Annotated in this window: 98 protein-coding genes and 4 tRNA genes (1 of these 102 only partly in view); 44 read left to right on the forward strand and 58 right to left on the reverse strand. The window is 56.8% G+C overall.

Annotated features, from left to right (window positions below; translation table 11 throughout):
- Positions 1–144 precede the first annotated feature (144 nt).
- Entirely contained in the window at positions 145–1,341 is a 1,197-nt protein-coding gene (locus tag I6L44_RS14095) for an NnrS family protein (RefSeq protein ID WP_216952152.1), read from the forward strand.
- Positions 1,342–1,357: 16 nt separating this feature from the next.
- Here I6L44_RS14095 and I6L44_RS14100 read toward each other — a convergent pair whose 3' ends face one another.
- A complete protein-coding gene (locus I6L44_RS14100) occupies positions 1,358–1,927 on the reverse strand; it encodes a helix-turn-helix domain-containing protein (RefSeq protein WP_216952153.1) in 570 nt (189 codons plus the stop codon).
- 119 nt (positions 1,928–2,046) lie between these two features.
- Here I6L44_RS14100 and I6L44_RS14105 point away from each other — a divergent pair, with 119 nt between their 5' ends.
- Both I6L44_RS14105 and I6L44_RS14110 read left to right on the forward strand, forming a co-directional pair.
- Entirely contained in the window at positions 2,047–3,222 is a 1,176-nt protein-coding gene (locus I6L44_RS14105; RefSeq protein WP_216952154.1) for a benzoate/H(+) symporter BenE family transporter, read from the forward strand.
- Between the two features lie 122 nt (positions 3,223–3,344).
- The gene (locus I6L44_RS14110; protein WP_201952759.1) at positions 3,345–4,409 is read left to right on the forward strand and encodes a DUF3103 family protein; all 1,065 of its coding nucleotides are present in this window, start codon (positions 3,345–3,347) and stop codon (positions 4,407–4,409) included.
- Between the two features lie 68 nt (positions 4,410–4,477).
- On the opposite strand, the gene metF is transcribed toward I6L44_RS14110, so the two are convergent.
- A complete protein-coding gene (gene metF, locus I6L44_RS14115; protein WP_005340191.1) occupies positions 4,478–5,368 on the reverse strand; it encodes a methylenetetrahydrofolate reductase in 891 nt (296 codons plus the stop codon).
- 329 nt (positions 5,369–5,697) lie between these two features.
- On the opposite strand from metF, the gene I6L44_RS14120 reads away from it, so the two are divergent.
- On the forward strand, positions 5,698–6,498 hold the full coding sequence (locus tag I6L44_RS14120) for a GNAT family N-acetyltransferase (protein ID WP_216952155.1): 801 nt from the start codon (positions 5,698–5,700) through the stop codon (positions 6,496–6,498).
- 73 nt (positions 6,499–6,571) lie between these two features.
- Here the strand turns inward: I6L44_RS14120 and I6L44_RS14125 are convergent, their stop codons facing one another.
- The 12 genes from I6L44_RS14125 to I6L44_RS14180 all read right to left on the reverse strand — a co-directional run bounded on the left by I6L44_RS14125 (position 6,572) and on the right by I6L44_RS14180 (position 21,001).
- A complete protein-coding gene (locus I6L44_RS14125; RefSeq protein WP_216952156.1) occupies positions 6,572–8,050 on the reverse strand; it encodes an ABC transporter substrate-binding protein in 1,479 nt (492 codons plus the stop codon).
- A gap of 8 nt (positions 8,051–8,058) precedes the next feature.
- Entirely contained in the window at positions 8,059–10,038 is a 1,980-nt protein-coding gene (locus I6L44_RS14130; protein WP_164535993.1) for a methyl-accepting chemotaxis protein, read from the reverse strand.
- 222 nt (positions 10,039–10,260) lie between these two features.
- Positions 10,261–10,857 (reverse strand): OmpW family outer membrane protein, encoded by a 597-nt coding sequence (locus I6L44_RS14135; RefSeq protein ID WP_216954454.1) that lies wholly within the window; start codon positions 10,855–10,857, stop codon positions 10,261–10,263.
- Between the two features lie 458 nt (positions 10,858–11,315).
- The gene (locus I6L44_RS14140) at positions 11,316–12,992 is read right to left on the reverse strand and encodes a diguanylate cyclase (RefSeq protein ID WP_216952157.1); all 1,677 of its coding nucleotides are present in this window, start codon (positions 12,990–12,992) and stop codon (positions 11,316–11,318) included.
- 121 nt (positions 12,993–13,113) lie between these two features.
- Complete coding sequence (uvrA, locus tag I6L44_RS14145; protein WP_216952158.1) at positions 13,114–15,942, reverse strand: excinuclease ABC subunit UvrA; 2,829 nt, start codon at positions 15,940–15,942, stop codon at positions 13,114–13,116.
- An 89-nt stretch (positions 15,943–16,031) separates the two neighbouring features.
- Positions 16,032–16,346, reverse strand: coding sequence for a curli-like amyloid fiber formation chaperone CsgH (gene csgH / locus I6L44_RS14150; RefSeq protein WP_254204223.1), 315 nt, complete (start codon positions 16,344–16,346; stop codon positions 16,032–16,034).
- Between the two features lie 110 nt (positions 16,347–16,456).
- Positions 16,457–17,908 carry a curlin gene (locus I6L44_RS14155; protein WP_216952160.1) on the reverse strand — a complete coding sequence of 484 codons (1,452 nt, stop codon included), beginning with the start codon at positions 17,906–17,908 and terminating at the stop codon, positions 16,457–16,459.
- Between the two features lie 34 nt (positions 17,909–17,942).
- Positions 17,943–18,464, reverse strand: a complete 522-nt coding sequence (locus tag I6L44_RS14160) for a curlin (protein WP_201952781.1) — start codon at positions 18,462–18,464, stop codon at positions 17,943–17,945.
- Positions 18,465–18,650: 186 nt separating this feature from the next.
- Positions 18,651–19,490, reverse strand: coding sequence for a CsgG/HfaB family protein (locus I6L44_RS14165; RefSeq protein ID WP_005355003.1), 840 nt, complete (start codon positions 19,488–19,490; stop codon positions 18,651–18,653).
- Positions 19,491–19,497: 7 nt separating this feature from the next.
- Positions 19,498–19,899 (reverse strand): curli assembly protein CsgF, encoded by a 402-nt coding sequence (locus I6L44_RS14170; RefSeq protein WP_042063493.1) that lies wholly within the window; start codon positions 19,897–19,899, stop codon positions 19,498–19,500.
- 11 nt (positions 19,900–19,910) lie between these two features.
- The gene (locus I6L44_RS14175) at positions 19,911–20,354 is read right to left on the reverse strand and encodes a curli production assembly/transport protein CsgE (protein WP_201952785.1); all 444 of its coding nucleotides are present in this window, start codon (positions 20,352–20,354) and stop codon (positions 19,911–19,913) included.
- A complete protein-coding gene (locus I6L44_RS14180; RefSeq protein ID WP_158113813.1) occupies positions 20,354–21,001 on the reverse strand; it encodes a LuxR C-terminal-related transcriptional regulator in 648 nt (215 codons plus the stop codon). Before I6L44_RS14180 ends, I6L44_RS14175 begins: the two co-directional genes overlap by 1 nt.
- 426 nt (positions 21,002–21,427) lie before the next feature.
- Here I6L44_RS14180 and I6L44_RS14185 point away from each other — a divergent pair, with 426 nt between their 5' ends.
- From I6L44_RS14185 to I6L44_RS14215, 7 genes are all read left to right on the forward strand, one after another.
- Positions 21,428–22,015 (forward strand): single-stranded DNA-binding protein, encoded by a 588-nt coding sequence (locus tag I6L44_RS14185; protein WP_005340181.1) that lies wholly within the window; start codon positions 21,428–21,430, stop codon positions 22,013–22,015.
- Positions 22,016–22,181: 166 nt separating this feature from the next.
- On the forward strand, positions 22,182–23,423 hold the full coding sequence (locus I6L44_RS14190; protein WP_216952161.1) for a site-specific integrase: 1,242 nt from the start codon (positions 22,182–22,184) through the stop codon (positions 23,421–23,423).
- Positions 23,424–23,461: 38 nt separating this feature from the next.
- Positions 23,462–25,057, forward strand: a complete 1,596-nt coding sequence (locus I6L44_RS14195; RefSeq protein ID WP_216952162.1) for a tyrosine-type recombinase/integrase — start codon at positions 23,462–23,464, stop codon at positions 25,055–25,057.
- Positions 25,057–27,255, forward strand: coding sequence for a hypothetical protein (locus I6L44_RS14200; RefSeq protein ID WP_216952163.1), 2,199 nt, complete (start codon positions 25,057–25,059; stop codon positions 27,253–27,255). Before I6L44_RS14195 ends, I6L44_RS14200 begins: the two co-directional genes overlap by 1 nt.
- Positions 27,245–27,667, forward strand: coding sequence for a hypothetical protein (locus I6L44_RS14205; protein WP_216952164.1), 423 nt, complete (start codon positions 27,245–27,247; stop codon positions 27,665–27,667). The genes I6L44_RS14200 and I6L44_RS14205 overlap by 11 nt, the downstream gene beginning before the upstream one ends.
- 142 nt (positions 27,668–27,809) lie before the next feature.
- Positions 27,810–28,805 (forward strand): DNA-processing protein DprA, encoded by a 996-nt coding sequence (locus I6L44_RS14210; protein ID WP_216952165.1) that lies wholly within the window; start codon positions 27,810–27,812, stop codon positions 28,803–28,805.
- Positions 28,806–28,813: 8 nt separating this feature from the next.
- A complete protein-coding gene (locus I6L44_RS14215; RefSeq protein ID WP_216952166.1) occupies positions 28,814–30,070 on the forward strand; it encodes a phosphoribosyltransferase family protein in 1,257 nt (418 codons plus the stop codon).
- 106 nt (positions 30,071–30,176) lie between these two features.
- Here the strand turns inward: I6L44_RS14215 and I6L44_RS14220 are convergent, their stop codons facing one another.
- The 7 genes from I6L44_RS14220 to I6L44_RS14250 form a co-directional block, all read right to left on the reverse strand.
- Positions 30,177–32,111, reverse strand: a complete 1,935-nt coding sequence (locus I6L44_RS14220) for a DUF3732 domain-containing protein (protein WP_216952167.1) — start codon at positions 32,109–32,111, stop codon at positions 30,177–30,179.
- On the reverse strand, positions 32,108–32,593 hold the full coding sequence (locus I6L44_RS14225; RefSeq protein WP_216952168.1) for a three component ABC system middle component: 486 nt from the start codon (positions 32,591–32,593) through the stop codon (positions 32,108–32,110). Before I6L44_RS14225 ends, I6L44_RS14220 begins: the two co-directional genes overlap by 4 nt.
- Before the next feature lie 7 nt (positions 32,594–32,600).
- The gene (locus I6L44_RS14230; protein WP_216952169.1) at positions 32,601–33,815 is read right to left on the reverse strand and encodes an ABC-three component system protein; all 1,215 of its coding nucleotides are present in this window, start codon (positions 33,813–33,815) and stop codon (positions 32,601–32,603) included.
- Between the two features lie 511 nt (positions 33,816–34,326).
- Entirely contained in the window at positions 34,327–34,785 is a 459-nt protein-coding gene (locus I6L44_RS14235; protein ID WP_216952170.1) for an antitoxin Xre/MbcA/ParS toxin-binding domain-containing protein, read from the reverse strand.
- Positions 34,786–34,830: 45 nt separating this feature from the next.
- Positions 34,831–35,082 carry a type II toxin-antitoxin system Phd/YefM family antitoxin gene (locus I6L44_RS14240; RefSeq protein ID WP_216952171.1) on the reverse strand — a complete coding sequence of 84 codons (252 nt, stop codon included), beginning with the start codon at positions 35,080–35,082 and terminating at the stop codon, positions 34,831–34,833.
- Positions 35,083–35,243: 161 nt separating this feature from the next.
- A complete protein-coding gene (locus I6L44_RS14245; RefSeq protein ID WP_216952172.1) occupies positions 35,244–35,615 on the reverse strand; it encodes a hypothetical protein in 372 nt (123 codons plus the stop codon).
- Positions 35,616–35,903: 288 nt separating this feature from the next.
- Positions 35,904–36,320 carry a type II toxin-antitoxin system HigA family antitoxin gene (locus I6L44_RS14250; RefSeq protein WP_216952173.1) on the reverse strand — a complete coding sequence of 139 codons (417 nt, stop codon included), beginning with the start codon at positions 36,318–36,320 and terminating at the stop codon, positions 35,904–35,906.
- A 621-nt stretch (positions 36,321–36,941) separates the two neighbouring features.
- On the opposite strand from I6L44_RS14250, the gene I6L44_RS14255 reads away from it, so the two are divergent.
- Entirely contained in the window at positions 36,942–37,658 is a 717-nt protein-coding gene (locus tag I6L44_RS14255) for an ABC transporter substrate-binding protein (RefSeq protein WP_227342971.1), read from the forward strand.
- Between the two features lie 72 nt (positions 37,659–37,730).
- Here the strand turns inward: I6L44_RS14255 and I6L44_RS20585 are convergent, their stop codons facing one another.
- The gene (locus I6L44_RS20585; RefSeq protein ID WP_019445191.1) at positions 37,731–37,856 is read right to left on the reverse strand and encodes a hypothetical protein; all 126 of its coding nucleotides are present in this window, start codon (positions 37,854–37,856) and stop codon (positions 37,731–37,733) included.
- A gap of 461 nt (positions 37,857–38,317) precedes the next feature.
- Between I6L44_RS20585 and I6L44_RS14260 the strand changes: the two genes are divergently transcribed.
- The 8 genes from I6L44_RS14260 to I6L44_RS14295 all read left to right on the forward strand — a co-directional run bounded on the left by I6L44_RS14260 (position 38,318) and on the right by I6L44_RS14295 (position 46,003).
- Positions 38,318–39,220, forward strand: a complete 903-nt coding sequence (locus I6L44_RS14260; protein ID WP_216952175.1) for a cation diffusion facilitator family transporter — start codon at positions 38,318–38,320, stop codon at positions 39,218–39,220.
- A gap of 146 nt (positions 39,221–39,366) precedes the next feature.
- Entirely contained in the window at positions 39,367–39,651 is a 285-nt protein-coding gene (yjbD, locus tag I6L44_RS14265) for a DUF3811 domain-containing protein (RefSeq protein WP_005340165.1), read from the forward strand.
- A gap of 596 nt (positions 39,652–40,247) precedes the next feature.
- On the forward strand, positions 40,248–40,460 hold the full coding sequence (cspA, locus tag I6L44_RS14270) for an RNA chaperone/antiterminator CspA (protein ID WP_005316548.1): 213 nt from the start codon (positions 40,248–40,250) through the stop codon (positions 40,458–40,460).
- Positions 40,461–40,764: 304 nt separating this feature from the next.
- The gene (locus I6L44_RS14275) at positions 40,765–42,123 is read left to right on the forward strand and encodes an NCS2 family permease (RefSeq protein ID WP_005356503.1); all 1,359 of its coding nucleotides are present in this window, start codon (positions 40,765–40,767) and stop codon (positions 42,121–42,123) included.
- A 238-nt stretch (positions 42,124–42,361) separates the two neighbouring features.
- Entirely contained in the window at positions 42,362–43,432 is a 1,071-nt protein-coding gene (gene dhaK / locus I6L44_RS14280; protein WP_064341830.1) for a dihydroxyacetone kinase subunit DhaK, read from the forward strand.
- Positions 43,433–43,441: 9 nt separating this feature from the next.
- Positions 43,442–44,071 carry a dihydroxyacetone kinase subunit DhaL gene (gene dhaL, locus I6L44_RS14285; protein ID WP_021231630.1) on the forward strand — a complete coding sequence of 210 codons (630 nt, stop codon included), beginning with the start codon at positions 43,442–43,444 and terminating at the stop codon, positions 44,069–44,071.
- Position 44,072: 1 nt separating this feature from the next.
- On the forward strand, positions 44,073–44,789 hold the full coding sequence (dhaM, locus tag I6L44_RS14290) for a dihydroxyacetone kinase phosphoryl donor subunit DhaM (RefSeq protein ID WP_216952176.1): 717 nt from the start codon (positions 44,073–44,075) through the stop codon (positions 44,787–44,789).
- Positions 44,790–44,920: 131 nt separating this feature from the next.
- A complete protein-coding gene (locus I6L44_RS14295; RefSeq protein WP_216952177.1) occupies positions 44,921–46,003 on the forward strand; it encodes a glycerol dehydrogenase in 1,083 nt (360 codons plus the stop codon).
- An 89-nt stretch (positions 46,004–46,092) separates the two neighbouring features.
- Here the strand turns inward: I6L44_RS14295 and dhaR are convergent, their stop codons facing one another.
- The 5 genes from dhaR to I6L44_RS14320 all read right to left on the reverse strand — a co-directional run bounded on the left by dhaR (position 46,093) and on the right by I6L44_RS14320 (position 51,300).
- Positions 46,093–47,994: a dihydroxyacetone kinase operon transcriptional regulator DhaR gene (gene dhaR, locus I6L44_RS14300; protein WP_216952178.1), complete on the reverse strand. Its 1,902-nt coding sequence runs from the start codon at positions 47,992–47,994 to the stop codon at positions 46,093–46,095.
- A gap of 110 nt (positions 47,995–48,104) precedes the next feature.
- Positions 48,105–48,965 (reverse strand): patatin family protein, encoded by an 861-nt coding sequence (locus I6L44_RS14305; protein ID WP_216952179.1) that lies wholly within the window; start codon positions 48,963–48,965, stop codon positions 48,105–48,107.
- A 277-nt stretch (positions 48,966–49,242) separates the two neighbouring features.
- Positions 49,243–50,142: a hypothetical protein gene (locus I6L44_RS14310; protein ID WP_216952180.1), complete on the reverse strand. Its 900-nt coding sequence runs from the start codon at positions 50,140–50,142 to the stop codon at positions 49,243–49,245.
- Between the two features lie 74 nt (positions 50,143–50,216).
- Positions 50,217–50,906 carry an LrgB family protein gene (locus tag I6L44_RS14315; protein ID WP_042081343.1) on the reverse strand — a complete coding sequence of 230 codons (690 nt, stop codon included), beginning with the start codon at positions 50,904–50,906 and terminating at the stop codon, positions 50,217–50,219.
- Positions 50,899–51,300, reverse strand: a complete 402-nt coding sequence (locus tag I6L44_RS14320) for a CidA/LrgA family protein (RefSeq protein ID WP_088868378.1) — start codon at positions 51,298–51,300, stop codon at positions 50,899–50,901. The genes I6L44_RS14315 and I6L44_RS14320 overlap by 8 nt, the downstream gene beginning before the upstream one ends.
- Positions 51,301–51,434: 134 nt before the next feature.
- Here I6L44_RS14320 and I6L44_RS14325 point away from each other — a divergent pair, with 134 nt between their 5' ends.
- Entirely contained in the window at positions 51,435–52,319 is an 885-nt protein-coding gene (locus tag I6L44_RS14325) for a LysR family transcriptional regulator (protein ID WP_216952181.1), read from the forward strand.
- Here I6L44_RS14325 and I6L44_RS14330 read toward each other — a convergent pair.
- The 6 genes from I6L44_RS14330 to argE form a co-directional block, all read right to left on the reverse strand.
- Entirely contained in the window at positions 52,313–53,197 is an 885-nt protein-coding gene (locus I6L44_RS14330) for a transporter substrate-binding domain-containing protein (RefSeq protein WP_216952182.1), read from the reverse strand. The genes I6L44_RS14325 and I6L44_RS14330 overlap by 7 nt on opposite strands.
- 111 nt (positions 53,198–53,308) lie before the next feature.
- The gene (locus I6L44_RS14335) at positions 53,309–54,100 is read right to left on the reverse strand and encodes an ABC transporter substrate-binding protein (RefSeq protein WP_216952183.1); all 792 of its coding nucleotides are present in this window, start codon (positions 54,098–54,100) and stop codon (positions 53,309–53,311) included.
- A 67-nt stretch (positions 54,101–54,167) separates the two neighbouring features.
- Positions 54,168–55,061 (reverse strand): hypothetical protein, encoded by an 894-nt coding sequence (locus I6L44_RS14340; RefSeq protein ID WP_216952184.1) that lies wholly within the window; start codon positions 55,059–55,061, stop codon positions 54,168–54,170.
- Positions 55,062–55,197: 136 nt separating this feature from the next.
- Positions 55,198–55,662, reverse strand: a complete 465-nt coding sequence (gene ybaK / locus I6L44_RS14345) for a Cys-tRNA(Pro) deacylase (RefSeq protein WP_005336092.1) — start codon at positions 55,660–55,662, stop codon at positions 55,198–55,200.
- Positions 55,663–56,013: 351 nt separating this feature from the next.
- Complete coding sequence (gene ppc / locus I6L44_RS14350) at positions 56,014–58,647, reverse strand: phosphoenolpyruvate carboxylase (RefSeq protein WP_216952185.1); 2,634 nt, start codon at positions 58,645–58,647, stop codon at positions 56,014–56,016.
- A 231-nt stretch (positions 58,648–58,878) separates the two neighbouring features.
- Positions 58,879–60,024, reverse strand: a complete 1,146-nt coding sequence (gene argE / locus I6L44_RS14355) for an acetylornithine deacetylase (RefSeq protein ID WP_101530028.1) — start codon at positions 60,022–60,024, stop codon at positions 58,879–58,881.
- A gap of 271 nt (positions 60,025–60,295) precedes the next feature.
- Here argE and argC point away from each other — a divergent pair, with 271 nt between their 5' ends.
- The 5 genes from argC (at position 60,296) to argH (ending at position 66,255) form a co-directional block, all read left to right on the forward strand.
- Positions 60,296–61,303: an N-acetyl-gamma-glutamyl-phosphate reductase gene (gene argC / locus I6L44_RS14360; RefSeq protein WP_110304444.1), complete on the forward strand. Its 1,008-nt coding sequence runs from the start codon at positions 60,296–60,298 to the stop codon at positions 61,301–61,303.
- 130 nt (positions 61,304–61,433) lie between these two features.
- On the forward strand, positions 61,434–62,213 hold the full coding sequence (argB, locus tag I6L44_RS14365) for an acetylglutamate kinase (RefSeq protein ID WP_040099221.1): 780 nt from the start codon (positions 61,434–61,436) through the stop codon (positions 62,211–62,213).
- Between the two features lie 25 nt (positions 62,214–62,238).
- Entirely contained in the window at positions 62,239–63,150 is a 912-nt protein-coding gene (locus I6L44_RS14370) for an ornithine carbamoyltransferase (RefSeq protein ID WP_104016515.1), read from the forward strand.
- Positions 63,151–63,218: 68 nt separating this feature from the next.
- Positions 63,219–64,454 carry an argininosuccinate synthase gene (locus tag I6L44_RS14375; RefSeq protein WP_033115910.1) on the forward strand — a complete coding sequence of 412 codons (1,236 nt, stop codon included), beginning with the start codon at positions 63,219–63,221 and terminating at the stop codon, positions 64,452–64,454.
- Positions 64,455–64,869: 415 nt separating this feature from the next.
- Positions 64,870–66,255, forward strand: coding sequence for an argininosuccinate lyase (gene argH, locus I6L44_RS14380; RefSeq protein WP_216952186.1), 1,386 nt, complete (start codon positions 64,870–64,872; stop codon positions 66,253–66,255).
- Between the two features lie 435 nt (positions 66,256–66,690).
- Here the strand turns inward: argH and I6L44_RS14385 are convergent, their stop codons facing one another.
- Both I6L44_RS14385 and I6L44_RS14390 read right to left on the reverse strand, forming a co-directional pair.
- On the reverse strand, positions 66,691–67,146 hold the full coding sequence (locus tag I6L44_RS14385) for a hypothetical protein (protein ID WP_216952187.1): 456 nt from the start codon (positions 67,144–67,146) through the stop codon (positions 66,691–66,693).
- A 157-nt stretch (positions 67,147–67,303) separates the two neighbouring features.
- Positions 67,304–67,909: a ClbS/DfsB family four-helix bundle protein gene (locus tag I6L44_RS14390; RefSeq protein WP_302055871.1), complete on the reverse strand. Its 606-nt coding sequence runs from the start codon at positions 67,907–67,909 to the stop codon at positions 67,304–67,306.
- Between the two features lie 132 nt (positions 67,910–68,041).
- On the opposite strand from I6L44_RS14390, the gene I6L44_RS14395 reads away from it, so the two are divergent.
- Positions 68,042–68,371 carry a hypothetical protein gene (locus tag I6L44_RS14395; RefSeq protein ID WP_216952188.1) on the forward strand — a complete coding sequence of 110 codons (330 nt, stop codon included), beginning with the start codon at positions 68,042–68,044 and terminating at the stop codon, positions 68,369–68,371.
- A 79-nt stretch (positions 68,372–68,450) separates the two neighbouring features.
- Here I6L44_RS14395 and I6L44_RS14400 read toward each other — a convergent pair whose 3' ends face one another.
- The 6 genes from I6L44_RS14400 to plsY form a co-directional block, all read right to left on the reverse strand.
- Complete coding sequence (locus I6L44_RS14400) at positions 68,451–69,623, reverse strand: nucleoside recognition domain-containing protein (protein ID WP_005355060.1); 1,173 nt, start codon at positions 69,621–69,623, stop codon at positions 68,451–68,453.
- Positions 69,624–69,728: 105 nt separating this feature from the next.
- A tRNA-Asn gene (locus tag I6L44_RS14405) sits at positions 69,729–69,804 on the reverse strand.
- 8 nt (positions 69,805–69,812) lie between these two features.
- Positions 69,813–69,888, reverse strand: a tRNA-Phe gene (locus I6L44_RS14410).
- 3 nt (positions 69,889–69,891) lie between these two features.
- Positions 69,892–69,967: transfer RNA gene (locus tag I6L44_RS14415), tRNA-Thr, on the reverse strand.
- Positions 69,968–70,019: 52 nt separating this feature from the next.
- Positions 70,020–70,095: transfer RNA gene (locus tag I6L44_RS14420), tRNA-Phe, on the reverse strand.
- A gap of 47 nt (positions 70,096–70,142) precedes the next feature.
- Positions 70,143–70,805, reverse strand: a complete 663-nt coding sequence (plsY, locus tag I6L44_RS14425; protein ID WP_201947226.1) for a glycerol-3-phosphate 1-O-acyltransferase PlsY — start codon at positions 70,803–70,805, stop codon at positions 70,143–70,145.
- A gap of 157 nt (positions 70,806–70,962) precedes the next feature.
- Here plsY and folB point away from each other — a divergent pair, with 157 nt between their 5' ends.
- The 3 genes from folB to I6L44_RS14440 all read left to right on the forward strand — a co-directional run bounded on the left by folB (position 70,963) and on the right by I6L44_RS14440 (position 72,458).
- Positions 70,963–71,334 carry a dihydroneopterin aldolase gene (gene folB / locus I6L44_RS14430; protein WP_005355064.1) on the forward strand — a complete coding sequence of 124 codons (372 nt, stop codon included), beginning with the start codon at positions 70,963–70,965 and terminating at the stop codon, positions 71,332–71,334.
- A complete protein-coding gene (gene folK / locus I6L44_RS14435; protein WP_201947224.1) occupies positions 71,334–71,843 on the forward strand; it encodes a 2-amino-4-hydroxy-6-hydroxymethyldihydropteridine diphosphokinase in 510 nt (169 codons plus the stop codon). Before folB ends, folK begins: the two co-directional genes overlap by 1 nt.
- A 126-nt stretch (positions 71,844–71,969) precedes the next feature.
- Positions 71,970–72,458 carry a YbaK/EbsC family protein gene (locus I6L44_RS14440; RefSeq protein ID WP_005336108.1) on the forward strand — a complete coding sequence of 163 codons (489 nt, stop codon included), beginning with the start codon at positions 71,970–71,972 and terminating at the stop codon, positions 72,456–72,458.
- On the opposite strand, the gene mdtD is transcribed toward I6L44_RS14440, so the two are convergent.
- On the reverse strand, positions 72,430–73,845 hold the full coding sequence (gene mdtD / locus I6L44_RS14445) for a multidrug transporter subunit MdtD (protein ID WP_088868340.1): 1,416 nt from the start codon (positions 73,843–73,845) through the stop codon (positions 72,430–72,432). The two genes, I6L44_RS14440 and mdtD, sit on opposite strands and share 29 nt — an antisense overlap.
- 11 nt (positions 73,846–73,856) lie before the next feature.
- Positions 73,857–74,465, reverse strand: coding sequence for a TetR/AcrR family transcriptional regulator (locus I6L44_RS14450; protein WP_216952189.1), 609 nt, complete (start codon positions 74,463–74,465; stop codon positions 73,857–73,859).
- A 90-nt stretch (positions 74,466–74,555) separates the two neighbouring features.
- Here I6L44_RS14450 and I6L44_RS14455 point away from each other — a divergent pair, with 90 nt between their 5' ends.
- Positions 74,556–75,656: an efflux RND transporter periplasmic adaptor subunit gene (locus I6L44_RS14455; RefSeq protein WP_216952190.1), complete on the forward strand. Its 1,101-nt coding sequence runs from the start codon at positions 74,556–74,558 to the stop codon at positions 75,654–75,656.
- Positions 75,653–78,760, forward strand: a complete 3,108-nt coding sequence (locus I6L44_RS14460) for an efflux RND transporter permease subunit (protein ID WP_216952191.1) — start codon at positions 75,653–75,655, stop codon at positions 78,758–78,760. Before I6L44_RS14455 ends, I6L44_RS14460 begins: the two co-directional genes overlap by 4 nt.
- Here I6L44_RS14460 and I6L44_RS14465 read toward each other — a convergent pair.
- From I6L44_RS14465 to I6L44_RS14475, 3 genes are all read right to left on the reverse strand, one after another.
- On the reverse strand, positions 78,745–79,872 hold the full coding sequence (locus I6L44_RS14465) for a GTP-binding protein (protein WP_216952192.1): 1,128 nt from the start codon (positions 79,870–79,872) through the stop codon (positions 78,745–78,747). The genes I6L44_RS14460 and I6L44_RS14465 overlap by 16 nt on opposite strands.
- Positions 79,873–79,943: 71 nt before the next feature.
- A complete protein-coding gene (locus I6L44_RS14470; RefSeq protein ID WP_216952193.1) occupies positions 79,944–81,338 on the reverse strand; it encodes a D-arabinono-1,4-lactone oxidase in 1,395 nt (464 codons plus the stop codon).
- 162 nt (positions 81,339–81,500) lie between these two features.
- Positions 81,501–83,087, reverse strand: coding sequence for an EAL domain-containing protein (locus I6L44_RS14475; protein WP_088868335.1), 1,587 nt, complete (start codon positions 83,085–83,087; stop codon positions 81,501–81,503).
- A gap of 559 nt (positions 83,088–83,646) precedes the next feature.
- Between I6L44_RS14475 and I6L44_RS14480 the strand changes: the two genes are divergently transcribed.
- The gene (locus I6L44_RS14480) at positions 83,647–86,082 is read left to right on the forward strand and encodes a GH92 family glycosyl hydrolase (RefSeq protein ID WP_254204224.1); all 2,436 of its coding nucleotides are present in this window, start codon (positions 83,647–83,649) and stop codon (positions 86,080–86,082) included.
- Positions 86,083–86,189: 107 nt separating this feature from the next.
- Here the strand turns inward: I6L44_RS14480 and acnB are convergent, their stop codons facing one another.
- Entirely contained in the window at positions 86,190–88,787 is a 2,598-nt protein-coding gene (gene acnB, locus I6L44_RS14485; RefSeq protein WP_005355080.1) for a bifunctional aconitate hydratase 2/2-methylisocitrate dehydratase, read from the reverse strand.
- Between the two features lie 229 nt (positions 88,788–89,016).
- Complete coding sequence (locus I6L44_RS14490) at positions 89,017–91,272, reverse strand: patatin-like phospholipase family protein (protein WP_216954458.1); 2,256 nt, start codon at positions 91,270–91,272, stop codon at positions 89,017–89,019.
- 234 nt (positions 91,273–91,506) lie between these two features.
- Between I6L44_RS14490 and I6L44_RS14495 the strand changes: the two genes are divergently transcribed.
- Together I6L44_RS14495 and I6L44_RS14500 are read left to right on the forward strand one after the other, a co-directional pair.
- A complete protein-coding gene (locus tag I6L44_RS14495) occupies positions 91,507–93,417 on the forward strand; it encodes a methyl-accepting chemotaxis protein (RefSeq protein WP_216952194.1) in 1,911 nt (636 codons plus the stop codon).
- Positions 93,418–93,560: 143 nt separating this feature from the next.
- A complete protein-coding gene (locus tag I6L44_RS14500) occupies positions 93,561–93,743 on the forward strand; it encodes a hypothetical protein (RefSeq protein WP_216952195.1) in 183 nt (60 codons plus the stop codon).
- A 68-nt stretch (positions 93,744–93,811) separates the two neighbouring features.
- Here the strand turns inward: I6L44_RS14500 and lpdA are convergent, their stop codons facing one another.
- From lpdA to ampD, 5 genes are all read right to left on the reverse strand, one after another.
- A complete protein-coding gene (gene lpdA, locus I6L44_RS14505; RefSeq protein WP_005341659.1) occupies positions 93,812–95,239 on the reverse strand; it encodes a dihydrolipoyl dehydrogenase in 1,428 nt (475 codons plus the stop codon).
- A gap of 148 nt (positions 95,240–95,387) precedes the next feature.
- Complete coding sequence (gene aceF, locus I6L44_RS14510; RefSeq protein WP_216952196.1) at positions 95,388–97,277, reverse strand: pyruvate dehydrogenase complex dihydrolipoyllysine-residue acetyltransferase; 1,890 nt, start codon at positions 97,275–97,277, stop codon at positions 95,388–95,390.
- 119 nt (positions 97,278–97,396) lie between these two features.
- Entirely contained in the window at positions 97,397–100,057 is a 2,661-nt protein-coding gene (gene aceE / locus I6L44_RS14515; RefSeq protein WP_005355086.1) for a pyruvate dehydrogenase (acetyl-transferring), homodimeric type, read from the reverse strand.
- A 79-nt stretch (positions 100,058–100,136) separates the two neighbouring features.
- Positions 100,137–100,901, reverse strand: coding sequence for a pyruvate dehydrogenase complex transcriptional repressor PdhR (gene pdhR / locus I6L44_RS14520; protein WP_005336127.1), 765 nt, complete (start codon positions 100,899–100,901; stop codon positions 100,137–100,139).
- 278 nt (positions 100,902–101,179) lie between these two features.
- A complete protein-coding gene (gene ampD / locus I6L44_RS14525) occupies positions 101,180–101,755 on the reverse strand; it encodes a 1,6-anhydro-N-acetylmuramyl-L-alanine amidase AmpD (RefSeq protein ID WP_216952197.1) in 576 nt (191 codons plus the stop codon).
- A gap of 130 nt (positions 101,756–101,885) precedes the next feature.
- Between ampD and I6L44_RS14530 the strand changes: the two genes are divergently transcribed.
- The 9 genes from I6L44_RS14530 (at position 101,886) to yacG (ending at position 109,611) form a co-directional block, all read left to right on the forward strand.
- The gene (locus I6L44_RS14530) at positions 101,886–102,356 is read left to right on the forward strand and encodes a TIGR02281 family clan AA aspartic protease (RefSeq protein ID WP_040068932.1); all 471 of its coding nucleotides are present in this window, start codon (positions 101,886–101,888) and stop codon (positions 102,354–102,356) included.
- Positions 102,357–102,359: 3 nt separating this feature from the next.
- On the forward strand, positions 102,360–103,223 hold the full coding sequence (gene nadC, locus I6L44_RS14535) for a carboxylating nicotinate-nucleotide diphosphorylase (protein WP_216952198.1): 864 nt from the start codon (positions 102,360–102,362) through the stop codon (positions 103,221–103,223).
- A gap of 325 nt (positions 103,224–103,548) precedes the next feature.
- Complete coding sequence (gene tapA, locus I6L44_RS14540; protein ID WP_216954460.1) at positions 103,549–104,001, forward strand: type IVa pilus major pilin TapA; 453 nt, start codon at positions 103,549–103,551, stop codon at positions 103,999–104,001.
- A gap of 6 nt (positions 104,002–104,007) precedes the next feature.
- A complete protein-coding gene (gene tapB / locus I6L44_RS14545; protein WP_216952199.1) occupies positions 104,008–105,714 on the forward strand; it encodes a PilB family type IVa pilus assembly ATPase TapB in 1,707 nt (568 codons plus the stop codon).
- A gap of 129 nt (positions 105,715–105,843) precedes the next feature.
- The gene (locus I6L44_RS14550) at positions 105,844–107,085 is read left to right on the forward strand and encodes a type II secretion system F family protein (protein WP_216952200.1); all 1,242 of its coding nucleotides are present in this window, start codon (positions 105,844–105,846) and stop codon (positions 107,083–107,085) included.
- Between the two features lie 60 nt (positions 107,086–107,145).
- Complete coding sequence (locus I6L44_RS14555) at positions 107,146–108,018, forward strand: A24 family peptidase (RefSeq protein ID WP_216952201.1); 873 nt, start codon at positions 107,146–107,148, stop codon at positions 108,016–108,018.
- Positions 108,019–108,032: 14 nt separating this feature from the next.
- Positions 108,033–108,647 (forward strand): dephospho-CoA kinase, encoded by a 615-nt coding sequence (gene coaE / locus I6L44_RS14560; protein ID WP_216952202.1) that lies wholly within the window; start codon positions 108,033–108,035, stop codon positions 108,645–108,647.
- 37 nt (positions 108,648–108,684) lie between these two features.
- Positions 108,685–109,407 (forward strand): cell division protein ZapD, encoded by a 723-nt coding sequence (zapD, locus tag I6L44_RS14565; protein ID WP_216952203.1) that lies wholly within the window; start codon positions 108,685–108,687, stop codon positions 109,405–109,407.
- 9 nt (positions 109,408–109,416) lie between these two features.
- Positions 109,417–109,611 carry a DNA gyrase inhibitor YacG gene (gene yacG / locus I6L44_RS14570; protein ID WP_216952204.1) on the forward strand — a complete coding sequence of 65 codons (195 nt, stop codon included), beginning with the start codon at positions 109,417–109,419 and terminating at the stop codon, positions 109,609–109,611.
- Positions 109,612–109,686: 75 nt separating this feature from the next.
- Here yacG and mutT read toward each other — a convergent pair whose 3' ends face one another.
- The 5 genes from mutT to ftsZ form a co-directional block, all read right to left on the reverse strand.
- Entirely contained in the window at positions 109,687–110,091 is a 405-nt protein-coding gene (gene mutT / locus I6L44_RS14575; RefSeq protein WP_216952205.1) for an 8-oxo-dGTP diphosphatase MutT, read from the reverse strand.
- 185 nt (positions 110,092–110,276) lie between these two features.
- Complete coding sequence (gene secA, locus I6L44_RS14580; protein ID WP_204482309.1) at positions 110,277–112,997, reverse strand: preprotein translocase subunit SecA; 2,721 nt, start codon at positions 112,995–112,997, stop codon at positions 110,277–110,279.
- 58 nt (positions 112,998–113,055) lie between these two features.
- Positions 113,056–113,961, reverse strand: a complete 906-nt coding sequence (locus I6L44_RS14585; protein WP_139474343.1) for a M23 family metallopeptidase — start codon at positions 113,959–113,961, stop codon at positions 113,056–113,058.
- A 140-nt stretch (positions 113,962–114,101) separates the two neighbouring features.
- On the reverse strand, positions 114,102–115,025 hold the full coding sequence (gene lpxC / locus I6L44_RS14590; protein ID WP_005336146.1) for a UDP-3-O-acyl-N-acetylglucosamine deacetylase: 924 nt from the start codon (positions 115,023–115,025) through the stop codon (positions 114,102–114,104).
- Positions 115,026–115,124: 99 nt separating this feature from the next.
- Positions 115,125–115,343 carry the 3' portion of a cell division protein FtsZ gene (gene ftsZ, locus I6L44_RS14595; RefSeq protein ID WP_005336147.1) on the reverse strand. It continues 933 nt past the right edge of the window, so only the last 219 of its 1,152 coding nucleotides appear in the window; its start codon lies off the right edge, out of view; its stop codon occupies positions 115,125–115,127.

Below are 115,343 nucleotides of genomic sequence, written 5' to 3' on the forward strand. Positions count from 1 at the left end.
AAAAAGTTCGTTCGCTCAGATATCAAGCAACCACCTCTTTTTTTGCTCGAAATGGCATCAATTCTGACTATTGCCGGATTTAAATTGAACATTTGAAAAGCTAATTTATAATTGCCATCTCAAATGTTTAATTGGAATGCCCTCATGCATCAAATTCTCGATAGCCATAAGGAAGAGCAAATCGTCCCGCTGTTCCGCTTGGGGTTCCGACCCTTCTTCTTGTTCGGGGCTCTGTTTGCGGCCGTCGCCATGTTGCTCTGGCTGGGGCAGCTCAACGGTTGGCTTACCTTGCCCGGGATTGCCAACCCGACCTGGTGGCATGGTCATGAGATGCTGTTTGGTTTCGGGGCTGCCATCGTCGCGGGTTTTCTGCTCACCGCGGTGCAGAACTGGACGGCCCATCCCGGTGTTCGGAGCTGGCCATTGGTAATGGTGGTGGGGTTGTGGATGTTGCCAAGGACCTTGTTACCCTGGCTGGGTGAAGAGAATACGCTTCTGATGTTGGCAGACCTGCTCTGGTTGCCGCTTTGCGCCTGGTTCCTTGCCAAGCCGATCTTGATAACCCGGCAATGGCGCAACCTGTTCTTCGTGCCCCTGTTGCTGATACTGACCCTGCTCAATGGTGCCAGCTGGTTATGGCATAAAGAGTGGACCACCGTTGAGCATCTGCTGATCACGACTGTGCTGTTGTTTACCACCCTGATCGCCGTGATGGGTGGAAGGGTGATTCCGTTCTTCACAGCCCGAGCAACCGGTCAGGAGAAAGTTGCACCTCTGCTCTGGCTGGAGCGGGCGGCGCTCACGACACAGTGGCTTATCTTGCTCTGCTGGTTGCTGCTCCCCACCCAATGGGTCACCAGCATATATATAGTGCCTCTCTATATAGTGGCGGCGAGTTTGCATCTGTGGCGGCAACTACGTTGGCATCTGCCATCGACCCTTGCGCATCCCCTGCTGTGGTCACTCCATCTCGCCTATCTGTTTATCCCTCTTGGCCTGTTCGCCCTTGCGGCACATAGCGCGGATCTGCCCATCACGTTGTCAATGGCCAGCCACCTGCTCAGCGCAGGCTGCATGGGGACCATGATCCTGGGCATGATTGCGCGAGTATCCCTCGGCCATAGCGGTCGGGCCTTGCAGGTAGGACGCAGGATCACTGGCGCATTCACCCTGGTTATCGCTGCCGCTACAATGCGGGTGACGATTCCGCTGTTCTGGCCTGCTTATACCCTGCATGGCTGGAACCTCAGCGCGCTTGCCTGGATCGCTGCCTATGGTCTGTTTGTCTGGGTCTATACCCCGATACTGATCCGCCCCAGAGCAGATGGTCGACCGGGTTGATGACTGCGGAACATGTTCAGGGTGTTGCCACCGGATAGTGGATGAGGTTGTGGAAAATCGCCGGGGCTATGCCCAGATTGCGATAACCGTGGGGACGGTCGGCAGCAAAACGCACCGCCTCCCCTTGCACCAGTGAGCACCACTCCCCTGCCACCAGCACCTCCATCATGCCGCTGATGACGATGACATGCTCGGTCACTCCCGGCTCATGGGGCTCGGACTCACGCTGGTAACCCGGCAACAGGGTCAGCTCAAGCAACTCGAAACCAAACCGGTTTTCATAAGGGAAGAGCGGTGCCACTTGCATGCCCTCTCCCGCAGGCTGCTGGCGAATAGTATCGGCGGTGCGATAGAGCACCTCTTCCTGCGTGGCGGGTGTGGGCTCGATGAAACTGGAAAATGAGACTCGAAAACCGGTGGCTATCTTCCATAGCGTCGCCACCGTCGGGCTGGACTCTCCCCGCTCAATCTGCCCCAGCATCGCCTTGCTGACACCCGTTTCGCGCGCGGCGGCATCCAGGCTCCAGCCACGCTCGCTGCGCAGCCCCTTCAGTCGAGCAGCCAGATGCTGACTCATCTCTTGCATAACTGCCTCTTTATTACTCTTGCACGATGCGCCTTGTACGCTATAGCGCACAGCGATATAGTCAAAGCTGTATTGTACGTAATAACGCACAGCGCGTCACAACGCCAAGAGGAAGAGTCATGCCCTTCGCCATCCCCCATCTGGTCGCAGGATTTATCGCCGTGATGGTCGGCTACACCAGCTCCGTCATCCTGATCATCCAGGCCGCCACAGCGGCGGGTGCTGATACTGCCCAAGTTGCCTCCTGGCTCTGGACGCTGGGGATCGGCATGGGGGTGAGCTGCATCGGCCTCTCTCTCTATTACCGCATACCCATACTAACCGCCTGGTCCACCCCGGGCGCGGCACTGCTGATCACCACGCTGGGCAACTTCACTCTGGCGGAAGCGATCGGCGCCTTTGTGATCTCGTCCCTGCTGATCACTCTGTGTGGCATCAGCGGCTGGTTCGACCGTTTGATGAAACATATCCCGGCTCCACTGGCCGCCGCCATGCTCGCTGGTGTGCTGCTCAGATTCGGATTGGATCTGTTCAAGGTCGCCCCGCAAGATCCCTTGCTGCTTGGCCCCCTGCTGCTGGCCTTCCTGCTGGGTCGTCATTTCTGGCCCCGCTATACCATGGTGCTGGTACTGGGAGTGGGGATGCTGATCTGCAGCGTGCGGGGGGATTTGCAAATGGGCACCCTTCACTGGCAACTCGCCAGCCCGGTCTGGACATGGCCAGCCTTCTCCCTTGATGCCCTGTTTGGTATCGCGCTGCCGCTGTTCATTGTCACCATGACATCGCAAAACATGCCGGGAATTGCCATCTTGCGGGCCCACGGCTATCAGCCTTCCACCTCCTCGCTGATCAGCTGGACCGGCCTGACTGGCCTGCTGCTCGCCCCTTTTGGCGGCTATGCCTTCAATCTGGCCGCCATCACTGCCGCCATCTGCATGGGCAAAGAGGTCGACCCGGATACCAAGCGCCGCTGGCCTGCTGCGGTTTGGGCGGGTTGCTTTTATCTTGTGACCGGCTGCTTCGGTGCAACCGTCGCGACCCTGTTTAGCGCCTTTCCGGCAGCCCTTGTCACCTGCATCGCCGGATTGGCACTGCTAGGTACCATCGGCAGCAGCCTGCACTCGGCCTTGCAACAGGATGAAGCGCGAGAAGCTGCGCTGCTCACCTTTATCATTACCGCGTCCGGGATCAGCATGCTCGGCATCGCGGCAGCCTGCTGGGGTCTGCTGATTGGTCTGGCTATCTATCAGTTCCAATTATATCGACAAAGGAATCAATTGAACCTCAAACCGTGAACCTCTGCACACTATCCAGATAAAATGATTCACAAGTGAAACTAATTTCCTTCTAGTGGCGTCAGGGCACCAATCTTCCCGGACATGGTGCCCTGTCAGGTTCCATGCAACGGAGTATAAAAATGAAAAATCAGGCTGTCTTGTTACTACTGGCCATACTGGGTGCTACGAGCGTCCAGGCTGCCGATACGGATCGAGAGCTGGCTCGCCAGCTCGCACTTCAGCAGAAAAACCTGCTGCCCCTGCTGAGCAATCAGCAATACCAGAGCCCGCTTCCCAACCTGCTGCAGAAGGCCAGCCCACGGCTTAAACGGCAGGCGACCGATGCCAACCAGGCGGCCATCAGCCGGCAAGGACTGGATGGCGAGGTCAAGCAACTGATGCAGTTGCGGCTGGCCAACACCGATCAGGCCGCAGCACTGCAACAGGGCGTCGAACCGCTAGTCGCCTATGTTCCGAGCGGAGATGAGAAGAGCTGGAGCGCCATTGAAGCGTTCGACAGCGCTGGCAATCCCGTCTATCTGGATGTGGACAAGGCACCGGCCCTGCCGGTTCTGGTAGTCGAAGCCGATCCCGTCAAAGCCAAAAACGCAGGCTTGAAGGTAATGCGCAAGGCGCTGGCCGATGCTGATCTGCAAAGCGCTCCGCGAGTGGCGGCCAGCACGGCGCCACTCAAGACCAGTATCCTGAAAAAGATCAGACTGAAGGATGATCAGGAGCCCTGGCTGCTCGGCGCAGCCGAAGTGTATGCAGTGGTCGCAGGGGTTAATCCCAGCCGGGATGAACCAGTGGTCGATATTGTCGACATGCCCTACCTCGACTATGACAACACAGACTACACCCCCAACCAGATCCTGGTTTACTGGGATCGCTATCGCTGGGGTGCCGTCGATGTGGTGATGATGGAGCAGGATGACAACGTCAACTACAAGGAGCTGAGCGCCCTGCTGATTGAAGCTCTCAAACTCGGCTTTACTGCGGGTGGCGTGCCGGAAGCCCTGCCCTTCCTCGATCTCGGCGGTCGCATCGTCAAGGCACTGCCCGACTCCTGGATGACCAATAACGACGACTATCTGGATACCTTCTACACACTGGAGCAGGATCAGGTCTATCGCCAGTATCCGGGGGCTGCCGGTAATGCGGTTATCGATCTTGAGCCAAAAGAGATCGCCCCGACCAGACCTTGATAATCGGCATAACGAAAAAGCCAATGAGCAACTCATTGGCTTTTTGCTTTTATCGCGGTGACTACCGGTCAACCCTTGGGACGAACCCCCAGAGTATGGCAGATGGCATAAGTCAGCTCGGAGCGGTTCAGGGTATAGAAGTGGAAATCCTTCACCCCTTCCTGACTCAGCACGCGCACCTGATCGATGGCGATGCTCGCCCCCACCAGATTGCGGGTCATCTGATCGTTATCCAGCCCCTCGAAACGCTGATGCATCCAGCGCGGGATCTTCACGTTGGTAAAACCGGCAAACTTGGCCAGGGTCTGATAGTTGGAGACCGGCAGGATCCCCGGCACGATTTCGGCATCGATACCGATGGCAGCGCAGCGATCCCGAAATCGCAGATAGGTCTCCACATCGAAGAAGAACTGGGTGATGGCGCGGTTGGCACCGGCATCAATCTTGCGCTTGAGGTTGAGCAGGTCGGATTGCGCACTCTTGGCCTCCGGGTGCCCTTCCGGATAGGCAGCAACCGAGATATCGAAGTCCGCCTCTGACTTGAGCAGGGCAACCAGGTCGGTGGCATACATATCCGGCTTCTCCAACCCCTGCGGCAAGTCACCGCGCAGAGCCACGATATGACGAATACCGCTGTTCCAGTAGTCGCGGGCGATGGTGCGCAGCTCGTCGCGACTGGCATCGATACAGGTCAGGTGCGGCGCCGCAATCAGGCCTGTCCGTTCCTTGATGTCCTTTATCACCTTGTGGGTGCGATCACGGGTGCCAGAGTTGGCGCCATAGGTGACGGAGACGAACTTGGGTTCCAGCACTTTCAGCCGTTCGATGGACTGCCAGAGGGTATTCTCCATCCCTTCACTGTTGGGCGGAAAAAACTCGAAACTGACCGATATATCGCCATTCAAATCTGCCAAGCTCTGGTTGAGCGCCTCAACCTGACGTGCACTGTGAAATCCCATCTGCTCTTCTCCCTGTCCTGCAATCCATCTGCCTACGTCAAAACGGATGTTTGGACGTCTAAACGTCTTTATATTTATGAGCAAAACGACACAAAGTCAACAGGGATTTACCTCACATCCGATCTGACGAACTTCATATTTACAAAATTAACGGTACGTAACCGAAAAGTGCCCATCCCAAAATCGCCCCAGTCGAGTTATGATGGGGGTAGATCGTCCTGGACGTTCTGAATCTGCGTGTGATTGTTTGGCCGGAGGTTTCTCCGGCCCCTTTTCATCTATTTCCCACTCCTGCCGATAACAGAATGAGTCTTTGCAGGAGCACCATCATGGATACCCACCCCGGCTTTGCCACCGACTTGCTGTTCGATCGCTATCAGGGCGAGGTTGTTCAGCACGATCAGTTCTGGGCGGTTCGCACGCCGGATGCTCCCGATTACTACTTCGGCAACTACCTGCTACTCCCCAACCCACCCAGCGACCGTGACAAAGGCTGGCTGGAAGCCACATTTGATCAGCTGATCGGCCAGGATCCTCGAGTGCGCCACCGCACCTTCCAATGGCCACTGGCGGCCGGACAAAACAGCCGGATCGCCGGTTTTGTCGCAACCGGATACCAATATATGGAGTGCGTGGTGCTGGCGCTGGATGAGCAGAGCTGCCCACCCCCTCACAGCGACATGAACAAGGTTGAGGCACGCACCTTCACCACTACTGATTGGCCTGAGTGGCTCGACTTCGAACTCAATGAACGAGATGAGGGGCACTCGGAACAGAGCTATCTCCCCTATCTGCGATCCCGTCAGGCGCTCTATCAGGCCATGATTGCCGATGGTCTCGGGGACTGGTGGGGGATCTGGCAAGAGGGGAAACTGGTCGCCAGCTGTGGCCTCTTCTTCTGCGGCACACTTGGGCGCTTCCAGTTGGTACGTACGCACCATGCGTGGCGCAACCAGGGGTTATGCCGCCAGCTGCTGAGTCAAGTGGCTCGCGCAGGATTGTCCCGCGCCAAACAGCTGATCATAGTGGCTGACGAGCATTACCATGCCCATCGCATTTACCGCTCTCTGGGGTTTGCCCCGGTTGCCCGCATCGGCAGCCTCTGCCGCTGGCCCCACGAAGCACAATAAAGCGATACATGCTGGCCGCGAGCCATAAAAAAACGGGAGGCTGATGCCTCCCGTTTTTATTGATGCAGATGACCTATTGCTGTGGCTGCTGTGGCTGCTGTGGCGCCTCCAGCTCGTTGGAGAGCGCCTGCTCCACCTCATCCGACGGCGCCGGTAATGGGGCAGCGGCCGCTGATGCGGGTTCTGCGGGAGTCACAGCTGGTGCCACCACGGCCGGTGTTTCACTGGTCGCGGGGGCTGCTGACACCTCAGCTGTCGGTGTTGAAACCGAGGCAGGGGCAACCGCATCACACTGACAATCCGCGCTCTTGGCCTTATTGCCCTGATGAGGGGCATACCACCCCTTCAAACCACTTTCCAGTCGATCCGCGGCAGCTTTGGGCTCCATCTTGCCAAGCAGCACAGCCTGACTCACCTCTGCCAGTTCATCCCCCAACTTGGGCGTACCACGGGAGAGGATCTGGGTCGCCACCCGAATGGTGGAGTCACACTGATCGCGCCACTCCATCATCTCTTTGGCCGCCGGATTGGTGACATCGAAGAAGTGGTTGGAGAGGGAGAAGAATCCCGGCAGCGAGTTGGTATAGAGCTCGGCAAATTGCGGCGTCGTCAGCCACTGCAGGAAGGCCATTGCCCCCTCTTTGTTCTTGCTGGCCGGGTTCATCCCCATACCGATATCGGTGTGGTCGGTAAAGAAACAGCCATCACCCTGTTTGGCCACCGGCGGACGCATGACGCCAAAATCGACCTTGCCGGTGAAGGGGGCAATCTCCCAGGAGCCCGCCACGTAGAAGCCGGCCTTGCCCGAGGTGAACAGCTCGTTACTGGTCGCATAATCGCGGCTCTCGCCACCTTCACCGAGGTAGGAGCGCCAGCGCGCCAGCTCATCGAACACCTTCACATATTGCGGGTTGTCCAACCGCTCCTGCCCGCCGATCAGTGCCAGACGGCCGTCCTCTCCCTTCCAGTAGTTGGGACCAATGTTCTGGAACCCCAGCTCGGAGGCAACCCAACTCTCGGAACCGCTCATGGCCAGCGGCACATAGCGACCGTCGGCCTTGATCTTGTCCAGCACGGCAAAGAACTGATCGCGGGTTTGCGGCAAGGTGAGCCCCAACTCACTGAAGATCTTCTTGTTATAGAAGAAGCCATGAATCACCGAGGCCATGGGTACGCAGAAGGTCTGGGCACCGGAGTCAGTCTGCCAGGGTGACTGGGCAAAACTCGGGAAGTTCTCCATCCCTGCCATTTCGGTCAGCTCGGCCAGATGGCCCGCCTTGAACAGGGCGAGCGAGTCATCAAACGGACGACAGGTAATGAGATCCCCCGCCTTACCGCCTTTCAGGCTCTCCCACAGGGTGGGCATGTAGTTGACGTTCTGCACCGGATGAAAACTCACCTTGATGCCGGGATGCGCCGCTTCAAACGCCGGGATAATCTTCTGCTCCCACAACGCCTTGTCATCGGTTCGCCAGCTTTCAATCACCAGCTCGCTGGCCATCAGCTGGCCACACAACAGGAGACTCAGGGCTCCAATCCACTTTTTAGACATAAGCCCTCCTAGACCTTGAAATGTGCGATCAATTGCTGCTGTTTGGCGACCAGGTCGGCCAGCACTTCGCTGCTACTGGCGGATTCGCGCGCCTCGCGCTCAGTCTCGTATGCCACATCGGCAATACCGGCGATATGACGAGCGACCCCCTGACTGACGGAGATCTGCTCCTGAGCGGCATGGGCCACCTGATCCGCCATCGACTTGATGGCCCCCATCCGATCGGCAATGGATTGCAGCGCCACATCCATCTCGCGAGTCTGCTCGACACAGCTCTGGGTCTGCTCCTGGCTACGCCCCATCACTTCAACCACATGCTTGCTGGAGCTCTGCAGGTTCTCAATCATCCCCTGGATCTCTTCGGTCGAGGTCTGGGTGCGATTGGCCAGCGCCCGTACCTCATCGGCCACCACCGCAAAACCGCGACCGGCATCGCCAGCACGAGCCGCTTCGATGGCAGCGTTCAACGCCAGCAGGTTGGTCTGCTCGGCAATGCTGCGGATCACATCGAGAATGCTGCCGATGTTGTTGCTGAATTCCCCAAGTTTGTAGGTGATCCCGACCGCCTCTTCCATGGCGCCAGCCAGCTGCTCGGTGATCCGGCGAGTGGTGGCCACTTTCTGGCGACCATTACGCGCCTCTTCATCGGCCAGATCCACTTCCCGCTTGGTGCCATCGGTAGAGCGGGCCACCTCGGTGGCGCTCACTTCCAGCTCGGTAATGGCGGCGGCCACCTGATCGGTCTGGCTCTTCTGCTCTTGTACCCGGGACATGGCCCGTTCGCTGATCTCGGCGGCCCGGCTCGCCTCATCCACCAGATGGCGGGAGCCCGCATTGATTTGAGAGAGTAGTTCACCGGTCTTGCCCGCCAGCGTATCGATAGAGCGGGAAAGGCTGCCAAATTCACAACTGCTGCGGTAGTTGATGCGGCGGGTCATGTCACCGGCCGCCATGTAATCGAGCTCCTTGTTGATCATCTGCAACGGGCGCTGAATGCTGCGCGCAGTGGTATAGCCGATCACCAGCGCCGCAGCGGCCGACATCGCGGCAACCACCAGGATCCAGAAGCTGGCACTGCTGACCGCCGCATCGGCGTTGATCCGGCTGTCGCTGGCGATGGCACCGGCGGACTTGCCCATCTCATCGAGCAAATTGAGGCTGTTGACCAGACTGGCATCCAGCTGCTGATTTTGCGTGGCCAGCGACAGCGCCAGTTGCTGAGCCTGACGCATGGTTGCCAGCAAGCCCTGAGCGCCGAGCGCCAACTCCTGCATCCGATCCAGATTGGAGACAAAGCGCGCTTTCACATCATCGGGCACCACTACCCGCTCCAACCGCTTGCGGGCCATCTCGATATCCTTGCTGAGTACCTTTTCCAGCTCATTTAGGTCGGTTTTGGCATCGGCACGGCGGATATTCTTCAGATCGCGGGCGATACCCGAGGTAATAAGCTCCGCCTTGTTGCGCATGGAGCGCTTGCTGGCGGTCTGTTGCAGCAGCAGATCCGCCGCCCACTGGTAGGTATCCTCAAGGCGGATAAATTCCATCTCCAGCTTGTGGCGCTGATCCAGCGCACTGACCCACTGCCGATGCTGGGCCAACACCTGATCCGCCAAGCCATAAAATTGGGTGGTAGCACTCTCAACCTGCTGGAAGCGGACACGAGCATCCGCTACGTCGGTAAATTTACCCATCTCCTGACTCAGCTGGGCGAAGCGGTTCTGCTGCTCCTTGAACTGATTGGCCAGCTGCGGCAACTGGGCGGCATCTTCACTGGTGCGGTAGACCAGCACCCAGCGGTTACTATCCTGCAGTGCCCCCTTTAGACCTGCGACAGCCACTACCAGCGGGGTTGCCCGGTCAGATACGGCAGAGAGGCCGTCATTTATACCCTTGATTTTAAAGGTACTGATCACACCAAGCAGGATCAGCAACAGCAGCATCAACACGAATCCGGCGATGATCCGCTGCACAATAGATAAGCCCATGGAGACATCCTCACTCATTGGGGGAAGGTAAAGTGAACATAGTCACTATCGGCAAGGGTGGCGAATAACTGAAATAAAGCGACAGGGATTTAATTGATTTGTATCGGGTTGGATCACAGTCCAGACAAAATCAGCAATACGAAAAAAGCCCGGCAAAAGCCGGGCTGAAAGAGACGTACTTTGCTATCTTCCGCGATCCGTTCAGAACCGCAGTCAGAATCATTAGAAGCGGTAGCCAACACCCACCATAAAGGCCATCGGGTCGACCTTGGTATTAATGGTGCCAATCGCAGTATGCACATCGGTATCGATATCCATGATCCAGGCTGAACCGTTGACAAACCAGCGGTCAGTGATCGCCATATCGATACCAACTTGTCCGGCAACCCCCCAGGAGTCATCGACTTTGACATCGGTTCCTGACAGTGCACCACGACCCTCTTCATTAAAGAAGGTGGTGTAGTTCACGCCAATACCGACATACGGGCGAACCTTGCTTTGAGCATCGCCAAAATAGTACTGACCCATCAGAGTCGGCGGCAGATGCTTGATCTTGGCAACTTCAGCGCCACCCAGTTTGACTGAATGAGAGAAGGGGGTTGCAGCCAGCAATTCGATACCCCAGTTATCAGTAATCATGTAAGAGAGAGTCAATCCCAATTGCATGTTGTCATTAATTTCCAGCTCTACAGGCGTGCTGCTTTCCTGCGGCGATACAAATGCCAAACCACCACGAACCAGAATGTCGCCAGCCTGATGGGCCATGGCGAAAGGAGAGGCCACTGCAGCGGCAATCATCAGAGGAAGTAATTTTTTCATCACGTAATCCCTTTTTTTGTTTTCATTTGATGCTGTAAGCCCGCTGACTATATGCCCTTGTAAATGCAAAGTTATTGACTTGAAGCAAAGGTTGCACGGAAATAAATCGATTGGTGTGACATCTTTGCGCGCCATCCCAATCTCCTTGAGTCCCCAGACAACAAGCCGGAATACCTGTTTCGACAGGTTGTAACTAACCCCATTCAGCGCCAAAACAAGCAAGCAAACCACACCTTATCGCTCGGCAGAGTGGCTATTAATTGTTGTTAATATGGGCAAACCAGCGTATTTTTTGCGCCATGCAAGTTACTGGGAAGTAATGGTTTATTTATGAAAAATGAGTCGAAATGGCAAAAGGTGGGGGCCTTTCTCGCGGCCGTTTGGGGGATCGGATCCTTTCTCTTTATCCTGCTCGGTTTTATTGTCGCCCTAGCCTATCTGGTATTGGTCCGGCAGGGCTAATCCGGGCTGACAGTATGTTGCAACGCAAGACTATTCCCTTCGACAAGTTGCTCCGGGGTCTGTTCCATCACCTCCCGAACAGACAGAGTGCCCGAATAGCCACAGCATCGATTACGGCCCCTCAGTTTTGCCTGATAGAGCGCTAGGTCGGCCAGCTTGAAACTGTGGCTCCAGAAGGTATCGGGGCACGCCGGATGCAGAGGATACCGACAATATCCCGATGAAACCGTTAACCATAGCGGCCTCTCCTCCGAACCGAAACGGTGCTGAACAACACGAAGCCTCAGATAATCGGCACGCTGTACCAACTCTTGCTCATTATCCACCTGCAACAGGAGTAAAAACTCCTCCCCTCCCAACCGGATAACGGGCTCGGCGTCACTCACCACCAGCTTGTGCAGCAGTTCTGCCAGCTGCTGCAACACCAGATCACCCATATCATGACCAAATCGGTCGTTGATCCGTTTGAAATGATCGAGATCGAGCAGCAACAGCTGACAAGGGCGGGCCCAATTGTCTTGCAACCAGCTATCCAGATAGCGACGATTGAAACAACGGGTCAAGGGGTCGGTGAATGCCGCCATCTCCATCTGGCTGGATTTTTCCAACAAATCATCGTGTTGCTGACTGACCTTGCTGGCCATCTCCTTGAACTTGCCGCTCAAGGTCGCCATCTCGGCGCTGCTGTCGATATAGGGGATCAAGGTGGCATCTGGCCGATCGCCAAAGCGTTGCAGCGCCGACACCAGCTGCTGCAACGGGGTAAGCACAATGCTGTTGAGCCGGTACATGGCGATCATGACGCAGATAAAACTGATAAAAAGCATACCAATAAAGGTCCAGAGCGCCCCCTCCATGACGCCACTCAAGATCTTTCTCTCCTCCTCAATCACCAGAGTCAGCACCGGCTGGTTATCGCTGTTGAGCAGTCGCACCTCTCCCCTAAGCCGGGTGAGCCCAAGGTCGATCAGGCGATACGTTATTTGCGGTTTCAGTTTTTTGAAGGTAGCGGTGACATCCAGATTGGCGTGGGAGATCGCCAGAGGCAGCGCGGTACGCTCCGATACCTGCTCGAGATAGGCCTTGTCGAGCCAACGTACAACCAGCAAGAAACCGTTGAACGGTGCCGACTCGTCACTGTTTCTGATCGGCTGCCACGAGTACATCAGCGGCCCCCACTGGGAAGCACGGATCCCGTGCAGATTGATGCCCCCTTGCGCCACCGAGCGTTCTCTCAACTGCTTTTTCAGCTCATCAAGGAAGTAGGGAAACTGGTCCGGATTGATCCCCGGCGCATCGGGTAGCAGGGTGCGCGTCCAGATTTCGTAGCCGGTGAGATCCATGAAGCTCATCAGGTTGAGACTAAAATCCCGCATCGGCATATCACTGAACAGGTTGGATTCGATGTACGCCCTGCTTTTGTTGTCCATAAAACGGTGACTGTCATCCCAGATGCCCCAATCCCGACTGAATGCATCCAGAGCGGCCACATCCGCCTGCACCGCCTTGGTCACGCGCAGCAGATGCTCCTTCATTCGCTGCTCTTCAATCCGGCTGGCAGCCGGGATTTGGGCCCACGCCAGCAGGACCAGCAATAGCAGGATCGCCCCCAGCCAGATGGGGAACATGGAGTAAGCCAACTGATGATCAATCGTGCGCGGAGCCTGAGCCATAACCCGATATATCCATTACCATGATGCTGAGATGCCAAGCCTGCCCACACTTGACGAGCTTCCCCCTATGCTCCCGATTTTTATAAAAAAAAGGGGCCAAAGGCCCCTCGATTATAACGGCTTATCGCGCCAAAAGTGGCCTCAAAAAACGAGCTGTATGAGACTCTTTATTGGTGCAAATCTCTTCCGGCGTCCCCGTCACCAGAATGCGGCCACCACCGGCGCCCCCCTCCGGACCCAGATCGACGATCCAGTCGGCAGTTTTGATGACATCCAGATTGTGCTCGATGATGACGATGGTGTTGCCACGATCCCGCAGCTGGTGCAGCACCTTGAGCAGTTGCTGGATGTCGTGGAAGTGCAGGCCGGTGGTCGGCTCGTCCAGAATATAGAGGGTCTGACCGGTATCCCGCTTGGAGAGCTCGCGCGCCAGCTTGACCCGCTGTGCCTCACCGCCAGACAAGGTTGTGGCCGACTGGCCGAGGCGGATATAGGAGAGGCCCACGTCCATCAGGGTCTGCAGCTTGCGCGCCACTGCCGGTACCGGATCGAAGAACTCGCGGGCATCTTCCACCGTCATCTCGAGGATTTCGTGGATGTTCTTGCCCTTGTACTTCACCTCCAGCGTCTCGCGGTTGTAGCGCTTGCCCTTGCAGACGTCGCACGGTACGTAGACGTCCGGCAGGAAGTGCATCTCCACCTTGATGACTCCATCCCCTTGGCACGCCTCGCAGCGGCCCCCTTTCACGTTGAAGGAGAAGCGGCCCGGCTGGTAGCCTCGGGAACGCGCCTCCTGAGTGCCGGAGAGCAGCTCGCGGATCGGGGTAAACAGGCCGGTGTAGGTGGCCGGGTTGGAGCGTGGGGTACGACCGATGGGGCTCTGGTCGATATCCACCACCTTGTCCAGATGCTCCAGCCCCTCGACACTGCGATAGGGTGCCGGGGTGGATTCGGTGGCCTTGTTCAACTCGCGGTGAGCAATGCGGAACAGGGTATCGTTAATCAGGGTCGACTTGCCGGAGCCGGAGACGCCGGTGACGCAGGTCATCACTCCGATCGGCAGATCCAGGTTGACGTTGCGCAGGTTGTTGCCGCTCGCCCCCTTGAGCTTCAACCACTTGCCGGTGAGCGGCGTGCGCTCGGCAGGAATGGCGATCTGCTTGCGACCGGAGAGGTAGTCACCGGTGAGTGACTCGGGATTGGCAATGATCTCCTCCGGCGTACCCTGCGCGACGATGGCCCCGCCGTGTACCCCGGCTCCCGGGCCGATGTCGAGCACATGGTCCGCAAGGCGGATAGCGTCCTCGTCGTGCTCCACCACGATCACCGTGTTGCCGAGATCACGCAGATGAGTGAGTGTCTTGAGCAGACGCTCGTTGTCGCGCTGATGCAAACCGATGGACGGCTCGTCCAGCACATACATGACACCTACCAGACCGGCACCGATCTGGCTGGCCAGTCGAATGCGCTGCGCTTCGCCGCCCGAGAGGGTCTCTGCGCTGCGCGACAGGCTCAGGTAGTTGAGACCGACGTTCACCAGGAAGCCGAGCCGCTCGACGATCTCTTTCAATATCTTCTCGGCAATCTGGGCACGCTGGCCGGTGAGGTTCAGCCCCTCGAAGAAGGCCAGTGCATCGCCGATGGACTGCTCGGCAATGGCCGGCAGGTTGCGGTTGTCGACGAAGACGTGGCGCGCCTCCTCCCGCAGCCGGCTGCCACCGCAGCTTGAGCAAGACTTGTTGGCGATGTATTTGGAGAGCTCTTCACGCACCGAATTGGACTCGGTTTCCCGGTAGCGCCGCTCCATGTTGTGCAGGATCCCCTCGAACGGGTGCTTGCGCACTACCACGTCGCCGCGATCGTTCATGTAACGGAACTCGATCTCGGTGCGACCGGAACCGCGCAGGATCACATCCTGGGTCTTCAGTGGCAGATCCTCCCACGGCGTCTCCAGATCGAACTTGTAGTGCTCGGAGAGGGATTTGAGCATCTGGAAGTAATAGAAGCTACGTTTGTCCCAGCCGCGAATCGCGCCGTTGGCCAGACTGATGGCCGGATCGCCGATCACCTTGGCCGGATCGAAATATTGCTGCACCCCGAGGCCGTCACAAGTCGGGCAAGCACCTGCAGGGTTGTTGAAGGAGAAGATGCGCGGCTCCAGCTCCGACATGGAGTAGCCGCACTCCGGGCAGGCGAAGTTGGCGGAGAAGGTCATGGGATCGACCCCCTCCTCGCCATCCATCGGCACCACCAGCACAATGCCACCGGAGAGTGTCAGCGCCGTCTCGAACGACTCGGCCAGACGCAGGGCAAGGTCATCGCGCACCTTGAAGCGGTCCACCACCACCTCGATGGTGTGCTTCTTGTGCAGCTCCAGCGCGGGAGGGTCGGATAGATCGCACACCTCGCCGTCGATACGGGCACGGATATAACCCTGCGCCGCCAGATTCTCCAGCAGCTTGGTGTGTTCCCCCTTGCGGTCACGCACCACCGGGGCCAGCAGCATCAGCTTGCTCCCCTCCGGCTGGGCCAGCACCTGATCCACCATCTGGCTGATGGTCTGGGCGGCAAGCGGAATGGCATGGGTCGGGCAGCGCGGCTCACCGACCCGGGCGAACAGCAGACGCAGGTAGTCGTAGATTTCGGTGATGGTGCCGACGGTCGAGCGCGGGTTATGGGAAGTGGACTTCTGCTCGATGGAAATGGCGGGCGAAAGCCCCTCGATATGGTCGACGTCCGGCTTCTCCATCAGGGAGAGGAACTGGCGAGCATAGGCGGAGAGGGACTCCACATAGCGGCGCTGCCCCTCGGCATAGAGGGTATCGAACGCCAGAGAGGATTTGCCCGAGCCGGAGAGGCCGGTGACCACGATCAGCTTGTCGCGGGGCAGGGTCAGATTGATGTTCTTGAGGTTGTGGGTGCGAGCACCCCGGACCACGATCTTTTCCATCTTGTTGCACGCTCGATACAGAAACCTGAGCGAGTCAGTATGGCATAGAGACTACTGGATGAATAGACAGTCATGAGATGAAATGCGCATCATCCGGCGCACGCCATCTGCTCTTTTTTCTCCACCAGCAGCCGCTCGTTTTGCCATATCAGAGCGGTGACCTCGACCCGATAGGGACAACGCAAACCCAGCCCTATTTTGCCAACCGCCATGACCACTCCAGCCTGCAGCGACAGATTACGGCTCTGGCGCTGAGTCGTGCTCCCGGCCGCCCCTTCGCCATGCACCAGCAAGCTGACACTCACCGTCAAGTCGCGCTTGCTGAGCAGCGTTGGCGCAAGTGACAGCCCCTGCTCGTTCTGCGCAATATTGAGGGACAAGCGGATCGACGGATCGGGCTCCATCTCGTTTCCCCTGGCGCTTGCTGGGGAAGCGACGCGATGAACCAGCATCAACCCACAGAGCAGCACCAATAAAAGAGGGGCCCGCAGGCCCCTGAATCCGGAGATGACCATCAGTTGCTACCAGCCCCTTGATAGACATAGGCATGGTTATCGCTGCCCAATACGGTCACATTGGCAGTATTAAAGCTTTCGTTTTGCACCACATCAACGGTGTTGCGCCCCCCACCAACCCCAGCATTGACGTAGACATTGGCCTCGTGCTCAGCGCCGTTCTGGGTCACTGTGAGCTTGTTCTCGCTACCCAAGTAGGACTCAACCTTGGCATTGTTCAACTCACCATCCTGGGTCACTTTGACCACAGACTCAGAGTGAGACGCATCGGCATAGGCCCAGTTGTCAGTGCCTTTCTGAGCAACGACCAGCTCGTTGTCCGAGCCCCAGGTCCAGGCGCCTTTGCCTTCACCATCACGAGCAGAGGCAACCTGGTTGCCAGTTCCGTTCTGGTCGATATCGATGGTATTGCCGCTGCCTGCTTGTTGCACTGCATTGGCATAGTTGTCATTACCTACCTGATCAATGGTGACCGCACCATCGGTACTGCTGGCTAACTGGTTGACCACGGCCTTGTTGTCATCACCTGTCTGGTTGACCAAGGCATCATTGCCAGTACCTTGCTGGTCGGTCTCAATCCGGTTGCGATTACCATCCTGTGTCAGGTCAGCAAACTCCCCGGTTCCAGACTGTTTGGCCAACAGGCCGTTGCCATTCCCGGCATCAGACCCTTGCTGCAGAGTCACCACTTCACCGCGGGTTCCACTTTGCTCAACAGTCGCTACGTTGGCACTATCGTATTGAGTGACGTCTGCATTGTTCAAAGAACCACTCTGAGTCACCACTGCAGATGTTCCTTCCGCCGGTGCATAGTCATAGTTACCGGTTGCCTGCAGCACCTTGGTGATATTGCTCTCTCCACGTTGTACCACTTCGGCGTTGGCTCCATCAGCCGCTGTCTGGGTCACGTCAGCCTGGTGAGCCCCCCCTTCTAGCTGCTGTACACTCGCCCGAGCGAAATCGGATATCTGGTTATTAATGACAGCCCGATTACCATCCGAGATTTGAGTGATCCTGGAGTCAGCTAAGTCACCATTATCTTGCTTGATCTTGGCGTCGTTGCGATCCCCATCCTGCACAACCCCGGCAACCGCACCGCCATTCTCAAATTGCTGAATCACATCAGCAAAGTTGTCGTTCCCCTTTGTATCGATGGAGGCTTTGGAGAGGTTAGTGTCACCTTGTTGCAAGATGTAACCCTCGTTACTGTCACCTACCTGCCGAGTATCGGCATCTGACTGGCCGGTATTCTTTTGAGTGGTAACAGCTGTGTTGTTGTTACCAGCTTGATCGATGTTAGCCTTGTTATCGACGCTTCCCACCACCTGGTTAATGGTGGCGATATTGCCGCTCTGGGCCTGGTTCACCGTAGCCTGGTTGCCAGTAGATGCCGCCCAAGCGGTGCTGGTCGCCAGAAGAACTGCCGAGGCAATGATGGTACGTTTAAACATGATTTCCCTCTCGTGCTAATGGTTGAGCCTAGGCTCAGTTGGTTTGAACGACATTTACTTGCTGATTGGCCCCCATCTGGATGACGGTGGCCGTTAATCCGATTCCGTTCTGCTCGATGCTGGCCTGATTGCCATCACCCAGCTGGATCGCCCGGGCCTGATTGTCTGCCCCTTGCTGACTGATCCAGGCTTCATTGCCGCTGCCTTGTTGCAGCAGCCAAATCCGGTTATTGATGCCCGCCTGATAGAGTTCGGCGCTATTGCCCTCACCCAGTTGCGCACCATTGACCCAGTTCTCATCTCCTACCTGGGAGAGCGCCAACTCATTGGCCCAACCCTGTTGCAGCAGGCGCGCCTGATTCAGCTCCCCTTGCTGGGTGAGGTGCAGTTGCTGCTCGCTACCGAGTTGCCACAACAGCGCCTGATTCCCGTCGTTCTGCAGACCGGAATCCAGCTCGCTTGCCATCGCCAGCTCATCAAAGACGGCAGGCTCTGCGGCGAGTTGCGGGGCGCCCGATATCAGCAGAAAAAAGAGAGCACTCAACAGATGTTTCATCGCGCCATCGCCTTGTTGGAAAACGCCCACAGTATCCCTGTCAGACAAGAGGCGGCCTATCAGGCACTCCGCTGATTCGAGGATGAAAAACACCGCCCTGTCGCTGAGCAGAAAGTCTTAAGTCGTATTCGATAGAGGCCAAAAAAATGCCCTCCACCAGGGAGGGCATTGCGAGAGAGGGAAAACTCAAAGCAGCGGGGCGTTGTCTTGCAGGTACTCCTGCAGGATCGGATTGTCGATATCCCGCTGGTCGGCCAGTTGCCACAGATTGTCCCGTACACCATTGGCTATCAGCCGGATCACTCCGGACTCGATAGCCGACATGACACACATCTGTACCGGTTCGTTGGTGCTGAAACCGGCCTCGGCCTCCAGCAGGCGCTTGTACTCGACGAAGCGGAATACCCCGGCCTGCACCTGTTGCGACAATACTGTCTTGGAGGTGGTGACACTGTTCAGGATCCGGCCTGAACGGATATCGACGGCACGCAGATTGACCGTCACCTGATCGACCCGGTACTCCCCGCTGGCGCCAATGCCAAAATACTTGGCTCCCGCCCCACCGGTTCGTACATTGCTGTCATAGGCGACGATCCCCCCCTCGATCAGGATGTTGGCGGCGACCAGCGAGGGCAGTTGATTGGCATTGTTGCCGGGAACGTTGGGCTTGTTCTGGGCCGCCCGCACAATCTTGCGTTCGGTCAGCAGGTTCTGCAGCCCCTCCCGCTCCAGAGGCACAAACCATTGGGAATCCCACAAAGCCGTGCTCAGCATGGCTACCCCGCCCTGGGTGACCGCCGTGGAGAAGTTGGATGCCGGTGCGGGCAGGTACTGACCGGTCTGATCGCGAAAATCGTAGACGGCCGCGACAATTTTCCCTTTTGGCTTGGGCAGACTGATCAGCTCCTTGTAAGAGACGGATCGCGGCATCAGGGTTGCCTTCTCATCGGCAACGGGCGAGCCAATATGGGTCGCACAGCCAGCCAGCGCAAGCAGGGGCACTATCAATAACAGTTGTCGTTTCATCGCGCCCTCAATCAGCAATCAGGCCATTCACTTCGATCATGGTGGTCTGGTTGGTCACCCGGTCGGTGATCGAAACCACCAGGGTGCCATCTTCATCCACCACATTGATGGCAAAATCATCGGTCACCAGACTGCCGCTCTGGCTGCCATCCTTGCCGATATCGGCCAACAGCTGGCTGATCAGGCGAGATTGCAGGTTGGAGGTCAGGCGATCCAGCGCCGAGGTGCCGCTGCTACCACTGCCACTGGCGGGATCCTTGTAATCATTCTGCGCATTGGCGGTGCCAAGCAGATGACTGCTGTTGAGAGGGTTACCCCCAAAGCTGGGGTTGACGGGGCGATAGACAAGCTCCGACGCATGGAGCGCTGGCGCTATCAGTGCTGCAACTAGCCATAACCGGGCACGCATGAGAAATATCCTTATAGTTCATCATGTTCCAAATCGAAGGTATCCATGAACAGGGTCGCGATCTTCTGCTGTTCGAGGGTCTGCCTGACCTGTGACCAAGCCAGTTTGGCACTCTGCTCCTGCTGATTGCGGCCGGGAGAGAGCGCGGTTTTAAAAATCACCTTCCGGTTATGGGTGATCCAGATCAGGCTGCCCCAGCGAGCAGTCGGGCGCTCATGAATCGTCAGATTTTCTCTGGCATTCGGGTCTTCATCACTGCGCAACCGGGTAAATTCGTTATAAAAGCCCTGACCGAAGCGGGTAAAAGTGCGGTCCAGCACCAAACCATCCACATCCAGCCGATCACTCTCCTGCTCCGGCTGTACCGACTCCAGCGGAGCATCGGCCTCGGCCGCCACAACGGTCGTGAAGCCCCAGAGCAGCACAAGGCAACATGCCAGAGAGAACGCTTTCATCAGTGGGAGTCCGGAGCATCGAGATACTCTTTGGCCCAGCTCACCGCCTGGATCCGGTTCTTCACATTCAGCTTTTTAAAGACGTTATAGAGGTGGGATTTGACGGTGTGCTCGCTGACAAACAGGCTGTCGGCGATCTCGACATTGGAGGCGCCCGTCATCAGATAACGGATGATCTCCTGCTCTCTGGCAGTCAGCAGGGTGTCGTTACGCAGCAGGTAGCTATTGCCCTGGCGATAGTATTCGACCAGCTCGCACAGCAGGTGGCGCGGCATCCAGTACTCGCCCAACAGGATTTTCTGCAACCCGGCAACCAGTCGGTCGAGCGGATCCTGACGGAAAAACAGACCGCAAATCTGCGGCCACATCAGCAGCAGGTCGCGATCCGTCGCAGTGGGAGCATTGAGCAGCACGGTGGCCGCCATGCCAAAGCGTTCGGAGATCGCCCGGTTCCAGCCCAGTGACTGGCCGGAGCGGATATAGTCGAGATCGATGAGAAACAGCGTGCCGTCACACTGGTTATCTAGCTGATTAATCTCGTGGATTAGCTGGACGGGACGGCTCAAATGAGAGATGAGGTATGCAGCAAATGTGCTGGCCTGCACATTATTTTCAGTGACCAGTGCGATCGGGCATGCGGCTTTCATTGTGTGCTCTTCCTTGAACCTGTAAACCACCTAATCTGGCCGACTGAGTCTACCAAGGAGGTATGGGAGCACAATATTAAAAAAGTATGAGAATGGATCTCATAAATATCGTAACCATATGTTTTTAGTCGATTTAAAAACCGATTCCAATTCGCCAATCGGCCAGCATAACAGGAATATATGGCAGAAATGTGATGCCGGACGCGCCCAAAACAGCTGCAACCCGACCATCACTACAGCAGGAGCCAACAGTTACCTTTGGCACATCAAGCAGGTTAAGGATGCTGCCAATCCGCTTCGCAACTGTTACTATGACCGTCACATGCGTCTGCGGGACATTGTGCCCCGCACACAGCAACTAATCAGGTATCTAGTCGTGTTGGACCAGGTTTCGACCTGGCCGGTAAATAAGGTGGAAGAGAGATTATGGCCAGTCGAGGCATCAATAAAGTCATTCTGATCGGTAACCTCGGGCAAGACCCGGAAGTACGCTACATGCCGAGTGGCGGTGCTGTGACCAACATTACTCTGGCTACCTCCGAAACCTGGCGCGACAAGCAGACCGGTGAGCAGAAAGAGCGTACCGAATGGCATCGCGTCGTCTTCATGGGCAAGCTGGCCGAAGTGGCTGGCGAGTACCTGAAGAAGGGCTCCCAGGTCTATGTGGAAGGCAAACTGCAAACCCGCAAATGGCAGGATCAGAGCGGCCAGGAGCGCTACACCACTGAAGTGCTGGTCGACAGCTTCACGGGTGTGATGCAGATGCTGGGTGGTCGTCCGCAAGGCGGTCAGGGTATGGGCCAGAACATGGGTGGCCAATCCCAGGGTAACTGGGGTCAGCCGCAGCAGAGCATGCCTGCCCAGCAGCCGATGAATCAACAGCGCCCGGCACCGGCTCCGCAGCAGAACATGCAGCCGCAAGGCGGTTATGGCCGTCCTGCCCAGCAGCCGCAATCTGCGCCGCCGGTATATAACGAGCCGCCGATGGATTTCGACGACGATATCCCGTTCTAGGCCTGTGTGATATAAAAACGTAAAGACAAATCTTAACTTATAATATAACGCCCCGATTTTAGGGGCGTTTTTCATTACTGCTCAAAATTTAGCTTGCTCTCAGCAACAACTAGATTTAGTCTAGGTTTACACGTATTGCATGTGTCAACTGGATGGTCTTAGCAGAATGGCTTACAAAGTTGAAGTGATAAAGTCTGAAGATAATGGTGAGCGGGTTGTTTTGGTACTTGATGAAAGCGGGATGCCACACGATCTTATTTCACGATATCTACTTAGAGGATTATTTAATCGTTCATCAAAAACGATCCTCAACCAAGCACGCAATATTTGTCAGCTATACCAGTGGGGGGATGAGCTAGGAATCAACATTGAAGAACGGATCTATTCTGGAGAAATTTTTGGGATAACAGAAATTGACTCATTAGTAAGGTATTTATCTCTAAATAGACGGCAAATGCGAATCTTAAAGGGAACCTCTTCAAAGGATACTATCATTCCTTTTGCAGGTTATGTTACTGCCGACATGCAGAAACAAAAGATTGATGATATTGCTCGGTATTTTAAATGGATAGGAAGCTTATCTCTTGAAAACCGCTCCATTAACGATCCATTTTATACATCGATTGGTCCAGCTATGGATGACCTTAAGGATAGGCTTGATGCATTAAAGGTTAGAGGGAGCAGCCAGCCACGTGTAGGGCTGAAGGAAGATGAACAACAGTTTCTCATATCTATTACCTCCCCCAATAATAAAAACAATCCGTTTGAACACAGGACTCGTGCTCGTAATCACCTAATCTTCAAAATGTTGTTGCTTTGTGGAGCACGCTTAGGTGAATTACTCTCTCTGAAGCCTGAACAATGTAAACTAGCCGGGGACTCACCTTATATTATAATCAGCCAGAACACGACAAAACATTTAGACCCTAGAAAACTACCCCCTGAATCAAAAACACTTAGTCGTAAAATTTATATAACTCCTGAACTAGCTTCCGATATAGATAGTTACATAAACAATGAGCGAAAAGCACGAGGAAAAGCAGCAAAACGTGCAGCTCCATATCTATTTCTGAATACATGGAAAGCACCTTCTCCGATGACTCAATCTGCTGTTCAGCATATGTGCAAGATATTGAGAGAGCGATTCCCAGACAAGCTAGCAAATCTTCACCCACATCGTTTACGCCATACATTCAATGACAATCTTCATATGATGTTTTTCAACAAAATGGGAAAAGAAGCATTTCTTAAAATGCAACGCTGGTTAAATGGATGGGTGGATGACAGCGAACAAGGATATACATATACACACCTAGCAATGGAAATACAAGGGAAGCGCATGCTAATTCACCTGCAAGAAAGCATTATGAAAGGTGACTATGAATACCTCCACATAAATGAGCACTAATTATATTAGTGTATTTTACTGTAAAGGATGGCGAATAAATGGAAGATCTTTCTATCTACAAATTACATTATGAAAATAATGAAGATGTTTTATCTTATCAGCCATACTTTACAGAGGTAGCAATAAAGACTAGATCTCGTATTGTTGTAACATCCTCTAATCAGTGGGATATTGGTGAAAGTGAGACGCATCTAATTAATTTTGACCTTATTGAGTCAAGTAACTTAGAATTAATTGATCAAGTGAAATACGTTATGGCATGGTTTGTACGGCAAGTTAGTCCAGCCCATGCACATACCACCTATAACGCTGTACTTAAATTCATTAATGAATGCGATAACCTAGATGACGAATCTGGTAAAGAACTTACTGACGCATTTTCTGATGAGTTACTTTACTATTTTTCAAGTAACCGAAACTCTCATAATGAAGATCCCCTACATAGGATTCGGCTTTGGTATCTTAAGGGAGTTAGGCTCAGACTTCCATTATTCCAGCCAGATATCGGGCGAGCAATAAAAAGTCTTAGCCTAAAAGGTAGAGTAAAGGGTTTAGATGTACTTGTTCACATTCCTGGAAAAAGTCCACTATCTTCAAATAAACTGTTTGATCTTCGTAGTCTATTAACTAAGTACCAAGACCATTTTAGTGTTGGCGAATCAGAATTTTGGAAGATGGCTGCAACATGGGTGTTCATAACACTAGGAATTAGACCTATTCAGCTCAGACTTTTAATGATGTGTGATTTAGCATTAAACATAGAAAAAACTACTGGCAAAAAATCATACATACTAAATGTACCCTCAGCTAAAAAGCGCCATCAACTCCCCAGAACTAGGTTCAAATCTAGGCCTATTCCCACCTTTCTTGGTGAAATGCTGCAATCACTCAAAGAATTCAATGTCAAATGGCTCGAAAATAATGGAATTGAATATAATGAAACCCAAATTCCATTGTTCTTTTTATTACCATACGATAGAGCTGAACTTAGAAAAGAAACGGGTAAAATTGAAGCGTTCAGATGGACGATGAGCAATAATTCAATAAGCAAAGCCGTTCCTAGGTTATTGGAGTTAATAAATTCACTACAATACAATATAGGGGCGCCAACATTCGACGAACCATTAACAGCAAGACGTTTGCGTAAAACCTTTGCAACACATGCAGCAGCAGTTGGTACTCCAGCAATGATGTTAATGGAGTTACTCGATCATGAAGACATGCAGCATGTCATGATTTATTACAAATTGGGAGCAAACTTTGCTAACAAAGTAGACCAAGTTTACCGAGAGCAATTCGGTACAATATTTGACTATTTCTCAGGTGTTATTACATTAGAGGAACTCTCTACAGTAAATAAATCTAAACATGTCTATGGCCCTGAGAATTTACGCAGATTAGTTGGTATCGGCTTTTGCTCCAAAGAAGGCCTTTGTAAAAAAGCTCCTCCATATTCTTGCTATACGTGTATCAAGTTTGAGGCGTGTAATAACAAACAGATTCACATTGAAGTCCTTGAATGTATGCTAGAGGATGTATCCACATTGTTTGAACAAGAGCCTGCCCCAGCTAAATTTGAAGTAAATCACATTAGTGCATGTCGCTCCCTTATCGCACAACTGGAGAACAGCTAATGCAAAGCAATCTGAATACAAACCAAGGCCACAATAGTTCAAGTAGCAGGCGTAAACAAAATACTATTATCCCAATAAATCCATCAAGCAACTGTCTCGATAATATAAAAAACTATATAGCACACGCTAAAAAAATACACGGCCCCATTTTTGATAACAGCGTCGACTGGAACAGTCATATATGGAATATAAAAGGCTTCGAAAGTACAGTCACGACAAGAAGCGTAACTCATGCTTGTAATATAATCTATACTCAAGACAATAATCTCGGTAAAAAAATAAAATCATCTAGAGAAAATGAGATTCCGTTCTCAGAACCATTCGCTACTGAAGTGAAAGCATTTATTACACATCGGCATAATAAAAAGCCATGTAAACATGATTCCCATATGGTTATAATCCGGGCGTTTAGGTATCTATATCTGCAGATGAGCAATACTAACACGCCTAGTTTTTCTCTACTCAAACCAGCCCACTTTGATGAAGCAATACGATACGCATTACAGGGTAAACAGGAAGCAGAAAGCACTCTCTGCGTTACAGGAGAAAGACTAGCATATATTGCTGATGAACTTGACCGCCACAAACTCACACCAACACCATTAGACTGGAAGAATCCAATTCCACGTAATGAAAGGAGAGGTGGCGCTAGCCACAATAGAGGAACAAAAAAAGCCCAAGAAGAGCGAGCAAAAAAGCTTCCAAAGACTCAGGTTCTTATTTTTCTATCAGCACTTTGGGCTAACTTTGACAGTTTAGAAGAAAAAGATAAATCACTGGTATGTATGTCGGTGATCCTCTTAATTGCAGGCTTTCGCATGGATGAGTTCGTCGCACTTGATATAAATTGTATACCAAGCAGAGCAGAATATGACTCGTCAGCCAAGGAGCTAGACCCGCAAACCGGCTCTTTCACGAAGTTACTTAGAATTAGAGCATTGGCAAAAAAGAAAAACCACTGGGATGAAAAAATAATACCTCGCATCTCCGTTGATGTTATTTATGAAGCAGTAAGTCGCCTTGAGGAATTAAGTGCCCCTCATAGACGCACCGCAAAAATGCTACTTAATGAAAGACGATGGGATAAATTTTCTATTTTTGATGACGATCAGATACTAAGTGCAAGGGAGATCCAGTTACATCTTAATATCTCTGGCCGATCAACCTCTAACACAATCAGTATTCTAGAGCGGAGAGGTATCGAAAGGTGCTCAGATTCCAAGTCGGGCGGCGCTTGCTTCCGTATAGGTGATATTCATGAGGCTTTCTCAGATGAGTATATAAATAGAATTGGTTCAATCAAGAATGGTCTTGGAGATACTACCTTAAACATCCCTATTTATAATTTCCTGACATTACGTTATCTAGATCAGTACACACCAAAGGAAAAGCTTAATGTCTTCCCAGAACCCTTAACTGGAACACATATCCAAGATTTCTTTAGAGGACGCGACTACAAGACAAGAGAGCAAATATCAGGAAGAGGCGGAGAGGCACAGAGAGTTCTTAGTGTCTTTGAACGTTATGATTTTCCTGAATTAGGGGAAATAAAAGACACTATACGGACACACCAATTTAGGCATTTATTAAATACGATTATGCAAGAATCTGATATGTTCTCTCAAGAGGATATTGCAAAGAATTTTCTTCGGAAAAACGCCAAAGATAATAGCTCATATAATCATCAGATTTCACCTATTAAATTTGCTGAGCGCACAAGAGACTTTCAAAGCACCGTGCTTAAAAAGCTTAACATAGATGAACAAGAAGCTAAAAATGTAATCCAGCGCTTCCCTCTATTATCGTATGAAGACTTACAGAAAGATTTGGATGAGTCAGGCTCATATCACTTTATGGACATCGGTCGCTGCAGACATGATTACACACAATCTCCATGCGGTATGCACTACATGTGTCTTAGAGAATGCATCCATTACAAACGAACCAAAGGAGACGTGAAAGAGGTTGAAAAAATCACTCAACGACGTGATAGAGCTTTAATGCAGATGAATTTGGCAAAGGAAGATGCCGATGATAATTTCACCAATGCCAATAACTGGTATTTGAATCATCTGCAATTGGTCAATGGTTGCAATCAAGCTCTAGCTATTGAGGATAACCCTCAATATTTGAAAGGTGAAATTGTACAGATTTTCCCTAATGGTGTTGATTGCTGTGAAGAGGCAAATGATGAATAGATATATAACTGCTGAAGTTGAAGATGATATCCTGGAGCTTCTTAAAGAATGGGAGAGTGGACGATTTGGACATAAACTTACATGGAATACTATCAATAAATCTTTTGGATATTCCCGGCAAGCTCTTAGTGGAAACCATAGAATAAAGCTTGCCTTCGATGAAGCAAAATTAAAATTAAAACAGAAAGATAATACTGCTATTTCATTTAAGGAAATGGAACAGGAGATAAAAAGGTTAAATCAAGAATTGTCTGACGCACATAGACTACTCGATCAATACAAACAGAGATACATTCGCTGGCAGACGAACGCTCAATTGAAAGGAATAAGTGTAGAGCAGTTAAACAAGCCTATTCCACTAAGCATGAAAGAAGACATGCGCCGTAAGATGCAAAACAAACACGAGAGCTAAGTAAGGCACACTAAAAATAAAGATCCAATTTAAATAGAACTTTATTTTTATGATCTACATCAACTAACCCTCTATCCACTAGGACTCTGCGTTTCACTATGGTATGGTAGAGTGATTAAAACCTATACAGACAAAATGTATCATGACAGCTAGCCAAGAGTTTTGGAGAATAGAAACAGTGTCATTTTATGCCATCCAATCTATCCACGGAGTTGGCTATAAGACGCTGTATAACATAGCAGCATCAGGGATACTTTTTAGTGATCTTTTTAGAAAAGAGTCTCTGACTGTTTTTGAGAAGACCTTAAGAATTAAACTTAAAATTGATTATGACAATCCATCTGCATGGCTTGAGTTTAAAAATTCACTATGGCTTAGGGGACTGGATATTGCTAGGAACTTTTCAAAGAAAGACATAAAGGTAGTTTTTTACAATCAAGATTCATTCCCGGAAAGTTTGAAGAGTATAAAAGTGCCGCCTATGTGGCTTTTCGTTCAAGGAGCAATAAGCAATCTACATATACCATCTGTAGCCGTTATCGGAAGTAGAAAATGTTCTAGTGATGGGTTGTGGCTAACAAAATTTATAATATCATGCATGGAGGGGTTAGGTTATGCCTCAGTGAGCGGCTTAGCTGAGGGTGTTGATCAAGCTGCCCATATTGAGTCACTGAAGCATAATATACCAACCATTGCTGTTTTAGGAACAGGGATAGATAGCAATTATCCGAGTAATTCAGACAATATTCGACAAGCAATCATTGATGCCGGTGGAACAATAATTACCGAGTATTTGGTTGGGCAAAGTTATAGTGCATTTAACTTTGTTCATAGAAATCGGCTTCAGGCAGGATTGTCACAAATTACCATTCCAGTAGAGTGGAACTTGAAAAGTGGTACAGCCCACACAGTAGGCTATGCCAAAGACTTTAATCGATATGTATTAATGCCATACCTTTCATACCAAACTGACAATGTTCAGGAGCGAGCCCACATTGATCAATATTCCAATGGGATATCTCTTGCCATTCCTAGACAAGCAAAAAACCTTATAGATATTCTATCAAATCCAGAGCAAGGCTTTGCAGAGATAAAAGGTAATTATCAAAATACAACTCAATTTTCTTTTGACTTATAGGTGATGCAATGGGGCTTAAAGGTATAATATTAAGTATCGAAGACACCATACTCAATAAAGGTACAATTAACACTGACGTTTACAATGAAGTCAGTAAGTTATTTTCTTATCTTAAGCTAAGACGCATTACTCCAGTTATATTGTCCAATCAGAAATGGACATTAACAGGTAAAGATCCTAGCCAGACCAGATGCTTATTTGAGTATCTGCAAGAATCCTTCCCCGAGCTAGTTATTTTTTCGCGCCACAGGGATAATTCAATTCCCGCCAAACCCACTGCAGAGTCAACAAAATACGTAATTGATTCAATGGGATGGAAGGCTAATGAAGTTGTTTATTTAGGCAGTACAGACACAGACATGAGGACTGCTGTAAATGGTAACCTACTATTTTTACGCGCTACATGGTTTCAACATCGAACAGATTATGGTTTTGAGTTTATATCACCAAAGGAAGTCGCGAGATTTATAGATACCCTCTGTCTTAGAGAACATTATTGGAGTCATATAATTAATTCTAATGACTTCAGATATTATGCATTAGCACCATTTAGTACAATGAAAGCGGAATTCAAAAGATATTCAGAGGATGCTCGGGCTGCAGCAAAATATGGTTCTGGAACTGTAGATTTCTGGCTGGGTGCTCTAGTCACTAGTTTGTATTTCAGTAACATTCATGCGGAAATTGATTATGTATGTCCATATCCGGGACATAAAACAGGTGTCGATAATGACAAGATGTCGGCAGACCTTTTAACTTTTTCTAAATGTTTTAGAAAAACTTATATTCATGATTTAATTCAGCGTTATTCTGATGCCATGAAATCACAGACAGCAAGGCAACGTGGTGTTGCGATTGATCATCTCAATCAAATTAATACCATACACCTTAACAAATATCCCACTAGAAATTATCGAACTAAATATAAAGCACCGCCATTATCAAGAGGAAAAACTGTCTTAGTTGTTGATGATATATGCACAAAAGGTTATTCATTAACTGCGGCCAAAGGCTTTATTGAATCGACAGGAGCGAAAGTTATTTTAGTTTCTTGGTTAAAAACCATAAACACAGATATAGTTGATATTTTACCGCTCCGTAACATAAAAGGATTTAACCCGTACACACCGAATAATATAGGGGTAGTACAATTAGGAAAAACCTATGGATATCATAAATATCTTGTAGATGATAATGCGTCAGAAGAACTTGGAGAACAGTTTGAGGAATACCTTTCTTGGAATTGGCCAAAAGGGATTGACTAAGCCAACTCAAATATACAACCCCAAGATAAAATCTAGGCTATTAATAACTCGTGCGAATAAAAGAATTTAAGCTTTCAAACTCCACTTATTCGCACGAGAAAATTATTTATCTCTCTGGCCAATCTGTAGGTATTAGAGCTTCTCCTGATGCCCTATTCCATCTCTCTCGAGTTGCCTTAACATATCTAGGATCATCCGCAAAATATGCATGCTCAATAAGGAGAACTTGTAAGTCCTTCTGTGCTTCAGTTTCCTTAAATAAATAATCAACATGCCTTCTCATAGCAAGCACATCTTCATCTTCGCTAATTGTTGAGAATAGAGTTTCATCCTCTCCATGTGTAGGATAGTATGGCCGACTAATTTGGTCGAATACCAAGAAACCAGGTACGGGAGCTTTAGCATCTTTAAAATATCGCTGAAGAGCAAAAGAAAGTGCTATATGGATAGCTAAATAGTTTTGGTCCGAACCAAGATCTGAAAGCCGCAATACAACATTACTACCTTTTTCAAAAACAACAATATCAGGCGGTCTAGAATAAAACTCCACTTCAATATCTATACAGGGAGTAACTGTAGGAAGCTCAGATATACCTTTGGAAGCATATTCTGAGATTTTTCGATGAGCACGGTCCAAGAGAACTTTTCGTGCCTCTCTATCTACTTTCCTCTCTAAAGCCTCTATTTCTTCACGAAGAACTGCCATATCAATGGTTGAGCTTTTTATGGAGGGGTTCATATCTAGTAAAACAGATATTTTTCCAAGCAAATGAGCACGATAGCGTCCCTGTGACTCTAACTTCTGATTCTCCTCACTCTTATTAATCCAGTTACGAATACTATCATCCACCATCTGTACTGTTTTTTTCAACTCACTCAACTGATTCCTTAGCTTTTGTTCATGCTCAATTAGATATGGCTTAGTCTCTTCGACAGCAGTACTTTCAGAGCTAATTATATTAAGTGACTCTTTTAAAGCGGCTGTAATTCGGCGCCCATGCTCAGATGGGGATTCGCATACTGGACAAACATTCTCAACATGACGTATATGTGTAGCAAGATTCAATTTTTCATACTGTCGAATCATTGAACCTTCGAAATCAGACATTTCTCGTAACGCATTCCTTACAGCACGAGACTTATTACGAATTAACTCTATGTCAGCTAATAATCCCTTTCTTTTATTATATAATTCAGGTAGTGGACTTTCTTTATTGCTACCAAGATGATCTGTATCATTTTTCGGGATAGACTTTAAAGCTTCTCTAATTTCTTGTACCGAGGATACATTAGGGATTGCATTTATCATTCTACAACGATGAGCATCCCGAAGAATATCATAAGCCATTCGATAGAATTCACCACCGTCTTCGGTCTGCTTTTGTTGCTTACGCTCTTCACGATCATACAAGCGACGAAGCTCGCGTAATCTTCGCTCATCGATCACTGACTGTTCGTTTAGGACACGCAGGAAGTAAGGCATTGTATCAATAATGGCTTTTGCTTCATCAGCCTGATCCAGCCCATGTAAAAGTGCAGTTTCATTATAGATAATGTCTTTTGTTACAAACATATAAGCGGTAGCATGTCGAATTGTCGCACGACCCCGCTGTGAAAAGCTGTCATCATCGTTATCAACAATATCGCCTATGCCAAAAACTCTTTCTATAAAAGCCTTCCCTGCTTGAAGATTAGTTTGGCCATTTAGGTCCTCTATATCATTAGGTAATTGAAGATTACGGCCACTACAGACATACATGCGAGTACTGGTTCTTTGCCCCATCGGTGGAACTATACGACCAGTTATCATTTGAGACTCGCCAGATACCCACTTCACACCTACAGCCGTGCAACGCCGACGAACATGTGCTGGTAGTTCGCATTGGCTTGAACCAAGACAATAATCAATAGCTTTGATAATTGTAGATTTGCCTGTCCCGGAAGCACCAGTAATAATATTAACACCTGGCTTAAGACTGATTATCCTCCGCTTGCCTTGATTACCGAGGAAAAAAATCTCTGCAATATTCCAACGACTCATACTGTTAACCCCATCATATTGAGTGCCGTTCGCGCCGTTCCTGTAGTAGCAAACCAAGTCCCCAAAAGCCTAGCGTTATTAAATGCCACCTGACTATCTTGTGTAAGACGCTTTATCGCCATCTTGTTTGTCTTCTCACTACCAGTCTTCAATAGTCCATCCTCTGTGACTATTAGCAATTTTGAAAAACTGCCATACTTTAGTGTCTCAGTAAAAATGTCCAATGATGAATTAATTCTTTCTGATAGTTCTACTTTTATTTCTGGATGTCTCTGTAACCACACCAGCAATCCCGTTGATTTGTTTGTACCATTGAAGGTATGTATTAGATCTCCAGAGAGGGCTAGAGGTAGAGCACAGTAACCAAGAACAATTTCTGGGCCAGTAGCCTTAACATTCTCATAAGCAGAAACGAAAGTATTTAGTACATAAGAACAATATGCTGGATTGGTTTCTGCAAATAGATCATAAGCTAATTTCATGATCTAGTTACTCCTTGAGAATTTTCAAATAATCGGGGTGCCATCCAACTTGGAGACCAATGGCTAATACCTGATATGAACCTCTTATATAATAATGACCGGTCCAACCTGTACTAATCGGCTCAATTTGGGAGGGTGCAGAATCATAACTCCATCGCAGAGTTTCTAACCCACTTTTTCTCTTAAAGCTCTCATCAGCACCCTCACAATCCTCCACCATTTGTGAGTGACGGTCAGACCAGTACTCTGTCAATAACAGGTCATAATTGCTAATTTTTGACATCATCCCTGGATTATCTGTTACCCACTTTGCACGCTGCTGCTGTGCACGCCATTGATCACGGGTCGCTTTTAAGAGATCTGTGCGGCCTCCCTCAACAAGGGCGATCTGTCGTCCGAGCATACTGTGAGGCTCATAATCATCTGGAATAGCTGCGGTTTGAAAATCAGGTAATAGTAATTCTTCCTCAATAGCACTATTAAAAATGGACACTTGGTGTTTAAGCTCCGCAGCTGAGATGACTCTGTCACGTTTATCACACAGCGAACACACAATTTGCATACCCCACCACTCAATAAGCCTTTCTGCAACTCGTTGTCGGTGAGCGGCAGGAAGGACATACAGTTTTTCTGCAACAAGCGTCTCTGTAGTTGTTATATCTGGGCTACTAGGGTTCGCGATTATCCTTTTTATCAGGTTACGGCGAACCCCAGTATCTAGAGCAAGAAATGCTATGCAACCGGGTGCACGGTCTGCGTGAGGTAAGCTCGTCTTTTTAGCTTCTTTAGCTGCATTTCGCTCACTTACAACCCGCTCAGCTTCACTTTTAAGTTCTTCAATTAGCTGTGTCCGATCAGAATCCTGGTCGCATAATGCTAGTAAAGAAGAGCCTGAAGAAATTGCACCAACAGTGACCAAGTGGAATGTTGTTTGTGCAAGTGATATTTTTGGTAAAATATCTATCCATACTTTTAGAGTTTTCCACAAAGCCACACTGCTTAAACTAACGACTGGAGGCTTAGTGCTTATTGAGTGCTTGAGTTGATAGAGTAGGTTTTGCCCATTGACCTGTAACTCCACGTCATCCAAGCGCTCTACTGCAACCGCAGCATCATCAGAACTTTGAGAGATCAACGATACAAGCGCAAAATGCGCTTGATAGAAAAAACCAAGAGCTGATGCACTCGCTTCATGTACCCCTGTCAAATCTGGTTTACTCATAGCCGTTCCATACGCCCCCTGATGCGTTTAGAAACCTATCTGGAGAAAAACAAAAGCGATGATAGCAGAATGCCATTTGGCTCTGCTAGCATAAAAGCTCTGATGAACATACAACAAACAGTGTATAAATATATGTTTTGCTATCAACTTCACATTTGTGAAAATAGAGCATATTACTTATATGTATAAGAAAAACGTTTTGAACTATGGACGTCAAATCAAACCATCAGGAATTAAAATATGAACTTTATTAATGTGATGAAGTGATATGAGTAAACAAAGGAAATGTTGGTGCTATGCGTATACAACCAAATTAAAAGATGAATTTCAGTTTATAAGAATATATCAAACTTACTTTTTACTGCCATATAATTGCATTCAACATTTATCTACACTAGGTACTAATATAATGAGTAATGTTATATATCAAGTCATCCATACAAGAAAGTGATTCAATATCATCAGGGACAGCATGACAATCTCATATCTCAAATTAATTAAACAATGAGAATCAGGAGATAACTCCACTTTCAACCCGACCAATCAATTCAATAACAGCATCAACCCCTGCGGGAGTACTTAACATCTGCAAAGGTGCTTGATCACCCAAAGCCCTAGCAGGAGATTTAAGCCATGAAAGTGCAGCGGAAATATCACCATTAAAAAGAAACACGGAGGAATCTAGCATTCTGGCAAACATATAAAGCTTCCAGCTTTGCTCTATCGTGAAAACTTTCTTTTCCCTCAGATGTTTCCTGTAGTATGTTGAGCGACTAATTCCTACATATTGGCAAATGGTTAGTTCATCAAGTCTTGTTTCTAACGCAATTTTCCTTACCAGATCAGATGAATATCCAGCTAATATTTCAAAATGAGCATCAAACGGTTGTCTTGGTAGTGCCAATATTTCCAAGATTCTATCCGATTTAATTGTAGAAACCTGTGGCTTATAACTATTGTATGTGTTCATTGAAATCCTACCTGAAATCCCTGTATTGCAATACTATTGTCTCACCTATAGGTCATCCAAAGAGACATTAACACATTCAATTGAGGTCATTCGCTCATCAACTATTCGGTTTAGGGCAGCATCTTCTGCCAACTCTACATAGTAGGCAAAGAGGTCGGGCGGCACACAGTAGAAGACTGGCTTGTTGCGGTGGAGTATGGCAACAGCAGAACCATTGCCAGCCTTGAGTATCCCCATAGGGCTTCGTTTAAGTGCGGTGATAGTGGCAGTCGTTGCAGAGAGAATCTGGTAGCTCATGGCCGCCCCCTACTAGTTTTGATATCAATAATTACTCTGCTCATCGAACCTAAAAACCCTTTGGGGTATCAGCTCAGAGAAATCGAGAGTAGTACTCTTGTCTTTCTGTGTACAGTCACCAATGGGCACTCTAGGCTATCGAGTATGAGACACATCAGAAGTTATGCCATAATCAGGCCTTCAACTATGGGAAACACCTGAAGTTGCGCCCTATTCTGGCCTTCAACTATGGGAAACACCTGAAGTTGTGCCCTGCTCTGGCCTTCAATTATGGGAAACACCTGAAGTTGCGCCCTAGTCTGGCCTTCAACTATGGGAATCGCCTGAAGTTCCACCCTGCTCTGGCCTTCAACTATGGGAAACACCTGAAGTTGTGCCCTGCTCTGGCCTTCAACTATGGGAAACACCTGAAGTTGTGCCCTGCTCTGGCCTTCAACTATGGGAAACACCTGAAGTTGTGCCCTGCTCTGGCTTTCAACTATGGGAAACACCTGAAGTTGTGCCCTGCTCTGGCCTTCAACTATGGGAAACACCTGAAGTTGTGCTCTGATCTGATCACTATGGGAATAATCTGACGTTGTGCCCTGACCGGGGCCTTATTTCTCAAATCGGGAACTATCCGCAACCTTGGTGATCTGAACCTGAAAACCAACCACCGAGAGCATCAGATAGGCCAGTTGCTTCATCCCATCACCAACTGGCCTCAATACAGCAGTTCTCTGATTATCTGAGGTTCATTCATCTTCTGAATTGATGCCGGTGTCAGGTGATCACTAGATCTGCACAAGCCTAGTCGAGACCAACAAACTTGACATTGGCAATCAAAAGAACAGTGCCGGTGAAACAGCAAATCGCTTACTTAGCGCCTCGATATGTTGGCGGGTCAGTCTTTTGCCCTTGGCAGCATTGAGTAGCTTGCGAACATTGGACTTGGAACCCAACTCAGGCAAGTCAGCCACCCCTAGTCGATACTGGGTCATTAAAGTCTTCAAGACAGCAATACCCGGTTCCACACCTGCTAAAGCCTTGTTGAAGTCGGAGAACTCATCAGCTCTGTCTTCCCAGCGCTCGATACTGGTTGCAAGCAACTCAATCAATTGTCTATTGATGTCATAGTCATCGATCAGCTCATCCATCAGCTCAAGAGCGTGCTCAAAATCGTCCTGATTATTGATGTGGACGATGTAGGGCACATGGGCCAATGCTTCTCTAATCTGAACCAGCGCAGGGCTTAACATGATGGTTACTCCTTGTTCCTTCGGTACTCGTCATGAATAGTGACGACCTGGAGCAGTTGATTCTGTCAGGGATGAGAGCAGTAAACAAATAGTGAGTCCCCATGAACTCACTCTACTATGGGAATACCCAACACTCGGTTTACTACTGCGTTTACATAAACTGTACCGAATCTGCTTCTCACAAGAGATTTTTATCGCTACTTTAAGGATTAATGTCGGTGTCAGGTCATAACTAGACTTGTACAGCTTGTACTGTTCTTAAGCGTCCGAATCCAAAAATGTAAAGACACTCGTCATATATGCTTAACATCTTGACACTTTTTTCTGGTTTTCAGCAGTTTTCTGTTCAAAAAGAAACCGAAAGATGCATATCGTTATGTTTTATAAAGAAAAAAAACACCGGCAGGCACTTTACACATGCTAAAGCAGCAGCCTTCCGTTCTAAGAACAGAATATTGAAAAGGCCCTGATAACTCAGGGTCTTTTTTTATGCACTCAGGCTGAACCTCTCAGCCCGAAAGGGATATAACGCTTTTTGGTTGCCTCCCCTACAGTGATGGATATTCTCCACAGGAGCGCTTTGTGAAAAGTGCAATGAAACTGCTCACCCCTTTATTGCTCATGCTGACCAGCATGTTCTCCGGCCAGTTGCAGGCAAAGCAACTCAAGGTCGGGGTTAGCTTTGCCATCCCCCCTTATGTCATCGAAGGCGAGAATCGCGGCATTGAGCTGGATCTGCTGAAAGAGGCGTTCACTGGCAGCGGCTATGAGCCCAGCTTTGAATTTCTGCCGCTGGAGCGCACCTTCCGCCTGTTCGAGTCAGGAAAGCTGGATGCCATCATCAACGTCAGACCCGGTATGGTTGATCCTCACGTTCTGACCCAGCCCGTTATCACCTTCCATAACCGAATCTTCACCCTGCGCAGCACCCACATCAGTACTCTGGACGACCTGCATTCAAAACGGGTAACCGCCTTTCAACGGGCAAGGATCATTCTGGGGGGCGCGTTCGCCACCATGGCCAACCAGAATCCCCACTATGAGGAGGTAGCCAAGCAGCAGGTGCAGGTACATCAGCTGATGCGCGGCAGGGTGGATGCCGTCGTACTGGAGGAGCGGGTGTTCTACTACTACCTCGACCAGCTGATCGCCACCGCCCAGGCAGGCGAGCACTACGAGCGCAATCAGGTCAGGCAAGCAGACCTCTTCCCGCCCACCGTCTATCACTTTGCCTTCCGAACAGCCGATGCCCGCAATCTGTTTGATAAGCGCCTTGAGGCGATGCGTCAGGATGGTCGTTATCACCAGATTTTCGCGGCTTACGGCGCCACGCCGTGAGCCACAAACATAAAAGCCAGCCGGTAAGGGCTGGCTTTGTACTGGCTCCGAAGGAACAGCAGTAGGGGAGCGTTACTTCATTGCGCTGCCGTTTTTCAGTTCTGCTTTCTGACGTTTGGCTTCGCGTTTCTCTTTCAGTGACATCTGCGGTTTTTTCTTGGCATCTTTGCCGTTGTGATGTTCTTTGTTACTCATCATCAAACTCCAAAAATGTTACCCAGACAGTTGGTTCCTCATGGGAGCCAGCATGCCATCCGAATCATCAACTTCAGTACGCTTGGTGGGATGGTGCAAGACCATCACCAGACCCAGCATACCCTCCAGCGGCATCCGGATCCAGCCTCATTCTCGTCCAAAAGATGTCGCGTGCAGCCCCTTGAGAGGGGAGGCCAAACGACCTCAACAGGAAAGACCAAAAAAGAGTAATTCGCATTATTAAATGTTGTCACGCTTATATTAAGTCATCGTTGGCTAGATATTTTCACGGAGAAATATAAATCCCTCTCATTATTTATTTCCGCGCAAGAGGTCACCATTTTAATAAGCATTCGCAATATCATCGGAAACATCAGGTTACAACACCGAATAGGTTATTTCCGGTCAGCCGGATATAATACGCGCCGCACCGAAATATCCGTTTTTATTCAGGAAGCTGTGACATGAACAGAAAAACCAGAGCCGCCATGGTGTCGGTCTGCTCCAATATCAGTCTGATCATCATGAAAATGGTGGCCGGGTTCGCCAGCGGCTCGGTCAGTATCATCTCGGAGGCGATCCACTCCGCCATGGATCTGGTGGCGGCCCTGATCGCCCTGTTCGCGGTGAAAAAGTCCGATCTCCCGCCTGATGAGCGCCACCCCTATGGTCACGACAAGATTGAAAATGTCTCCGGCGTCATCGAAGCACTGCTTATCTTGCTGGCCGCGGGCTGGATCATATTCGAAGCCGTCGACAAGCTGATCACCCCCATCCCCATCGAGAGCATTGGCTGGGGCGTACTGGTGATGGTGATCTCGGCGCTGGTCAACAGCGGCGTCTCTGCCTACCTCTACAAGGTGGCCCGAGAGGAGGAGTCGGTCGCGCTGGCTGCCGATGCGCTTCATCTCAAGGCGGACGTGCTCACCTCCACCGGGGTCGCCGTCGGTCTTGGCGGGATCTGGCTGGCCGGTCTGTTCGGCCATTCACTCGCCATCCTCGACCCGATGGTCGCCATTGCGGTCGCCATCTTTATTGTCAGAGAGGCGATCAGCATGCTCAACGAGGCCTTCCAGCCGCTGATCGACCAGAGTATGAGCCCGGAAGAGCTGGCAATGACCAGCCGCATCATCACCGAATGCTGCCCTGCCACCAGCGGTTTCCACGATCTGCGCAGCCGTCGTGCCGGACGCCGCCGCCATATCGACTTCCATCTCACCCTGCCCCCGGAGATGAGCATCGGCGAAGCCCACGATATCTGTGATCGCATCGAACACGCCATCATGGCGCAGTTGCCCCACGCCATCGTGCTGATCCACGTCGAGCCGGAGGAGCAAGAGCTGCCCTCACCGCTCGCCATAAATTGAAATGTGGCAAACAGGCGGGAAAGTGGCAGCGAAATAACAGAAAGTTGGCACAAACCCGCATTTTTACTGCCGGAAAGCCGATTGCATAAGAAGTGATCGGCACAACTGTGTTAGGGTGTCTAACCACCCTGCCGCAGGAGCGCGCCGTGAAAAAGCTGGAAATGAAAGATCTGACCGAGGCCGAAAAAGCCGAGATAGCCTTGTTATTGCAAAAGGCACAAGCCAATGCAGACCACCAGCTGACCAACGGAGAGCGGAACAAGATCCGCGAAGAGGGTCGCCTGAAAATTGTGGCCGACCGCGCCGAAGCGGCCAAGGCAGCCTCCAAGCTGGCTCGCGAGAAAGCCAAAGAGCGCGCCAAGAACCAGGTACTGCCGGAAACCTTCAGCTGGATTGATTCGGTCAGCAACAAGTTTCGCAGCAAGCGCTGATCCCCTCTTGCAAAACGCCCGCTGGCACTTGTGCCTGCGGGCGTTTGTATGTCTGGGCAATGCTCGATGGGCCAGATTTGGCGCCGCCATTGATTTGCAGCCCAGAAGCTAATCGCAGCAGCAAAGAAGTGATTTACATTGTGAGTTAGAGAGAACGCCAACTGACAATCCCCGGTCTATCGCCACCTTTTTCATTTTTTCTCATATTTTTTGCCAGAACTGGCTACATAGTCAGGACAAAAAAGCCGAATCTGACTTGCCACAGGGTGATATGAGTCTGCACTGATTTTTCTATGCCGTTGAAATGCATCATATTTACTATAAAAAATGATATTTTTGGCTGTTACAAAACATTAATATCGAGATAAAGTTTGCTTTAAAAATGAGAGCGTGTTTTAATCTTTCTCGATGGTTCGGCAGTTCAGACCTGATTATGTTAGGCAGTCATTTTAGTAAAGCAGTGATTAGCATAAGCGTTATCCTCGGATAATTCTTATCAAATAATTCTCCTTCTTTAGTGCTCCCCATACGTATTGCTGACGAAAAATCAAAAATTGCCATTTAGGTGGCATTCAACACTATTTAAGGAAATTATTATGTCTAACAAAATGACTGGTACCGTTAAGTTCTTCAACGCTGAGAAAGGTTTTGGTTTCATCTCCCCGGCTGACGGCAGCAAAGACGTGTTCGTACACTTCTCCGCTATCCAGTCCACCAGCTTCAAAACCCTGGACGAAGGTCAGCGCGTTGAGTTCACCATCGAGCAAGGCCAGAAAGGCCCGGCTGCTGCCAACGTAGTTGGTCTGTAATTCAAGCCGGAGCATGCTGCTGATGGCTCATGCCAACTGCTGACAGCTCTGCAAGAATTAAAAAAACCCGCTTAGGCGGGTTTTTTGTTTTTCCCCGCTTTTTCCTCACTGATCTCCACTCCCCCGACCACTTGATCCCTCCCTTACACACTCTCACCGCTTGAGCCTTAGAATGAGCTCCGAATGGACTCAAAATGTAAAATAGTGACGAAAAAGTCAGGTTATCCGCTGTATTTGCCGCGAATTCTTGCTATTTTGCGCGCCACCAACGCAAACGATTTCCTTCACACTTTCAGGATTAGTTATGGCAAAGCAAGATATGGCCGCCCAAACAGGGACAGGCGGCTTTCTGGACTCTTATTTTTCCATTTCTGCGCGCGGCAGCAGCGTGCGTCAGGAGCTGGTCGCGGGGCTGACCACCTTCCTGGCGATGGTCTACAGCATCATAGTGGTGCCGAACATGCTGGGTGCCGCCGGCTTTGAGCAGGGCCCGGTGTTTGTGGCCACCTGTTTGATCGCCGCCTTCGGCTCCCTGCTGATGGGGCTGTGGGCCAAGCTGCCAATGGCTATCGGTTGCGCCATCTCCCTCACCGCCTTTACCGCATTCAGTCTGGTACTGGGTCAGGGACTGAGTATTCCGGTCGCGCTGGGCGCGATCTTCCTGATGGGTGTGCTGTTCACCCTGATCAGCGTCACCGGCGTGCGCCAGTGGATCCTGGACAACCTCCCCTCCGGCATCGCCCACGGTACCGGCATCGGTATCGGTCTGTTCCTGCTGCTGATCGCCACCAACGGTGTTGGCATGGTGATCAAGAACGAAGGGGCCGGTCTGCCGGTACAGCTCGGTGAAGTGACCGCCTTCCCGGTCATCATGACGGTGCTGGGTCTGGCTGCCATCTTCGGTCTGGAGCGTCGCAAGGTGCCGGGCGGCATCCTGATGGTGATTATCGCCATCTCCATCCTCGGTCTTATCTTCGACCCGAAAGTGACCTGGCAGGGCTTCTTCGCCATGCCGAGCCTGACTGGTGAGAAAGGCTCGCTGGTTGGCAGCATGGATCTGCTGGGCGCCCTCAATCCGGTGGTCATTCCGACCGTACTGGCGCTGGTGATGACCGCCGTGTTTGACGCCACCGGTACCATCCGTGCCGTGGCCGGACAGGCGGGTCTCATCAACGAACGTGGCCACATCATCAGCGGCGGCAAGGCCCTGACTGCCGACTCCGTCAGCAGCATGGTGGCAGGCGCCGTTGGCGGTGCTCCGGCTGCCGTCTACATCGAATCCGCCGCAGGCACCGCGGCCGGTGGCAAGACCGGCCTGACCGCCGCGCTGGTCGGCGTGCTGTTCCTGCTGATGATCTTCCTCTCCCCGCTCAGCTATCTGGTACCGGCTTACGCCACCGCACCGGCGCTGATGTATGTCGGTCTGCTGATGCTGGGCAACGTCACCAAGCTGGACTTCAGCGACTCGGTTGATGCCCTCTCCGGCATGCTGTGCGCCGTCTTTATCGTGCTCACCTGCAACATCGTCACCGGCATCATGCTGGGCTTCGTGGCGCTGGTCGTTGGCCGCATCTTCGCTGCCGAGTGGAAGAAGCTCAATGTCGGCACCGTCATCATCGCCGTGGCGCTGGTGGTCTTCTACGCCGGTGGCTGGGCCATCTAACCCGTCCGCATATTCCGGTTGTAGCGAAGGGCCCTGCGGGGCCCTTTTTCATGGCTGTGAGTCAGCTAACAGTTTCCCGCCCGCCAGCCCTGCGCCGTTTCAGATTGAAACACCGAGCCCCCTTCTGCTGTTTCAAATCCGAACCAAATCACCCGTCATTTTTATCCCTTTTTCTGTCGTTAGACTGGCTCCATCAACCATTTGCCCACCCGTGCGGTGGCAAGCCAAGGAGTGAGCCATGAAGAAACTGATCAATGCCGTCGATGCTGTGGTCCGTGAACAACTGATGGGGATGGCAGCCGCCCACCCCGAGCTCAAGGTACGTATCGAACCCCACTACATCACCCGCGCCGACTCCCCCGTGATGGGTAAGGTGGCGCTGGTCTCCGGCGGTGGCAGCGGCCACGAGCCGATGCACGGCGGTCTGGTGGGCAAAGGGATGCTGGATGGCGCCTGCCCCGGCGAGATCTTTACCTCTCCGACCCCGGATCAGATGTACGAGTGCGGTCAGGCCGTTGATGGCGGCGCGGGCGTGCTGTTTCTGGTGAAGAACTACACCGGTGACGTGCTCAACTTCGAGACCGCGGTCGAGCTCCTGCACGGCGACGGCGTAAAAGTGGGCTTCGCCCTGATCGATGACGACGTGGCGGTCAAAGACAGCCTCTACACCGCCGGTCGCCGTGGGGTTGCCACGACCGTGCTGTGCGAGAAGCTGGTCGGTGCCGCAGCCGAGGCGGGCTATGACCTTGCCCGCTGCGAGGCGCTGGCCCGCCGCATCAACAACCAGAGCCGCACCATAGGCGTGGCCATGCATGCCTGCACCGTGCCGGCCGCTGGCAAGCCCTCCTTCACTCTGGCGGACAACGAGATGGAGTTCGGCGTCGGTATCCACGGCGAACCGGGCATCGAACGTCGCCCCTTCACCGACCTCAATACCCTGGTGGACGACATGTTCAGCGAGCTGGCGGACAACACTCCCTACGGCCGTACCCTGCGCCACTGGGATCGCACCAGCGGCAGCTGGCAGGAAGAGCACACCTTTATTGAACCACTCAACAAGGGCGATCGGGTTATCGCGCTGGTTAACAGCCTCGGCGGCACCCCCATCTCCGAGCTCTATGGCGTCTATGGTCGCCTTGCCACCCTGTGCGAGGAGGCGGGCATCCATCTGGTGCGCAACCTGATTGGCCCCTACTGCACCTCGCTCGACATGACCGGCATCTCCATCACATTGCTCAAGGTGGATGATGAACTGATGACCCTGTGGGATGCCCCCGTTCACACCCCCGCCCTGCGTCGCGGCTGCTAAGGAGAACCCATGTTAAGCAAGCATCACATCGTCAACTGGCTGCTCGACTGCGAGCATATCTTCACCGAGCAGCGTGACTACCTCACCGCGCTGGATACCGACATCGGCGACGGCGACCACGGCCTCAACATGCAGCGCGGCTTCGCCAAGGTGGCCGAGAAGCTGCCAGCAGTGGCGGACAAGGATATCGGGCAGGTACTGAAAACCACCGGCATGACCCTGCTCTCCTCGGTCGGCGGTGCCAGCGGCCCGCTCTACGGCACCTTCTTCATCCGGGCGGCGGCCAGCAGTGACGCCTGCCAGAGCCTGAGCCTCAGTCAGCTGTGCAAAATGCTGAGCGACGGGGTCGAGGGGATCGTCTCCCGCGGCCGTGCCGAGCCGGGCGACAAGACCATGTGCGACGCCTGGTGGCCGGCACTGGCCGCCCTGCAACAGGCGCAGCAGCAAGAGCTGCCGCTCAACGAAGCACTGGATAAAGCGGTGGCAGCCGCCGCGGCCGGTACCGAGGCGACCATCCAGATGCAGGCCCGCAAGGGGCGCGCCAGCTATCTTGGCGAGCGCAGCATCGGCCATCAGGATGCTGGGGCCACCTCGACCCTGCTGCTGCTGACCGCCCTGCGTGACAGAGCGAGGTTGTGACATGATCGGAATCGTAGTTGTCTCTCACAGCGCCATGCTGGCGGCCGGTTTGAAAGCGCTGGCCGACCAGCTCGGCAGCCCGGCCCGATTGCTGCTGGCGGCCGGGGTCGATGACCCCGACCACCCCATCGGTACCGATGCCATCGCGGTGATGAGTGCGATTGAAGAAGCGGACGACGGCAGCGGCGTGCTGGTGCTGATGGACTTGGGCAGCGCCCTGCTCAGCGCCGAGACCGCCCTCGAACTGCTGCCCCCGGAGCTGAGCGCGAGGGTGCGACTCTGCCCCGCCCCGCTGGTCGAGGGTACCCTGGCCGCCATGGTGGCGGCCGGTTCCGGCCTGACGCTGGATGAGGTGGCCGCCGAGGCGATCGGCGCGCTGGGCCCGAAACAGGCGATGCTGCCTGCCAGCGCGGCGCAGGCCGCCACCGAGACAGCCCCCGTTGTCGACGACGGCTGGCTGCGCTGCGAGGTGGTGGTGGATAACCCCCACGGCCTGCATGTGCGCCCCGCCGCCCGACTGGTGGCCGCCCTCAAGCCCTTTGCCGCCGAACTCAAGCTGCAAAAGGGGGATAAAGAGGCCAATCCCCGCAGCCTGACCCGGCTCGCCATGCTCAACGTGCGTCAGGGCGATGCGCTCACCCTGCTGGCGCGCGGCGAGGATGCCACCGCAGCATTGACCTGCTTCCAGCAGCTGGCCGACGAGCGTTTCGGCGACTGACGCCGCACGCCACTGTTTCAAGGGCTGCACTCGCTCGCTGAGCCTGTGCAGCTTCATTCAAGACGAAGGAGTCCCCGGCACAGCCGCCCCTTCGCCCCGATTCTTAATTCATAAAGAGAGAGGGATAAAATATGGACCGCATTATCATCAGCCCCAGCAAATACGTGCAAGGCAACGGGGCCCTCGCCAATATCGGCAACTACGTCAAGGCGCTCGGCAGCAAGCCGCTTATTCTGGCCGACGCCTTCGTCACCAAGCTGGTGGGCGATACCGTAGCCACCAGCTTCCACGGCGCCGGTATCAAGCCGGAGTTCGACTGCTTCAACGGCGAGTGCTCCCGCCCCGAGATCGACCGCCTGCTGGCCCGCTGCCAGCAGACCCCGTTTGACGTCATCATCGGCATCGGCGGCGGCAAAACGCTGGATACCGCCAAGTCGGTCGCCTTCTACCAGAAGGTGCCGGTGGTCATAGTACCCACCATCGCCTCCACCGATGCCCCCACCAGCGCGCTGGCGGTCATCTACACCCCGGAGGGGCAGTTCAGCGAATACCTGATGATCCCGACCAACCCCAACATGGTCATCATGGATACCGGCGTGGTCTCCCGCGCCCCGGTACGGCTGTTGGTCTCCGGCATGGGTGATGCGCTCTCCACCTACTTCGAGGCGCGGGCCAACAAGGTGTCAGGTTGCCAGACCATGGCCGGTGGCGCCTCCACCCTGGCGGCGCAGGCCATTGCCGAGCTCTGCTACAAGACTCTGCTGGCCGATGGTTACAAGGCCAAGCTGGCGGTAGAGCAGGGGCTATGCACCAAGGCGGTGGAGAATATCATCGAGGCCAACACCTACCTGAGCGGAATCGGCTTCGAGAGCAGCGGACTGGCCGCCGCTCACGCCATCCACAACGGTCTGACCCAGCTGGCCGAGTGTCACCACCTCTATCACGGTGAAAAAGTGGCGTTCGGTACGTTGGTGCAGCTGGTGCTGGAGAACGCGCCGATGGCGGAGATCGAAACCGTTCTGGGTTTCTGCCGCTCGGTGGGCCTGCCGACCAACCTGCATATGATGGGGGTCAAGGAGCTGGATATGACGCGCCTGATGGAGGTAGCCAAAGCCTCCACTGCCGAGGGCGAGACCATCCACAATATGCCGTTCAAGGTCACCGCCGAGGATGTGCTGGCGGCCATCGTCACCGCCCACCAGCTGGGGCTGTAACCACACCACGACTGACCTAGCCATTTAACACGGCCCCGCATCTGCGGGGCCGTTTCGTTTTCTACGGGCCAGTTGGCGACGGCTCACCGTCAACCGTGATAGTCAGCGGGATCGATCTCGAGCAGCTTGAGCCGTCGCCACAGGGTGGTGCGGCTGATACCAAGATGCTGGGCCATCTGGCTCACCTGCCCCTTGCAGGCGTGAGCGCAGCGCAAGATGGCTTGCCGCTCCAGCTCCGCCAGCGTGAGCAGCGGTTGTCCCACCACCTCGTCCGCCACCCGCTGATAACCGTGCCGAATGGCGGCAGGCAGCGCCTCGGGCGGGATCAGCCCCTGACCGGCGTGGAGCAGCGCATGCTCCACCGCACTGCGCAGCTCCCCCAGATTGCCGGGCCAGGGATAGGCCAGCAGACAATCGAGGGCCGCCGGACTGAACTGGCGTACCGGCTCGCGCCCCTGCGCCGCCAACTGCTGGCTGATAAGGCCCGGCAGATCGGCCGCGCGCTCCCGCAGCCCCGGCAGCCACAGCTCGCACGCCTGCAAGGCATAGAGCAGCTGGCGGCCAAACAGCCCCTCCTGCACCAGCTGCTCCAGCGGGGCGCTGCTGGTGGCGATGATCCGCACCTTGAGCGGCAGAATGCGGGCCGAATCGAAGCGCTGGATGCGGCCGGTCTTGAGCAGTTGCAGCAGCGCCGCCTGCATGGGGGCAGAGAGGCACTCCACCTGCTCCAGCACCAGGGTGCCGCCGTGGGCCAGCTCGAACTTGCCCGCCCGCTCCTGCCCCGCCTCGTCGGAGCCCATCAGCTCCAGCGCCATCCGCTCGCTCGGCAGCGCCTTGCAGTTGAGGGTAATAAGCGGCCCGGCGGCCCGCTCGCTGCCAAAGTGGATCGCCTCCGCCAGCTGGGCCTTGCCCACCTCCTCCTCGCCGCGCAGCAGGATCGGCCCCTGACTCTGGGCCGCCTGCCGGGCGTAGCGCAGCAACTTGCGCATGGCGCTCGACTCCGCCACCAGCGCCGACAGCTCGGGCACCGTCTGGCGCAGCTGATGAATGGCCCGCAGCCGATCGACCGGGTGCAGCAGGGCGATAAAGCTGACCCCCTCCGGCCCTGGCAGCGGCTTGAGGCTCACCAGCGCATTGATAAACTCCCCCTCCTGCGCGCCGAGCCGCTCCAGCGTTACCTCCACATGGCTCAGTGGCGTCTGCCCCTTGATGGCCAACTGCAACCGCTGGGGCAACAGCAGGTGCTGCTCCAGCGGTTGGCCGAGACAGAGCGCCGGATCGAGCCGCAGCCGGTGGGCCGCCAGCGCATTGAGGTAGCGCAAGCGCCCCTGAGGGTCCCAGGCCAGCACACCGTCATCCATGCCATCGAGCAGGGCATAAAGTTCGCTCAGGTGGTGCTGGGACTCCTGCATCAGGGTCTCCATCTGCAGCAGATGGGCCAGCTCGCGCCCGGCGCTGACGGTGAGCGCCAGATCGCCGGCGCTCGCCTCCTCCACCTTGCAGATCAACGCGATGATGGCGACCTGACGGCCATTGCTGTTGTAGACCGGGCTGGCACAGCTGTGCCACGGGTGGAGGGTCTGATTGAAGTGTTGAGCACCGCTGACGCAGAGCGGCACGCCCTCCAGCGCGGCCAGATTGATGGCATTGGTGCCGATACGCCCCTCGCTGAAAAAGGCGCCGGGGCCAAACCCCAGCGCCGCCAGCTCGCGCAGGGTGGCGGGGTGGCCGGTCCGGGCCAGCAGGCAGCCGCTCTCGTCGGTGAGCAGCAGGGCGCAGGGGCGCCCCTCCATAAATTCGTAGAGATCTTCGAGGGCCATCTCGCCGGTGGTGAGCAGATCCCGTTTGCGCTGGCGCAGGCTCTGCAAGGTCTGCCCCTTGGCGCTGTGGGGTGGATGCCAGAGGGTGGCACTGGTCTGGTGGGCGCAGCGCAGCCAGGAGGCCTGCAGATAGTCAGGCCAAGCGAGCAGCGGCTGAAGGTCAGATGGCATGGTCACAACAATATCCGGCAAGATGTGAGCCGACCATTTAACCACGCCAGCGCCCCCGATTCAGTGACCTGCCTCAGAGGGTGGCAACGTTTAAAGACACCAGGTTGCCGCTAAGCGGCACGTACAGTCCTGACTGCCCGCAGCACGCTCTGGCGCCCCTGCCAGTAACCCTGCAGATAGCCGGACTCCAGCTTGATCGGATCCTGGGTAAAACGGGAGACCATGAAATCGGTCGGTGGCGCGATCACCTCGATGTCGCAATCGGCAGGGGGATTGGCGATGAAATCGAGCGCCCGGTTGTAGGCGCGATCCCGCTCCAGCATAGCTTGCGCCAGTGCAGGCTGGGTTTTCAGCAAGGCTTTGACCATCCAGCAGAAACGGGCCGGCTTCTTGCGATAGCCCCGGGGTTCCGACAGCACCACTGTCATCCGCCGTGCACCGCGCCGATAGGCCTCGATCACCGGAATGGAGTCGCTGATGCCGCCATCGGCCATGGGGCGACCATCGACACAGGGGGTATCATGCTGCACCACCGGCAGGGCGCAGGTGGCGGTCAGCACCTCATCCATGTTGTCGGGCCGCACCGGCAGATAGATGGCCTTGCCGCTCGCCACATCGGTCGCCACCGCATAGAAGGGAATGTCGCGGGCGCAGAAAGTCTCGAGATCGAGCGGGAAGCGATGGCGACTGGCTTGCCACAGCCAGCCGATGTCCACCAGATCGCCCCCTTTGACAAAGCGCAGGGGATCGAGAAACCGGGAGCTGCAAGCCAGCTCGGTGATGATGTGGTGGCTGCGGCGCGGCTGCTCGCTCAGATAAGAGACCAGATTGGTGGCACCGGCCGAGACGCCCATGACGAAATCGAACGGGTAGTGGTGACTTTCGACAAACGCATCGAGCACGCCGCTGGCAAAGATGCCGCGCATCGCGCCCCCTTCGACAATCAGGGCGCAAGAGTGGGGATTAAACATAACAAGGCTCCGTCAGCTGTAATACCTGCCGGGATCGATCCCGGCCCAGTGATGGACGCCTTCATGCAGAACATCAAGACGCCGCAGCAGGACGATTCAGGCTCACTCGCGCAAGCCAGAAGCGGACAGGAGCAAACCTGAACCGTGAAGCGACCCCCAGTATATGCAGCGCAACAACCATCAAAAAATGAATTTAAATAATAAAAAACATGCCTTTTTGGCATGGTTTAGCACATCAGCAGAGACGGCCCTTTATCCGCTAACAACACCATCAGGTTCAAGGCAGCCCGGGCCCGAACGTCCCGTCAACGGGGTTGTAGTGGTAGGCCCTATAATCAAAGTCCACCTTATCAAGGCGCGGATTGGCCAACTCGAACAACAGGCGTCTGGGGAGCTGCGCCTGCTCGAGGGAAGGTTTGAAGTGGCACAGCCAGAGCTGTTGCAGCGAGCCATCCCGCCACGCCAGCTTGAGGCCGACCGAGAGGCGGCGGATGGCGGCCTGATTATCCTTGTGGGTGTAGAAGAGATGGAGGAAGGGATAGTGCAGCGCCACTCGCCGATCCACGGTGAGGCCGGGCAGATCACTGTGCTGCTCCTGCTCGATAAAGAGCTCGTTGGCACCGCGGCAGAAGAGATCGATGCGGCCACGGGCCACCAGCTTGAACAGCCGCTCGTAACCGTCGACCTCCTGCACCTTGAATCCCCCATGACGCAGGATCTCCGCATCCTGCCAGCCACGCCCCTGCCCGTGCAGAAATTGCTGCAGCTCGGTCAGGGTATTGACCCTTGCCACTGCGTCGGCCTGCTGCGGACTGACAAAACAGATGCGATAACCGAGGATGCCCAGCTCCACCGGAAAACGGACGTAATCCAGCGCTCCGCTCTCTGCGGCCGGACGCAGACTGTCGGCCACAAACAGATTGGGGTATTGCTGAGTCTGCACAATCTGTCGCATCCGGATACGGTTCATCGGCGGCGCGGTTCGCAGCTCGTAGTCACCGAAGCTGTCGCGGGTCTTCTCCAGCGCCAGCTGCAACAGATCGCGAAAATAGAGGGTACGCAAGTCCCGATCGCTCTCGGGGCTGATATGAGTGATGACGTCGCTCGCCCGTAGGGGAGTGGCAAGGAGGGAAATACTGCACAACAGCAAGCAGGAAGCGAGGCGATGAAAGGTCATACTGCTCATCCCGGGAATACACGCTCACTAGAGTGTAGCGCCGGGACGAGCAGCCTTCTAAAGGGAAGCCAGGCCTACCAGAACAGCTGGCCCAGCAGGGGGGCCAGCAGCACGGTCACCATGCCGGCAATCATCATCACCATGCTGGAGACCACTCCCTCCTCATTACCCATCTGATAAGCCCTAGCAGTTCCAGCGCCGTGGGCCGAGGCGCCAAACCCCGCCCCCTTGCCGAGACGGCTGCGAATGGCCAGCACGGTGAGCACGCTCTCCCCCACCGCCATGCCGATGACGCCGGTCAGCACCACAAACAGCGCCGTGAGATCGCTCTGACCGCCGATGGCGCGGGTCGCCTCCACCGCAAACGGCGTGGTGATGGAGCGCATCGCCAGACTGCGCTGCAGCATGTCGGAGAGATCGAGCCAACGGGCCAGCAGCACGGTACTCCCCACCGCCATGATGACCGAGGCGACCACCCCCACCGACAGCGACAGCCAGTGGCGACGAATGAGCTGGCGGTTCTCGTAGACCGGCACCGCGAAGGCGACGGTCGCCGGGCCCAGCAGCCAGAGCAGCCAGTGGGATTCCGCCATGTAGTCCTGATAGGGGATGTGGAACAGCAGCACCACGGCCACCAGTAGGGTCGGCGCCAGCAGCAGCGGCATCAGCGGCAGGATGCGCTTTTTGCCGTAGAGCCATTTGCTGGCGTAGTAGAAGAGCAGGGTAAGAGCGAAGCAGATCAGCCCGAGCAGGGTATCAGACATGACGGCGACTCCGGCGGGCCAGTTTCAGTTCGAGGCGGTAAACCCGATCCACCACCAGCGCCGTGGTGCCGAGTACCAGGGTGGTGCTCACCAGCAGCACCACCATGATGCGCCACCCCTCCTGCAACAGCAGATCCTGATAGTTGACCACCGCCACCACGGCGGGGACGAAGAAGAGCAGCATCTCCGCCAGCAGCCAGCGGGCACCCGCCTCAAACCACTGCGCCTTGACCACCCCGAGCAGGATGCAGGCCAGCAGCAACAGCATGCCGGTAAGGTTGGCGGGCAGCGGCAGATGGAGGGTACGCACCGCGGTATCGGCCAGCAGCCAGATGGCTGCCAGCAACACAATCTGGAAGGGAGTCTGTAACCAGCGCAAGCAGAGGGCTTTCATGATCATCGTCTTTCTGTGAACCGGCTCACAGTATAGAGTTGAGCAAAACCTGCCAGAAATGAATTAAAATTATCGAATTCATGCCACATAGGCATACTTCATCCCGTACCCGCCAACACGAGTCGAGAGAGTCCATGGATATTCGCGCCCTGCGCTATTTTGTCGAACTGGTACGGGAAAAAAGCTTCACCCGCGCCTCTGAAAAGCTGTTCGTCACCCAGCCCACCATCAGCAAGATGATCCGCAATATCGAGGAGGAGCTGGGCCAACCCCTGCTCAACCGGGAAGGGCGCCGCTTCACCCTGACCGACAGCGGCCAGGTGCTGTTCAACCGTGCCCAGACCATCTTGGCTGAGATGCAGCAGCTGGAGGCCGAACTGGCGGATCTGCAGAGCCTGCAACATGGTCGCCTCACCCTCGGCATTCCCCCCATGGTGGGTCACGTCTATGCGGATCTGATCCGCGCCTACCGCACCCGCTATCCCAAGGTGGAGCTGACCCTGGTGGAGTACGGCGGCCGTCGCATCGAACAGGCGGTGCTGGAGGGGGAGCTGGATCTCGCCATCACCATGCTGCCGACCAAAGAGGGGGGCGCCCTCAGCGCGCTGGAGCTGGATCAATACCCGATCCGGGTAGTGCTGCCTGATCAACCCCGCTGGCATGGCGAGACGCCGCTGCGGCTGGAGTCCCTGCAGGAGGAGCCCTTCCTGCTCTATACCCAGGCGTTTACCCTGAGCGAGCGGTTGGAGCAGGCATGTCAGGAGGCGGGCTTTGTGCCTCAGGTGGCGGCGCGCAGCAGCCAGTGGGATTTTCTCACCGCCATGGTACGCAGCGGCATGGGGGTCGCCTTCTTGCCGGAGCCGGTCTGCCACCGGCTGACCCCGGATGGTCTGGTGCTGCGGCCGCTGGAGCCCGAATTGAGCTGGCGACTCGGGGTGATCTGGCCGAGCGAGCGCTATCTCTCCCGCACCGCCGAGGCCTGGTTGGCCCTCTGCCGCCAGCGGCAGGCACCTCAGTAATCGCCGAAGCGATCGGTCTGCGGATTGTAGAAGTAGGGGCGGAAATCGAAGCTGATCCCGTCGAGGAAGGGGTTATCCAGTCGCAGCAGTCGGCGCTGGGAGAGCTTGGCAAAAGCGATGGCCGGGCCAAAGCTCTTGCGCCACAGCGCCTGTAGCGAGCCATCCTGCCACGCCAGCTGCAACCCCCGCTCGACCCGCTGCAGCGCCTCGCGATTGTTGGGATTGGTGTAGAAAACCCGGGGCAGCGGGTAGTAGATCAACAATGCATCATCCACCAGCAGGTCCGTCATCTCCTTGTGGGTCAGCTGCTCGCTGCGCAGCTCGCTCACCCCGCGGCAGAAGAGATCGAAGCGGCCCCGCGCCACCATTTTGAACAGCTTTTCGTACCCCTCCACTTCCACCACCTCCATCCCGGCGTAACGCAGGATATCCACATCCAGCCACCCCTTGCCCTGACCGAAGGTGAACTGGCGCAGCCCCTTGAGGTCGGTCACTTTGCTCACCGCCCCCTTTTGCTGCGGGCTGACAAAACAGATGCGGTAGCTGACGATCCCCAGATGGATGGGAAAACGGACATAGGCGAGCCCCAGATCCTCGCGGGTGCTGCTGTAGCTGTCCATTACAAAGAGGTTGGGATAGTTGTCGAGCTGCATGCTGACCCGCTCGCGCGCCTTGGTCATGGGCGGCGCAGGCTCCAACAGATAGTCGCCAAACTGGTCGCGGGTCTTGTCGAGGGCGAGCCGCAGCAGCTCCCGATCATAAGTGGTGCGCGGGTCCCGCTCGCTCTCCGGGCTGATATAGGTAAACCGGGTGGCCGCCTGTCCGGTCAGCGACAACATGCAGAGCAGAGCGGCAGCCAGCAGATGCAGGGGTGACATAAACCGCGCCTTGGCTGAAGGGGTTCTTTCAGTGTAGCCCCTAGCTTGGCCGCTCGGCCCTGCCGCCACCCCACGCTCTCCTCCACTTTTCGGCCAGTCGCATCCATCAGCCTACTCCCCCACCGGAGGTGTGCTTCTGAGCGATGTGGCATAACGCTGATAGGCAGCAGAGTCGCGCACCTGCTCGATGGCATCCCACGCCTGCCGGCTTTGTCGGGGATGAGATTGATAGAAGCGGTGAGAGAAGACCAGATAGTAGGGCTTCTCCACCAGTACCGGCGACAGCCGCTCGATACGGGCCTGCAACGCGGGATGGGCCGCCAGAATGCTGTCGGCCACCTCGGTCTGGATGGCGGTCGCCTGCGCCCGATCCATCACCAGCTTTTTCAACATGATCAGCGGGTCACGGCTGGAGTCATCCACCTCGGCTCCCGCAGCCTGCAACCAGTCGACGATGGAGAATCCCGACTGGGCCGCCACCATGCCCTTGATCCTGAGGGTGGTGCCATCCCACAGGCTCTTGCCCCCCTTTAGCTGGTAGAGGCTGTAGCTCTCGGTCAGCAGCCGCTTGGCGGGGTCGGGTTTGCCCTCACGCATGGGATAGACCCCCACCCTGGTCGCCCGCTCGACGCTGTAACTCATCTTGATGGCCGCATCCATCTGGCCACTGCTCACCCGAGAGAGGCAGCGCTTCCACGGCAGCGGCGTCAGCACGATCTCGGCATTGAGGGCGGTAGCAACCGCCTTTAGGTGATACTGGACAATCCCCTCCCCCGATTGCAGCAGCCAGGGGTAGGAGTCACTGTTTTCGAGGCAGGTACGCAGCGTAAAGACCGGGGCTGCACCGCCGGTGGCAGGCAGCAGCAACGCGATGAAGAGCAAGGAGAGGGCAGATGCGTGCATGGGCCATCTCCTTTGCGGCAATGATCTCTCCCTTACTCTATCAGAGCTGCGCACCTGATAACCCGGCTCAGGGTTGTGAACCGAAATCATCCGTCAGCGGGTTGTAAAGGTAGGGGCGATAGTCAAAACCGTCCTTGGGTAACTGCGGATTGCCGAGCCGGACAATCTGGCGAGCCCCCAGATTGGCAAACACCAGCGAGGGTTGGAAGTGATGGCGCCAGAGCCGTTTGAGCGAACCATCCTGCCAGGCCAGTTGCAGACCGCGCTCAAGGCGCTCGCGCTCCTGAACGTAGCGGGCATTGCTGTAGAACACGTGGATCAGCGGATAGAAAAGGGCCAGATGGCGATCGACCGTCAAACCGGCCACCTTGCCCTGATGAGATTGCCACTCCGACAGGATCTCGTTGGCCCCACGACAGAAGAGATCGATGCGCCCTCGTGCCACCATACGAAACAGCGACTCGTAGTTATCCACCTCATGCACAGTCAGCCCGCCGTTGCGCAGGATCACCGCATCCTGCCAGCCGGTGCCCACCCCTTGAGTGAAGTGGCGCAACTGATCCAGGGTGTTCACCCGCGCCAGCTCGGCAGCACGATCCGAGCCGACGAAACAGACCCGATAGCCGAGGATCCCCATATCGATCGGGAACGGGATCGATGCCACCTGATCCGCCACTGCCTCCCCCTGATAAGGCCAGCTGTCGACAATAAAGAGGGCGTTTTTGCCCTGCTCCTGCACCTCGATCCGCATCCGCGCCTTGTTCATCGGCAGGGAGTCCAGCAACTCGTAGTCGCCATATTCGGGGCGAGTTTTCTCTAGCGCCAGCTGCATCACCTCACGGTAATAACGCATCCGCATATCCTGACTGTTTTCAGGGCTGAGCAGGGTAAAACGGGTGGCAGCCAGCAAGGCAGAGGGGAGGGATAAACAGAGGCAAAGCAACAGAAGTCGGTACATCATGGCTGAACTCATACAACGGGGTTCACCCATTATAGACTGGCACGCACCCCGTTGAGCACAGGGCACGCGCCCGCTCACAGGTGGGGCTATCCGGGCCACCACAGGCCCGGAGAACAGGTTCACAACGTGCCCGGCACTACTCTTCGCCGATGGGAGCGGCGATCCACTTCATCAGCGTCAGCATATCCTGCGGCGCCACACCGACCGAGAGGCCGCGCTTGCCGCCGCTCACCAGGATCTCGTCAAACTGCAGCGCCGACTCGTCGAGCACGGTGGGCAGCAGCTTCTTCTGGGCCAGCGGGCTGATGCCACCCACCTTGTAACCGGTCAGCTTCTCCGCTTCCGCCGGTTTCATCATCTCCACCTTCTTGAGACCAGTCGCCTTGGCCAGCTGCTTCAGACTGCACATGCCGGATGAGGGAACGATGGCCACCACCGCCTGCTTGTCGTGATGGGCAACCAGAGTCTTGAACACCTGCGCCTCCGGCAACCCGAGCTGGGTCGCGGCATGCTTGCCGAAATCATCGTGGGCTTCGCACTCATAGGGGTAGAGCTTGTGGGGGATTTTGAGCTTCTTCAGCAGGTTGATGGCAGGAGTCATGATGGTTGCCTTGAATCGAATCGCATAAAAACAAGGCCAAACAGTCTGCGCCTGCGTGGCGAGTGATGCAAGCCGGAGGGGAAATCTGTACCCATCACCGGTAATGAGTAGAGAGCAATGAACAAGATGAATTGTGCCGCTTGCCGAATTAAACACAGGACGAGTCAGGGCTAAAATCATTTCCGAGCCGTACAATGCGCTGCGCTTGCTGCACCCTACAAAATACAGTCCAAAACATGGGTGGGGTTCCCATCGAGCCGAATTCTGCTGGGCAACAAAAAACAAAGGGCACCTTGTCGGCGCCCTTTGGCTGGATGGATATCGCTGAAGCCTGCTGGCTTGGGCTGGCGATCAACCGGTGTTGCGCATACCTGCCGCAATACCGGCGATGGTGACCATCAGCGCCTTGTCCAGCTCGGGGTGCAGGGTCTCCGGGTGGTTGCGGGAGCGGTTGAGCAGCTCGGCTTGCAGCACGTTGAGCGGGTCTGTGTAGGGGTTGCGCAGCTTGATGGACTCCTTGATCCAGGGCTGATCCTCCAGCAGATCCCCGCACGGGCTCAGTTTCAGCACCACCTCGATGGATTCGGCGAGCTCCTGACGCAGCTGTTTGCCAAGGCCCCACAGCTCCTGCGGCACCAGACGGGTGTCGTAGTACTCGGCGAGCCAGACGTCCGCCTTGAGGAACACCATCTCCAGCATCTCGAGGCGAGTGCGGAAGAAGGGCCACTGGGCGCTCATCTCTTCCAGCACCGCCAGCTTGCCGCCGTCGATGGCCTGTTGCAGCGCCTTGTGGGCACCGAGCCAAGCCGGCAGCATCAGGCGGTTCTGGGTCCAGGCGAAGATCCACGGAATGGCGCGCAGGCTCTCGACGCCGCCGTTAGGCTTGCGCTTGGAGGGACGGGAGCCGAGCGGCAGCTTGCCGAGCTCCATCTCCGGGGTGGCGGCACGGAAGTAAGGGACGAAGTCCGGATGACCGCGCACAATGCTTCGGTAGTGATCGCAGGAGTCGGCGGCCAGCTGTTCCATCACCTCGCGCCAGCACTCTTTCGGCTTGGGCGGCGGCAGCAGGTTCCCTTCCAGCACGGCGCTGGTGTAGAGCTCCAGACTCTTGATCGCCACTTTCGGCAGACCGAACTTGAAGCGGATCATTTCCCCTTGTTCGGTGGTACGCAGACCGCCGCGCAGGGATCCCGGCGGCTGGGAGAGGATGGCCTGATGGGCAGGGGCACCACCGCGACCGACGGTACCGCCACGGCCATGGAACAGGGTGAGGCGGATATTGTTGGCTTCGGCCAGCCCCACCAGGGATTCCATGGCGGCGTACTGGGCCCAGCCTGCGGCCATCATGCCCGCATCCTTGGCGGAGTCGGAGTAACCGATCATCACGTACTGACGGCCCTGGATGTAGCCGCGATACCAGTCCACCGAGAGCAGACGCTCCATCACGGCGGTGCCTGCCATCAGGTCATCCTGGGTTTCAAACAGCGGGGCAACCGGCATACGGAACTTGCAGCCCGCCTCTTTGAGCAGCAGTTGCACCGACAGCACGTCGGACGGCGCTCCGGCCATGGAGATGATGTAGATACCGAACGCATCGGGGTCGTGCTGGGCGATGACCTGACAGGTATCCAGCGTCTCGCGCACCTCGGCGCTCGGCTCCCAGTCGTGGGGAATGAGCGGGCGACGAGAGTTCAGTTCGTTGAGCAGGAAGGCCTGCTTGTCATCTTCACTCCACTCGGCGTAGTCACCCAGACCCAGATAGCGGGTCAGCTCGGAGAAAACCAGCCCGTGGCGCTCGCCATCCTGACGGATATCCAGCTTGACCAGATGGATGCCAAAGCAGGCGACCTTGCGCAGCACGTCCAGCAACATGCCATCGGCGATATTGCCCATGCCGCAAGCGTGCAGTGAGTGGTAGCAGAGCTCCAGCGGCTCGCGCAGCTGGGCGGTGGTCTTGACCAGATCCTGGCTCTCGCTAGCCTGGCCTTGCACCTTGGCGGTGAGGTGCTCCTTGGTTTCGCGCAGCGCTTCACGCAGCTCGCGCACCAGCGCGCGGTAGGGCTCGGGGTGATCGCCAACGCGAGCACGCACGGCGTCGGTACAGTCGGACATGGAGAGCTCGGAGGTGAGCTCCTTGATGTCTTTGTAGAACAGGCTCACCGCCATCCAGCGGCCCAGCTCCAGCACTTCGGCAGTCACCTTGGCGGTAACGAAGGGGTTGCCGTCGCGGTCACCGCCCATCCAGGAGGTGAACTTGACCGGCGCGGCATCCAGCGGCAGCCGCACACCCAGATGGTGTTGCAGACGCTCGTCCAGATTGCGCATGAATTCTGGGATGGCAGGCCACAGGCTGTTCTCCACCACGGCGAAGCCCCACTTGGCCTCGTCGACTGGAGTCGGGCGTTGTTCGCGGATCTCGTTGGTGTGCCACGCCTGATTGATCAGCTGTTCGATGCGATTGAGGATCTTGTCCCGCTCGCGGGGCAGCAGGTCAGAGAGCTCCAGCGCCTCGAGGCAGTCGTTGAGCTGTACGTGCTTGTGGATCAGGGTGCGGCGGGTCACCTCGGTGGGGTGAGCGGTCAGCACCAGATCGATATCCAGCTCGCGCACGGCCTGAATGATGGCCTCTTGCGACAGGTTGGAGGCTTTCAGTTTGTCGAACATCTGCTCCAGCGGGTCCGGGGTGCAGACCTGCTCTTCACAGCGACGGGAGATGGTGTGGAACTGTTCCGCCACGTTGGCCAGATTGAGGAACTGGCTGAAGGCGCGGGCCACCGGCAGCAGTTCATCATCGCTCAGGGTTCGCAGGGTATCGAGCAGACGTTCCCGGTCTGATTCATTGCCCTTGCGGGAGGACTTGGCCAATTGGCGAATGGTTTCGATCTTGTCGAGAAAGGCCTGACCCTGATGATCCTTGATGGATTTACCCAGCAGCTGACCCAGCATACCTACGTTGGCGCGTAGTGCGGCGTACTTTTCGTTCATTCCACATCCTTATCTTGTTGGTGCCTGACACCCATCCGGGGTGCTAGACGACCTCACTTATTGTTGTGCGATTACAACATATGCTCCGTCATCTTAGGGTGACAATCTACCCAGATTGTCTGAGCAAGGTCAAATAACAGGCCGATTCAGAACATGTATTTCCATCACCACTCCACAATCGGCTTGTTATGTAACTTACTTACAGTTCTTACGCCCCTTTCACCGCCGCCGCTACAGGCAAAAACGTCTGATCAGGTGTTGCAACACCGAGGTGGTCGGCTTGACGAAGGAGAGGTCAAGATACTCATCCGGCTGGTGCGCCTGGGTGATATGGCCGGGGCCCATGACGATGGTCTCGCAGCCAAGCTGCTGGATAAACGGCGCCTCGGTGCAGTAGTTGACCGACTCGGCGGCGCGACCGCTCGCCTTCTCAGCTTCGCGCACCAGCACAGAGTCGTCGGCGCAGGCGTAGGCGGGAATGGGTTCATGCAGATGTTGCAGATGCAGACAGCCCGGCTGGTGGATCTCGATGGGCGACAGTGCCTCTTTGAGCATCCCCATCAGCTCATCCGGCCCCACCTGCGGGGTGGGTCGCAGGTCGATATGCAGCTCGCAACAGCCGCAGATGCGGTTCGGGCTGTCGCCCCCCTGAATGTAACCCAGGTTCAGGGTCGGCTGCGGCACGGCAAAGCGGTGGTCGGCGTAGCGATCTTTCAGATCCTGCTGCAAGCGCAGCACCTGCCCCATCGCCTTATGCATGATCTCCATGGCGTTGACGCCGTTGGCGGGATCCGAGCTGTGACCGCTCTTGCCGGTAATGCGGATCGCCTCCGACATGTGCCCTTTGTGGGCCACCACCGGCACCAGTCCGGTCGGCTCGCCAATCACGGCGTAGTCGGGTTTGAGCTCGGCCGCCGCGGCGATGGCGCGGGCCCCCGCCATGGTGGTCTCTTCGTCGGCAGTGGCGAGAATGCGCAGCGGCTTGGTCAGCTTGGTGAGGTCAATATCTTTGAGCGCCTCCACGATAAAGGCGAAGAAGCCCTTCATGTCGATGGTGCCGAGGCCATAGAGACGATTGCCCTCTTCGGTCACCTTGAAGGGATCCTTGCTCCAACCCCCCTCATCGAACGGCACCGTATCTGTGTGACCCGCCAGCAGCAGACCGCCCTCCCCCTGACCCATCGTCGCCACCAGATTGAATTTGCCCGGCAGATCGGGGAGCGCCGTCACCTCGCACTGAAAACCGAGCTGACCGAACCAGTCGGCCAGCAGCCGGATCACCGCCTCATTGCTCTGATCCCACTTGGGATCCGTGCTGCTGATAGAGGGAATCGCAATAATATTCTTATAAAGTGAAAAAAAATCCAGATTGGCCATCAGCTCCTCCTTGCGTCCCCGGAATGTTTCTGTTAGAAAATACAAATGCAAAGTGAGTGCATGAATATTCTGTAATTTTACCTGAATATCTGGCTCATCAACAAAGGCTTCTAGTTGTAAGGGAAAGTTAATGTTCTGTCACCTGATCTATAACCGACGACACACACCCGCCTGAATTGCCCCTCCGCACTTGTGCAAAGGGGCGCTCGAACACCCTTGTGCACTGCAGCGTCATGCTGTGAATCTCGAACTCTGACTTGGAATATTCAACATGCTTAACACCGTTATCGTCGGTGCCAGTGGCTACGCGGGAGCCGAACTGGCCGCACTGGTACAGAACCATCCACAACTCAAACTGTTCGGCCTCTACGTCTCCGCCGGCAGTCAGGATGCCCACAAGCGCTTCTCTTCCCTGCATCCCCAGTGGGTAGGCGCCCTCGATCAGCCGCTGCTGCCGCTGGACGACGATGGCATGACCCGGATCCTGACCCAGGCCGATCTGGTGCTGCTGGCCACCGCCCACGAGGTGAGCGCCGAGCTGGCGCCCAAGTTTCTCGCCAAGGGGCTGCCGGTGTTCGATCTCTCCGGTGCCTTCCGGGTCAAGGATCAGGGCTTTTACGACAGCTTCTACGGCTTCACCCACGACAGCGAACAGTGGCTGGATCAGGCCGTCTATGGTCTGGCGGAGTGGAATGCCGATGCCATCGCTACCGCCCAGCTGATTGCGGTGCCGGGTTGTTATCCGACCGCCTCCCTCTGTGCTCTCAAGCCGCTGCAGCAGGATGGCCTGATTGCCAAGGGGTGGCAGCCCATCATCAACGCCGTCTCAGGGGTTTCCGGTGCCGGGCGCAAGGCAGCCATCAACACCAGCTTCTGCGAAGTGAGCCTCAACCCTTACGGCACCTTCAATCACAGACACCAGCCGGAGATCAGCCATCACCTCGGCAAGGAGGTGCTGTTCCAGCCCCACCTTGGCAACTATGTGCGCGGCATTCTGGCCACCATCTATGTGCAGCTGGCGGACGGCGTCACCCCCACGCAGGTGGATCAGGCCTTCCTCAAGGCTTACGAAGGCAAGCCGCTGGTGCGCCTCACCGGCCAGATGCCCTCTATTCGCGGTGTGGCAAACACCCCTTACTGCGATATCGCCTGGCAACAGCAGGGCAACATGCTGGTGGTGGTATCCGCCATCGACAACCTGCTCAAGGGCGCCGCCTCGCAAGCCATGCAGTGCATAAATATCAAATTTGGTTTTGAACCGGCCACCGGCCTGATTTAAGGACTTAGGAAGGATCTCGAACATGGACAAACAGACGTTGGTAATCACGTTGAGTTCGGTGCCCTTTCCAGTTGGACATAACAGCGCTATTACGCAGGCCAATGCCTGATTTAAGGAAGGATTGAGAGATATGGACAAGCAAACTCTGGTAATCAAGCTGGGCGGCGCCCTTATCGAGAACGACGAGGCGCTGACCGCCCTGTTCGCCACCCTCAAAACCTTTCTCGACGATCAGCACCGTCCGCTGGTGCTGGTACACGGCGGTGGCTGTCTGGTGGATGACCTGCTCAAGGGGCTGGGTCTCACCTCTACCAAGAAGAACGGCCTGCGGGTGACCCCGTTCGAGCAGATCCCCTTTATTGCCGGTGCACTGGCGGGGACCGCCAACAAGCAGATGATGGCCAAGGCGATCGCCACTGGCATTCCGGCGGTGGGGCTCTGCCTCGCCGACGGCGGCCTCTGTCAGGTGACCCAGCTCGACCCGGATCTCGGCGCGGTCGGCGAGTGCAAGCCGGGCAACCCGGCACTGGTGGCGGGCATCCTCGGTCAGGGCTTCCTACCGGTGGTGAGCTCCATCGGCATCACAGCCGAAGGGCAACTGATGAACGTCAACGCGGATCAGGCGGCCACCGCCATTGCCGAGGCCCTCGGCGCCGATCTGGTGATGCTCTCCGATGTGAGCGGCATCCTCGATGGCAAGGGCAAGCTGGTGCCCCAGCTCGACAAGCTGACCGCACTGGATCTGATGGAGAAAGGGGTGATCACGGACGGTATGGCGGTCAAGGTAGAAGCAGCCCTGCACGCCGCCGAGACCCTCGGCAAGCCGGTCTGTGTCGCCAGCTGGCGCTACCCGGATCAGCTGCTCAAGCTGCTGGCTGGCGGCGCGGTCGGCACCCAGGTAGCTATTTGATCTCCACCGGAACAAGGAACATCCGATGCAACATCTTCTGAAAGACAGTGATCTGAACAAAGCCCAGATCGAAGCGCTGATTGCGCTGGGCAAAGCAGTGAAGGCCGACCCGAAGAAGTACAGCCAGGCGCTGGCCGGCAAGAGCGTGGTCACCCTGTTCGAGAAGCCCTCCCTGCGCACCCGGGTCACCTTCGATATCGGCATCGCCAAACTGGGTGGCCACAGCGTCTATCTGGATCAGCAGAACGGCGCGCTGGGCAAGCGGGAGTCGGTGAAGGATTTCGCCGCCAACCTGTCGCGCTGGTGTGATGCCATCGTCGCCCGGGTGTTCGATCACCAGACCCTGGTCGAGCTGGCAGAGCACGGCACAGTGCCGGTAGTGAACAGCCTGTGCAACCTCTACCACCCCTGTCAGGGGCTGGCCGACTTTATGACCATTGCCGAGCACTACGACGATCTGTCGAAGGTGAAGCTTGCCTACCTCGGTGATGGCAACAACGTCAGCCACTCTCTGCTGCTGCTGGGGGCGACACTGGGCACCGACGTCACCCTGATCTGCCCGAAAGGCCACGGCCCGGATACCCAGATCTTCCTGCAGGCGCAGGCACTGGCGGCCAAGTCGGGGGCAACCATCCACATCAGCGATGACGTGGCGGATATTGAAGGGTTCGATGTGGCCTACACAGATACCTGGGTCTCCATGGGCGACAACACCCCGATGGAGCAGGTCAAAGACCTCTTTATGCCTTACCAGATCAACCAGGCTCTGCTCGACCGCACCGGCATTGCACATGTGCTGCACTGCCAACCGGCGCACCGGGAGCTGGAGATCACCTCGCAGGTGATGGATGGCCCCGCCTCCCTCATCATGGACGAAGCCGAAAACCGGATGCATATCCAGAACGCCGTGTTGCTGACCCTTCTTGGCGGCAAGTAACGCGGCACTCAACCTGAATCACGACCCTTTTATTGAATCATCATCGAATCATCACGGAGAGAAGTAACATGAGCGGAATCAACAAGATCGTACTGGCTTACTCGGGTGGACTGGATACCTCGGCCATCATTCCCTGGCTGAAAGAGCACTATGACGCCGAAATCATCGCCTTCGTGGCCGATGTGGGTCAGGAGCGCGACGATCTGGAAGGGATCGAGCAGAAGGCCATCGCCTCCGGCGCCACCAAGTGCATCATCAAGGATCTGCGGGAAGAGTTCGTCAAAGAGTACGTCTACCCGACCCTGAAGACCGGCGCCGTCTATGAGGGCACCTATCTGCTGGGCACCTCCATGGCCCGTCCGGTGATCGCCAAGGCGATGGTCGAAGCGGCGCTGGCGGAAGGGGCCGATGCCATCTCCCACGGCTGCACCGGCAAGGGTAACGATCAGGTGCGTTTCGAAGGTGCGGTCGCCGCGCTGGCACCCCAGCTGAAAGTGATCGCCCCGTGGCGGATCTGGGACATGCGCTCCCGGGAAGATCTGCTCTCCTATCTGGAGACCCGCAACATCCCCTGCAAGGCGACCCTGAAGAAGATCTACAGCCGCGACGCCAACGCCTGGCACATCTCCACCGAGGGTGGCGAGCTGGAGAGCACCTGGAACGAGCCCTCCGAAGCGGTCTGGCAGTGGACCGTACCGGCCGAGCAGGCACCGGACCAGCCGGAGTACGTCAAGCTGACCGTGGCGCAGGGTGAAGTGGTGGCCGTTGACGACCAGCCGCTCAGCCCGCACCAGATCCTGATGACCCTGAACGAGCGTGCCGGCAAGCACGGCGTGGGCCGCATCGACATCACTGAAAACCGGATGGTGGGGATGAAGTCCCGCGGCTGCTACGAGACCCCGGGCGGTACCGTGATGGTCGCCGCGCTGCGCGCTGTGGAAGAGCTGGTACTGGATCGCCCGACCCGCGCCTGGCGGGAGAAGCTGGGTGCCGAGTTCTCCCATCTGGTCTATGACGGTCGCTGGTTCACCCCGCTGTGCAAGGCGATCCTCGCCTCTGCCAACGCCATCGCCGAAGATCTCGACGGTGAAGTGGTGCTGAAGATGTACAAGGGTCAGGTCACTGCGGTGCAGAAGAAGTCGCCGAACAGCCTCTACTCCGAAGACTTCGCCACCTTCGGCGCCGACGAAGTGTATGACCAGAGCCATGCAGAAGGCTTTATCCGTCTCTACACCCTGGCCAGCCGGATCCGCGCCATGAAGGAGCAGCATCAGGCTATCGGTGGCGATCACACCCACGGCTAAGCAAGCGCGATAACCCGTTGATTCCGTTGAGGGGGCATGGCCCCCTCTTCTACAGGCAGAGGGCATAGCCCCCTGACCCATCATCAGCGGGTGTGACAAGAGCGGCAGCGCCCCGGCCGCTTCTGTGAGATAACAGGGGCTGTGTGAATATGATGCTGACGTATTTTCTCCCTTCTCCCCTTGCGGGAGAAGGGGCGGGGATGAGGGGGGAATTACCCTCACCCTAGCCCTCTCCCAGAGTGAGAGGGAACCGATTCGCAGTTGCTGGATTTGACGTGTTCAACGGCAACAGCACTCATCACCACCGCACTGTTATTCAGGAAAATACAGGGCAAGATTTCTGCGCGCAGGCCAAGAGGCCGCGCGAGTATGGCAGGCGTAAACGCCTACCGACAACGCATTCAAGGAGAGCAGTATGGCACTTTGGGGTGGACGCTTCAGTCAGGGAGCCGATAGCCGGTTCAAACAGTTCAACGATTCGCTGCGGTTCGATTACCGCTTGGCGGAGCAGGATATTCAGGGCTCCATGGCCTGGGCCAAAGCGCTGGTGAAAGTGGGCGTATTGACCGCCGATGAGCAGGGCAAACTGCAACAGGCGATGGAGGTGCTGCTCGCCTCGGTGCAGCAGGATCCCCAGCAGATCCTGAGTTCGGACGCCGAAGATATCCACTCCTGGGTCGAGAGCCAACTGATTGCCGCCGTCGGCGATCTTGGCAAGAAACTGCACACCGGCCGCTCGCGCAACGATCAGGTCGCCACCGACTTGAAACTCTGGTGCAAGGCGCAGGGCGAGCTGCTGCTCGGCTCCATCACCGCCCTGCAGCAGGGGCTGGTCGCCTCCGCCCGTGCCAATCAGGCGGCGGTGCTACCCGGTTACACCCACCTGCAGCGGGCCCAGCCGGTCACCTATGCCCACTGGGCGCTGGCCTATGTGGAGATGCTGGAGCGGGACTACTCCCGCCTGCAGGATGCGCTGAAGCGCCTCGACACCAGCCCGCTCGGCTGCGGCGCGCTGGCGGGCACTGCCTACGCCATCGACCGCGAAGCGCTGGCGCTCGACATGGGCTTTGCCGGCGCCACCCGCAACAGTCTGGATTCGGTCTCCGATCGGGATCACGTAGTGGAACTGATGCACGTGGCGTCCCTCTCCATGACCCACCTGTCGCGCTTTGCTGAAGATCTCATCTTCTACAACACCGGCGAGGCGGGCTTTGTCGAGCTCTCCGATGCGGTCACTTCCGGCTCGTCGCTGATGCCGCAGAAGAAGAACCCGGATGCGCTGGAGCTTATTCGCGGCAAGACCGGCCGGGTGGTCGGCGCCCAGATGGGCATGCTGATGAGCCTCAAGGCGCTGCCGCTGGCTTACAACAAGGACATGCAGGAAGACAAGGAGGGGCTGTTCGATGCACTGGACACCTGGCACGACTGCCTCGACATGGCGGCGCTGGTGCTGATCGATCTGAAGGTGAATGGCGAGCGCACCATGGCGGCGGCGCAGGGCGGCTACGCCAACGCCACCGAGCTGGCGGACTATCTGGTGGCCAAGGGGATTCCATTCCGTGAAGCGCACCATATCGTCGGCGAAACCGTGGTCTTTGCCATCAGTGTGGGCCGCCCGCTGGAGGAGCTATCCATCGGCGAGTTCCAGCGCTTCAGCCCGGTGATCGAGTTCGACGTCTACCCCAATCTGGAACTGGAAGCGACCCTGGCCAAGCGGGTCGCCAAAGGCGGCGTCGCCCGCGAGCAGGTAGAGGCAGCCCTTACCGCCGCCGAACAGTGGCTGGCCAAGCGAGCGGGTTGATCTCTGATGTATTTGGAAAATAAGAGGGGGAGCAATCGCTCCCCCTCTTGCTTTATCTTGGCTTTAAGCGCTTTTCAACATAATGGCATTTGCAGGTATTGCCTTATCAATGAATTCACCACTTCCATAAACTGACAGGATATCTCCACAAGCTGGGCAAGCTGCAGTGTATTCACTCATTACGTTGAGAGAACCCAGCACGAACCCTTTGAAGTGGTTACTGCATTTCTTACATTTCATTGATTTGATTGAAAACATCTTTGATTCTCCACGAATAGAAAGATATGAATTCCTCTCTTCTATGGATATGAAACGGGTGGGCTATTTCATGGGGAAATAGCCATAGTCACGCTTTGCATCACATCCACACGAATACGCTACCAGATTATTTATTGACAGGCTCGTCATCTACTGAAATCCATATTTTCAGTCATTTCACGCGCAGGCATTGAGCAGTTTGCCAACCCCCTCTCCCTTGCCATTTGGCAGGGTCTGTTTAAAGGCACCGAGCAACTGATCGAGGTTGAGATGGCTGGCACCGAGGGAATCCTTGAGGGTATCGAGCTCGCTTTGCAGCGCATCGAGGCGGGTGCTCTGGGTGCCGCTCGCCAGCTGGTTGCGGGCGCTGTCGATGGCAGCCGGGAGGGATTGGCCACCATTCTCCTGCCCCAGTGTCTGTATCAGCTCACCCATAAAGTGGTTGATGGCAGCGCGGTTCTGCTCGCTGTCGGCATCCTTGACACCCAGCCGCTGGAACAGGCTCTGGACGGTCGGGGCAAGGTGCTCCTCCTGTACGGCAGGCTGCACGGGCTCAGGTTTGCTACTGCTGCCAAGCAGCTGACTGCCCAGCTTGAGGGCGATAGAGGCAAGGGGGAGCAGGTTGCTGATCATGATATCTCTCCGCGACAACGACTCTGAATGGTGTTGCCAAGAGATGTGCATAAGCGGGGCCAGCATGGCGATAAAACACACCGCACTGGCTAATCCCTTGAATGGCTGATCTATTTGTTCAAGCAGCACTCAGGAGATAGCCGAGCGCAAAGGGGAGTCAGGCGGCCAGTAGCTGCCGCCACGGGCGGTAGTGGCAATGTGGTGGCAAAGTGTTTTGTCGCCCACCCGAGCCGCGCCCCCTTCCTTTCACACCCGGATCGCCAACTCTTTTAGCCACTTGTGCAGCCGCCCGTTGGCGTTGAGATAGGGGGGAGGCGCTATTGAACTGGATCATCCGCCCGAGCGTCCACTTCTCATACCAGAGGCAACCATACAACTGCTGGTCGCTGCGCGCCTCCACCAGTTCGATGATGCATCCTCTGGCGGCAGCCAATCGCTGCAACAACGCCGGATAGCAGAGCCCCTCGTAATCCCGATAGAACTTTTGGGCCAGCCTGCCCAACTCGTTCCACTTAAAACCGGTTTCGGGAAAATCCACTGGCAGACCTGCCGCATCCCGCTCGATCCACTTGATCAGCAGTTCACTCCAGCCGATAAGGTAGGCCAGCAGATTGGCGACGCTCATGGTGGTTCCCTTGCTGTGCCCTGCCAGGGGCGGCTCCCGCACTCGGCTCTCGGGGACGGCCTGCAACGCCTTGAACAACTTGCTGAAATTGGTATCGATCGCGAGTAGCTGCTCGGCCTTGTTTTGCGGGATCCCCATTGCTCTCCCCTTTTCAGGTTTGCTTGCGGCGCAGCCGAAGCGATTGCCGCAACCAAGGCAGCACGTTACGCTAGCCCTCTTCATCCTGTACAGCTCATCCAGTACAGGTCAACCATCACGGCAAGATCGGCAATGAATCAACTAATCAGCTATATCAGGGCCATTCATCGACAGGCGAGCTCCGTCAACCTCACACGCCAAGAGAGTGAACACTATAGCGAGCATGATGAGAGCGGCACTGTGATCCAGCACCAGATAACCACCAGCTGGTTTGCCAATGGGGTCGTCATCCGCCAGCAAACCGAGCAGGACGAAGCGCCATCGCAGCAGCTTTGTGCCGAGTGCTGGATCAGCTATCGGGTCATCGCCAGTCCCATCCCCATCACTCCAGCCAGCAAGCTGTTTCACAAACACTGTCAGGAGCGATTCTGGTTGAAGGTGCAGGGCATCACGCCGCAATGATTGGTGCGCCCGTGAGCAGCAGGGGGAAACGCAAAGAGGCTCCGAAGAGCCTCTTTTTGTTTCCGTGCCTGAACCTGACTCAGCCCAGCAGCAGATAGAGCTGGTGAGCGGCCACACCGGCGCACAGGCCGCCGATGGTGTGGGCAACGATGGCGCGGGAGGTGAGGTGGCGATAGCCGAGGGCATCGAGCATGGCTGTATGGGTGCTCAAAAAGCCGCTCCAGCACATCCCCATGGCGGTAAACACCGCGACCTCGTTACCGGTGATCCACCCCTTGGCGATAAAAGGGGGCACCAGAGACATGGCGGCACCAACCGCACCGAGCGAGGTAGCCGGGAAGGCAACCAGCTCCGGCTGCTGGAAGCCAAACAGCAGGTCAAACAGCCAGCTCACCTTGGCGGCCAGCACTGGCAGCAGGGCAACCCCTTGAAACGCTTCGCCGGTATAGCCCTTGTCGCCCGGGCCGAAGGTCAGCAGCATCACGAAGGTGCTGATGATCAGCACCCCGGGGATCACCGCCATCCCCAGCTCCACGCCAGATTTGCCGCCATCGAGCAGAGAGTTGAGGATCCTCAGCCAGCCGGGAGCCGCCTCTTTGGTCACCCCTACCTTGCGGCCGTCGGACGATACAGCGTCATCGTTCAGCACTTCCCCCACCAGTGGGCGGATCATCCGCTGCATCAGTCGGGTAGAGACCACCGAGCCCACCAGAGCACCAAGCAGCCCGATCAGCGCCGCACTGGCCGTGGATTCACCGCTCGGTAGTTGCAGGGTGGCCATAAAGGTGACCACGATCAGCCCCATGCCGAAGGCGGTGCCGAAATTGGTGAGCGACACCAGCTGCCAGGGGGTGAAGCCTTTACGAAAGCGGCTGTCCTTGGCAAGGCTGATCACCGCCGGGTTGTCGGAGAAGAAGGTCATCAGCGCCGCCAGGGCAGTGCGGCCAGGCAGGCGAAACACCGGCTTCATCAGGGGGGCCAGCAGCACCTCCAGCAGACGGATCACCCCGAACTCGCTCAAGAGTTGGCTCAGGGCACCGGAGAGCACCGTGATCCCCATGATAAAGAGCACGGTATTGAGCAGCAGCTGGTGGGCGGTATTGAACAGGGTGTTGACCATGGCAGAGAGGCCCATCTGGCTGCCGAGGTAACCGAACAGGCTGCCGAGAATAAGCAGCACCAGCACGGGTTCCATCCAGTTTCGAATGGCGGCAAGTCGCCCCTTTGACTCTATAACTACATGATTTTCCATATCTATCCTGCGGTTCATCTGTGCGTGTGTGGTTGTTTTTATGGTTAAAAAATGGCTGAGCCAAATAGAAAAAAGCCCTTGTCTTGCGACAAGGGCTTTTTGAATTGGCTCCTCCTACTGGACTTGAACCAGTGACATACGGATTAACAGTCCGCCGTTCTACCGACTGAACTAAGGAGGAATTGTAATTGGTGCCCAGAGACGGAATCGAACCGCCGACACGGGGATTTTCAATCCCCTGCTCTACCGACTGAGCTATCTGGGCAAATGGTGCCGGCTACCGGAATCGAACTGGTGACCTACTGATTACAAGTCAGTTGCTCTACCTACTGAGCTAAGCCGGCACACTTTAAACCATTGTGCATGAACAAATTTTTTCTTTCATGGCACCAAAATTGGTGCCCAGAGACGGAATCGAACCGCCGACACGGGGATTTTCAATCCCCTGCTCTACCGACTGAGCTATCTGGGCGTGGGCGCTATTAAACGGATTTTAAGGCAGATGGTCAACGGGAAATTTCACTTTTTGTCTCGTTCGTCTCTTTTTTGCGCAACATCGTCCATTTCTGCCACTTCTTCGGTACAGGCCGCGCCTTTTCGCCCCCAGACTCTGGGTTCCTCCCCCTTGAGCAGGCGGGAGATGTTCTCGTGATGGCGGATCAGGATAAGGCAGGAGAGCAGCGAGACTGGCAGGGTGTATTCGGGTTTGAGCAGGTAGGTAAAGAGCGGCGTCAGCAGCACGGTAATGATGGAGGCCAGCGAGGAGTAGCCGCTCACCAGCAACACCAGCAGCCAGGTGCCAATCACGGCGCCCCCCATGGTAAAGCCGATGGGCATCATGGTCCCCAGTGCCGTGGCGACTCCTTTGCCACCACGAAAATGAAAGAAGATGGGGTACATATGGCCGAGGCAGGCGGCGACCCCGATAAAGCCGAGATAGACGGGTTTGATCTGCAGATACCAGGCGAGATAGACGGGCACAGTACCCTTGAGCACATCGAGCAGCAGCACCACCAGCGCCGCCATCCGGCCACCGAGGCGCAGCACATTGGTTGCCCCCGGATTGTGGGAGCCATGATCCCGCGGGTCGGGCAGACCGGTGCAGCGGGAGACCAGCACAGCACTGGATAGTGAACCACCCAGGTAGGCCAGAATAATCATCAAAATCGTCAGGGCCGTCATCTTGGTCGTTTTTACCACGATATGAATGGGGTATGATGCGGGCCACATACGCTGGCATGGGCCCATGCCCACCCAGAGCGCCTCGGCAAGCCTGTTGCCCGGCCAGCATCCCTGCGCTGTCATCACAGCCCATCAAGAGTAAAGAAGAAGTACAGTCATGGACAAGGTGTTTATTCGCGGACTCGAAGTTTTGACCACCATAGGTGTATATGAGTGGGAGAAGGGCATTCGCCAAAAGCTCCGTTTTGACCTCGAGATGGGGTTCGACAACCGCCCCGCGGCAGCAACCGACGACATCAATCTGGCACTGGATTATGCCGACCTCTCCAACAAGATTTGCGAGCATGTCAGCGGCAAGGTGGTCGAGCTGGTCGAGACCATGGCCGAGCAGGTTGCCATGCTGGTGCTCGCCGACGAGCGGGTACAGTGGGTCAAGGTGACCCTCACCAAGCCGGGCGCCGTGCCCAATGCCGCCGGGGTCGGCGTCGAGATCCTGCGCCATCGCACGCCGGCCGCGAGCAGCAACTGATGACCACCATCTATATCAGCCTGGGCTCCAACATCGAGCGGGATCGCCATATCCGTGCCGGACTCGATGCCCTGCACGCCGAATTTGGCCAGCTGCGGGTCTCCCGGGTATTCGAGAGCGAAGCGGTCGGCTTCAACGGCCGCCCCTTCTACAACCTGGTGGCAGCTGCCGAGACCGATCTGCCGCTGGCCACCGTCTGCCAGCGACTGCGGGCCATGGAGTTCGCCCACGGCCGCGAGCCGGATGCCAAGAAGTTCGCCCCGCGCACCCTGGATCTCGATTTGCTGCTCTATGGCGATCTGGTCTGCGACACCCCGCTGGTGCTGCCGCGTGGTGAAGTGCTCACCAACGCCTTCGTGCTCTGGCCGCTGGCCGAGCTGGCCCCCAAACTGCGCCACCCCGTCGATGGCCGCACCATGGGCGAGCTGTGGCAAGCCTATGACAAGGCCTCCCAGCAGCTGTGCCCCATTCCCTTTCACTGGGAAGCGTGCGAATTGCAGCATCACTGATCCGCAAGGGCGCCTCACGGCGCCCTTGTTGTTTTCACGGACAGGGTTGCTTATTACGGATAAGAAAGTGTCATTGGGCCTGACCCTGCGAGGCTGGCAGGATAGCGCCCACTACAGGAGAACCCCATGCCACTCGATACCATTCACCACTTCAACTGCCAGCTGCTGGCAGAACTGCCCCACCAGCGCTATGAGCATGAACCCATCCTCGACTACGCCACCGATGAAAAGGTCAAGGCCCGCCTCGGCTGGCAGGCGGAGTTCAGCAAGACCCTGTTTCTCAAGTTCAAGGATGGCCGCTTCGCCCTGCTGCTGACCCACAGGGACGGACGGCTCGACAACAAGGCGGTCAAGGCCGCACTCGGTGCCAAGCCCTCCATCTGCACCGCCGAAGAGATGCAGGCGGAGATCGGCTGCCTGCCGGGGGCGGTCTGCCCCTTCCTGCCCCGTGCCGATATTCCGCTACTGGTGGATCCGCAACTGCTCAACCACACCGCCTTCACCTGGACTCCGGGCCACCCGGAGCAGACCTTTCTGCTGGCGACCGAGCATCTGGCCGAAGTGCTGGCGCAGCTCCCCTGCGAGGTCAGCTATCTGCCCGCCCCGACGGCGTAGCCCCATCGCGCGCCAGCTGGGCGAAGATCAGCGCCGCCAGCATGGAGAGCAACCCGACACAGAGGTAGGTAAGGTGGAACCCGGCCAGCCACTGACCCTCGGCCACTAAAGTGCCCGCTGAGGTACCCGCCGAGAAGAGCCCGAGCAGGCTGGCGGCAATCGCCACCCCCAAACTCATGGAGAGCTGCATCACCACCGAGAGCAGGCCGTTGCCACTGCTGGCCAGGGTCGGGCTGAGATCTTGCAGCGTGAGAGTGTTCATGGCAGAGAACTGCAGCGAGTTGATGGCGCCGAAGATCGCCAGCCAGCCCAGCAAGACCCCGTAAGGGAGCTGGTTGTCGATAAAGTAGAAGCTGGCGATCATCGCCCCCAGCAACAGGGTGTTGCCGATCAAGATGCGGCGATAGCCCACCTTCGGAATCAGCTTGTTCACCAGCGTCTTGGTCAGCATGGCGCCAATCACGGTGGGGATCATGGTCATCCCCGCCTTGCTTGGCGAGAAACCGAGCCCCAGCTGCAGAAACAGCGGGGTGAGGAACGGCATGGCGCCGCTGCCGAGGCGGGCAAACAGGTTGCCCCAGATGCCGATGGCAAAGGTGGCGGTCTTAAAGAGGCTCAGGCTAAAGAGCGGCTGCGGTGCATTGGCGGCATAGAGCCAGTAGCTCGCCATCGCCGCCAAGCCGAAGATCAGTGCAAACAGCGCCCAACCGGTGGAGATGCTGTGCTCCCCCAACCCCTGCAAGCCGACCGACACCAGCACCATGCCGACGCTGAACATCACAAAGCCCTGCCAGTCGAACCGGGCGGTCTGCTGCCGCAGCTCCGGCATAAAGTGCCAGCTGGCGATAAAGCCGAGCAGCCCCACCGGCAGGTTGATGAGAAACACCCAGTGCCAGCTCGCCACTTCCACCAGCCAGCCACCGAGCGCCGGCCCCATCAACGGGCCGAGCAGCCCCGGGATGGTGACAAACGACATCACCCGCAGCAGCTCGTGCTTGTCATAGACCCGCAGCACCGCCAACCGTCCCACCGGCATCAGCAGCGCACCGCCAATCCCCTGAAGCACACGGGCGGCCACCAGCATGGAGAGCGAATTGGAGGCGGCGCAGGCGAGCGAGCCGAGGGTAAAGAGCGAGATGGCGGTCAGATAGATGCGGCGGGTGCCGAATCTGTCTGCCAGCCAGCCGGAGGCCGGGATCAGCAGCGCCACCGTCAACATGTAGGCGATGATCACCGACTGCATCTGCAGCGGGCTCTCTCCCAAGGTCTCGGCCATGCTGGGCAGGGCGGTGTTGAGAATGGTGCCATCCAGCGCCTGCATAAAGAAACCGACCGCCGCCAGCAGGGGCAGCCACTTGCGCTGGGCATCTGTCACTGTGTGGCTCATTGCCACCTCCATTATTTTTGCGGGGGAGCGGCGGCGGTCAGGAAGAGATCGACACAACTCAGGGTCCAGACATCCTGCTCGGCAGCGCTCTGGGTCAACGGCAGACCCAGCTCACGGAGCATGCGCTCCTTTCCCTGCCACATCAGCAACAGCTGCAAGGCGGCCTGTTCGCTGTCTTGATGGCACAGCAGGCCTTGCTGCTTTTGCTGCTCCAGCCAGTTGGACAGCATATTGGTCACATAGAGCGGGCCCGCCTCGAAAAAAAGGGTGGCCAGCTGGGCATCGTTGCAGCTGATGCAGGTGCGAAAGATATTGATGGCATCATCGCTCAGGATCAACTTGCGAAAGCTGCGACCAAAGGCAATCAGGCTCTCCCGTACGTTGTTGCCACGCAGCAACACCTCCGGCATCAGCTCACTGCTGACGCACTTGCTGCCCACCGCTTCGGCAAACAGCGACTCCTTGTTGGCAAAATGGCTGTAGACCGTCTGCTTGGAGACGCCCGCTTCACTGGCCACCATGTCCATGCTGACCAGATGCAGACCGTGCTGACAGAAGAGCCGCCCTGCAGCATCGAGGATCGCAGCCCGCTTCTGCTGACTACGGGGTGAAATGTTCATTTTTCCTCCACAATCAAACTGGACAGTCTAGTTTCGAAAAACTAGACTCACCGGTGTGATTTGATGTTATGTCAACCAGAGGATGATGTCATGACACTTTGCTTAATCCTGCTGGCGCTGTTACTGAGTGGCTGCAGCCCGGTCACAGAGTCAGAAGAAACACCCGCCCTGACCCGGGTGATCGCCCAGCCGCTGCAAGCCAGCGATCACTACCCGGTGCTGCACCGCTTCAATGGCAGGGTGATCGCCCCCGAGCACAGCCAGATAGGCTTCGAGCTGGCAGGGCGGATCGCCACTCTGCACAAGGGACGCGGAGAGCCGGTCGCGGCTGGCGAACTGCTGGCCACACTGGATACCCGGCTGCTGGCAGTGGAAGCCAAAGAGCTGGCCGCCCGGGCAGCCCAGAACGAGGCCGAGCTGACCCTTGCCCGGCAGACGCTCGAACGACTCACCGCTCTGCGCCAGCAGCAGTTCAGCTCCCGTCAGGCGCTGGATGAACAGCAAGGCAAAGTCCGCATGCTGGAGGCAAGCGCCAACCAGCTGGCCGCCGCCCTCGAAGCCAACCGGGTCAAACAGGAGAAATCACAGCTGCGCGCCCCCTTCAACGGGATTGTGGTCAGCCGCGAGCAGGCATTGGGGGCCGTGGTGGCCGCAGGCCAGCCTCTCTTCTCCCTGACCCGCAGCGGCCAGTGGGAGGCCGATATCGGCGTGCCGGTGAAACAGGCCGAGACCCTGATCGTCGGCCAACGCTACCCCCTGCAAAGCGGTGTGCAATCACTGGAGGGGCGCCTGCTTAATCTGGGGGTACAAGTGGACGGGCAGACCCACACCCGCACCGCCCGCTTCCAGCTGACCCGGGGCGGCGAACAACTGGCAGAGGGGCAACTGATCACCCTGTTGCATCAGACCCGCGAGCCCACCCGTGCTTACGAGGTGCCGCTCACCGCGCTGACCCAGGGATTGCGCGGCAGCTGGACCCTCTATCTGCTCAACGACGAAACGCCACCCCGAGTGGTCAGTCGGGACGTCACCCTGCTGCAGCAAGATGGCGAACGAGCCTGGATCAGTGGTGCCCTGAACGGACAAGAACAGCTGGTGACCGATGGCCTGCATAAACTGGTGCCGGGCCAGCAGGTCACCCTGACCACCAGCGTGGATCATCAGGTGGCGCATCCGGAGCCACAGTCATGATCCGCCCGTTTATCGAGAATGGCCGCCTGCTGCTGTTGACGGTCGCACTGCTGCTGACGGCCGCCCTTGCGGCATTGCAGACCCTGCCCAGAACCGAAGATCCCCAGCTCACCAGCCGTTTTGCCAGCGTGGTTACCCACTTCCCCGGGGCCAGCGCCGAACGGGTGGAAGCGCTGGTGAGCGAGCCCATCGAGAACCGGCTGCGGGCCCAGAGCGAGATCAAGCTGATCGAGTCGAGCTCTCGCCCCGGTCTCTCCATCATCAATCTGGAGCTCAAGGATGAGGTCAGCGATGTCGAGCCTGTCTGGTCCAGAGTTCGTGACCGGCTGGCAGATCTGGCCGCCGGACTGCCAGCAGGCGCCAGTGCCCCCAAGCTGGATGACGAGAAGGGCTACCCCTTCACCCGGCTGGTCAATGTGGTCTGGCACGGGCCGGGCCAGCCGCAGCTGGATCGCCTCGCCCGCTACAGCGCCGAGCTGGAACGCCGGGCTCGCCAGCTGCCGGGCACCGAATACGTCGAGCGGGTCGGGACACCACAGGAGGAGATCGAGGTGCGGTTCGATCCCCTCGCCCTCAGTGCCAGCGGCATGAGTGGCGAACAGCTTGCCCAGGCGCTGAGCGGTGCCGATGCCAAAGTAGCCGCCGGAGAGTTGCAGGGCAGCCACAATCGCTTTCAGGTGGAGATCCGCGGCGCCCTCGATACCCTGGAGCGGATCCGCCAGATCCCGCTGCGTACCGGCGAGCAGGGCCAGACCCTGCGCCTTGGCGATCTGGCCGAGGTAAGACGTACCCTGCACCAGCCGGAGAGTCAGCTGGCCTTTGCCAATGGTGAACGGGCCGTGGTGGTCGGCCTGCGGATGGCACAGGATCACCGCATCGACCTCTGGTCGGCACGGGTCGATACAATGCTGGCCAAGCTGCAACAGGACTTGCCGGATAATATCGGCCTCGTCACCAGCTTCGATCAGCAGCGTTATACCGATCAGCGGCTCGACACCCTGCTCATCAACATTGTGCAGGGCTTCCTCATCATAGTGGCCGTGCTGCTGGTGACCTTGGGAGTCAAGGCCGCCATTATCGTGGCCCTGTCGCTGCCGCTTACCGTTGCGTTCTCATTCGCCTGCATGAACCTGATCAATCTGCCCATTCACCAGATGTCGGTCACCGGTCTGGTGGTGGCGCTCGGGATCATGGTGGACAACGCCATCGTCATGGCGGATCGGGTGCAGTATCAGCGCCGCCACGGCATGGTCATGAGTGCCGCCGCACTGGAAGCCATCGGCCACCTCTGGCTGCCACTGCTGGGCTCCACCCTCACCACCATGCTCGCCTTTATGCCGATCATTCTGATGCCGGGCCCCGCAGGCGAGTTTGTCGGCGGCATCGCCTGGGCGGTGATCTGCTCGCTGCTGGGATCCTACCTCATCGCCCACACCCTGGTGGCTGGCCTCGCAGCCCGCTGGATTGGCAGTGATCAGGGGGGACGCTGGTATCAGGATGGCTTGCACCTGCCCCGGGTGAGCGCCCGTTTCCAGCAGAGCATCGCCATGGCGCTGGCTCACCCCTGGCGCACCCTGCTACTGGTCAGTCTGCTGCCCCTGCTCGGTTTCTGGGTGGCGGGCCGCCTCACCGAACAGTTCTTTCCCCCTGCCGACCGGGACATGATCCACATCGAGGCCAGCCTCTCTCCACAGGCGAGCCTGGCGCGCACCCGCGAGCTGGCACTGGGGATCTCTGCCGAGCTGGCCAGTCTCCCCGAGCTGGTTCGCCAGGACTGGGTGGTGGGCGACAACGCACCCAGCTTCTACTACAACCTGGTGCCCAGAAAACAGGGGCGGGCCGATTACGCCCAGGGGATGATCACCCTGCAGGATGCCGATGCTGCCGAGCGGCTCATTCCACAACTGCAGCAGCGACTCGATGCAAGATTTCCCGAAGCGCAGATCCTGGTGCGCAAGCTGGAACAGGGGCCGCCTTTCAATGCCCCGGTCGAGCTGCGGCTGTTTGGCCCCGACCTTGAACAGCTGCACCGTCTGGGAGAGGAGCTGCGCAGTCTGCTCGCCAATACCCCGGCCGTGGTGCAGACCCGCGCCACCTTGCAGGCAGGGGCACCCAAACTCTGGTTGCAGGTCGATGAGGAGGCCGCCCGACTGGCAGGCATGAGCCTGACCGATGTTGCCTCCCGGCTGGCGGGTGCACTGGATGGCAGGTTGGGCGGCACTGTGCTGGAAGGCACCGAGTCAATCCCGGTTCGGGTGCGGCTGGCCGAGCCCTTGCGTCAGGATCCGGATGCGCTGCTCAATGTGCCGCTGTCGCTCACCGGCACCGGCCAGCAAGGGGCAGCCAATCTCACCTTGCGGGCACTGGCCACTCCCGAGCTGCTGCCAAGCTGGGGGGAGATCAGCCGTCGGGATGGTGAGCGGGTCAATGTGCTGGAGGCCTATCTGGCGGTCGGCGTGCTGCCGCAAACCGTGCTGGAGCAGGTCAAAGAGAGGCTGGCCGCCCAGGCGCTGGCATTGCCGCCGGGCTATCGACTGGAGTTTGGCGGGGAAGCCGCCAAGCGGGATGAATCGGTGGGCAATCTGATGGCCCATGTCAGCCTGGTCGCCGTGCTGCTAGTGGCCGTGCTGGTGCTCAGCTTCAACTCGTTCCGGCTGGCAGGCATCGTCACCCTGGTGGCGATCCAGTCGGCGGGGCTCGGCCTGCTGTGGGTCTGGCTGCTGGGGTACCCCTTCGGGTTTACGGTGATCATCGCCCTGCTGGGACTGATGGGGCTGGCCATCAACGCCGCCATCGTCATTCTGGCTGAGCTGAAGGCAGACCCGCTGGCACAACAGGGCAATCTGCCGCAGATCCGTGATCTGGTGGCCGGTTGCAGCCGCCACATCGTCTCGACCACCATCACCACGGTGGGCGGCTTCATCCCGCTATTGCTGGGGGGCTGCGGCTTCTGGCCCCCCTTTGCCATCGCCATCGCCGGTGGCACAGCGCTGGCGACCCTGCTCTCGTTCTACTTTGTGCCGGTGGCGTTTGTGTTGTTCAACCGCCGCCGTCCTGACCCGGTACAGGAGAGCTGCAACGCGCAAGATCAGTTGTCGGGCTGACCCAGCATGGCTTTGAGCCGCTCTTCCAGAGTGGGCTCGGGGGCCTTGAGGGTCGCCATAAAGAGCTGCTCGATACCGGCCTTGTCCTGACTTTTCACGATAAACACCAGTCGGGACTGGGCCTTGCCCTCCGGCCAGTCGCCCAGCGCCTGCAGCGGATAGAGCTGGCCGTGGACACCGTGGATCACCACCGGCTGGCTCTCTCCTTCCAGCTGCAAGATCCCCTTGAGCCGCAGCAGGGCATCGCCATACTGCGCCTGCACCGCATCGATGGCGGCCAGCAGGCGAGAGGGCTTGAGCGGCTCACCGATACGCAAAGAGAAACTCTCGATGTTGCCGTGCTCGAAGTGGGTGGGCGCAGTTGTGCCCACCTTGGCGGCGAACGGTTGCATCTTCGGTTGCATGGGGGATGCCAGCCCCTGCTTGGGGGATTCGGTGCGCAGCCAGGCCAGCAGTTGGCGCACATCGCGCCCCGCCGCTTCGTTGTAGGCGCCGAGCTTCTCCAGCACCGCTGGCGACAGTTCGCCATTGGTCACCTGCTGGATGGGGGCCGCCGGATTGAGGGCCGCCAATTGGGCTTCGACCCGCGCCAGCTGTTCGCCGTCCACCAGATCCCCCTTGCTCACCACCAGCAGATCCGCCAGCGCCACCTGCTTTACCGCCTCATACTGGGCTGCCAGCTGCTGCTCGATATGACCGGCATCCACCACGGTGACGGTGCCATCGAAGCGGTAGCGCTGAGCGATAAAGCCCTCTGCGCGCAGGGTAAAGAGCACGGGGGCCGGATCTGCCAGACCTGTGGTCTCGATAATCAGCCGCTTGAACGGTTTGATCTTGCGCTGGATGGCCTTCATAAACAGCCCCTGCAGCGCCTCCACCAGAGAGCCCTGCACCGAGCAGCAGATGCAGCCGGAGTCGAGCAGCATCACCTGCTCGTCCACCTGTTGCACCAGATGGTGATCCAGCCCCACCGAGCCAAACTCGTTGATCAGCACGGCGCACTCGCCAAGCTCCGGCTGCTTGACCCAGTGGTTGAGCAAGGTGGTCTTGCCGCTGCCGAGAAAGCCGGTCAGCAGGGTCACTGGGATCCTGGAGTCTTGCATATCGGTCATATCGATGACCTCCCTCTGGTCGGCAGAGTGATGAGTGAGCGGGTATCTTGCATATCGGTCATGTCAGATCCTTACCGGTTGGCAAACAGGTCACTGAGCCAGCGGTTTTCAAAACGACCGTGGGGGTCGAGCTCGGCTTTCAACGCCACAAAGTCGTTCCAGCGTGGCAGCAGGGCCGGGAAGTCGTAGAGATCCATCGCCAGATGCTTGCCGAAATGGGGGATACCGCCAAGGGGCACCAGCAGCTGCTGTAGCTCGCGCATCTGCTCCATTGAGCCGTTGACGAAGGTGCCGTCTGCAGCCAGATAGACCAGAAAACCGATCCAGCAGACCGGCTGGCCATAAGCGGCACTGAGCCAGGCCTCGGAAGGGCCGGTGCAGCGCAGGATAAAGGGGTAGTGCAACACGCCCGGATTGGCCTGCTGCCACGCTTGCAGAGTCTCCAGCGCCTCGTTCATGCGATGGAGCGGCACCGCCACTTCGCAATTGATCTGGGGCGCCGGGATCCCCTTGCAGAGGATCTGATAGACGTTGCCCACCAGATCGGAGGCATCCTTGAAGCGGCGCACCGTCTCGAAGTGCTCACCGGCCAGCGCCTCATCCTTGGTATCTTTCGCCATCTTCTGCAGGGTGGCATCTATGGTGGCGTTCATGCGGGCGTCGATATCGCCATCCAGCAGCAGCGGCTCGCTGCCACCGGCGCGGTAGCGAGCAACCTCCTCATCGGAGGCGGGATCCACCAGCCAGATGTGGCTCTCGCCGGTCCATGCAAACCACCAGCTCTTCACGAAGCCGTGCTCGCGGTTGAGCCGCTCGTTGTGCTCCAGCAGGAAGGGGTAATCGGTGGTGAACTTGGTGCAACGCATGATGCGGTTGGGCACGGTACGCAGGGTGACGTCTAGCAGGATGCCGAGCATCCCCATCCCCATCACGAAGGCGCCGAAGCGCGGGTCGGTGCGATCCACCCGGATGATGTCGCCATTGGCCAGCATCACCGTCATCGCCTCCACCGCATCGCACAGGGCTGACTGGTGCAGCCCCTGACCGTGGGTGCCGGTGCTGAGGGCGCCACCCAGGGTCTGGATGCCGATAACGCCGGGGGATGCGGGCAGCATCCGCTCCATAGCGATCAGCTCGGCATAGACGGTATCGAGCGGCGTCCCCGCCTGATAGGTCACGGTATCGGCGGTTTTCGCCAACTGGCCGCGCAGGTGGTGCAAGTCCACCAGCAGTGCCTGACTGCCCTCGGCGTAGACGCTATGAATGGGCTCAAAAGAGAGGCCGGAGCCGATAAGGCGCAACTTACGCTCGGGGTGCTCCCGCAGCAGCGCTTGCAGCTCATCGCGGGTTTTCGGGCGCCACACCTGATCCAGCGCCCCGAGGGGATTGGTTCTCGACCAGTTGAACAGCACCTCCCGATTACCAATCGCCTTGATGCTGTGAAATGCCTGGAACTGAACCGTCATACCGCGCCTCATCTTTTACTGACGTCAAAATGAGCGCCGATTCTACCGAAAAGCGAGCCACAAGGCATGGAAAACAAGCCCCTGCACTCGAGGGGGGATAGGGAGAGAGCACTCCCCTACCCTGCCAGAGGGGAACGTGGCCGCCCGTCTGTCACCGATAAATCAGGTCGCGTTCGGGATGCCTCGCACCCCATCTGGCTGGCGGGTTTGTGCCTCTTCCGGCAGCAGCTCCTCGCAGAACTGGCGCAGCGGCATGGGGCGGGCAAACAGGTACCCCTGCAGATAATCGACCCCTTTGGCCCTGAGGTAGTCAGCCTGACGCTCGCTCTCCACCCCTTCCGCCACCAGCGCCAGACCCAGCCGGGTCGCCAGATCGATCACGTTGTCCACGATATGTTCCGAGAGCGACTCGGTACCGATGCGGGCGATAAAGGATTTGTCGATCTTGAGGTAATCTACATGAAACTGCTGCAGGTAAGCCAGGCTGGAGTGGCCGGTACCAAAGTCGTCGATGGCGAGTTTGACCCCCATCTCGTCCAGCTGGCGGAACAGGGAGAGGGTCTGGGGATCTGACATCAACAGCTCCCGCTCGGTCAGTTCCAGCACCAGTACCACCTTGCCGGGAACAAAGTGACCGAGGAAAGCGCGACACTCGGCCAGCAGGGCAAAATCGTGGCAATGGGCGGCGCTGATGTTGAAGCTGATATGAAACCCGTCGGGCAACTGCTCCTGAGAGCGGTTCAACCGTGTCGCCACCTGCTTCATGATATGGGTGGTCATGGGGACGATCAGTCCCGACTCCTCCGCTTGCGGAATAAAGAGATCGGGCCGGATCACCCCTTCATTAACATGTTCCCAGCGCATCAGCACCTCGGCGCCCATCATCTTGCCGTCGTGGCTGGCAATCAGCGGCTGCAGATAGGGAACAAACTCCCTGGCCCGCAGGGCACGTCGCAACTCATCTGTTGGCGAGCCGGGCCGCCCCAGCACCCACCACACCAGCCAGGCCAGCAAAAGCGAGGAAACCGCCAGCCACGACAGCGCCACATGCCGCGCGGCCCACAGCGACTTCCAGTAGACCGGCATGGCATAACCGGCATGGATGGTGAAAGGATAATGGGATGAGGTGAGGGCCTGGCTGATCCCGCGATGGAGGGTGGGCGCCTCGCTCAGATAGCGGCCAGACTCATTGAGCCAGGCCGACCCCACCTGCAGATAGAGCGCACTGGATTTTCCGCTCATGGAGAGCATGAAGCTGAGCTGGGTACTGTCGATGGCGCTCAAGGCGGCATCCTTCCCCTGTTCGGTGCGCACCACCAGCAGCGGGTGATTTTGCCGCACCCGGTTGCCACTCATCAGCAGCAGCTTGCGGCCAGTGTAGATGGAGCCGTCATCGGCATCATTGGCCTCACCAAACAGCGAAGTGCAATTGATGATGCCGTTTCGCACCAGATTGACCGAACGCAGGAAAGGCTCGATGGCGACCTTCTTGCGCAGCACCAGCAGGTTGTCGCGACAGGGAGCATTCACCAAGGGCAGCACGGAGCGATTGGCCTGCTCCGCATGATCTAGCATCGACTCCATCAGGGTTCTGGCCTTGTGGGCCGAGGCGCTGGATTCCGCTTTCAGCTCCTGCACATAATTGCTGTGGATGAGCCAAGCTCCCACCAGCAGCGGCAGGGTAAAGACCAGCAAGGCACCGCCGAAGCGTAACCCGGTTCGGGAGAGATCGATCCTGAACAGAAACATAAAGAACCACGCCGCAATTCGTCGGGCCAGCCCGCACAAGCCAAAGAAAAAAGAAGTTAACTCACACCGATAGCAAAGCACTATTTTCGCGACCGGTCATAACCAGACAACATAACGTAAAGCGTGTATAAAACGAACTATAAGGTTTACTCAGGAATGAACGCTGCAGCAAAAGGCCCCGAACGGTTCAAACTCATCTGACGCATCTTCTGCTCTTGCAATCCATTTCCCAACCGTCCCGCAGCAAAGGTTAACTACTTGCCGGAAAGGTTCACTCTGCCAGTTGGAAATAACCTAGAAAAACCTTCCTGAATAGCATTGGTGATCTAATTCACACTACTGAATAACCGTCATAATAATCCAGTAAATGCAACATAATTAATCTACTCGTTCAATCAACACACTCTTAATATCAACTCACCAAAACAAAGAACATCAAATGATGATATTTGCCAACCATTAAACTCACCTGTAGATATTGGAATCCTATCCATAACCACATCAACCGTTGCCAAATATTGGCGAAGAAAGATATTGCACAATCATAAATGATATAACCTTGCCAAGGAGTCAGGTCATGAAAAGTAAACTAACGCCACTGGTCATAGCTCTCACCATAGCACTATCTGGCTGTGATAGTGATTCGACCACCATTTCTGACAACGTTCGTCCGACACCTGATAAATCGCTCATCCGGTATATAAACCCATTGATCGGCACCGGTGCAGATGGCCATACCTTTCCAGGAGCCGTCTACCCGGGTGGGCTGGTGCAGCTCTCCCCTGATACAGAGATGGAGGGGTGGGGCTCTGCGGCAGGTTATTTTGACCATGGCAAGCGATCAGATATTCCAGTTTATGGCTTCTCTCACACCCATTTGTCAGGCACTGGCATTACTGATCTTGGTGATATTCTAGTTTTGCCGTTTACCGATAAAAACGACACTACTTACAACACATTTGACAAATCCAATGAACAAGCAGAGGCGGGCTACTACTCCGTCATTCTTAACAACGGAAAAATCAAGGCAGAGTTAACAACGTCAGCCCGGGTTGGATATCACAAATATACCTTCACCAAAGGCAGCACCCCTGCAATTAAAATCGACCTTGATCATACCCTGAATAAGAGCTGGGGTAATCGTACCACTATTGGTGATATCGAGTTTGTCGATGAATACACCATTCGCGGCAAGCGCAGTTCGGATGGCTGGGCCAATAACCAGCACATCTATTTCTACGCAAAATTCAGCCAGCCAGTGGTCAAAGCCAGCATCGTTGTCGATGGCGTAACAACCGAAACGACCTTGACACAGGATGCATTCAGGGGAACTAAAACCATCGCATATCTGACTTTCAGCCCCAGTGAACAACCACTCGAGCTGAAGGTCGGGATCTCCCCCACCGGGGTTGAAGGGGCACAGAAAAATCTGGAAACCGAGGTGCCGGGTTGGGGTTTCGAGGAGCAGGTAGCCAGCAACCAGCAGGCTTGGCATGGCGAGCTGGAAAAAGTGAAAGTGAGGGGGGGCACTCAGACTCAAAAAGAGATCTTCTACACCGCCATGTATCACTCTCAAATTGCACCGATGATCTTCCAGGATGTGGATGGCAAGTACCGCGCCATGCGCACTCAGGAGATCAAGGATGCCGGTGCCATCCCCAACTACTCCGTCTACTCCATGTGGGACACCTTCCGGGCCCAGCATCCGCTGCAGACCATCATCAATCCCCGCAAAGCAGAGGAGTATGTCAACGACCTGATCCGCAAGTACAAAGATGGCGGCATTCTGCCCAAGTGGGAGCTGCACGGTCACTACACAGGCACCATGATAGGCTTTCCTGCTATCTCCATCATCGCGGATGCCATGGCCAAGGGCCTGAATGTGGATCCCCAGGAGGCGTTGGAGGCTGCCGAATTTACCGCTCGCTATCACAAAAAGGAGGAGTTCCCCGACTGGACCGAAGACCAAAACATCGGCGCAGCCAGCATTGCCCAGCTCGAGGTTTATGAGCAGAACGGCTATGTACACTGGGGATATTGGAACTCCGCCTCCTACACTCTGGAGTTTGCCTATGGTGACTGGGCTCTCTCGGAAATCGCTCGTATGGCGGGCAACAACAAGGTTCAGCAGGAGTTTCTAAAACGCTCGGACAACTACCTGTACCACTGGGATGCCAAGACTGGTTTCTTCCGCCCCAAAAACCACCCTGACAGCTGGAACCCGCACCGCCCGGCAAGTCAATTCAATCAGCCAGTCGATGAAAAATCACCTGACTGCAAGCTGGAAATGGTCAACAAGCCGGATGGTACCAGCGTAGAGATGCGCGTCTGTCCGCTATTGCCGTTTGATCCCTACTATGTGGACGAGTTCGCCTACACCGAGGGCAACAGCTGGCAATGGAAATTCCAGCCACTGCATGCCTTCCAGTGGCTCAAACAGGAAGTGGGTGGAGAAAAGGGTCTGCGCGAGGATCTCGATGAACTATTCAATGCCCGCTCATCAAACACCGGGGAGGTCTTGCCTGATCTGACTGGCTATATCGGCCAGTACATGCATGGCAATGAACCATCCCACCATATCCCCTACCTCTACAACATGACCGATGAACCGTGGAAAACTCAGGAGTATCTCGATCGGATCATGAACGAGTTCTATACCACCAAGCCAACGGGCCTGATCGGCAACGAAGACGTGGGGCAGATGTCAGCCTGGTACATCATGTCGGCCATGGGGTTCTATCAGGTGACCCCTGCCTCCCTGCACTACAGCATCGGCCGCCCACTGTTCGATGAGGTGACGATCGCGGTGAAGGACGGGACCTTCAGGATCACCGCCGACAACAACAGCCCTCACAACAAGTACGTGAAGTCTGTCACCATCAACGACAAGCCGCTATCGGGGGATCTGACCTTCGAGCACAGCGAGATCAGGGCCGGAGGGGAACTTCACTTCGTTATGACTGGTGACAAGAGAGAGGCGATGACCCGACTCTAACCGTCCGTATGAATGCAAGATCCCCATAAATGAAAAATGCCGCGTAGCTACGCGGCATTTTTATTGGCCTACACAGAGCCCCTGAAAGGGCTCTCTCTGCCATTCACTCAGACAGCTTGTTGCAGGATCACCGCATCGGCCTTCTTGGTGTAGGAGGCGATCTCGTTGAAGTTGAGGTAGCGGTAAGTATCTGCCGCAGTGGCATCGAGCGCCTTGGCGTACTGCAGGTACTCCGCCACGGTCGGGATCTTGCCGAGGATGGCGGCAACGGCGGCCAGCTCTGCTGAGGCCAGATAGACGTTGGCACCTTTACCCAGACGGTTCGGGAAGTTACGGGTGGAGGTAGAAACCACGGAGGCCCCTTCCGCTACCCGCGCCTGGTTGCCCATGCAGAGGGAGCAGCCCGGGATCTCGATGCGGGCACCGACGCGACCAAAGATGCCGTAGTAGCCCTCTTCGGTCAGCTGATCCTTGTCCATCTTGGTGGGCGGTGCGATCCACATACGGGTCGGCAGCTCGCCCTGATACTTCTCGAGCAGTTTGCCGGCGGCACGGAAGTGACCGATGTTGGTCATACAGGAACCGATGAACACCTCGTCGATCTTGTCGCCAGCCACGTCGCTCAGCAGACGGGCATCGTCCGGATCGTTCGGCGCACACAGGATCGGCTCCTTGATGGTGGCCAGATCGATCTCGATGATTTCGGCGTACTCGGCATCCTTGTCCGCTTCCATCAGGGTCGGGTTGGCCAGCCACTCTTCCATCCCCTTGATGCGACGGGTGATGGTGCGCACGTCACCGTAGCCTTCGGAGAGCATCCATTTCAGCATCACGATGTTGGACTTCAGATACTCGATAATCGGCTCTTTATCCAGCTTGATGGTGCAACCGGCAGCGGAGCGCTCGGCGCTGGCGTCCGCCAGTTCGAATGCCTGTTCCACTTTCAGGGTCGGCAGACCTTCGATCTCGAGGATGCGACCGGAGAAGATGTTCTTCTTGCCCGCTTTCTCGACGGTCAGCAGCCCTTTCTGGATGGCGGCGTAGGGGATGGCATGGACCAGATCACGCAGGGTGATGCCCGGCTGCAGCTCGCCCTTGAAGCGCACCAGCACGGATTCCGGCATGTCCAGCGGCATCACGCCGGTAGCGGCGGCGAAAGCCACCAGACCGGAGCCCGCCGGGAAGGAGATGCCGATGGGGAAACGGGTGTGGGAGTCACCACCGGTACCCACGGTATCCGGCAGCAGCATGCGGTTCAGCCAGGAGTGGATGACGCCGTCACCCGGACGCAAGCTCACACCGCCGCGGTTCATGATGAAGTCCGGGAGGGTGTGGTGGGTCTGTACGTCGATGGGCTTCGGATAGGCCGCGGTGTGGCAGAAGGACTGCATGGTCAGATCGGCGGAGAAGCCGAGGCAGGCCAGATCTTTGAGCTCGTCGCGGGTCATCGGGCCCGTGGTGTCCTGGGAGCCGACCGTAGTCATCTTGGGCTCGCAGTAAGTGCCCGGGCGAATGCCCTTCACGCCGCACGCCTTGCCCACCATCTTCTGGGCCAGGGTGAAGCCTTTACCGGTATCGGCCACCGGCTGCGGGCGACGGAATACGGTAGAGAACGGCAGCCCCAGCGCTTCGCGGGCCTTGTCGGTCAGGCCGCGGCCGATGATCAGCGGGATACGGCCACCGGCGCGCACTTCGTCGATCAGCACGTCGGTTTTCAGTTCAAACTGCGCCAGCACCTGTTCGGTGCCGTGTTTGCAGATCTTGCCGGCATAGGGGTAGATGTCGATCACATCGCCCATTTCCAGCTTGGAGACGTCCACTTCGATAGGGAGTGCGCCGGCATCTTCCATGGTGTTGAAGAAGATCGGGGCAATCTTGCCACCCAGACAGACACCGCCAGCGCGCTTGTTCGGCACGAACGGAATGTCGTCACCCATAAACCAGAGCACCGAGTTGGTGGCGGATTTACGGGAAGAACCGGTACCGACCACGTCACCCACATAGGCCAGCGGGAAGCCTTTCTCTTTCAGGGCATCGATGGTCTTGATGGGGCCGACGGCGCCATCCTTGTCCGGGGTAATGCCGGGACGGGCGTTTTTCAGCATCGCCAGCGCGTGCAGCGGAATGTCCGGGCGGGACCAGGCGTCCGGTGCCGGAGAGAGGTCGTCGGTGTTGGTTTCGCCAGTCACCTTGAACACGGTGACGGTGATCTTCTCGGCCAGCTCCGGGCGGGAGAGGAACCACTCGGCATCAGCCCAGGACTGCATCACCTGTTTGGCGTGGACATTGCCCGCCTTGGCCTTCTCTTCCACGTCGTGGAAGGAGTCAAACATCAGCAGGGTGTGGGAGAGCCCCTTGGCGGCAAGCGGCGCCAGGGTGGCGTGATCCAGCAGGTCGATCAGCGGTTGAATGTTGTAACCACCCTGCATGGTGCCCAGCAGTTCAACGGCTTCGGCGGCAGTCAGGATGGGAGAGTGGGCTTCGCCCTTGGCGACGGCGGTGAGGAAACCGGCTTTGACATAGGCCGCTTCATCAACACCGGGGGGAATACGGGAGGACAACAGCTCTTTCAGAAAGTCTTCTTCGCCAGCGGGCGGGTTCTTGAGCAGCTCAACCAGGGCGGCGACCTGCTCTGCATCCAGAGGTTTGGCAACCACGCCCTCGGCGGCACGTTCTGCGACGTGTTTACGATATGTTTCAAGCACGACTAATTCCTCTTTGGTCTTTTTTTGGGGTTCGCCCAGGCTCGCGGCGATCGTCCTTGCGGGACACCCCGTAGGGTGCTCCCCACTATATAAGTTTTAACGACTAATTAAAATCCAAACCCTGTTTGCTTATTCACCACAAAATCGTAACCAATTAAACAGACTGGTGTTTTTTGAAAATTAATTGAACGCCCTCAACCAGAGTTAACAAATTGGCATCATTTCGGCATTATTCGAACGTACTGCCCAATTGCAGATAGAAGACGTCATTGCCCCCCTCCGCCATGCCGTAGCCGAGGAACACAGGGCCGAGGAAGCTCTCCACCCCGACATAAACCGACCCGGCGGTAAACGAGCTCTCCAGACTGATATCCTCCCCCTTGTTCCAGACCCCGCCCTGCTCCAGAGATCCCCCCAGATAGAGCGGCATCTTGAGGGCACCGAAGTCATTGTCTGCCACCCGATAGATGTAACGCAGGCCACCAAACAGGCTGTAGCGACCGCTCAGCTGGTAGCGCTGGAAACCTGAGAGGCGGAACAGCCCGCCCAGATCCTGAATATGCAGTGGCACCACCTCTTCACTGCCCGAGCCACCCCCTTCGAGGATCAGGTTGAGGCTGTGCCTGTCCCATGACCAGGGCTTGATCATGGAGAGTTGATAATTCCAGCCTTCACTGCGGCCATCTGCCGACTCGAGTCCATCCACACTGACGTGTGAGTGGCCCAGTTTCATGTCCCATTTCATCCCCTGATAGGGGAAATAGCGGCTATCCAGATTGTCGTGTTCAAAGCGGACATAGGGGCCCCACGCCGTGGCATCCCCTTGCAGCTCTTTGAAGTTTTTGATCTCGATACTGCCCGTCTGCCCTTCCAGCCCCATAGACAGGCGGCTCCAGGGCTGACGATTCCAGCCGACCGCCAGATCGGCGCTGAAGAAGGAGTACTCGGTATCGAGATAGGTAAATATCGGTTCGTCCGGATCCGGATTAAAGAGGCTTCTCTGGGTCTGGTCATAGGCCAGGCTCGCCTCGCCATAGAAGGTCTGGGAGGGCTCCAGCGGTGTATAGAAGTCGGTCTTGATATGTTTGGCCGTGCCCAGTGATGCCTCGGTCAACCACTCGGCCCCCCACTCGTTGACGTTGGTGAGGGTGTAGGACATGCCGACGTTGTAGTTGGAGGTATTCTCGAAGTCATCGGTGAAACCGAACTGGAAGTTGAGGTAACCAGGCCCCCAGTTCTTCTCGCTGGCATCCACTACCAGCACGTTCTCCCCATCGCGCTCCTCCACTTCATAGGTGATGCGGTCAAACGACTCCAGCGCATAGAGGCGGCGAATGCCAGCCTCCAGACTCTCGTTGGTCTGGATCTTGTCCGGCCGAACCTTCAGCATGGCGTGCACCGTCTCGTCGGAGAGGCGCGACTTGTTGATGATCTCCACCTTGTCGATGAAGTAGGCGGGTTGACCACTTCGCTCGGCACGGCGGCTCAGCTTCTGGTTGCGATAGGCGTTGTACTGCGCCTTGGTGAGCGACAGCTTATCGAGTTGCAGCGACGCCTTGTACGCCGCCGCCTCACCCATTTTGATCCCCTCCGGCATGCGGGCAAAGTCGGCGATCCCCATATCGCCAAACTCGGGAGCGATCAGTATGTCTTTCGGCCCCATCAGCGCCTTCTGCTTGTCGGTACCCACCTGGGTCATGTAGGTGGTGAGCTGGTCGATCATCGCCAACCCTGACTTGAGTGATTCACGGGTACGCAGCTTGGCGCTGATATCCACCGCGATCACCACGTCGGCCCCCATTGCCTTGGCGACATCCACCGGCATGTTGTTGACGCTACCGCCGTCCGCCAGGATGTGCCCCTCCCACTCCACCGGTTTGAGGGCACCGGGAATGGACATGGAGGCCTGCATCGCCTTGGCCAGGCTGCCGTGATCCAGCACAAAGGGGGTGACCGTCTCCATGTCGGTCGCCATGGCGCGATAGGGAATGGGGAGATCATCGAAGCTCTCCTGCACCGGCAGGTTGGAGGTGGCCCCCCGCAGCAGGCTGGCCATGGATTGGCCCTGGAAAAAACCGTCCGGCAACTGGGTGGTGTCGCCATTCACCCCTATGTCGGTGCGCAATTGGTACTGCTCGTTCTGCTGCTTTTTGCGCAACGACAGCTCGTCGCGGCCCACCTTGTCCTGATAGCCCTTGTTCCAGTCGATGGCCAGGGTAGTGCGCTCCACCTCCTCGGCACTGAGCCCCATGGCATACATCCCCGCCACATAAGAGCCCATGCTGGTGCCGACTATGATGTCGACCGGAATCCGTTTCTGCTCCAGCACCTTGAGGATGCCGATATGGGCCGATCCCTTGGCGCCGCCGCCGCTGAGCACCACCGCAATTTTCGGGCGATCCCCCTGTGCCGCCACAGCCAGCAGCGGCATCGCCGCCAGCATCACCAAAAGCAGACGGGTCCATCCCGCACCTAAGCTGCGCATCATATTTTCCATATTATTCAGAGGGTCAGTCACCAAGGATGGCCTCTACTATAAGGGGCCCGGCAGTTAGCGCAACCGTCAATCCGCATCCCGCCTGTGCTGCATGGCGAAGGGGCACGCCGCCGCCCCTGTGAGCGCAAACGTAATCCGCAAATAAAGGGCTGCAAGCCTCATGGGTAGCGCCGCGCTGCCGCTAATATGAGCGTCGTCAATCTCAACCTTTTGAGCACCTTTATGCTGGCAACCCTCACTCTTAAACAGAAAATACTGGCCACGGTCACCCTGGCTGTGGTCGTCTCCTGCCTGCTGGTAGGCTACTTCAGCCAACGCTCGGCCCAGCAACTGATCGAAAACCGGATGTTCGAGCAGGAGCTCCCCAACCTGACCCAGCGGATCAGCAAGGAGATTGAACAGGATCTCCACGGCATCGCCCAGGCCGCCCGCCAACTGGCCACCGACCGCTTCATCCTCGACTGGGTGGATCGGGGCATGCCCAAAGAGCAGGAGCCGATCCTCATCAACCAGCTCAAGGATGTGGCCAACCAGTATGGTCTGGTGACCGCCTCCTTCGCCGATCGCCAGAGTGCAGCCTACTACAACCAGGATGGCTTTCTGCGCAACCTGACACCCACACAAGACGCATGGTTCTATGACTACACCAAGAGCCAGAAGGAGATGACCCTCAGCATCTTCCGCGAGAGCAACGGCGAGGTGAAGCTGTTCGTCAACTTCCAGCAGCTCAACGGGCGCGGGCTGGCCGGCTTTGCCAAATCCCTCGACACCATGGTGACCATGGTCTCCAACTTCCGGCTGGAAGAGAGCGGCATCGTCTTTATGGTCGATGGCAGCGGCAAGGTGAAGCTGCACCCCGAGGCCAACCGTATCGAACGCGATACCTTGGGCGGCATCGCCAGCGGTGATACCGGCACCCTGCTGGCCAAACGCCCCTTTGCCGTTATCAACGCCGAGGTAAATGGCGAGCCCATGGTACTGGCCAGCAGCTATATCCCGCTGCTCGACTGGTATCTGGTGGCCCAGGTGCCGCAAGCCGAGATCTATGCCGAGCTGGAGCAGACCCGCAACGAGATCCTGATGATCTCGCTGGTGATTGCGCTGGCCATGGGGCTGATGGGGATGCTGTTGGCAGGCTCGGTCAGCCGCCCGCTCAACGAGCTGGCCCGCCTGTTCAAGGAGCTGGGCAGCGGCGATGGGGATCTTACCCAGCGCCTCAAGGTGGAAGGACGTGACGAGCTGAGTCAGGTCGCCACCGGCTTCAACAACTTCGTCGCCAAGATCCACGGCTCCATCGAGCAGGTAGCGGAGAACTCCCGCCAGCTCGCGGCCACCGCCAACGAGGTGGCCAACAAGGCGCAGCTGACCCAGCACAACTGTACTGCCCAGCGTGACCGCACCGTGCAGGTGGCCACCGCTATCCACGAAATGGGGGCCACGGTGAGCGAGATCGCCGGTAACGCTTCGCTGGCAGCCGAAGTAGCCAGACAGGCCAACGATCAGGCCGATGCGGGTGCGGTAGTGGTGGCGCAGGCGCGCCACGGCATCGTCGACCTCTCCGGCGAGATTGAGCAGGTGGCAGGGGTTATCGAGTCGCTGGCGAGCCAGACCGACTCCATCGGCAGTATCCTCGAAACCATCCGCAGCATCTCGGAGCAGACCAACCTGCTGGCACTGAACGCCGCCATCGAGGCCGCTCGCGCCGGTGAACAGGGTCGCGGTTTCGCCGTGGTAGCAGATGAAGTGCGTAACCTCGCCAACCGCTCCGCCGCCTCGACCGCCGAGATCCAGGGGATGATCAACCGCTTGCAGGAGCAGAGTGCCCGCGCGGTCAGCGCCATGGCGCAGGGGCGCAACCAGAGTCTGGAGGTAGTGAGCCAGGCCGATGAGGCCAACGCAGCCCTCGGACAGATCACCGCGCACATCACCCAGATCAACGACATGAATATCCAGGTCGCCACCGCCACCGAGGAGCAGTCCAGCGTGGTCGGCGAGATCAACCGCAACGTGGAAGATATCAACCAGCTCACCATGGAGACCGCCGATATCGCCCACCAGCTGACCGAATCGAGCCGCAGCCTGCAGCAGCTCTCCGGTCAGCTGGACAAGCTGGTTGGCAACTTCCGGCTGTAGTCTGCATCCCACTTATGAAGACTCACCAGAGGGCGCTGCGGCACCCTCTGTCATAGCCACGGCAAACGGTGACGCACGGCCATTCAACCGCCGTTATGCGGCTCTCGAAATGCCTCATAATCAGGGAAATATGAGGAGGAGTTATGGGCAAACTGATAGTGATGGTGTTGCTGGGAGGAGTGCTCAGCGCCTGCAGCAACGGGCCGGTGCGGGTACACGGCGCCGACGTGAGCGTAGACGATACCCGGATCCGGGTCAGTGACGGCAGTGGTGGCGGTTATGGCACCTTCTGCCCGCCCGGTCAGGCCAAGAAGGGGCGCTGCTAACCTCTTAGCCAAACCCGAAAACAAAAAGCCGCTCAAATGAGCGGCTTTTTCATGAAGATGGCAGAAGATTACTTTTTCTTCTTGGCCTTGGCGTTCGGCAGGTCGGTGATGGAGCCTTCGAACACTTCGGCAGCCAGACCCACGGACTCGTGCAGAGTCGGGTGAGCGTGGATGGTCAGCGCGATATCTTCGGCGTCAGCCCCCATCTCGATGGCCAGACCGATTTCACCCAGCAGTTCACCACCGTTGGTACCCACGATGGCACCACCGATGACGCGGCCGCTCTCCTTGTCGAAGATCAGCTTGGTCATACCGTCGGAGCAGTCGGACGCAATGGCGCGACCGGAAGCAGCCCACGGGAAGGTGGCGACTTCGAAGTTCAGGCCCTGTTGCTTGGCTTCCTTCTCGGTCAGACCAACCCATGCCATCTCTGGCTCGGTGTAGGCGATGGACGGGATCACTTTCGGGTCGAAGTAGTGCTTCTTGCCGGCGATAACTTCAGCGGCAACGTGACCTTCGTGCACACCTTTGTGTGCCAGCATCGGCTGGCCCACGATGTCACCGATGGCGTGGATGTGCGCCACGTTGGTACGCAGCTGCTTGTCCACCTCGATGAAACCGCGTTCGGTCACGGCAACGCCAGCTTTCTCGGCATCCAGCATCTTGCCGTTCGGCACACGGCCTACGGCAACCAGCACGTTGTCGTAACGAACCGGCTCGGCCGGGGCGTGTTTGCCTTCATAGGAGACGTACAGGCCGTCTTCGCGCGCTTCAACTGCGGTGACCTTGGTCTCCAGCATGATGTTGAATTTCTTGGCCACACGCTTGGTATAGATCTTGACGATGTCTTTGTCGGCAGCCGGAACCAGCTGGTCGGCAAATTCCACCACGTCGATCTCGGAACCCAGAGAGGAGTAAACGGTACCCATCTCCAGACCGATGATGCCGCCACCGATAACCAGCAGTTTGCCAGGAACGGTTTTCAGCTCCAGCGCATCGGTAGAGTCCCATACGCGCGGGTCATCGTGGGGAATGAACGGCAGCTTCACCGGACGGGAACCGGCCGCGATGATGGCGTTGTCGAAGGTCACGGTGGTTTTGCCGTCTTCCCCGGTCACTTCGAGCGTGTTCGGGCCGGTAAATTTACCCAAGCCGTTAACAACCTGAACTTTACGCATCTTGGCCATGCCAGCCAGACCGCCGGTCAGCTGGTTGATAACCTTCTCTTTCCACAGACGGATCTTGTCGATGTCGGTCTGCGGGGCACCGAAGACAATGCCGTGCTCGGCCAGCGCCTTGGCTTCTTCAATCACTTTGGCAACGTGCAGCAGCGCCTTGGAGGGGATGCAGCCCACGTTCAGGCAGACGCCACCCAGGGTGGAGTAACGCTCGACGATAATAGTATCCAGACCCAGATCGGCTGCACGGAAAGCAGCGGAATAACCGGCAGGGCCAGCACCCAGTACTACGACCTGGGTTTTGATTTCTTTACTCATCATGACCTCTTTGTCGTTCTTATATCCCCGGACAGCGCAGTCTTATACCGAAACGGGTGGCTGCAGCCGTGAAAAAAACGGGGCAAGTTTACGATCATGTTAATGAAATGAGAAGTAAAAAGGGCAGGCTCTGGGCCCGCCCTCTCACTTACAGGACCAGTCGACGAATGTCGGACAGCACGCCGTTCATGGTGGTGATGAAGCGAGCCCCATCGGCACCATCGATCACGCGGTGGTCGTAGCTCAGAGCCAGCGGCAGCATCAGGCGCGGCGCGAACTCTTTGCCGTTCCACTTCGGCTTCATCTCGGACTTGGAAACACCGAGGATGGCCACTTCCGGCGCGTTGACGATCGGGGTAAAGCTGGTACCGCCGATGCCACCCAGGCTGGAGATGGTGAAGCAACCGCCCTGCATGTCGGCAGCGGTCAGCTTGCCGGCACGGGCCTTCTTGGAGATCTCGGCCAGATCGCGAGACAGCTCCATGATGCCCTTCTTGTTAACATCGCGCACCACGGGCACAACCAGACCGTTGGGGGTATCTACCGCCACACCGATGTGGATGTACTTCTTCATGATCAGCTTGCTGCCATCTTCGGACAGGGAGCTGCAGAAGCGCGGGTGGGCTTCCAGCGCCTTGGCGGCGGCTTTCAGGATGAACACCAGCGGGGTGATCTTCACGTCTGCCTTCTGCTTCTCGAGCATCGCATTCTGCTCTTTGCGGAACGCTTCCAGCTCGGTGGTATCGGCTTCGTCGAACTGGGTGACATGAGGGATCATGACCCAGTTGCGGTGCAGGTTCGGACCGGAGATCTTCTGGATGCGGGTCAGCTCGACCTCTTCCACATCACCGAACTTGCTGAAGTCTACTTTCGGCCACGGCAGTACGCCCAGACCGTTGCCACCGGCTACGCCGGCAGAGGCAGGAGCGGACTCGGCACGCTTGATGGCATCCTTCACGTAGGCTTGCACGTCTTCTTTGACGATGCGGCCCTTGCGACCGGAGGCTTTCACCTTGGCCAGGTTGACGCCGAACTCGCGCGCCAGACGGCGTACCGCCGGAGAGGCGTGTACATAAGCGTCGTTGGCAACGAAATCGGTCGCAGCGGCAGCAGCCTGAGCAACCGGAGCCGAAGCAGCAGTAACAGGGGCAGCGGCGACCGGAGCGGCAGCTTGAGCAACCGGCGCGGCAGCAGGAGCTGCGCCAGCCACTTCGAATACCATGATCAGGGAACCGGTGGAGACCTTGTCACCCGCCTTCACCTTGATCTCTTTGACCACACCGGCGAACGGCGCAGGCACTTCCATGGAGGCCTTGTCACCTTCCACGGCGATCAGGGACTGGTCAGCTTCAACCTTGTCACCCACGGCAACCATGATCTCGGTGACTTCCACTTCGTCGCCACCGATATCCGGTACGTTGACCTCTTTGGCAGCAGCGGCAACCGGGGCAGCAGCCACGGGCGCGGCAGCTTGAGCCGGAGCAGCAACGGCAGCAGGCGCAGCGCCAGCCACTTCAAATACCATCACCAGAGAACCGGTAGAGACCTTGGCACCAGCGGCAACCTTGATCTCGACCACGCGACCGGCAAACGGCGCTGGCACTTCCATGGAGGCCTTGTCACCTTCCACGGCAATGATGGACTGGTCAGCTTCAACCATGTCGCCCACGGCAACCATGATTTCAGTCACGTCCACTTCGTCGTCACCGATGTCCGGTACGTGCACATCTTTGCGCACGGCAGCGGCAGGTGCGGCGGCCGGAGCAGCGGCAGCCGGTGCAGCCACTTCAGCAGGGGCGGCAGCGCCTTCGGCTTCGAAGATCATGATCTGGGAACCGGTGGCAACCTTGTCGCCTACCTTGATCAGGATCTCTTTAACGATACCGGCAGACGGGGCCGGTACTTCCATGGAGGCCTTGTCGCCTTCTACCGCGATGATGGACTGGTCCAGCTCGACCTTGTCACCCACGGCCACCATAATCTCGGTGACTTCAACCTCATCGGCGCCGATATCCGGCACCATAATCTGTTTGGACATTGTGCTTTATCCTCTTGCGTCGATCCGCGTGACTGGCTGATGCCGCCACGCACATCTCGCGTTAACCGTTTTAAACCCTGGCAGGGTCGCGCCGCATGACGGCGCGACCCTTGATCCACTTACGCGTACAGCGGGTTGACCTTGTCGGCATCGATGCCGTACTTGGCGATGGCGTCGGCCACAACCTGCTTGTCTACCTCGCCGCGCTTGGCCAGTTCGGTCAGAGCAGCAACCACCACGTAGAACTCGTTCACTTCGAAGTGACGACGCAGGTTGGCACGGCTGTCGGAACGGCCGTAACCGTCGGTACCCAGCACGCGGTAGTTCTCGGTCGGAACGAAGGCGCGAACCTGATCGGCGAAGGACTTCATGTAGTCGGTCGCAGCGATGGTCGCTTCGGAACCCAGTACCTGAGCGATGTAGGGAACGCGAGCTTCGGCTGTCGGGTGCAGCATGTTCCAGCGATCCGCGTCCTGACCGTCACGGGCCAGCTCGTTGAAGGAGGTGACGCTGAACACATCGGAACCGATGCCGTACTCGCTGGCCAGGATCTGGGCAGCCTTGCGCACGTGACCCAGGATGGAACCACAACCCAGCAGCTGAACTTTCGCCTTGGCACCGGCGACGGATTCCAGCTTGTAGATACCCTTGCGGATGCCTTCCTCGGCGCCTTCCGGCATGGCCGGCATGGCGTAGTTCTCGTTCAGGGTGGTGATGTAGTAGAACACGTTCTCCGGGTTCTCACCGTACATGCGGCGCAGGCCGTCCTGTACGATCACCGCCACTTCATAGGCATAGGACGGGTCGTAAGAGATGCAGTTCGGGATGGTGTTCGCCAGGATGTGGCTGTGACCATCTTCGTGCTGCAGACCTTCGCCGTTCAGGGTAGTACGACCGGAGGTTGCACCCAGCAGGAAGCCACGGGCTTGCTGGTCACCGGCTGCCCACGCCATGTCGCCGATCCGCTGGAAGCCGAACATGGAGTAGTAGATGTAGAACGGGATCATCGGGCAGTCGTTGGTGCTGTAAGAGGTCGCAGCAGCCAGCCAGGAGGACATGGCGCCCAGCTCGTTGATACCGTCTTGAAGAACCTGACCCTGCTTGTCTTCCTTGTAGTAGGAGACGATGTCGCGGTCTTGCGGGGTGTACTGCTGACCGTGCGGGCTGTAGATACCGATCTGGCGGAACAGACCTTCCATACCGAAGGTACGGGCTTCGTCAGCGAGGATCGGAACGATGCGCTTGCCGATGGACTTGTCTTTCAGCATCACGTTCAGGGAACGCACGAACGCCATGGTGGTGGAGATTTCGCGCGCCTGCTCACCCAGCAGCGGGCCGAAGGCATCCAGTGCCGGGATTTCCAGCTTGGTGGTGCTTTCGCGCAGACGGGTCGGCACATAGCCTTTCAGGGCGGTGCGACGGTCGTGCAGGTATTTGTGCTCGGCAGAACCGGCTTCGATCTTCAGGTACGGCAGATCGGCCAGCTGCTCGTCGGCTACTGGCAGGTTGAAGCGGTCACGCAGGTGACGCACGGAGTCCAGCTCCATCTTCTTGACCTGGTGAGCGATGTTCTTGCCTTCAGCCGCTTCACCCATGCCGTAACCCTTGATGGTCTTGGCCAGGATCACGGTCGGCTTGCCCTTGGTCTGGGTTGCCTTGTTGAATGCAGCGAACAGTTTGCGAGGATCGTGACCACCGCGGTTCAGAGCGAAGATCTCCTCGTCGGTCATATCTTTGACCAGCGCGGCAGTTTCCGGATAACGGTTGAAGAAGTGTTCGCGGATGTAGCCACCGTCGCGGGACTTCATGGTCTGGTAGTCACCGTCCACGGTCTCGTTCATCAGCTGGATCAGCTTGCCGGAAGTATCTTTCTTCAGCAGCTCATCCCACTTGCGACCCCAGATCACCTTGGTCACGTCCCAACCGGCGCCAGCGAACAGGCCTTCCAGCTCGTTGATGACCTTGCCGTTACCGACAACCGGACCATCCAGACGCTGCAGGTTGCAGTTAACCACAAATACCAGGTTGTCGAGCTTTTCACGCACGGCAACGGTCAGGGCACCTTTGGCTTCCGGCTCGTCCATCTCGCCGTCACCCAGGAAGGCGTAAACGGTCTGCTCGGAGCAATCCTTGATGCCACGGTCGGTCAGGTACTTCAGGAAACGAGCCTGATAGATGGCGGCGATGGGGCCCAGACCCATGGATACGGTCGGGAACTGCCAGAAGTCCGGCATCAGTTTCGGGTGCGGATAGGAAGGGATACCCTTGCCGTCCACTTCCTGACGGAAGTTGTCCAGCTGCTCTTCGGTCAGACGACCTTCAGCAAAGGCGCGAGCATAGATGCCCGGGGAGATATGACCCTGGAAGTAAACCAGATCGCCACCATCCTTCTCGTTGCGAGCACGGAAGAAGTGGTTGAAGCAGACATCATAGATGGTCGCAGAAGAAGCGAAGGAAGACATGTGACCACCCAGGTCCAGGTCTTTCTTGGACGCGCGCAGCACGATCATCATGGCGTTCCAGCGGATGATGGCGCGAATGCGGCGTTCCATCTCCAGGTCACCCGGGTAGTCCGGCTCGTCGCTGGACGGGATGGTGTTGATGTAATCGCGATTTGCCTTGGCAGCCACGTCCACACCGCTTACGCGGGCTTTCTCGGCCAACTGTTCAAGGATGAACTGAGCGCGTTGCGGACCCTCTTCACGCAGCAGGGATTCCAGAGAGGCAAGCCACTCCAGCGTTTCTATCGGGTCCACATCGTTCTTCAGGATATCAGACATGGCTGGTTCCTATGTTGTTGTGATTGCACGGCATTGCACGGCGAAGGGCGCAAGCATTCGACAATAAAGCCTTGTGGGATTAGTTTTCCTGCTGACGGATCCGACGCATGGATCGCTGGATCCGGCTGTCTTCCCTCTGCATATCCAACAAGGTGTCCTCGATAAAGGCCAGATGCTCATGACAAGCTGTTCTGGCCCGCTCCGGAGCCCCCGAAAGAATAGCCTCGATCAGATTCGCGCGATGGCGACGTATCTTGGCTACCACTCCCGGGCGGCGATTCAAAATCTCGTTATTCTGCAGAATGTTCTGTTCGAGCATCGGGCTCATGGCCCGCAGCAGGTGCAGCAGCACCACGTTGTGGGACGCCTCGGCCACCGCCAGATAGAACTGGGTGACGGCTGCCGACTCGGCCACCAGCGAGCCCAGCTGGCCCGCCTCTTCGATGGTGGTTTGCACCTGACGAATGCGCTCGAAATCAGACCCGGTTCCCCGCAAGGCCGCGTAGTAGGCACAGATGCCTTCCAGCGCGTGGCGAAACTCCAGCAGGTCATACTGGGCTTCCGGGTGGGTACTGAGCAGTTCGAACAGAGGATCGGCGATCCCCTTGCTCAGGGCATTCTGCACATAAGTGCCGCCGCCCTGACGGCGATAAAGCAATCCGCGCGCTTCCAGTCGCTGGATGGCTTCGCGCAGGGAGGGGCGCGATACCTGAAACTGGATGGCGAGTTCCCGCTCGGGAGGCAATTTCTGTCCCGGCTGCAGGCTGCCTTCCAGAATCATCTGTTCCAGCTCGGCGACAATGGAGTCGGCCAACTTGGGTTGCGTAATCTTGCGATAGGGCATGAGGCTACTTTGTTAAATTGGTATTACCAATTTCATGGATGGGGCGAAAATTAGCAGAGGCCTTTTGAAAAGTCCACTCAAAAGATGATCTGAGTCAAGAATCAGCCCTGCTACTTAAGAGGTAAAGCAGGGGAAACATGATTTAGCTCATAGAAAATGGTCTGACCAATATTCTTGACTTCGCTCACAAATAACATTTGCGCAACCAGAGACAAAAATGGCCTGCCAGATAGGCAAGCCATTGATTTTAAAATCCAAACTAAATTTGAATATTTACTTTAGCTGTTTAGTAGTTGCCGGTAGTAATCCCACTGGAAACTGGCTCCGGGATCCGTCTTGCGCCCTGGCGCGATATCGCAATGGCCGACAATTTTTTCGTGGGTGATGGCCGGATAGCGCTCCGAAATAGCTCGAGTGAGCCCTGCCAATGCCCGGTATTGAGCCTCGGTGTAGGGGATTTCGTCAGTCCCTTCCAGCTCGATGCCGATGGAGAAGTCATTGCATGCCTCCCTCCCCTGCCAGCTCGATACTCCCGCATGCCAGGCGCGCGCGCCAAACGGCACATACTGCACCAGCTCGCCATCACGGCGGATCAGGCAGTGGGCCGAGACTCGCAGCTGATGGATACCGGCAAAATAGGGGTGAGCCTCAGGGTCGAGTCGTCCCATAAAGAGATTGTCGATAAAGGGGCCACCAAACTTCCCCGGCGGCAAGCTGATGCCATGCACCACCAGCAGGGAGATATCATCCGGCGCGGCCCGCTCGTTGTGATGGGGAGAAGGCACTCGGCGCGCCTGCTGGCACCAGCCAGCGGCATCGATAGAGAAACAAGGTTGCGAAGCGAGTTGAGTCATCGGCTACTCGAGTTGGCTGATAAATGGCGAGAAAACGAAGATACCTGATAGGCAATCCGGCACCAACTCACTGAATCCAAGGGAAATGGTATGTTAGGCTGAGTCATCTTCCGCTCGATATGGATGGGGTATGCAGCACACGGCACGCTGGATGTGGTTACTGGCCTGGCTCTCTTTGATGGGCCTGCTGACCCTCTATTTTCACTCCCGCAACCAACCCAGCGTCACCGCCAGCGGCGAGCTATTGCTGCGGGCCGACCAGAGCGGCCACTATCGTCTGGAGGGTGCCATCAACGGCCAGCCGGTGCAACTGCTGCTCGATACCGGCGCCACCCGTATCACCATCCCGCAGCAGGTTGCCGAGCGGCTCGGCCTGACCGCTCATGGCAGCAGCCAGGTCAATACCGCCGCGGGGCAGATCCGGGTCGGCAACGGCACCATCGAAACGCTGGCGATGGGGCCATTGACCTTGTACGATCTGGCCATCTTTATCAATCCGGCGGCAGACGGTGACGAAGTGCTGGTTGGCATGAACGCCCTCGGTCGGCTGGAGCTGGTTCAAAAGGAGCGGCAACTGCTGCTCAGACCCTTGCAGGAATAAGGCATGTTTCAACAGGATGTCAGCCGCGCCGTGCGCGCCGCACTACTCGAAGATCTGGGCGATGCCCTCACCACGCTGGACCAACCGGACGCCAGTGCCGATATCACCGCCCAGCTGATCCCGGCCAACCGGATGGCCAGCGCCCGGGTCATCACCCGCGAGGCCGGAGTGTTCTGCGGCCAGCCATGGGTGGATGAAGTGTTCGTACAACTCGGCGGCGACGTGAAGGTGGAGTGGAAGGTGCAGGATGGGGAAGTGCTCTCCCCCAATCAGGAGCTGTTCCGCCTCCACGGCCCTGCCCGCCTGCTGCTGACCGGCGAACGCAATGCCCTGAACTTTGTCCAGACCCTATCCGGCGTCGCCACCCTCACCGCCCGCTATGTGGCAGAGCTGGAGGGCACCGACTGCCGTCTGCTCGACACCCGCAAGACCATACCGGGGCTGCGCACCGCCCAGAAGTACGCGGTCACCTGCGGCGGTGGCAAGAACCACCGCATCGGCCTCTACGACGCTTACCTCATCAAAGAGAACCATATCCTCGCCTGTGGCGGCATTGCCGAGGCAATTAGCGAGGCTCGTCATCTCAATCCGGGCAAACCGGTAGAGGTGGAAGTGGAATCACTGGCAGAGCTGGAACAGGCGCTGGCGGCAAAGGCCGATATCGTGATGCTGGACAACTTCGACGTGACCATGATGCGGGAAGCGGTCGTCATCAATCAGGGCCGCGCCAAGCTGGAGGTCTCCGGCAATGTGACCCTCGACACTCTGGCCGAGTTTGCCGCCACCGGCGTCGATTTTATCTCGGTCGGGGCGCTCACCAAGCATGTACGGGCACTCGATCTCTCCATGCGCTTTATCCAACCGTGAGACGCCCCCACAGGCTTGGGCAAACACTCGATATAACCGGACAAACAACTTGCAAAAGGCGCCAGAGGCGCCTTTTCTTTATGCAGGATCCCTCGGCAAAGGAGTGTACAGACGGACCCTAATTCGGCCATAGAAAGAGTCATAGGAGGCCACTTCTTTTATGACACGCATCAAGTTTTTGCTAAATGAAAGAAGTGTGATTAACAAAATGGACAATCTCTGTTGCCACCCCTGACAGCTCGGATAAGATACTGACGTGCAGATGATTTTCCACCGGCACTTCCCAGGAACCAAGGATAAAAGGATATTTTCCATGAACAGCAAAATGAAGAAACAATCAGGCTTTACCCTTATTGAATTGATGATCGTGGTCGCGATCGTGGCCATTCTGGCCGCCGTCGCGCTGCCGGCGTATCAGACCTACACAACCAAAGCTCGTTTTACCGAAGTGGTATCTGCTACCGGAGCTTACAAAACAGCAATTGAGATCTGTGCCCAAACAACTGGTGCAGCAGATGGAACCCTGAGTACTTGTGATGCGGGTACAAATGGGGTACCTGCGAACGTATCGGCAGCCAATGGAAATGTTGCAACCATTACAGTTAGTGACACAACCAATGCGATAACCGCAACAGCTGTTGGCACCTCGGCGGCCCCCGTAAACGGCCTTAAAGGTGAAACCTACATTCTTGTTCCAACTGTAGCTTCCGGAAAAATTAACTGGGCTGCAAACCCCAGCGGGTCTGTTGGTACATGCGTAGCAGCTGGTATCTGCTAATAACTAATGACCTCTAGCCCTAATAGCGGCCTGGCGTTAAGCCTGGCCGCCTCTTCACTGATCAGTGAAGAGGATTCCCAGCGCTATCTGAGCCAGGCCAAGGCCCAGCGCAAACCCTTTGTGACCTTTCTGATTGAAAACGACATCCTCGACAGCAAAGCGCTCGCCGATTTTTGCGAGCTGGAGTATGGGGTACCTCTGCTGGATCTTGCCGCCTTCGATTTGGCCGAGATCCCGCAGAAGTACCTCAATCAGAAACTGATTGAGAAGCACCACGTCCTGCCCATCTATACCCAGGGCCACACCCTCTATATCGCCATGTCGGATCCGACCAATGTCTCGGCCCTGGAGGACTTTGGCTTCAGTTTCGGCCTTCATACCGAGGCGCTGCTGGTGGAGGAGAACAAGCTCACCGCCGCCATCGGCAAGCTGCTGGAGAGCGAAAACGACGCCCTCGGCATGGAGGATATCGACGAGGCCGAGATCTCCGACCTCGAGGTAAGCGACGAGAGCAGCCGGCTCGACGAGAGCGTCAATACCGCCGATGACGATGCCCCCATCGTCAAGTACATCAACAAGATCCTGATGGATGCCATCAAGCGCGGCGCCTCCGACCTGCACTTCGAGCCTTACGAATTCAAGTATCGGGTGCGCTTTCGCATCGATGGTATTTTGCACGAAATCGCAACCCCGCCGGTCAATCTGGCCAACCGCTTCTCTGCCCGCCTCAAGGTGATGGCACGGCTCGATATCGCCGAGCGGCGGCTGCCGCAGGATGGCCGCATCAAATTGAAGCTGTCGCGCAACAAGTCGATGGATATGCGGGTCAATACCCTGCCCACCATGTGGGGGGAGAAGATCGTTATCCGTCTGCTCGACTCCTCGGCAGCCCGCCTCAATATCGAGCAGCTTGGCTTCGACGACCGCCAGAAGGCGCAGTACCTGCGTGCCCTCTCGAAACCGCAGGGGATGATACTGGTCACCGGCCCCACCGGCTCGGGCAAGACGGTCTCGCTCTATACCGGCCTCAATATTCTCAACACCACCGAGGTAAACATCTCCACCGCCGAAGATCCGGTGGAGATCAATCTGCCGGGCGTCAACCAGGTACAGGTCAACCCCAAGGCGGGGCTCACCTTTGCCAGCGCCCTGCGCTCCTTCTTGCGGCAAGATCCGGATGTGGTGATGGTGGGGGAGATACGGGATCTCGAAACCGCCGAGATCGCCATAAAGGCGGCACAAACCGGCCACCTGGTGCTCTCAACCCTGCATACCAACTCGGCTGCCGAAACCCTGACCCGGATGATGAATATGGGGGTGCCCGCCTTCAATATTGCCTCTTCGGTCACCCTGATCATGGCCCAGCGGCTGGCCCGCAAGCTTTGCGACCACTGCAAGGCGCCGGAGGTAGTGCCGGAAGCCGAGCTGCTGGAACTGGGTTTTACCCCACAGCAGCTGGCAGCCGGCTTGCGACTGTTCAAACCGGTTGGTTGCAAGGAGTGTTCCGGTGGCTACAAGGGGCGAGTCGGCATCTACGAAATCATGCTAATGTCGGAAAATATCGCAAAATTGATCATGCAGGGGGCCAACTCCCTGCAAATTGCGGCGATTGCCCAGAAAGAGGGCATGCGCACCCTGCGCACCTCGGGACTGGAGAAGGCTCGGCTCGGTGTCACCAGCCTGGCCGAGGTCAACCGGGTCACCACCAATTAAACCTCGCCAAGATGCGAGCAAGATGATCTACCAGCAAGCGACCAGATGGTGCCAAGCCGTTTGAGGATATTTATCAGGTCAGATGGTTCAGGGGCTCCCTGACCATCCGCCCAATTGCAGGATGCAAAGATGGCAACCCTAACGAAAAAGAACACCCCCCCGAAAAAAGTCTTCGCCTTCCGCTGGCACGGGGTCAATCGCAAGGGGCAGAAGGTCTCCGGCGAGCTGCAGGCTGACAGCATCAATACCGTCAAGGCGGAGCTGCGCAAGCAGGGGGTAAACGTCACCAAGGTGGCCAAAAAATCCCAGGGGCTCTTCTCCAAGGGCGGCGCCAAGATCAAGCCGATGGATATCGCGATTATCTCCCGCCAGATCACCACCATGCTCTCCGCCGGCGTACCACTAGTACAGAGCCTGCAGATCATCGCCCGCAGCCACGAGAAAGCCGCCATGCGCGAGCTGATGGGTGAGATCGCCTCCGATGTTGAGACCGGAACCCCCATGTCGGAGGCGTTGCGCCGCCACCCTCGCCATTTTGACGATCTCTACTGCGATCTGGTTGAGGCGGGGGAGCAATCCGGTGCGCTGGAGACCATCTACGACCGTATCGCCACCTATCGGGAAAAGTCGGAAGCGCTCAAGTCGAAGATCAAGAAGGCCATGTTCTATCCCACCATGGTTATTCTGGTGGCCATAGTGGTGACTTCCATCCTGCTGCTATTCGTCATCCCCCAGTTCGAGGATATCTTCAAGAGCTTTGGCGCCGAGCTGCCGGTGTTCACCCAGTTTGTCATCGGCATCTCACGCTTTATGCAGAACTGGTGGTATGTCTTCTTTGGCGGAGCTGCGCTCGCCATCTTCCTCTATGTGCGCGCCTGGCGCGCCTCCCAGAAGGTAAGGGACAATACCGACAAGTTTGTGCTCACCATCCCGGTGGTCGGTATGATCCTGCACAAGGCGGCCATGGCCCGCTTTGCCCGCACACTCTCAACCACTTTCTCGGCCGGTATCCCGCTGGTGGATGCTCTCATCTCGGCGGCCGGAGCCTCCGGCAACTATGTCTATCGCACCGCCGTTATGGCCATTCGCAACGAGGTGGTGGCCGGTATGCAGATCAACGTGGCAATGCGCACCGTCGATCTCTTCCCGGACATGGTGATCCAGATGGTGATGATCGGCGAGGAGTCCGGTGCCATCGATGATATGCTCTCCAAAGTTGCCACCATCTTCGAGCAAGAGGTGGACGACCTGGTCGATGGCCTTACCAGCCTGCTGGAACCCCTCATCATGGTGGTGCTCGGGGTGCTGGTCGGCGGCATGGTTATCGCCATGTACCTGCCCATTTTCAAACTTGGCGACGTGGTGGGTTGATTCATCAGGGCATGGAGCCAAAGCCATGCCCTTCACTCATTCAATAACTGACGGTTGGTTATGACACTTCTTCTCGAGCTGGCTCACGGCTTGCCATGGCTCTTTTTTTCGCTGGTTTTTATCTTTTCCCTGATGATCGGCAGTTTCCTCAACGTAGTGATCCACCGCCTGCCCATCATGCTGGAGCGAGAGTGGCAGGCCGAGTATCGCAGCTACTTCTCCCCCGACGAAGAGGCCATCGCACCAGAGCGCTACAACCTGATGGTACCGCGCTCCGCATGCCCTCACTGTGGTCACCCCATTACCGCCATCGAGAACATTCCGCTGCTGAGCTGGCTCTGGCTCAAGGGGCGTTGCCGCGACTGTCAAGCGCCCATCTCGGCCCGCTATCCGCTGGTAGAGCTGATAACAGCCCTGCTCTCGGTGGCCGTTGCCATGGTCATAACGCCGGGCTGGGGCACACTGGCCGCCCTGCTGCTGACCTGGGTGCTGGTCGCCCTCACCTTTATCGATCTCGACAAGATGTTGCTGCCAGATCAGCTCACCCTGCCCCTGCTGTGGGGCGGTCTGCTGTTCAATCTGGCAGGTGGCTTCGTACCGCTGGCGGATGCCGTGATTGGCGCCATGGTCGGCTATCTGGTGCTCTGGAGCCTCTACTGGGCCTTCAAGCTGCTCACTGGCAAGGAGGGGATGGGCTATGGCGACTTCAAGCTGCTGGCGGCGCTGGGTGCCTGGCTCGGCTGGCAGGCGCTGCCCATCATATTGCTGCTCTCATCCCTGGTCGGCGCCGTGATCGGCATCAGCCTGATCGCCTTGCACAAACACCATCAGGGCAAGCCCATCCCCTTCGGCCCCTACCTCGCCATCGCGGGCTGGATTGCCCTGCTGTGGGGCGATACCATCACCAACTGGTATCTCTCTACCCTGCTTTGAGCAAGAGGCCCCCCATGTATGTAGTTGCTATCACAGGCGGTATCGGCAGTGGCAAGACCACCATCGCAAATCAGTTTGCCGAACTGGGTATCGAGGTGGTGGATGCCGATGTGATCGCCCGCGAGGTCGTAGAGCCGGGCACCCCGGCCCTTGCCACCATCGCCGACCATTTTGGCCCGGATGTGATTGATCCGAGCGGTCAACTCGACCGTCGCCCCCTGCGCGAGCGGGTCTTCAGCGACCCACAGGCCAAGGAGTGGCTCAATGCTCTGCTCCATCCGCTGATTCGCAGTGAAATGCTGCGCCAGTGTGCCGCGACCAGTTCTCCTTACTGCCTGCTGGTGGTGCCGCTGCTGGTGGAGAACAAACTCACCGGCCTCGCCGACCGGGTGCTGGTGATCGATGTGGACGAAGCGACCCAGATTGAGCGCACCTGCCGTCGTGATGGCGTCAGCACCGAGCAGGCCAGAGCCATCATCGCAGCACAGGCCAGCCGGACAGAACGGCTAGCTGCGGCGGATGATGTCATCGAGAACGCCAATGGCAGCGAAATGGCGATAAAAACGCGGATTTTGGCACTGCACGAGACATATCTGGCATTTGCCTCTCAACAACCCCGTCAACAGTGAGTACACTAGGCCGGTTTATGGCTGGCCAGGATTAGGCATGATTTACGATTTTCCCCTCAATGAAAAAAGCCGGACCTACCTGCGTCTGGAGTCCCTGTTTTCCCAAATTCGCGACAATCTGGAGAGCGAGCAATCCTGGGCCCATATCGCCTTCTTCAAAGGGCTGTTCGATCTGCAGGAGCTGCTGGAGCGTGGTGACTTGCGCGCTGACCTTATCAAGGATCTGGAGCGTCTCGGCCAACGTCTGAGCCACTGGGCCAGCCTGCCCGACGTCGATCTGGAGCAGATCAAACAGATGCAGCAAGAGAGCAGCCAGCTCTCCCGCAACCTGCTCAACTCGCCACGCCCGGGAGCCCGCCTGAAAGAGGATCGTCTGCTCGGTTCCATTCGACAGCGCTTCTCCATCCCGGGTGGCCTGTGTGCCTTCGACGTGCCCCAGCTGCACCACTGGCTCGGAACCCCGGCCATCACCCGTCACCAGCAGATGCAGGGCTGGCTTAGCGACATCACCCTGCTGATGAACGCCATCACCCTGTTGCTGCGTCTGTGGCGTGAATCGGGCAGCTTCAGCGAGCAGGTGGCGACCAACGGCTTCTTCCAGGACACCGCCGAAAGCGCCGAGCTGATCCGCATCAAGCTGCCGGGCAATCTGTTCTGCTACCCGACCCTGAGCGGCCACAAGAATCGTTTTGCCCTGCGCTTCCTGCCTACGGGCGAGCAGCAGATTGGCGATGTGCCATTCCAGCTCGCCTGCTGCTAAGGAGTACTTATGGTCACCAAGGTAAAGTGTCCGACCTGCCAGAGCGAAGTGGAGTGGGGCTCGCAGAGTCCGTTCCGACCTTTCTGCAGCAAACGCTGCCAGCTGATCGATCTCGGCGAGTGGGCTGATGAAGAGAAACGGATCCCCGGGGAGATCAACCCGGATCTGCTGCCAGAGCAGGAAGAGGGCGATCAGTGGCTATAAGCCCCTGGTCACTCTCCGCTATAAAATAAAAAAGGGCCGATGGGCCCTTTTTTGATGCTTGTTTTTGCAACCGGTTCAAGCCAGCAGGCCTTGAAGCCGCGCGATAATCGGACCGTTGGCATCGGGAAAGTGGTAGTTGTGCAGCTCGGCCACCGGCACCCATAGACACTCCTGCCCCTCCTTGCCGAACGGCTCGCCGCTGAAACGGGTCACCTTCCAGATATCCAGCAACACCTGCTTCTCGGGGTAGTCGTGCTGCAGCTCCATGAAAGGGGCACAATCCTGCACCCGGATGCCGATCTCTTCCCACAGCTCCCGATCCAGTGCGGTGAGAAGATCCTCGCCCGACTCGACCTTGCCACCTGGAAACTCCCAGCGATCCCCCTGATGGCGATCGGAGGAGCGTCTGGCGATAAAGATATCGCCCTGTTCATTCTCGATGACGCCAACCGCTACCCAGATCCGCTTTTTCTGTTCCATCTTGTTACCTTTGTACGCTATGGCTGACCAGGCCGTTCAATGCGCCCAACCTCCGGCTGGATGAACGGCCGATGATGCCTGATATCCGATAACCCTTGGTCAGATGGCGCCACCACAGTGACGTCGCCACCCTCTGACAAAAACAAGGCGGGCACCGGGCCCGCCTTGTCATAGCACTGCATCGATCAGGTCAACTGACCGTGGCAATGCTTGTATTTCTTGCCTGAACCGCACGGGCAGGGATCGTTGCGACCAACCTTCTGCTCATCGCGCACGAAGGTGGTGTGGCCCTCTTCACCTGCGGCCTGTTCATCGGCCAGCTGGCTCTCAGCCGCGGCATGGGTGTAGGTACGGGGAGCGGCTTCCGCCTGCTGGCGCTGCTGCTCTTCCATCGCTTCCACATCGCGCTCCTGCACCTGAACACGGCTCAGGATGCTGACCACGTCGCGCTTGAGGGTTTCCAACATCTGGGTGAACAGATCGAAGGATTCGCGCTTGTACTCCTGCTTGGGGTTCTTCTGGGCGTAGCCGCGCAGATGGATGCCCTGACGCAGGTGATCCATGGCCGCCAGATGCTCTTTCCACAGACCATCCAGAGTTTGCAGCATCACTGCCTTCTCGAAGTTGCGTAGCACCTCTTTGCCAACCAGCTCCTCCTTGTGGGCATAGAGCTTGGTGGCTTCGTCCAGAATGCGCTCGCGCAGCTTCTCTTCATACAGCTTGTCATCTTCCGCCAGCCACTGCTGCAGCGGCAGATCCAGCGCGAAGTCTGCCTTCAGGCGCGCTTCCAGACCCGGCACATCCCACATCTCTTCCAGAGACTGGGGCGGGATGTACTCGTCAATCACGCTGCCGTAGACATCATCACGGATAACGTGGATGGTCTCGGAGATATCGTTGGTATCCAGCAGCTCGTTACGCTGCTCGTAAACCACCTTGCGCTGGTCGTTGGCCACATCGTCAAACTCCAGCAAGCTCTTGCGGATGTCGAAGTTGCGACCTTCCACCTTGCGCTGGGCATTTTCGATCGCCTTGGTGACCCAGGGGTGTTCGATGGCTTCGCCCTCTTCCATGCCCAGCTTCTTCATCATGCCGGTCACGCGATCGGAGGCGAAGATCCGCATCAGGGTATCTTCCATGGAGAGGTAGAAACGGGAGGAGCCCGGGTCACCCTGACGACCGGAACGGCCGCGCAGCTGGTTGTCGATACGACGGGATTCGTGACGCTCGGTGCCGATAATGTGCAGACCACCGGCGGCCAGCACCGCATCGTGACGCACCTGCCAGGCGGCTTTCAGCTCGGCAATCTGCTCGCTGGTCGGGTTCTCCAGCTTGGCGATCTCCGCCTGCCAGTTGCCCCCGAGCACTATGTCGGTACCACGACCCGCCATGTTGGTGGCGATGGTGACCGCACCAGTCTGACCGGCCTGGGCGACGATCTCCGCTTCCATGGCGTGGAACTTGGCGTTCAGCACCTTGTGCGGGATCTTCTCCTTGGTCAGGATGCCGGAGAGCAGCTCGGAGTTCTCGATAGAGACGGTACCAACCAGTACAGGCTGGCCCTTGGCCACGCACTGACGGATATCTTCGATGATGGCGGCATACTTCTCATTGGCGGTCAGGTAGACCAGATCGCCCATGTCTTTGCGCACCATCGGCTTGTTGGTCGGGATAACCACGGTATCCAGGCCATAAATCTGCTGGAATTCAAAGGCTTCTGTATCTGCAGTACCTGTCATCCCCGCCAGCTTGTTGTAGAGACGGAAGTAGTTCTGGAAGGTGATGGATGCCAGCGTCTGGTTCTCGTTCTGGATCTTCACACCTTCCTTCGCTTCAACGGCCTGATGCAGACCATCGGACCAGCGACGACCCGGCATGGTACGGCCGGTGTGCTCGTCAACGATGACGATTTCGTCTTTCTGGACGATGTAGTCCACGTTGCGTTCGAACAAGGTGTGAGCACGCAGACCTGCATTGACGTGGTGCAGCAGGCTGATGTTGGAGGCGGAGAACAGGGAGTCGTTCTCGTCCAGCAGCCCCTCTTTCTTGAGCAGCTCTTCCACGAAGATCTGACCGTTTTCGGTCAGCAGGGCCTGACGGTTCTTCTCGTCCACCGTGTAGTGACCGTCGCCGGTGTACTCTTCGGTGTCTTCCTTGTCCTGCTTGACCAGCAGCGGGATCAGTTTGTTGACGCGAATATAGAGCTCTGAGCTGTCTTCAGCCGGGCCGGAGATGATGAGCGGAGTCCGGGCTTCATCGATAAGCACCGAGTCCACCTCATCCACCAGCGCGTAGTTGAGCGGGCGCTGTACGCGCTGCTCAGGCGAGAACGCCATGTTGTCGCGCAGGTAGTCGAAACCGAATTCGTTGTTGGTACCGTAGGTGATGTCGGCGGCGTAGGCGTCACGCTTCTGGGACGCATCCATGCCAGGCACGTTGCAATCGACGGTCATGCCGAGGAAGGCAAACAGCGGGCGGTTCGCCTCCGCATCACGCTTGGCCAGATAGTCGTTCACCGTCACCACGTGGACGCCGCGGCCACTCAGGGCGTTCAGGTAAGCTGGCAGAGTCGCAGTAAGAGTCTTACCTTCACCGGTTTTCATTTCCGCGATGCGGTTGGAGTTCAGCACCATGCCGCCGATCAGCTGCACATCGAAGTGACGCATGCCAAACACCCGCTTGGAGGCTTCACGCACGGTCGCGAACGCTTCCGGCAGCAACTGCTCCAGAGTCTCACCCTGCTCGATACGCTGACGATATTCAGCCGTTTTGGCCTGCAACTCGGCATCGGAGAGAGCCTCGAACTGCGGCTCCATGGCATTGATCTGTTTTACAATTTTGCGCAAAGCCTTGAGCGTTCTGTCGTTCCGGCTGCCGATAATCTTGGTAAGCAGTGTGCTAATCATGGGTACCAACTATTTCTGGTTATAAAGCGTTCCGTCACTGGAACCTGAAGAAAAAAACCTAACCCCGTCTGGCACTGAGAAAGCGTGCGGGGTTGACCTGACGACCGTCTTTCAACACTTCGTAATGCAGATGGACCCCGGTCGCGCGACCGGTTCGTCCCATCAAGGCAATCTTCTGACCCTGATCAACGAGCGTGCCCACCTCGACCAGCAACCTGGAGTTGTGGGCATAGCGGGTGACCAGACCATTGCCGTGATTAATCTCCACCATATTGCCAAATTCCGGATGACGGCCCGCCCAGCTGACAATGCCGGGCCCGGTGGCCAGAATCGGGGTTCCGGGTTTGCCACGGAAATCGACCCCTTTGTGCATCTTGGCACGCCCATTGAACGGATCGACCCGTCCGCCAAACCCGGAAGAGACCCAAACTCGCTCCTGCTTGACTGGCGTGCCGGAAATAAAACCGGCATCGGTGATATGGTGATTCATGATGAAAGATTCAAGTACCGACAGCTGCTCTTCACGGCTGCTGAGCTGCTGGCTGAGGTGTTTCATCGAGGCTTGCAGCTCGTTGAGGCTCACCTCCAGCTCTTCATCATAAGAAGGGCCGCCCATGGGGGGCAGCTCTTTGAAATTGAACTCGTCGGGATCGAGATCGGCCTGCTCGGTCAATCGTTCGCCGAGGGCATTGAGACGGCCAAGCTGGCCTTGCATGGTGCCCACCTGAGCAGCCAGCATCGCCAACTGTTCACGGGCTTCGTCACCACTCTGGTCAACGGACTGTTGCTCGGCAACGGCAAGCGCCACTTCCAGCGCCTCCATTTTCTGGTGCCAGCTCTGCCAGAGCCAACCACCACCAAGGGCCAACAGGGAGAAGAGAATACCGCCGACCCAGGCCAGACGTTGTTTGGGCAGGTGCAACTTGCGTCGCTGCTTGCCGTGGAGGATCAGGGTAATGCTCATAGAAATCAGTCTGCTCGGTCAGGTGCGGCCAGGAGCCTGCACGGGAAATAAAACCGGGAGATAATCGGTATTAAAGGATGGAGTAAACAAATGACGGAACGTCGGTGCGGAGAGAGGACCGACGTTCCGTTGCACAGCTATCAGGCCAGAACCAGACCGTTATCGTAGTAAGCGATAGGCGCTTTGTCGCCCTCACCCTCGAAGGTCACCAGTTCCCAAGCCTCCTGCTCGGCCAGCAAGGCACGCAGCAGCTTGTTGTTCAGGGCATGTCCGGTCTTGTAGGCACGGAACTCACCGATGATGCTGCGGTTACACATATAGAGGTCACCGATCGCGTCCAGCATCTTGTGCTTGACGAACTCGTCCTCATAACGCAAACCGTCTTCGTTCAGCACCCGATAGTCGTCCAGTACCACGGCGTTTTCCAGGCTTCCGCCCAGCGCCAGGTTCTGGGAACGCAGGTACTCGATATCACGCATGAACCCGAAGGTACGGGCACGGCTGATCTCTTTCACGAAGGAGGCACCGGAGAAATCCAGTACGCAACGCTGATTGCGCCCTTCAAAGACCGGATGCTGGAAATCGATCTCGAGATCCATCTTGAAGCCGTTGCGATAGGGGTGGAATTCCGCCCACTTGTCGCCGTCTTCAACCCGGATGCTCTTCTTGATCCGCACAAACTGCTTGGCAGCATTCTGCTCACGGATCCCGACTTCCTGCAGCAGGTAGATAAAGGGATGCGCACTACCGTCCATTACCGGGATCTCGGGCGCGTCAACCTCAACGTAGAGGTTGTCGATCCCCATCCCGGCCAGCGCGGCAGAGAGGTGCTCAATGGTAGAGACACGGACACCGGCTTCGTTGACCAGAGCGGTACAGAGCACGGTATCGCGCACCTGATCGGCATTGGCTGGCAGCTCCACCACAGGATTCAGGTCGGTACGCAAGTAAACGATCCCTGTGTTCACAGGCGCCGGACGGAACGTCATGGTGACTTTCCGGCCCGAATGCAGGCCGACACCAGTCGCCTGTACACTCGTTTTCAAGGTTCTTTGTCTAATCATGGGTGTACCCTAAACAGCTTAAAATCCGGACCAGATGGTCGTTGGCAGGCCATCTTAGCACATTCCTTGAACAACAAACAAACGAGAGCCATAAGAGACTTAGTCAGCTTGCTTGCGCAGGAACGCCGGAATATCCAGATAATCCGGTTCACGACGGGCTTGCGGCTCGGCGTTAACCACCTTGGCCGGGGCTTCGTCCATCACGCGGCCTTGCATCATGTCGCTGACCAGCGGCTGACGTACCGGGCGCTCTTGCACCTGGCTGCTCTTGACTAGCGTGATGTCGGGCTTGCGCTCGGCACCGATACCGGTGGCAAC

It is taken from the genome of Aeromonas sp. FDAARGOS 1414 (assembly GCF_019047065.1).
GTDB lineage: Bacteria > Pseudomonadota > Gammaproteobacteria > Enterobacterales > Aeromonadaceae > Aeromonas > Aeromonas veronii_A.

Excerpts from the sequence above, each read along its gene's own strand:
- I6L44_RS14095 (WP_216952152.1), top strand. The coding sequence starts at position 145 with ATGCATCAAATTCTCGATAGCCATAAGGAAGAGCAAATCGTCCCGCTG.
- I6L44_RS14100 (WP_216952153.1), bottom strand. The coding sequence starts at position 1,927 with ATGCAAGAGATGAGTCAGCATCTGGCTGCTCGACTGAAGGGGCTGCGC.
- I6L44_RS14105 (WP_216952154.1), top strand. The coding sequence starts at position 2,047 with ATGCCCTTCGCCATCCCCCATCTGGTCGCAGGATTTATCGCCGTGATG.
- I6L44_RS14110 (WP_201952759.1), top strand. The coding sequence starts at position 3,345 with ATGAAAAATCAGGCTGTCTTGTTACTACTGGCCATACTGGGTGCTACG.
- metF (WP_005340191.1), bottom strand. The coding sequence starts at position 5,368 with ATGGGATTTCACAGTGCACGTCAGGTTGAGGCGCTCAACCAGAGCTTG.
- I6L44_RS14120 (WP_216952155.1), top strand. The coding sequence starts at position 5,698 with ATGGATACCCACCCCGGCTTTGCCACCGACTTGCTGTTCGATCGCTAT.
- I6L44_RS14125 (WP_216952156.1), bottom strand. The coding sequence starts at position 8,050 with ATGTCTAAAAAGTGGATTGGAGCCCTGAGTCTCCTGTTGTGTGGCCAG.
- I6L44_RS14130 (WP_164535993.1), bottom strand. The coding sequence starts at position 10,038 with ATGGGCTTATCTATTGTGCAGCGGATCATCGCCGGATTCGTGTTGATG.
- I6L44_RS14135 (WP_216954454.1), bottom strand. The coding sequence starts at position 10,857 with ATGAAAAAATTACTTCCTCTGATGATTGCCGCTGCAGTGGCCTCTCCT.
- I6L44_RS14140 (WP_216952157.1), bottom strand. The coding sequence starts at position 12,992 with ATGGCTCAGGCTCCGCGCACGATTGATCATCAGTTGGCTTACTCCATG.
- uvrA (WP_216952158.1), bottom strand. The coding sequence starts at position 15,942 with ATGGAAAAGATCGTGGTCCGGGGTGCTCGCACCCACAACCTCAAGAAC.
- csgH (WP_254204223.1), bottom strand. The coding sequence starts at position 16,346 with ATGGAGCCCGATCCGTCGATCCGCTTGTCCCTCAATATTGCGCAGAAC.
- I6L44_RS14155 (WP_216952160.1), bottom strand. The coding sequence starts at position 17,908 with ATGTTTAAACGTACCATCATTGCCTCGGCAGTTCTTCTGGCGACCAGC.
- I6L44_RS14160 (WP_201952781.1), bottom strand. The coding sequence starts at position 18,464 with ATGAAACATCTGTTGAGTGCTCTCTTTTTTCTGCTGATATCGGGCGCC.
- I6L44_RS14165 (WP_005355003.1), bottom strand. The coding sequence starts at position 19,490 with ATGAAACGACAACTGTTATTGATAGTGCCCCTGCTTGCGCTGGCTGGC.
- I6L44_RS14170 (WP_042063493.1), bottom strand. The coding sequence starts at position 19,899 with ATGCGTGCCCGGTTATGGCTAGTTGCAGCACTGATAGCGCCAGCGCTC.
- I6L44_RS14175 (WP_201952785.1), bottom strand. The coding sequence starts at position 20,354 with ATGAAAGCGTTCTCTCTGGCATGTTGCCTTGTGCTGCTCTGGGGCTTC.
- I6L44_RS14180 (WP_158113813.1), bottom strand. The coding sequence starts at position 21,001 with ATGAAAGCCGCATGCCCGATCGCACTGGTCACTGAAAATAATGTGCAG.
- I6L44_RS14185 (WP_005340181.1), top strand. The coding sequence starts at position 21,428 with ATGGCCAGTCGAGGCATCAATAAAGTCATTCTGATCGGTAACCTCGGG.
- I6L44_RS14190 (WP_216952161.1), top strand. The coding sequence starts at position 22,182 with ATGGCTTACAAAGTTGAAGTGATAAAGTCTGAAGATAATGGTGAGCGG.
- I6L44_RS14195 (WP_216952162.1), top strand. The coding sequence starts at position 23,462 with ATGGAAGATCTTTCTATCTACAAATTACATTATGAAAATAATGAAGAT.
- I6L44_RS14200 (WP_216952163.1), top strand. The coding sequence starts at position 25,057 with ATGCAAAGCAATCTGAATACAAACCAAGGCCACAATAGTTCAAGTAGC.
- I6L44_RS14205 (WP_216952164.1), top strand. The coding sequence starts at position 27,245 with ATGATGAATAGATATATAACTGCTGAAGTTGAAGATGATATCCTGGAG.
- I6L44_RS14210 (WP_216952165.1), top strand. The coding sequence starts at position 27,810 with ATGACAGCTAGCCAAGAGTTTTGGAGAATAGAAACAGTGTCATTTTAT.
- I6L44_RS14215 (WP_216952166.1), top strand. The coding sequence starts at position 28,814 with ATGGGGCTTAAAGGTATAATATTAAGTATCGAAGACACCATACTCAAT.
- I6L44_RS14220 (WP_216952167.1), bottom strand. The coding sequence starts at position 32,111 with ATGAGTCGTTGGAATATTGCAGAGATTTTTTTCCTCGGTAATCAAGGC.
- I6L44_RS14225 (WP_216952168.1), bottom strand. The coding sequence starts at position 32,593 with ATGAAATTAGCTTATGATCTATTTGCAGAAACCAATCCAGCATATTGT.
- I6L44_RS14230 (WP_216952169.1), bottom strand. The coding sequence starts at position 33,815 with ATGAGTAAACCAGATTTGACAGGGGTACATGAAGCGAGTGCATCAGCT.
- I6L44_RS14235 (WP_216952170.1), bottom strand. The coding sequence starts at position 34,785 with ATGAACACATACAATAGTTATAAGCCACAGGTTTCTACAATTAAATCG.
- I6L44_RS14240 (WP_216952171.1), bottom strand. The coding sequence starts at position 35,082 with ATGAGCTACCAGATTCTCTCTGCAACGACTGCCACTATCACCGCACTT.
- I6L44_RS14250 (WP_216952173.1), bottom strand. The coding sequence starts at position 36,320 with ATGTTAAGCCCTGCGCTGGTTCAGATTAGAGAAGCATTGGCCCATGTG.
- I6L44_RS14255 (WP_227342971.1), top strand. The coding sequence starts at position 36,942 with ATGCTGACCAGCATGTTCTCCGGCCAGTTGCAGGCAAAGCAACTCAAG.
- I6L44_RS20585 (WP_019445191.1), bottom strand. The coding sequence starts at position 37,856 with ATGATGAGTAACAAAGAACATCACAACGGCAAAGATGCCAAGAAAAAA.
- I6L44_RS14260 (WP_216952175.1), top strand. The coding sequence starts at position 38,318 with ATGAACAGAAAAACCAGAGCCGCCATGGTGTCGGTCTGCTCCAATATC.
- cspA (WP_005316548.1), top strand. The coding sequence starts at position 40,248 with ATGTCTAACAAAATGACTGGTACCGTTAAGTTCTTCAACGCTGAGAAA.
- I6L44_RS14275 (WP_005356503.1), top strand. The coding sequence starts at position 40,765 with ATGGCAAAGCAAGATATGGCCGCCCAAACAGGGACAGGCGGCTTTCTG.
- dhaK (WP_064341830.1), top strand. The coding sequence starts at position 42,362 with ATGAAGAAACTGATCAATGCCGTCGATGCTGTGGTCCGTGAACAACTG.
- dhaL (WP_021231630.1), top strand. The coding sequence starts at position 43,442 with ATGTTAAGCAAGCATCACATCGTCAACTGGCTGCTCGACTGCGAGCAT.
- dhaM (WP_216952176.1), top strand. The coding sequence starts at position 44,073 with ATGATCGGAATCGTAGTTGTCTCTCACAGCGCCATGCTGGCGGCCGGT.
- I6L44_RS14295 (WP_216952177.1), top strand. The coding sequence starts at position 44,921 with ATGGACCGCATTATCATCAGCCCCAGCAAATACGTGCAAGGCAACGGG.
- dhaR (WP_216952178.1), bottom strand. The coding sequence starts at position 47,994 with ATGCCATCTGACCTTCAGCCGCTGCTCGCTTGGCCTGACTATCTGCAG.
- I6L44_RS14305 (WP_216952179.1), bottom strand. The coding sequence starts at position 48,965 with ATGTTTAATCCCCACTCTTGCGCCCTGATTGTCGAAGGGGGCGCGATG.
- I6L44_RS14310 (WP_216952180.1), bottom strand. The coding sequence starts at position 50,142 with ATGACCTTTCATCGCCTCGCTTCCTGCTTGCTGTTGTGCAGTATTTCC.
- I6L44_RS14315 (WP_042081343.1), bottom strand. The coding sequence starts at position 50,906 with ATGTCTGATACCCTGCTCGGGCTGATCTGCTTCGCTCTTACCCTGCTC.
- I6L44_RS14320 (WP_088868378.1), bottom strand. The coding sequence starts at position 51,300 with ATGAAAGCCCTCTGCTTGCGCTGGTTACAGACTCCCTTCCAGATTGTG.
- I6L44_RS14325 (WP_216952181.1), top strand. The coding sequence starts at position 51,435 with ATGGATATTCGCGCCCTGCGCTATTTTGTCGAACTGGTACGGGAAAAA.
- I6L44_RS14330 (WP_216952182.1), bottom strand. The coding sequence starts at position 53,197 with ATGTCACCCCTGCATCTGCTGGCTGCCGCTCTGCTCTGCATGTTGTCG.
- I6L44_RS14335 (WP_216952183.1), bottom strand. The coding sequence starts at position 54,100 with ATGCACGCATCTGCCCTCTCCTTGCTCTTCATCGCGTTGCTGCTGCCT.
- I6L44_RS14340 (WP_216952184.1), bottom strand. The coding sequence starts at position 55,061 with ATGATGTACCGACTTCTGTTGCTTTGCCTCTGTTTATCCCTCCCCTCT.
- ybaK (WP_005336092.1), bottom strand. The coding sequence starts at position 55,662 with ATGACTCCTGCCATCAACCTGCTGAAGAAGCTCAAAATCCCCCACAAG.
- ppc (WP_216952185.1), bottom strand. The coding sequence starts at position 58,647 with ATGAACGAAAAGTACGCCGCACTACGCGCCAACGTAGGTATGCTGGGT.
- argE (WP_101530028.1), bottom strand. The coding sequence starts at position 60,024 with ATGGCCAATCTGGATTTTTTTTCACTTTATAAGAATATTATTGCGATT.
- argC (WP_110304444.1), top strand. The coding sequence starts at position 60,296 with ATGCTTAACACCGTTATCGTCGGTGCCAGTGGCTACGCGGGAGCCGAA.
- argB (WP_040099221.1), top strand. The coding sequence starts at position 61,434 with ATGGACAAGCAAACTCTGGTAATCAAGCTGGGCGGCGCCCTTATCGAG.
- I6L44_RS14370 (WP_104016515.1), top strand. The coding sequence starts at position 62,239 with ATGCAACATCTTCTGAAAGACAGTGATCTGAACAAAGCCCAGATCGAA.
- I6L44_RS14375 (WP_033115910.1), top strand. The coding sequence starts at position 63,219 with ATGAGCGGAATCAACAAGATCGTACTGGCTTACTCGGGTGGACTGGAT.
- argH (WP_216952186.1), top strand. The coding sequence starts at position 64,870 with ATGGCACTTTGGGGTGGACGCTTCAGTCAGGGAGCCGATAGCCGGTTC.
- I6L44_RS14385 (WP_216952187.1), bottom strand. The coding sequence starts at position 67,146 with ATGATCAGCAACCTGCTCCCCCTTGCCTCTATCGCCCTCAAGCTGGGC.
- I6L44_RS14390 (WP_302055871.1), bottom strand. The coding sequence starts at position 67,909 with ATGGGGATCCCGCAAAACAAGGCCGAGCAGCTACTCGCGATCGATACC.
- I6L44_RS14395 (WP_216952188.1), top strand. The coding sequence starts at position 68,042 with ATGAATCAACTAATCAGCTATATCAGGGCCATTCATCGACAGGCGAGC.
- I6L44_RS14400 (WP_005355060.1), bottom strand. The coding sequence starts at position 69,623 with ATGGAAAATCATGTAGTTATAGAGTCAAAGGGGCGACTTGCCGCCATT.
- plsY (WP_201947226.1), bottom strand. The coding sequence starts at position 70,805 with ATGACGGCCCTGACGATTTTGATGATTATTCTGGCCTACCTGGGTGGT.
- folB (WP_005355064.1), top strand. The coding sequence starts at position 70,963 with ATGGACAAGGTGTTTATTCGCGGACTCGAAGTTTTGACCACCATAGGT.
- folK (WP_201947224.1), top strand. The coding sequence starts at position 71,334 with ATGACCACCATCTATATCAGCCTGGGCTCCAACATCGAGCGGGATCGC.
- I6L44_RS14440 (WP_005336108.1), top strand. The coding sequence starts at position 71,970 with ATGCCACTCGATACCATTCACCACTTCAACTGCCAGCTGCTGGCAGAA.
- mdtD (WP_088868340.1), bottom strand. The coding sequence starts at position 73,845 with ATGAGCCACACAGTGACAGATGCCCAGCGCAAGTGGCTGCCCCTGCTG.
- I6L44_RS14450 (WP_216952189.1), bottom strand. The coding sequence starts at position 74,465 with ATGAACATTTCACCCCGTAGTCAGCAGAAGCGGGCTGCGATCCTCGAT.
- I6L44_RS14455 (WP_216952190.1), top strand. The coding sequence starts at position 74,556 with ATGACACTTTGCTTAATCCTGCTGGCGCTGTTACTGAGTGGCTGCAGC.
- I6L44_RS14460 (WP_216952191.1), top strand. The coding sequence starts at position 75,653 with ATGATCCGCCCGTTTATCGAGAATGGCCGCCTGCTGCTGTTGACGGTC.
- I6L44_RS14465 (WP_216952192.1), bottom strand. The coding sequence starts at position 79,872 with ATGACCGATATGCAAGACTCCAGGATCCCAGTGACCCTGCTGACCGGC.
- I6L44_RS14470 (WP_216952193.1), bottom strand. The coding sequence starts at position 81,338 with ATGACGGTTCAGTTCCAGGCATTTCACAGCATCAAGGCGATTGGTAAT.
- I6L44_RS14475 (WP_088868335.1), bottom strand. The coding sequence starts at position 83,087 with ATGTTTCTGTTCAGGATCGATCTCTCCCGAACCGGGTTACGCTTCGGC.
- I6L44_RS14490 (WP_216954458.1), bottom strand. The coding sequence starts at position 91,272 with ATGCGCAGCTTAGGTGCGGGATGGACCCGTCTGCTTTTGGTGATGCTG.
- I6L44_RS14495 (WP_216952194.1), top strand. The coding sequence starts at position 91,507 with ATGCTGGCAACCCTCACTCTTAAACAGAAAATACTGGCCACGGTCACC.
- I6L44_RS14500 (WP_216952195.1), top strand. The coding sequence starts at position 93,561 with ATGGGCAAACTGATAGTGATGGTGTTGCTGGGAGGAGTGCTCAGCGCC.
- lpdA (WP_005341659.1), bottom strand. The coding sequence starts at position 95,239 with ATGAGTAAAGAAATCAAAACCCAGGTCGTAGTACTGGGTGCTGGCCCT.
- aceF (WP_216952196.1), bottom strand. The coding sequence starts at position 97,277 with ATGTCCAAACAGATTATGGTGCCGGATATCGGCGCCGATGAGGTTGAA.
- aceE (WP_005355086.1), bottom strand. The coding sequence starts at position 100,057 with ATGTCTGATATCCTGAAGAACGATGTGGACCCGATAGAAACGCTGGAG.
- pdhR (WP_005336127.1), bottom strand. The coding sequence starts at position 100,901 with ATGCCCTATCGCAAGATTACGCAACCCAAGTTGGCCGACTCCATTGTC.
- ampD (WP_216952197.1), bottom strand. The coding sequence starts at position 101,755 with ATGACTCAACTCGCTTCGCAACCTTGTTTCTCTATCGATGCCGCTGGC.
- I6L44_RS14530 (WP_040068932.1), top strand. The coding sequence starts at position 101,886 with ATGCAGCACACGGCACGCTGGATGTGGTTACTGGCCTGGCTCTCTTTG.
- nadC (WP_216952198.1), top strand. The coding sequence starts at position 102,360 with ATGTTTCAACAGGATGTCAGCCGCGCCGTGCGCGCCGCACTACTCGAA.
- tapA (WP_216954460.1), top strand. The coding sequence starts at position 103,549 with ATGAAGAAACAATCAGGCTTTACCCTTATTGAATTGATGATCGTGGTC.
- tapB (WP_216952199.1), top strand. The coding sequence starts at position 104,008 with ATGACCTCTAGCCCTAATAGCGGCCTGGCGTTAAGCCTGGCCGCCTCT.
- I6L44_RS14550 (WP_216952200.1), top strand. The coding sequence starts at position 105,844 with ATGGCAACCCTAACGAAAAAGAACACCCCCCCGAAAAAAGTCTTCGCC.
- I6L44_RS14555 (WP_216952201.1), top strand. The coding sequence starts at position 107,146 with ATGACACTTCTTCTCGAGCTGGCTCACGGCTTGCCATGGCTCTTTTTT.
- coaE (WP_216952202.1), top strand. The coding sequence starts at position 108,033 with ATGTATGTAGTTGCTATCACAGGCGGTATCGGCAGTGGCAAGACCACC.
- zapD (WP_216952203.1), top strand. The coding sequence starts at position 108,685 with ATGATTTACGATTTTCCCCTCAATGAAAAAAGCCGGACCTACCTGCGT.
- yacG (WP_216952204.1), top strand. The coding sequence starts at position 109,417 with ATGGTCACCAAGGTAAAGTGTCCGACCTGCCAGAGCGAAGTGGAGTGG.
- mutT (WP_216952205.1), bottom strand. The coding sequence starts at position 110,091 with ATGGAACAGAAAAAGCGGATCTGGGTAGCGGTTGGCGTCATCGAGAAT.
- secA (WP_204482309.1), bottom strand. The coding sequence starts at position 112,997 with ATGATTAGCACACTGCTTACCAAGATTATCGGCAGCCGGAACGACAGA.
- I6L44_RS14585 (WP_139474343.1), bottom strand. The coding sequence starts at position 113,961 with ATGAGCATTACCCTGATCCTCCACGGCAAGCAGCGACGCAAGTTGCAC.
- lpxC (WP_005336146.1), bottom strand. The coding sequence starts at position 115,025 with ATGATTAGACAAAGAACCTTGAAAACGAGTGTACAGGCGACTGGTGTC.